This window comes from Chloroflexota bacterium (genome assembly GCA_023475225.1).
Taxonomy (GTDB): Bacteria; Chloroflexota; UBA6077; order FW602-bin22; family JAMCVK01; genus JAMCVK01.
The window spans coordinates 1-85,516 of sequence record JAMCVK010000002.1 but is presented as its reverse complement, the minus strand read 5'-3'; the positions used below and the strand labels follow the sequence as shown (position 1 = coordinate 85,516).

The following is an 85,516-nucleotide window of genomic DNA, read 5'->3' as shown; positions in this document are numbered from 1 at the left end:
ATCGGGGACACACATGGGCACGATCCTTCCTCTCGTGTGAGCGAGATGCGAGATTAAGGCAATCATCCCATGTAATGTCCCCTTTGTCACGTGCTCCATCAAAATCGAATCTGCCCACTCCTGAGGGTGATGACCCCGCTGATCACCCGCAACACGACCATTCCCACGGCCAAGAGTCAGATCTTCACCACGGCCACTGACAACCAGATGAGCGTGGAGATTCATGTCCTGCAAGGGGAGCGTCCCATGGTGGCTGAGAACAAGAGCATTGGGCGCTTCATCCTTGATGGGCTTCTGTCTGCTCCGCGGGGGGTGCCCCAGATTGAGGTGACCTTTGATCTTGATGCCAATGGTATCCTCAATGTTTCGGCGCGGGACAAAGGGACGGGGCGGGAGCAGCGCATCACCATCACGGCCTCCAGTGGGCTTTCCAAGGAGGAGGTGGAGCGGATGGTGCGTGAGGCTGAGGCGCATGCGGAGGAAGATCGGCGCAAGCGGGAGGAGATTGAGGTACGCAACCAGGCTGATGGGCTTATTTACAGCACGGAGCGGCTGCTGCGTGAGCAGGGGGAGCGGGTGCCGGCCGAGTTACGCGGTGAGGTGGAGGGGAAGGTGAGCGTCCTGCGCGAGGCCCTTGGGAGTACGGATATTGGGGCGGTGCGCCGGGCGATGGAGGGTCTCTCCCTCTCCCTGCAGCGGATTGGGCAGGCCGTCTATGGGCAGGCCGGGGCCAGCCAGGCTGGTGCATCCCAGAGTGGGGGAGAAGGTCCCCAGGAGGGTACCATCGAGGGGGAGTTCCGTGAGGTGTGATTGACAAGGGATAGAGTTAACCGATGCGGCTAAAGATTTGCTGGCCGCTGAGGGCTTCGACCCCATCTATGGAGCACGTCCGCTGAAATGGACGATATAACGGCGTCTCCTCAATCCCCTGGCCATACGAGTGTTGGAAGGGGAATCCCAGGGAGGGGGTACAGTCATCGTCGATGTGGCTAACAACGAGGTCGTCTTTAGTCGGAAACCTGTAGAGGCGGTGAGGGAAACACCAGAGGCAACAGGCGTGAGATAAAGTTCTCATCCTACCGCGTGCGGGGATACGAGGCTGGACTCGTATCCCTGTTTTTTCTTTCCACTCCTGGATATTGTATACTACTTTATGATGACCTGAAAAAATGAGACAGACTTATATACGCAACTTTTCTATCATTGCCCACATTGATCATGGTAAGACGACGCTCAGTGATCGTCTACTCGAGCTGACCGGAACGGTCAGCGAGCGAGAGATGACCGAGCAGTTGCTTGATTCGATGGACCTGGAGCGGGAAAAAGGGATCACCATCAAGGCCAGGGCCGTACGCATGACCCACCTGAGCCGTGCCGGTGGAGCTTACCAGCTTAACTTGATCGACACACCAGGTCATGTTGACTTCACCTACGAGGTCAGCCGCAGTCTGGCTGCCTGTGAGGGGGCTCTCCTTGTCGTCGACGCTGTCCAGGGCATTGAGGCGCAGACCCTGGCCAACGCCTATCTGGCTCTAGAACATGATCTGACGATCATTCCCGTGGTTAACAAGATCGATCTACCTAATGCGCAGCCACAAAAGGTAGCCAGGGAGATCGAGGAGGTCATCGGCATCCCCCATCAGGAGGTGATCTTCGCCTCAGCTAAGGAGGGTATCGGTATTCAGGATATCTTGGAAGCCATAATTCAGCGCATCCCTCCACCCTGGGGACAACTTCAGCAACCCCTGCGCGCCCTCATCTTTGACTCACACTACGATTCCTACAAGGGGGTCATCGCCTATGTCCGTGTTGTTGACGGCGTAGTCCGGCCTAATACGCCTGTTTTAATGATGTCTACCGCTAAGAAAACAGATGTACTCGAGGTAGGTGTCTTCAAACCCCAGATGAGCCAAGTCAGTGAACTGGCTGCTGGAGAGGTCGGCTATATCGCTACTGGACTAAAAAATGTTCAGGATTCGCGGGTGGGAGACACGATCACCAGCGCTAGCGATCCCGCCGCTGTGCCCCTGCCCGGTTATCGGCCGGCCAAGCCGATGGTCTTCGCCGGGCTCTATCCTGTTGAGGGGGCCGATTACCTCGCCTTGCGAGATGCCCTTGAGAAATTGCGCCTGAACGATGCCTCCTTACAATTCGAACCGGAGACATCGCTGGCCCTGGGCTCCGGCTTTCGTTGTGGTTTCTTAGGACTATTGCACATGGAGATCGTCCAGGAGCGGCTGGAAAGGGAATATCACCTTAACCTGCTTATCACCTCACCCAGTGTGGAATATCAGGTGACCACCACCGATGGACAGGAATTGATCGTCGACAACCCGACGAATCTCCCCCCTGCCGGCCAAATTGCTGAAATTCGGGAACCTTGGCTGAAAATCACCATCGTCACCCCCAGCCGCTATATCGGTACGATTATGGAACTGGTTACGGCGCGGCGTGGTGAGTTTAAGAGGATGGACTATCTCGATGAGCAGCGAGTTTTACTCAACTACGATATCCCTCTCAGCGAGATATTGGTCGATTTCTATGATCAGCTCAAGTCGCATACCCAGGGATATGCCTCGCTGGATTATAGCTTCGGGGAATACAAGCGGGCCAACCTGGTAAAGCTGGAAACCCTGGTCAACAACCAACCGGTAGATGCACTCTCGTTGATCACCCACGCTGACCACGCCTATGCCAAGGGTAGAGAGCTAGTAGAAAAGCTGCGCAAGCTCATCCCTCGCCAGCTCTTTGAGGTCCCTATTCAAGCAGCCATTGGCAGCCGCGTCATCGCCCGGGAGACGATTGCCCCTCTGCGCAAAAATGTCCTGGCCAAATGTTATGGGGGCGATGTTACCCGCAAACGCAAGTTACTGGAGAAGCAGGCCGAGGGCAAACGACGAATGAAGCGCGTGGGGAACGTGGAAATCCCCCAAGAGGCATTTATGGCCATCCTCAAGATAAGAGGGTAGATAGGGTGCTCAACGCCTTTACGTCTCCAGGGCTAGCCACGGCGGTGTCCCAGATACTGTTGTAGCACGTCCGCCAGGTTCGGATGGCTCAACTCCTGCAATTCGTACCGCACCCTGACCATTGGCTTATTCAGGTGTATCAGCCGACGCAGGTCCACTGGAGTAGCGATTATCACCACATCACAATCAATGGCGTTGATTGTCTCTTCCAGATCGCGAATCTGCTCCTTGCTATAGCCCACCGCTGGTAGAAGAGGCCCGATCTGAGGAAAGGCGGCAAAGGCTTCAATGATGGAACCCACGGCCTTTGACCTTGGATCAATGATCTCCCTCGCCCCAAATTTTTTCGCCGCTACCATCCCTGCTCCATAGGACATTTCGCCGTGGGTCAGAGTTGGCCCATCCTCCACAATCAGAACCCTCTTCCTCTTGATCTCCTGCGGCCTGTCAACGCTTACCGGTGAAGCAGCTTCGATGATGGTGGCCGCCGGATTTGCCCGATGGATGCTCTCCCGCACAGCAGCGACGCTCTCCGGACTGGCTGTATCCACTTTATTTATAACCACAACTGTTGCCAGACGTAGATTGGCTTCCCCAGGATGGTAGGTGATTTCGTGTCCAGGGCGAAGGGGATCGGCCACCACAATATGTATGTCGGGACGAATAAAAGGAAGGTCGTTATTGCCCCCATCCCACACGATGACCCCCGATTCGGCCTCCGCCTGCCGCAGGATCTCTCGATAATCCACACCCGCATAGACAACCGTTCCCTGCTCGAGATGGGGTTCATATTCCTCCCTTTCTTCGATACTGCATTCATATCGCTCCAAATCGGCATAGGTAGCGAACCGTTGGCAAGACTGCTGGCGCAGATCACCATAGGGCATAGGATGACGCATGACAACGACCCGGTATCCCTGCTCCTTCAGGATCTGGGTAACGCGTCGCGCCGTCTGGCTCTTCCCCGAACCGGTTCTGACCGCCCCTACTGATACCACCGGCACGGTAGATTCTAGCATAGTGTTCCTGGTGCCCATTAAGCGGAAATCGGCCCCGGCAGCCAACACTAAAGAGGCTCTGTGCATCACGTACTGGTGAGACACATCGCTATAGGCGAAGACAACCTCGTCAACCGACTGTTCATCGAGCAGTCGAGGCAGGTCTGCTTCGCTATATATGGGAATGCCCGCTGGATAATACTTCCCGGCCAGCTCGGGAGGATAGGTCCTCCCCTCTATGCCCGGAATCTGCGTGGCTGTAAAGGCCATCACCTCATAATCATTGTTATCACGAAAATATACATTGAAATTATGAAAGTCGCGTCCCCCGGCTCCCATAATGATGACTTTTTTCTTCTGCATCCTCTGGTATCCTCACGACCTCTAAGGGGTGGCTATGATCTTCTTTATCCGCCACTGCCCATTCTCCTTAATCATGACCAGAACGCCGCGCCAGGTGACGCCATTGGCGCGCATCACAGTGGCAGCCACCTCAACTGTATCGCCAACGGGCTTCTCTCCCTCTATGGTATAGCTGACCACTCTGCCTCGTTCCGCCTCCCGCTGTTTTTGAAACTCGATGTACTGCTCCTCTTCCCCTGGCGCTCGGACATCGGACGTGAAGAGAGCGAAGGCCGCCTTATAATCGGCCACCTTCGACGCTTCTAGATGTTCTCTGACGACATCGCTGGGTGACATGGCCCTTTGACATCCTCCACCCCAGGCGGTGAAGATGGCTAGCATCACAAACAAACAGGTCCTTATCACGGCCATATATTCCCTCATTTATCTAGTTTGCACTGGCGTGACCAGTTTATAATAAATGTAACCGTGCATTGAGCCATAGGTTATCTCATACCATCTGCTCTCCAGCGGGTCGATGGCCTGCCCTCGGACGATTCGCAACAGCTCGACTTGGGCACCATAGGGAACAACCCCAAGTGCGGTAGAGGGTGTGCTGGGTTGGCTGCGGATGATCGCCCCCACACCGCCAACTGTCCTGATGATCCCTTTGCCCGGAGTGGTACCCCCTGCCGGTGTCGGCGTCGATGTCGGTGTTGGAATAGGTGTAGGAGAGGGAACCGTAGCTGTCGGCGATGGGCGGGTCGGTGTGACAGTCAGCGTTGGGGCAGGGCTGGGGAGAACCGCTGTCGCCTGCGAAATTGGGCCACCACCAGATGAGAGTTGAGGTGATGGACTGCCTACCAGCGCTCGTGTGATTGGCGTGGTTTGGAGCAAAACCGTAACCGTCGGTGTAGCTGTGGGGGCTACCAATGTTGGCGATGGGCCAGACAAGGGAAGCATTCCACCCAGACCGAACTCTCTATAGGCGGAAAAAACCAACCATCCTCCCACCAAATAGACAAGCACAGCGATGATGATCAAGCCACGCACTACCCTTGGGCTGATCTCCGTCGGCAGATTGAACACCCTCCCTCCTGTCTCAGCGTGATAACCAGCTCAGTGCTCTCCACTTTGGGACAAAAAGTAGAGTATCGCTTCCAAAGCCCCCCCGCCAATCGCTCGGGCCTTATCAGAGATAGTGAAGCAGTAATCATAGCGAGCTCTCGGATCGACATCACCGACCTTATCCCTGACCCTCACCCAGAGACCATCGGCCAGAAGTCCCCGCAAGACGCCCCCTATACCTGCATGCACGGGTTGTGTGTCAACGAAGGCTACCATCTCGTTGGCCACAACCTGGTCTCCAATTTTCTTGATGCCATGAAAGGTGCCGGTGGCTGGGGACCTTATGACCCGCTCCACAGAGTAACCGGCCACTTCACCCGGTACACCGGTATTAGGCGCCGCAGTGCCCAAGAGGATGACCTTGCCCAGATAGTGACCCCGCGCTGTCTCTATCACCGCGTGCACATCCTGTCCAGCGACAAAACCAGGCCCAAGGGCGACAACAATTGGCGCATCAGTGATCTTGGTACCCAAATTGCGTTTAGCCATGATCGCATCAACCAACACCTGCGGTCGGAGGTGCTGCACAGTCTCAGCTTGGGGATCGACTATCACCGCAAGGAGGCCATCGCTCAGCAAGGATGTTATTTCAAATGGCGATTTCGCCAACCTGGCTTGCACACCTTCGACTTCGACCTCGCCCTCGAAAACGGCGCTAGCAAAGGACACTGGCCGACGAATCACTGTTGGTTGAGGATGTTCTGTGATCATCACCCTAAATCCGGAACGGTACAGACGATGGGCGACGCCGCTACCCAGGTCACCTCCGCCCCGTATAACCACCAAGATATCTTTAAGCATCTTCCCCCACCTCTTCGGCTTGCATGGCTTCATAGTCCGACCAGGTGTCAATGTCGATCAGCACGGCCTTCGATGGGGCCTCTACCCATTCCACCTCAGCACTATGTCGGGAGATTACCCTTCGTCCTCCCTCATCACCAGTCAATTGTCCCAGCTCCCCAAACAAGGAGCAATCAAAAAGAACAGGGTTACCCCGCTTTCCCTTATAGATGGGAACAACGATCGCTTTACCGCTTTGACGATAGCGCTCCAAGAGGAGATCGATCAGCTCGGCCGAGATGAGCGGCTGATCTGATAAGAGGAAGATTGCCACCTGAGCGCCAGAAGCTGCTGTCAGTCCAGCGCGCAGCGAAGTAGATTGTCCTTGTGTCCAGTCGCTATTGACTACGATCTTGACCTTCGCTGTCATCAGATTCGCTGCCTCCAAAGCAGTACGTATCTCCTCCGCCCGATAGCCTAGGACGATGATCACCTCGTTCACTTTAGATTCCACCGCTGCTCTTACCACTCGCCCCAGCACAGTTTCCCCACCGAGCGGCAACAATTGCTTGAGTTGTCCCAGGCGGGTCGAGGCCCCGGCGGCTAAAATGATAGCTACAATTGGGCGCATCAAATCAATATCCATAATCTCTGGGAATAAGGCTAAACCAGCATCCCTTGTGGAGCCTGCCCGTATGCCGAACATTCAAGCACATTATAGGATACTTCCTCGCTCTGTCAAGAAAAGGGCACCTTGACTTCGACCAATCCAGTGTTATACTGAAAATGAGAGGACATGTTCAGTGCCTAAATCGCTTTGGGGGTGAAACTATATGGGAGAGAAAACGAAGAGCCACTATCAAGCCCTATACGAAGTGGCCAAAAACGTGAATTCAACCCTCGACCTGAGGGAGGTATTACAATCCACGGTTGAGAGTGCGGCGAAGGCGATGGGGGCTAAGGGCTGCGCTTTGATGCTGCTAGATGCCACTAAGGAACGGCTCTTGCCCAGCGTCACCTATGGCTTAAGCGAGAGATATCTCCAAAAAGGACCGATCGAAACGGCCAAGAGCCTAGCCGAAGCTCTGGAGGGCCGGCCGATCACTATCACTGATGCGACCAGTGACCCAAGGATACAATATCCTGATGAGGCCAGGGCTGAGGGGATAGCCTCAATCCTTGGCGTACCCGTGCGGCTGAGGGGGGAGATCATCGGCGTCATTCGCCTCTACACAGCTGAGCCACGGGAATTCTCGGCTGAAGATGCCAACTTCCTCGAGGCCATCGCTAGTCTAGGAGCTATCGCCCTTGAGAATGCTCGGCTATACCAAGAAATTAAAACAGATTACAAGGCGCTCCAAAAGGACCTCCAGGAGTGGTATGCCGCTTGGGGCATTGAACGTACAGCTGAGGCCATCACCATCCCCGCCGCAGAGCCTGAAAGACCAGTTTGGTAAATCGGTGTTGCCTGTATAGAATCGGTTCGGGTGGAGTGTTATAATCTGCTCACCATGCCGACGAGGACGGATGGATTGGTTACAGTAAAAGTGGTGACCGACAGCACGGCTGACATCCCACCAGACTTGGCCCGTCAATTGGACATCACCGTGGTTCCCCTTAATGTCCAGTTCGGACAGGAAACCTACCGCGATGGTATCGACATCACTCACGAAGAATTCTACGCTCGCTTAGCCTCGGTTAAAGTTCCACCCACTACTTCGCAGCCATCTGCGGCCGTCTTCGAACAGGCCTACAGTGACCTGGGCAAACGCGGCTATGACATCATTTCCATTCATATCAGTTCTTTATTAAGTGGTACCTGTAGCTCAGCTGCCACGGCCGCCGCAGCCCTGCCCCACCTTAAGATCGCTGTCATCGATTCTCGCTTTTTGTCTATGACGATGGGCTGGCTGGTTATCGCCGCGGCCGAGGCTGCTTCGGCCGGGCAAACCTTTGAGGAGATAGTCCAGTTGGTCAGTATGATGCTCCCTCGACTCCGTTTACTAGCTGTCCTGGATACCCTGGAGTGCCTGAAACGTGGGGGGCGTATCGGTAAGACGGCCGCTTTCCTCGGTTCTGCCCTCGATATCAAGCCGCTTATCTCTATAACCGACGGAGAGGTGCATCCCGTCGAACGAGTCAGGACGAGGAGCAAGTCCTTGCACAGATTAGTTCAGCTGACCGGCACTCTGGGGCCCCTGGAACGTCTGGCTGTAGCCCACGCTGCTTGCCCAGAGGCGGCAGAACGACTGGCCGAACAACTGGCCTCCATCTATCCCCGCCATAAGATGATCATCACTGAAATAGGACCAGTCCTGGGTACACACGCCGGGCCAGGGGCCATCGGCATCTGTTGTGTCCTCGCAGAAGTAGCCCCGGCAGAAGAGACATGAAGGAGAACAGTTTCGAAAGGTTACAAAAGATTCTCAGCCTGGAAAAGAAGCAGGGTTGCCCGAACAAAATCATCATCGGCGGGTTAGATAGTTTTGTGCCCCGCTGGGTGGCCAAAGCTAAGATGGAAGCAGCCGGGCATCCAAGGATAATCGAAGGGGTAGAGCATATCGGATCCCTATTGCAGTCCTACAATCAATCTGACCCTGCTACCCGCTTAGGACAGATAGAGAAAGCGCTGTATCATCTATCCCAGGTTTGGCCAGGAAGGGAGGGGGACTACCAGTCATCAATTGGACCGTTGGCTGGAGCGAAGCCATCGTCTCCACCCCCAATAACTGTCTCTCCAACTGAAGCACAATCTTACCCCTCTTATAATCGCTTGCCCAGGCCGCTGAAAACGCCCAGCTTGCTCACAAAGCGCCTCGCCCGCCTTGACCTCACCTCGCCCATCACCACCATTTGGGGCATCAGTGCTGGCCGGGCTAGCCGCTTAAGCAAACTGGGCATCAATACAGTCGAAGACCTACTCTACCACTTTCCTCGCTGCCACCTCGATTACAGCGCTATGAAATCCATTAAGGATCTCTCCCTGGGTGAACAACAATCGATCTTGGGCACGATCTGGGAAGCCAGAGCAGAGCCAGCCCGCAGCGGCATGCTCAAAATCATGGCCACCGTGAGTGACGATACGGGAGTAGTAGAAGCGATTTGGTTTAATCAGCGCCATTTGTTGAAGTATCTCCGTACCGGGCAGCCGATCGTGCTCAGTGGCGAAGTAAAGGCCTACAAGGGACGATTGCAGTTCGAGAGCCCAGATTGGGAGATCCCCGAGGCCGAAGACCTCACCCATGCTGGCCGTTTAGTACCTGTTTACCCCTTAACCGAAGGACTGCACATCCGTTGGTTGCGCTCTCTAATCAAACAGGTGCTCGATGCTACGTTGCCGAAAGTGAAGGACCACCTGCCTGCCGATCTACGCCAAACTATGAGGTTGATAGATTTGCAGACAGCCATCGCTCAGATGCATTTCCCAGATAACAAGATGCTATTGCAGGCAGCTCAACAGCGCTTGGCTTTCGATGAGCTGTTCCTCATCCAACTGGGAGTTTTACAAAGACGACAGCACTGGCAGATGGATCAACTAGGAAATGCCATGCCGATTAGCGAAGAGGAGCGCAATCTTCTCCTCCAGTCCTTGCCCTTCAAGCTCACTGCTGCCCAGGAGCGGGTGCTACAGGAGCTCTTGAATGATTTGAGTCAGCCCAGACCGATGATCCGCCTGCTTCAGGGTGAGGTCGGTTCTGGCAAGACGGTCGTAGCCACGGTGGCGATAATCATATCCTGGATTAATGGCTTTCAGAGCGTGCTTATGGTACCCACGGAAATCCTGGCCGAGCAGCACTATCGAACCATAAGTGCCCTGGTTGACCGCATCGCTCCTTCCCTTGTGAAAGAGAAGGGGCCCCTCATAGATGGTCAATTGCAGGTTCGGCTTCTGACTGGCAGCTTGCGCAAATCGGAAAAGGAAAGTCTGTACAGACAGATAGCTGACGGAGAGATAGATATCATCATCGGTACACACGCCCTTATCCAGGAAGGTGTCGAGTTCAAACGTTTAGGTTTAGTCATCGTTGATGAACAACATCGCTTTGGGGTCATGCAACGGGCGGCCCTGCGCCAGAAGGGCTATAATCCTCATTTGCTGGTGATGACGGCCACTCCCATTCCCCGCACCCTGGCCATGACCCTCTATGGCGATCTGGATATTTCCGTTATCGATGAGCTTCCCCCTGGTAGACAACAAATCCTTACCTATTTCTTCCCCAAGAAGGAACGGCTTCGGGCATACAACTTCGTCCGGGAACAAGTCAGACAGGGAAGACAGTCCTTTATCATCTGCCCTTTGATTGAGGAGTCAGAAAAGATTGAGGCCAAGGCGGCTACCGCAGAATATGAACGACTGAAAACTCACGTCTTCCCCGACCTCAGACTAGGGCTATTGCATGGCAAAATGAAGGCGCAGGATAAAGAGACCGTCATGAGTCAGTTCCAACGCCAGGAATTAGACATCCTTGTCTCCACCGCCGTAGTAGAGGTGGGGATTGATATACCTAATGCGACCGTTATGCTGATTGAGGGCGCCGACCGATTCGGCCTAGCCCAGCTCCACCAGTTCCGTGGGCGCGTCGGGCGCGGAACAGAGAAATCATACTGCCTCTTATTGAGCGAATCTATATCCCCTGAGGCCGAACAACGCCTCCGCATCATCACCCAGACACAGGATGGCTTTCTATTGGCCGAGGAGGATCTGAAGATGCGGGGTCCAGGAGAGTTCTTCGGAACAAAACAAAGCGGCATGCCAGACCTGAAGATTGCCCGCTTAAGCGATATAGCCCTATTAGAACAAGCCAGATCAGCCGCCACCGATCTTTTCCAGCAAGATCTTCGTTTAAGTAGATATCCAGCCTTGGCCGAAAAGGTTGCGGCCTTCTGGCATGGCACGAATGAATTCAGTTAAGGGATGAGAGTAATCGCCGGCATCGCCAAGGGGCATTGCCTGAAGCACCCCAAGGGGTTGGCTACCCGTCCAACAGCTGATAAAATCAAGGGCGCCATCTTCTCCATGCTTGAAGCGATGCTCGGAGAGGAAGGAAGAGTAGGTACAATAGGCGGACGGATATTGGATCTCTACGCCGGCAGTGGAGCCCTGGGTATTGAAGCCCTATCACGGGGGGCTGTGTGGGCTGACTTTGTCGATTCCGATCGGAATGCCTGTCGAACCATTCAGGAGAACTTGACTCACACCAGATTGGCCGACAGAGCAAAGGTTCATTGTTGCCCGGTGCGAGCTATCTTATCCGGTCGTCAGCGCAGTCGCTTAAGTGGAACCTATAATCTGATATTTATGGATCCGCCATACGCCGATCCACATATTGGAGATACACTCTTAAGCCTGGGACGATCAAACCTACTTAAACCAACGGGAATATTAATCGTAGGACACTTTCGCCGCCTGGAATTGTCTGATAGTTATGCCGACCTGCGATTGATCCGGCGTCGTTGTCACGGTGACGCATGCCTTTCATTCTATCGCCAAATGCCTACATCAAAGGAGGAAGTGACTTGACCATAGCTATATATCCAGGTACCTTTGATCCGATGACCAGTGGACATCTGGATATTGCCAGGAGAGCGGCCTCTATTTTCGATCATGTTATCATCGCCATCTACGATGCCCCAGCGAAGAACGTACTATTCTCTACTGAAGAGCGTGTAGCGATGGCTGCTAAGGCCACCGAGGGATTGCCAAACGTGAGTGTAAGCAGATATAATGGTTTAACGGTCGATTATGCTCGGCAAAAGAACGCCAGGGTAATCGTACGGGGCCTGCGGGCCATGTCTGATTTCGAACTCGAGATGCAGATGGCCTTGCTGAATCGTAAGCTGGCGCCAGAAATCGAGGTGGTCTGCTTAATGACTAGCTTGCAATATAGCTTCCTCAGCTCCAGCATTATCAAGGAGATCGTTAGCTTGGGTGGGTGCATTGAGGGTTTAGTGCCGGATCACGTGCTCGTCGCCCTTCAGCAGAAGCATAAAGGGGGAGGGGAATCATCGCCGATTCCCAGACATCTCAACACTTAGGTTGAGCCGATTAGCAGGGGGCGGTTGGCCAACCGCCCCCTGCTTTAGGTGCGTGCTTCACGTCAAAGGAAAGGGGGTGATTAATATCGACGTATTGCACCTGATTGACCGTCTAGAGGGATTGGTGACCTCGGGAGTGCGTTTCCCTTTGACTTCGAAGGCCGTCGTTGATGAACAGGAGTTTTTGGATATTATTGACCAGTTGCGCGTGGCTGTGCCGGAGGAGATCAGACAAGCCAAGCGTCTCAACCAGGAGAAGGACCGCCTTCTCGGCAACGCCCAGGTGGAGTCGGAAGATCTCCTCAACAGCGCCCGAGAACAGGCTGCTCGAATGCTACAGGAGAATGAGCTGGTCAAAGCTGCTCAAGAGCGGGCCGATACCCTGCTGCGTGAAGTTCAGCAGCAGGCCGAGAAGATCCTCAGCGGCGCGGATAATTACGCTATGGAGATATTCACTGGTTTGGAAAACGAGTTGAATCGCCTCCTGGCCCAGGTTCGGAAGAGCCGGGCCTATCTGGAGAAAGCAAGCAAATCTGGCCAAACCACACCGACGGAGCAACCTGTCACTAGAGCAGTGCCCCTAACCCAACCCATAGCCAAGCCAGAATTCAGCCGGAGCAAAGAGGTTATAGCTCAAAAACATAGCGAGCAGCGAACCTCAGTCGAAGACCCTGATTCCGATGGCAATTAGCTATAAGGATAAGAAAGACCAACCACCCAGTTACTGACAACCGTAGGAGTACCACGGACGACGGCCCTGGGGACGTCATACTGTTTGACGAGGAGATTCTGGGGGCAAGATGCACTTCTACACCCCCACCTGCCTTTCCCTACTCTTCTGTATCCTATCGCCCCAGCAGAGAATGTTGAACAACGGGGGTTCCAAGGGGCGTAGTTCGCCTGCGGCGGATCTGGGGATGTGCCCTCCTTCCGCAGGAAGGACAAGAAAGCCTGTCCTTCCGCAGGTCAAAGACTCTTCGAGAAGGACAACCTTGAATCCGCCGAAGGCGGATTTGGGGGGAGATATTCAATGTTCTCCCTCGCATTTTCTTGACTCCAGTCCTCAGGGTTCCCTATAATGACTCAGGCTTAAGGAAATGTCGGACAATCAAAGGGAATGATAGATTGAATTTTCATGTTGCCCAGCTGCTCAAAGAGCCCGTGGGGGCAATACGAAAATATGATATTGAGGAAGACATCGCTCAAATCGGCGACGCAACTACCACGGAGCCGCTGAGCGGTCACGTCACTTTGATCCGAACAGATCGAGGCATTTTGGTTGAGGCTGATTTGCAGACCAGCGTGCGCCTCAGTTGTAGCCGCTGCCTGGAAGAGCTGACTTATCCACTGCATATGCAGTTCAAAGAGGAGTTTCAACCGACACTTGACATAAATACAGGGCTACCTGCCCCGCCCCCAGCGGACAAACAGACATTTACCATCGATGAGAGCCATGTTCTCGATCTGACTGAGGCAGTACGGCAATACGGTATCCTGTCCCTGCCAATGCAACCGCTTTGCCGGCCCGATTGCGCCGGGCTATGCCCCCAATGCGGACAGAGCCTTAACTACGGGCGATGTCATTGCCAGATGATAACCACCGACAGTCGCTGGGCACGCCTGGAAAGCCTCTTGAAAGAGAAGGAAAACTCAGACGATCAAGAGCCAAAAGATTCTTAAGGAAGGAGTTGATCAAGATTGCCACCTGTACCAAAAAGAAAAACGGCCAAGGCTCGCCAGGGCGAACGGCGTAGCCATTTACACTTGAAACCGGTCACTTTGGTCCAATGCTCACAATGTCATAAGCCGCGCTTACCACATCACGTCTGTCCAAGCTGTGGCTATTATGATGGTGTTGATGTGCTCAAGATTAAGAAGACCAAGAAAGAGAAGAAATAAAACGGGAAGAAGGTAGTTTTGTCCAATATAGGCTTCGTTTTTCCTGGCCAAGGATCGCAATTCGTCGGTATGGGGAAAGACCTGTATGATTCATATCACGCTGCCAGAGAGGTCTTTCACGTGGCCGATGAGGTTCTGGGCTTTCCATTATCAAAGATGTGTTTTGAGGGGCCTGAGCCTGTCCTACGCCAGACGATTAACGCCCAACCAGCTATCTTGACCGTCAGCATCGCTGTTCTACAAGCTCTAAGGGCAGAGCTGGGGAACGGTTTTGAACCGGCCCTCCTGGCTGGACACAGTTTGGGGGAATATTCTGCCCTGGTCGCCGCTGGCTCTCTTGATTTCAGCGAAGCCATTTGGCTTGTCCGCGAACGCGGCCGCCTGGCCCAAGAAGTGGCAAATCGATCGCTAGGGGGCATGGTGGCTATCATCGGACTGGCTGATTCTGTTCTAGAGGAAATATGCACTGGAGAGAACTGCCACGGCGTCATCTGTATCGCCAACTATAATTCTCCCGGCCAAGTCGTGCTTTCGGGCGAGCGGCAGGCCCTGCAATGGGCTGTCGGAATAGCAAGGGAGAGAGGCGCACGCAGGGTGATTCCCCTCGCTGTCGATGGCCCTTTCCATTCCCCACTGATGCAGCCAGCGGCAGAGCAGTTCACAAAGGCTGTGGCTCGCCTGTGTGTGCGCCCAGCAAGTGTGCCCGTAGTGGGTAATATCTCCGCCCAACCCCTGCAAGAGGTTACAGATATTACTGCTGAACTTGTGCAACAGCTGACCAGCCCCGTTCGCTGGACACAATCTGTCCGGTACATGCGGGTAGCCGGATTAACCACCTTCGTGGAGATCGGGCCTGGTCAGATTCTGTGTGGTTTAATAAAACGAATCGTCGCTGATGCCGAAACCATCAGCCTAAACAGCGTGGCGAGTCTGGGAACGCTTCGCCAAGACCTGTCAGTCCGCACCGGTGACAAATGAGGACAGCGACACATGCAGCCTAATCTTGGTAGCATCCATATATCAGCCAGCGTGCTGGCTACTATCGCCCGCTTGACTGCTCTCTCTGTGCCTGGCATTGTCGGTATGAGCAGTGACCCAATCTGTGGTTTGTTCCGGCTTTGCACCCGCGGCAGACCCAGGGGAGTTGAGCTACGCATCGAGGATGAATCAGTTTATATTGACCTGTATATTATTGTCGAACATGGCGTGAATATGCTTGAGACAGGATCACGCCTTCAACAACAGGTCGCCGAAGCTATCAGCACGATGGTGAGCATGACAGTGAAGGAAGTGAACGTTTACATTCGGGATGTCCGCTAAGATCGGTACAGTTTGGCGGCGATGCCCCGAACCTGTTCCGGCGGCAACGTTTATTACCGTTCTTACGGGCAGAGAGCCGCAGACTAAGACAGCTAAGGGGGTTATAGCTAGCGAGGAGAGTGATGGGCCCCAGACGACGAGCCAGGATAGTCGCCCTCCAAACTCTTTTTGAAGTGGACACTGTTGATCATCCTCCGGAGGAAGTCCTTGAGCACTCTCTGGTGGAAACACCGCTACCAGGCGAGGCCGCAGAATATGCCCGCCATCTTGTTAGAGGCGTAATACAAAACCGTGCGCAGATCGATGGGATCATCCAGAAAGCCGCCCCAGCTTGGCCCCTTGACCAGATGGCCTCGATCGACAAGAATATTCTGCGTCTTGCAATTTTTGAGTTATTATTTAATAATACGAGCGTCCCAGCCAAAGCGGCTATCAATGAGGCTGTAGAGCTGGCTAAGCTCTTCGGCAGCGATAGCTCAAGCCGGTTCATCAATGGAGCCCTCGGAGCAATTACTCCACGATAAAAACTTATTATGAGGAGGTGAAAGGATGGCCCAAGACACTTTCGAGCGTCTGAAAAAGATCATCATGGAACAGCTAGGCGTCGAGGAGAACCAGGTGGTACCGAATGCTTCCTTCGTCGAGGATTTAAATGCTGATTCCCTTGATCTTGTAGAACTCATCATGTCTCTGGAAGAAGAGTTCGGTATGGAGATATCCGACGAAGAGGCGGAAAAGATTATTACGGTACAAGATGCCGTAGATTATATTAACGAACATTTATGATCAACTTGAGGGCTAAACAGCAACATACTTAAAGCGGATTGGGATGAGTCTGGACTGGCAGACCTGTAAGCCTCTTAGAGGTCTGCCTTTTTTCGTCTAGCCTCAGGGTAGAGCTCAGCCTGCGTGGGATGGCTCTGTCTATGAACAATTGCACCAGGTGCCCTGAGTGAAAAGGGAGTGATCAAATGCGCCGTAACGCAAGCGAATTGACACCTCGCCACAGGGTCCTTTGCGCCCTGCGGCACGAGCAGCCGGATAGAATTCCAGTGGACTTCTGGGCCAACTCGGCCGTCTGGGACAATCTAAAGAGATACTTCGGTGTGACGAGAAAGGCTGAAGTGCTGGAAGGGCTGGAGGTGGATTGTCGCACCATCGAGCCGTGTTATGTGGGGCCACCCGTCGAAATTGTCCCAGACGCATTCCTCAATATTTGGGGGACACATCGCAAGTACGCCAGGACCGACTATGGCCAGATGTGGGTCTTTGATAGCTATCCGTTGGGTAAGGCGTCCACCGTCGCCGAGGTGGAGTCCTATCCCTGGCCAAAGGCGGAATGGTTCGATGTAAGCGACCTCATCGAGCAGATCCGAGCGATCAACGGAGGAACAGGATATTTCATCCACTATCGTCTCGGCAGTCCTTTCGAGACCGCCTGGGCCTTGCGCGGTTTAGAGCAGACGCTCATCGATATGGCTGAAGGGTCGGAAATAGTGGCTGCCCTTCTGAACCGCATCACTGACTCCCTGATCGCTATAGGCCGTAAGGTGCTGGAGGCGGCCGATGGACTGATTGACGCGGTCCGCACAGGCGATGACGTGGCCACTCAACAGGGGCTCCTGATGTCTCCAGCTACGTGGCGGAGATACATTAAACCCTGCCACGTGCGCCTGAACAGGATGATCCACGACTATGGGGCGAGGGTCTTGTACCATTGCTGTGGTGCTGTTTATGACCTCATCGATGAATTCATTGATATGGGTATAGATATTCTTAACCCTCTGCAACCACGGGCGGCGAAGATGGATCTGGCCCTCATCAAGGAGAGGTATGGTGACCGTCTGTGCTTCCACGGAGGCATCGACGTCCAGCGGACACTGCCCTTCGGCACGGTGGCGGAGGTGGCTGCCGAGGTGCGTGAGAGGGTAAGGGTCTTAGGTAAGAATGGCGGCTACGTTATGACTGCTGCCCACGGTATCCAGCCAGACGTCCCTTTGGCTAACATCCTGAGCATGTACGATGTCTCACTACGTTAAAGAGAGGCGTCACCAGATGATGAGCACCCCTAAAGAGAAGATGGATAACGCTTTCAATCATCGCGCAGGTCCCATCCCCTGGGTTGAGATCGTGGTAGATGAAACCATAATGTCTAAGATACTTGGACGGGAGGTTCGCTCCTGGCAGGATAGGGTAGATTTCGCCCGCCAGGTCGGACTCGCTGCTCTAGGGATATATCACTGGGAACGATACGGCAGTCACAAAGACGAATCCAGAGAAGTATTGCACCACTATCCCTTGATAAAGGAGCGCAGTGATCTGGAGAAGCTGAGGATTCCCCCCGTAGACGAGGACGCTATCATCAGCGAGGTCAAAGAGGCGAAGCGAGCTATTGGCGATAGTGGCATCACCCTCTTCTGTGAGTTTGCCTTCTGTCTGGATCAGACCATCGCCGACATGGGCTTTGAGAACTTCTGCCTCAAACTCTACGATGACCCCGAATTCGTCAGGGAGATGTTGGGACGCTACGCTGCCCACATCGGCAACCTGATAGACCTCTATAACCGGCTGCCAGAGATCGATTTCGTCTGGATCGGCGATGACCTCGCCTACAAGGCCGGGCTCTTCGTCTCACCGGCGCTGTTTCGCCGGCATATCCTGCCCTTCTTTCAATCCCTGGCTGAGCGCATAAGGAAGCCCTGGGTCTATCACAGCGATGGCAATATCAGTGAGGTACTCAACGATATTCTCGCCCTGGGCCCTACGGCCCTCCATCCTATAGAGCCAGATGCGATGGACATCTATCAATTGAAGAGGGACATCGGAGATAAAGTATGTTTGATCGGTAATCTGGATGTTGACCTCATCGCCCGCGGCTCTGAGGAGGAGGTATGTCGAGAGGTCGCCCGACTGCTAGGTATCTGCGGTAAGGGTGGGGGCTACGCCTTCAGCAGCGGCAATGCCATAACCAAGTATGCGAAGCTGGAGAACGTGCTCGCCATAGCCAGAACGATCAAGGAGTACAACGATACCCATTATCAGTCTCCAGTCGCCCAATCTAGATAACTATTATGGAGGATCGGGATGGTAGATCTAGAGCAACTTTCGCAGGCGATCATCACGGGTAAGGAGAAGACAGCAAAGGAACTGACCGGACAGGCCCTGGCCGAGGGGAGCGTCCCTGAGCACATCATCAACAATTATATGATCCCGGCTATGGAGGAGGTAGGCGCTCGCTTCGAGCGAAACGAGTTTTACCTACCGGAGATGCTCATCGCCGCTCGGGCGATGCAGGGAGCGTTATCCCTCCTCAAACAGCAGCTTGTAGGTAAAGAGGTTCCAACCGTTGGTAAGGTAGTTGTTGGCACTGTCCAGGGTGATCTGCATGACATTGGCAAGAACCTGGTAGCGATGATGCTAGAGGGTAGCGGCTTTGAAGTCTTGGATCTGGGAGTCGATGTTCCGCCAGATGGATTCGTCGAGGCCATCCAAAGCAGCAGCGCCCAGATCATCGGGATGTCTGCTCTCCTGAGCACTACTATGATCAAAATGAGGGTCACCATCCAGGCCCTGCGGGAGGCTGGACTCCGCGATCAAGTGAAGGTGATGATCGGTGGCGCGGCAGCTTCCCAACGTTACGCTGAGGAAATTGGTGCCGATGGCTACGCCTCCAACGCCTATGGGGCGGTGACCCTGGCTAAGAAATTTATCGCCTCCTAGCTAACGCAGTTAAGGGGACTCGGATATCCTATAGGTATCGCCGATGAAGAAACAGGGGAAAGCACCTATATTAACTCTACTGAAGCCACTGCCTGATGTCCGACTGGACAGGGAGAGGGCAGCCCTGCTGATCATAGATATGCAGTACCTTGACGCTCACCCAGACTATGGGCTTATCGCGAGGGCCAAAGGATGCGACTTACCAGAAGAAACCTACGGCTATTACAGCGATAGGCTGGCACTCATTATCGCCAATATTCAGAAGCTACTTGCGGCCTTCCGTGAACGCGGCATGGAAGTGATCTATACCAAAATACAATCACTCACCCCGGATGGACGAGATAGGGGATTACAACACAAAGGCCGAGACATCGAAGCCAAACCAGGTTCCTTGGAGGCCGAGATCCTGCCAGAGCTGAAGCCTTTGGAGGGGGAAATTGTCCTGACCAAGACGGCTTCCGGAGCCTTTAATTGCACGGCTATAGATTACGTGTTAAGGAACCTAGGCATAACCCAGCTGGTGATTGTGGGGGTAGTGACCAACGGCTGTGTGGAGACCACAGTGCGCGATGCCTCGGACCGTGGCTACCAGGTTATTCTCGTCGAGGATGGCTGCGCTGCCCTCACCTCTGCAGCTCATCAGGCTTCCATCAATAATTTGAGTGAACATTATGCTAAGGTTTTATCTACCGAGGAAGTCCTCGACAATTTGAAATACATGGGATCGGTCTGAGAACAAGAGTTTATAAACTGGGCAGTTGGACGACCTCGAGTTCCTTATGTCTTACTCCCCGCGGCTGACCCAGCCAGGCGAACAGTCCCGAAAGGGCCGTAGCCGCTGTGCCGATAGCGAAGGCGCTCAGGTAACTGCCGCTAATATCGAAAACATAGCCACCAAACCAGGCCCCAATGCCTGCCCCTAACCCATAGGCTGAACCCAACAACCCATTAATCGTCGCTAGATAAGGCCCGGCAAAGACATCAGCAGCCATGGAGGAGAGGAGTGAGATGCGTGAGCCGAATCCCAAGCCGAAGAAGAGCGCATAGACGTAAAGTGGCCAGCTTTGGGAGGCATCGCGCAGCACCAACGTTATGAGGGCGCTTAATAACACGGCCACCGTGCCCAGACTATAGGCCGCCTCCCGGCCAAGACGGTCTGAGGCGTAACCCCAGACGATATATCCGATGGCCATCAAGAGGCCAACGAGACCGAAGATGAAGGCTGCAAAGCTCCGGCTATAACCTATATCGACGCACCAGGCCACCTGGTGCACCAACATAAGGGTTAACGGTGCCACTCCTAAAACCGAGGCTGTGAAGAGGAACCAAAAACGGGAGGTACCCAGCGCCGCCTTAATCGTCCAACCATGGTGTACCGAGATGTGTCCGCTGGTACTCGTTCCAAGTCCACCCCCATTCGGCTGAGGATCGCTGCTCGATGTAGTGACTCCATCTGGTAATGACGCCATCCGGCTGGGGTCACGGCGCAAAAGTAGGGCCACGGCAGGCAAGGTGATGACGATAAACAAGGTGGCCAGGACGATGTACGCCTGCCGCCAGCCTATAGTAGAAATGAGGACCTCACTTAGAGGGGCTATGGCCAGGATACCGACCCCTGAGCCGGCGCAGGCGATACCCACTGCCGCCCCGCGCTTGCGGATAAACCACCGTGAGACAAGCGCCACGTGGGGTGTAAGCCCGAGAACTGTGAAACCGATAAAGGCTATCACCCCATAAAAGAGATAAATCTGCCAGAGATATTGCAGCGTGCTACAGGCGATCAGCCCCAGGGCAAAGAGCATCGCCCCACCCGAAAAGGTCTTTTGGGGACCAAACCGATCCAGAATGGCCCCAACGAGGGGTGAACCCAGGGCGAAGATTACATTGCCAAGCAAGATCACGCCAGCGACGCTGGCCCGGCTCCAGTGAAATTCATCGATGAGGGCCACCAGGAAAACAGCATAAGAGTGCTTTATGCCAAAGGTTAGGGCCAGGCTGGTAAAGCATACAGCTACGATGACCCAGCCATAGAAAAATGGTGTCGTTCGCTCCTGCCGTAACATACGGAACTATGCTCAAGCGCCTTCTGTAAGGGTCATCTCTCTTACGCACAACCTCACCAACCTGCTGAAGGTGGGCACTGCTCGCTGGACGTTGCTGACCACCATCTCGTGCGTAATTTTTTCCGGCAACATCCCGGCGGCCATATTGGAAATGCAGGAGAGCCCTAAGATTTTCAGTCCCAGATAGTGAGCCACAATAACCTCTGGCACGGTAGACATCCCCACCGCATCTGCCCCCAGATAGCGGGCCATCCGAATCTCAGCCGGGGTCTCAAGGTTGGGCCCCAGGAAATGCATGTAAACCCCCTCCCGCAGGGTGATGCCCTCCCGCTGGGCGATCTCTTTGGCCAACTGCCGCAAGGACCAATCATAGGCTTCCGACATCTCGGGGAAGCGGGGCCCCAGCTCCTCATCATTCGGACCTATCAAAGGATTATCACCGCTGTAATTTATATGGTCGCTGATCAACATCAAATCCCCAGGGCGAAAGTTCTCGTTGACCCCTCCGGAGGCGTTAGTGACGATAAGGGCTTTTATGCCCAGTTTCCTCATGACGACCACTGGGAAAGTTACCTGACTATAGGGATAGCCCTCGTAGCGATGAAACCGGCCCTGCATAGCCACGACCGGTTTTCCCTCCAGCATTCCCAAAACCAGGCGACCGGCATGGCCAGGCACAGTAGAGACAGGGAAATGAGGGATATCCTTATAGGAGATAGCCACAGCTGAAGAAATCTCCTCAGCCAAGGGTCCCAGCCCTGATCCCAGGATCAACCCTGCCTGAGGAACAATATCGCTCCGTGAACGAATGAATCCTACCGCCTCGGTGACAGCGGAAACAATGCCTTTCACAGTCAATCCCCCTTTGTCGAATAGACTAGAGAACCCTCTCGGTTAAGCCCCAAAGACCCTGGCTGCTCTGCTACTGCACTCGGCGATGATCTGCTCTTCATCCAGGGTCTTCAACCGGCGGTCTTCCATCAGGATACGCCCGTCGACAATGACAGTTGCTACATCATCACAGCGAGCCGTGTAAACCAGATTGAGGACCAGGTTATTGATCGGCACTAACCGCACATGCTCCATATCCAGAAGGATGAGGTCAGCCTTCTGGCCCACAGTCACCGTCCCGATCACATCTCCCAGTCCCAGGGCTTTCGCCCCTCCGATTGTGGCCATCTCTAGGCAAGAGTGTGCTGGTGAGGAGCCCATCTCCCAGGGGTGAATCACCGCCGCTAGATACATCTCTTTCAAGATGTCAACTGTATCATTGCTTCCACAGCCGTCACTGCCCAACCCTACGGCCAGGCGGCGTCCCAGCAGCTGCGGGATTGGCGCTATCCCACTAAAGAGCTTCAGGTTACTCCCCGGATTATGGGCAATACCAACATTGGGACGATCCAGAATAGCTATATCCTGAGACGAGAGATGAACACAATGGGCCGCCAGGAGAGGACGCTCCAAACAGCCCAGCTCCAGGAGCACCTCTGGTGGCCTCTTGCCGTACTTCTCTATGGACTCAGCCACCTCCCTCTCCGTCTCCGACAGGTGAGTATGTAAACCAATCCCTAAATCGGCCGACGCAGCCACCACTTCACGGATGGTATCAAAAGAGCAAGTATAGGTGGAGTGTGGAGCCAGCCCGGCCATGATACGACCGTTTTCACGTCCATTCCATCGTTCGACAAAGGTCACGGCCCGTCGGAATTGGGCCTCGGTGCTACCACGCTCAGGTCTGGTCTCCATAATTCCCTCATACAGGCAAGCCCGCAGGCCAGCCACCTTGATGGCCTCAGCGATGACCTCCTGGTTAAAGAACATATCGGCGAAGGTGGTGATGCCAGCCTTTATCATCTCCGCAGCAGAAAGAAGAACGGCCCAGTAAAGGTCATCAGGTGTCATCTTTGTGATATAGGGTGCTCCCCATTCGAGCCACTCTTGCAGGCGCATCGCTTCTGAGGTGCCTCGGTGGAAGGACTGGCCCACGTGGGTGTGAGTGTTGACCAGACCGGGCAGCAGGACCGAACCTCGTCCCTCTATAGTTTTATCTGCTTCCACGGCGAGGCTTCCCGTGGGGGCGATGGCCACAATAAGCCCTTTGTCGATGAGCACATCAGTATGCTCCAAGACCCCATCGTCAGACAACGTGACCACAGTGCAATCTTTGATAAGGATATCACTCTTCATCCCATACCTCTCCTGCAGAAGATTCTGAAGGGCCGTAGTCCAGCTCTCAGGGATGTTTCAACCCGGCGAAGTGCGAGGTGCCTACCTATGCGCTGTGGGCAGGCTGACTCATCTATTCCTCAGCACGGACCGACTCATGCCAAGGGATCACTTTATTCTCAATGAAGCCAACGAGGGTAAAGGCCAGTACAGCGAGAGTAGTGGTAATGACTATGCCCCCCCACACAAGCGGAATCCGCACCCTGAAGCTGGCATCCAGGATAAGAAAACCCAAGCCCCTATCCGCGGCCAACCATTCGGCGACCATTGCCCCCAGGACAGAGGCTGTAGCCGTTATGCGCAGGGCGGAGAAGACATAGGGCAGCGAGGTGGGGAAACGTATCTTCCAGAAGAGGTCCCACTCGCCGGCAGCTAAAACGCGCATCATCTCCAGAGCCTGCATGTTGACCGACCGTAGACCCTTCAGCGTATTCACCAAGGTGGGAAAGAAGCAAATCATAGCCGCTATGGTTATCGTCGTCACATAACCGCGACCCAGCATCAAGGTTATCAGCGGCGTTATGGCAACGATGGGTGTGCTGCGCAGGGCCACGGCGAAGGGGAGAAACGTATTCTCGATGGTCTGTGAGCGCGTGAAGGCGAAAGCCATAATGAAGGCCACTCCATTACCAATGATGAACCCTCCTATGGCCTCGATTACGGTTGGCACAAGGTTATACTGATATATGTCCCACTCGTTAAACAGGGATTGCCCGATGCGACTCGGCGCAGGAAGCAAGTACTGAGGGACATCAAAGACCATGGTCAATGCCTGCCAGACCACTACCACAGCTATTAAACCCGTGACGCTGAGCAGCCCACCGCTCAACCTGGCCAGCAATGGCTTTTTTGGCGGCGCAGGCTGTATGGCCAGCGTTTGCCCTGTTGTTACCTCTTGCTCTGTCAGCACTTCCGTCATTGAGAGGCTATCCTCCAAAAGACTGCTTCGTTATTCACCTTCAAACTCCGATGCGGAGGCAGCTGCAGGATTATTCCTCAGCCGCCTCACGGTATTCGGCCTCGAGGGCCGATTCATGCCATGGAACGACGATGCGCTCCACGACGCCGACCAAAAGAAAACCGACTATGGCGATAAGAGCACTGAATATCATCACCGCCCACAGGCGGGGGATATCGAAAGAGAACATCGACCACAAGATGACAAAACCGATACCAGATTCTGAGCCAATCCATTCGCCGATGATGGCTCCGAGGATAGAGGCCGCTGCGGCGATCTTCAAAGCAGCAAAAAGATAAGGCAGAGAGGAGGGGAAACGGATCATGCGAAACACATCCCATTCGCCGGCGGCCAAAACGTGCATCATTTCCAAAGCTTGTGGGTTCACCGATTTCAAGCCCTTAACCGTATTGACCAGGGTCGTGAAGAAGCAGGCTATGGCGGCGATAGCGATCTTGGGCTCATAACCATTTCCCAACCAGATGACCAGCAGAGGGGCGATAGCCAGCATGGGAACGGAATGGAGAACAACGGCTACCCGGTAAAAGGCATCTTCAATCAGCGGCGAACGAACGAACATAAGGGCCAGGGAGATGGCCACACCGTTACCGATGATGAAGCCTACGGCTGCCTCGTATAAGGTGGGTTGAGCAGCTTTAAAGAAGATGTGCTGCGCCCGCAGAAATGCCTCTAATATAGCTGAAGGAGCCGGTACCACAAAACTGGGAATATTAAGGATCCTATTAACCGCCTCGCAGAGGAAAACAAGGGTGATAAAGAAGATTGCTGTTGGCCCGTAGGCCCGCACAATTCTTCGTAACTTTCGTTTCATAAAGCTGCCTACTCCTGCCCTTAAGCCCTCTTTTCAAAGAATCTTCGATCTCTTATTTGGTCACCCTTATCCCACCTCCGCGCTGAGGGGGGCCAGCTCTTCTGTCTTGGGTGCTTCGTAAAGGGCCTCTGTGACTGCATTGGTATACTCGAAGCATTCCCTGCTGCGCAGCATCTCAAGCGTTCTTGGTCGAGGTAGATCGATATTCAACGCAGCCTTGATCTGCCCAGGACGAGGGGTCATCACCAGCACCCGATCGGAGAGAAACACTGCCTCAGGGATGCTATGGGTAACCAGGAGGGCCGTGGTAGCGCTCTCCTTCCAAATCCGCAGCAATTCAACGTTCATCCGCTGTCTGGTTATCTCATCCAGGGCTCCAAAGGGCTCGTCCAGCAGGAGCACTGCTGGATTCAACACCAGGGCTCGGGCGATGGCCACCCTCTGCTTCATCCCGCCAGAGAGCTGCCAGGGATTGGCACTCTCAAAGCCAACCAGTCCCACCAGCTCCAGCAGTTGCTTCGGCTTCTCATAGAGGGAACGATCAGCCGGCCTAACTACCTGTAAAGGCAGACGAACATTCTCGAGCACATTTCGCCAGGGTAACAGGATCGGGTCTTGGAAGACAAATCCGAAGACACGATTATTGCGCGCCTCTTCCGGCGTCTGCCCATTGATGTGAATTTCACCTTTGGTGGGCGGCAGGATGTCTGCGACCAGACGCAGGATGGTCGATTTACCACAGCCGGATGGTCCAATCAGGGAGACGAACTCGTTTTGCCGCACTTCAAAAGTGATATCTTGAACAGCTGTCAGCATGCCGGCCGATAACTTAAATTGCTTGGTAACATTCTTTAGTTGAATACTAGGTAATATACCCTTCATCAATTTTCTATCCTCAATAAGTAACTATAAGTAACTATTATCCTGTATTCTTGCCAGAAAAATGCTGTGGTTGGGCGGCGACAGCCGCCCAACCACAGCCTAATTTTTACTACAGAAGATGCGTCTTCCCGCCGTAGGCCTTCTCCAGAACCTCCAGTGTGATCAGGTCGTCAACCTTAGCGTCCTTCTTCTTCAACTGCCCCGTGTCAACGAGCAGCTCGATCCCTTCCTGCCAGACCTTTGGGTCCATCCAGAAGAGTCCCTTCTGCTTGGTCAAGGGCGACTCAGTGTAAGGCAGCTGGGCCTCGTTCTCCCAGATCTGCTGCTGGAGGCTCAACCCTTCCTGCCCATACTTCTCCACGGTCAGCTTGGCTATCTCTTCCAGGTGAGCATTGTTGTATTCCCAACCCTTGATCGACGCCCGCAGCCATCTGACCAGCATGTCCTCGTTCTTCTCCAGGGTCTTGGGCTGGGCGATGCAGATGTTGCCGTAGAACTTGTAGCCGGCATCGTAGGAGGGCCAAACGACAGGATTGATGCCCTTCTCCTTCAGCATATATGGCTGGTTGGTGGCATAACACCAGTAGGCGTCGCACTGCTTGGTCAAGAGCGGGGTTGGATCAAAGCCCACTGGCACGATCTCCACCTTCTCCGGCGGGATCTTGTGGATGGCCAGAATGGTGCTGAAGGGACCACGTGCCCCCGTCTGGAGACCGATCTTCTTGCCGATGAGGTCCGCCGGCTTCGTAATCGGCTTCTCTGGCAGGCTCATCAGGGCTGAGGGTGCCTTTTGAAAGTTGGTCGCAAAGCACCTCAGCGGCATTCCCTGGTCAACGACCGACATGATGAAACGGTCAGCCCCACCATGTAGTCCGATAGGTGAGGTGCCTGCTGAGATGAGTGGCAAGACGTCCACTTGCGGTCCACCGGGTAGGATGATGACGTCCAGCCCCTCTTCCTTGTAGTACCCTTTATCAATCGCCGCCCAATAACCGCCGAATTCAACGTTCTTGATCCAGAGCAGCTGAACAGTGATGCGCTCTAACGCCTTGGGCGCTGCCGGGGCACAGCCAGCTGCCAGGCTTCCCAACGCCGAGATGCTCACCAGGGTCGTCCCAGCCACCAGACCAGTCTTCAGAAAATCACGTCTGGTCATGGAGTTGGACCACAAGGCATCCACGTTTCGCTTTGCCATAATATCCCCTTCCTCCTTATTAGTAAACTTAGGCAAAATCAGAGGGCGGTGATCCTCAATATCTCCACCAGCCCCCACATTCCAGAATCAAGGCTTCCTTCGCAAGAACACTCGCTTCATCAAATCATCCACTCCAAAGGATCCTTCTCCAGGGATCTAACTATCGTCTTGCGACCATGCACCTCCTTCCTCTATCGCCTGACAAAACCGTCTCCCACCCCCTTATCGATGGATCTCCATAGCCATAACCTACCACCTCATTATGCATAGGCCCCAGGAAAAAGTCAAATCGACGGGTTTCGATAGATGTAACACACCGCCTCATCACCGCCGTGATTATTACATAGGATTCAGGAAAATGTCAAATCTCTTAGCGAACGAGCGCAGCGCATTGACTACCCATTCGAAAGCGGCTATGATAGTGGTAGTTAGCAGACAGGTTATTTTTCTGAGCGGAAAGTGAAGCTACTTCTCACCTATTTGCGAAGTGGCTTTTTTATCCTCTGTGGATTTGGGTTACGCCACCTGGGTCATCTTGGGTCCACGGTCTCTCGACGAAGCGGGGAGGTATCCTCTTGGCTGAACTGGGGCTGATCTCGGATCTTGCCCTGGCCTTTTTGGCCGCATTGGCTGGCGGCGCTATAGCTGTCCGGCTCGGACAATCGGCAATCATTGGCTATCTGCTGGCTGGCATGGCCATTGGCCCATTTACGCTGCGACTGGTCGGTGATGTGGACCGGGTAAGGGTGTTGGCCGAAATCGGTGTTATCTTTCTTATGTTTGCCCTTGGGGTCGAGTTCTCTCTGACCCAGCTTAAACGTGTCCAAAGGGTGGCCATCTTCGGGGGCATCGCCCAGATTCTGCTTACCATCGCTCTCGGCTTGGCCATTGGTCAATACTTCGGATGGGACATGCCCCAGGCGGCTTTCTTTGGCAGTCTTATTGCCCTTTCCAGCACGATGGTCGTACTCAAATTACTGATGGAGCGAGGAGAGCTGGACACCGTTCATGGTCGAATTATGCTGGGGCTTCTGATCGTGCAGGATTTGAGCGTGGTACCGATGATGGTATTGCTGCCGGAGATGGCCCAGGCTGCAGACAATCTCCCTGTAACGCTGCTCTTGGCTGTCACTAAGGCGGCTCTTTTTCTGGCCGCGACCTATTATTTGGGCACCTACCTGGTTCCCCGCTTGCTCTTCAGGATTGCGGCCACCAAGTCAAGGGAGCTCTTTCTGCTCACCATTGTCTGTCTCGCCCTGGGGGCGGCGGTCGGCACCTATCTCTTTGGGCTCACCCTCGCCTTTGGTGCCTTCATCGCCGGACTGATCGTCTCAGAATCTGACTTCAGTCACCAGATTCTGGCCGAAGTCCTACCACTGCGAGACCTGTTCTCGGTCCTGTTTTTCGTGGCCATAGGGATGTTGATCAATCCTCTTTTCATCGGTCAAAATATAGGGTTGGTTATAGTAATGGTATTGGCTATAGTCTTGGGCAAGTTCCTTATTTGTTCCTTGCTCACCGCCGGCTTCGGCTATTCGTCCAAAACAGCTATCTACGTTGGGTTGGGACTGGTGCAAATAGGGGAGTTCTCCTTCGTCCTGGCCAGATTGGGCGTGGATGAAGGTATTCTGCCGGACTACATCTATTCCTTGACGCTGGCTGGGGCACTGATTACTATCCTGCTGACGCCCTTATCTATCTCCCTGGGGCCCAGACTGCTGGCCATGTTGGAGAGAACGCCTGTTCTTACCCGCCTGGCGGTTGAGAATCCGGCGTTGTACCTGGATGTCCCGCCTGCTGGACTATCGCAGCACGTCGTCATTTGTGGATATGGCGACGTTGGTCGTCACCTGGCCGCCATTTTGGATGTACGAAAGTTCAAATACCTGGTTATCGACTACGATCCCTATGTGTTGGCTGAGCTGCGCGAGCGGGGGGTTCCGTGCATTTATGGTGATGCTGCGAACGAGAGGGTGCTCGCTCAAACTAGTCTGCCCAAGGCCAAATTGTTGGCTGTGGCTTTGCCTGACCCCATCGCCACCGACCTGGTAATCAGGAATGCCTTGCGTCTCAATCCAAAGTTGGACATCATCGCCCGCGCTGAGCATGTTGCAGTTCTTGAGCCATTGTGCAAAAGTGGGATGGTGGAGATGGTGCATCCCAAATTTGAGGCTGCCCTAGAGATGATCCGCCATACTCTACACCGCTTCGGTGTCTCCGGTCCGGAGAGCCAATCTCTGGTCAATCGTCTTCGAATGGATCATTACCGCACTGAAACGTAGGAGGCGTTATTTTGTTGAGAGGACTTCCTTCTCCCCCGCTAGAGCCTGTTCAAATGCGGAAACCTGGGGCAGATGACCGCTGGAACTTCTTGGTCAATCTTACAGATGGCACCCTCTTTTGGTTGGGTTTCGCCTTTGTCTCTCCACCAACCATCTTGACCGTCTTTGTTGCCCATCTCATCAACTCTAATCTGGTCATCGGTGCGGTTCCAGCGATGGTCACCGTTGCTTGGGCTCTACCCCAGTTGGCCGCGGCCAATTACGTGCAGCAGTTGCCGACCAAGAGGTTATTTATCATTAAGACCGCGCTGCCAGGTCGTCTGGCCCTTATATTGATGGTTATCGCTACAGCCTTTCTGTCCGTATCTCATCCAACGCTGACTCTTGTGCTCTTCTTCATTTTCTTTGGCATCTTCCGTCTCAGTGGGGGGCTGAGCATGCCGGCCTGGATGGATATGATTACCCGGGTGATTCCTGGACGATTGAGGGGTCGCTTCTTCGGGCTAGCAGCTTTCTTAGGAGGAGCGATCAGCGCCGTGGCCCTATTCATCAGCGGCCCTATTCTGAGAGAGTATCCTTTTCCGCTCAATTTTGTTATTTATTTCTCCCTGGCCCTTTTCTTCACTACCATCTCCTTGACCTTTCTGGGTCTGACCAAGGAGCGCCAGGCTAAAGGGGTAAGGAAGGCCCTGCCGTTTCAGGAGTATGTGGCTGGCTTGCCGGCTATTCTGCGAAAGGATCGGGCTTACACCCGCTTTCTCATCTTCCGAATTGTTTTGACTCTCGGCACTATGGCCATCGGCTTCCTGGCCCTTTTTGCCATCAGAGAATGGGGGGTGGGGGACCAGGAGGCGGCCACTTTCACCTCCATTATGTTGGGGAGCCAAACGATAGCCAATCTCGCCTGGGGGGCCTTAGCTGATAGACGTGGTTATAAGATAGTCAATGAGCTGGCCGGGTTATGCGTTGGCCTGGCGGCCTTAGTGGCCTTGTTGGCCCCATCGCTTGTCTGGTTTCAGCTCTCCTTCGTTTTCGTCGGTTTGGCCATAGCTGGTTACTATGTCTCCGATCCCAATCTTCCCATCGAATTTGCCAACTCAGCAGATCGTCTACACTATGTGGCCTTAACCAACACGGTGATGGCGCCTTTTATGGTGGCCGCTCCTCTCATCGGTGGTTTGATCGCTGATCTACTCAGCTACAGGCTTCTCTTCTTAGCGGCTCTGATCGTTAACTTAATCGGCTTCACGTGTATGGTGTGGTTGGTCAGAGAGCCGAGATACAGGCTTAGGTGAGATACAATCAGGGGCTTTGCCCCTCGATAGTCAGTGACTGCAGAGCAGTGCTGACGAAAGGGCGGAGTGGTAGTGATGGCTGACATCGCCGGAGCCATCCCGGTCAAGAGCATCTCTGAGGAATATCATTATATAGCCAGTCAAAGATGCGCTTGTGGTAGTCGTTACAAGTTGCAGCACCAGAGCCTCCTGCTGGAGGGCCCTTATGACCTCCTTCGCGTTGTCTGTTTGCAATGCGGTGCCGAGAGGGAATTTCTCTTTGACATTCGGGCCTTTTTTGGTCGAACGGAGGGAAATGAACAAGGAGTTTGACCTAATGAAAAAGACCATCTCTGACCGGGTGATCGATCATATCCTGGTATTGATCCTGACGGCTATCGTTGTCCTCATCCTGCTTTTCCTGATGGGGCCAGTAGTAGAGCGCCTGCCGGAATATTTAGATGCTCTTAAACGGTAGAGATTGAGGGAACCCTAGATCTCCCCGACTGCACAAGTCTCACAGTAATATAGCCTCCTTCATAATGACCCCCAAACCCCCGCAAGGGGTTCAAGGTAGCCCTTCGGGTTTGATTTTGTGCTCTGGGGCACATCCCCAGACCCCTGCCAAGGGGCGCAGCCCCTTGGAACCCTCGTTGTTTATCACTCTCACTCTCAGGTTAGCGGCTTGACACTGAGTGAGGAAGCTGCCAGAATGGCGCAGGGCTTCACTGCCCCTCTGGAAGAATATGGGAGGGAATTGATGATCATCAAAACGTTAACGGTCGGACCGCTGACCACCAATTGCTATATCGTCACCTGTCCGGAGACACGGCAAGCCCTGGTGATAGACCCCGGCGGCGATGCCCCCCTTATTCTCAGCAGCTTGCAGCAGCTCAAAGCCACTGTGCGCTATATTGTTAATACCCATGGGCACTTTGACCATGTCCTGGCCGATAAAGAGCTCAAGGAGGCGACTGCTGCCCCTCTCGCTATCCATCGCCTCGACGTTCCCCTTCTGCAGTCCGCTGCGGCGAATGCAGCGCTATTTACGGGGAATCAATATGCTGAATGTCCTGCCCCGGACCTCTTCCTTGAGGAAGGTGATACACTCAAAGTAGGCACTCTTACCCTGCAGGTATTGTTCACGCCGGGGCATACCCCTGGCCACATCTCCTTACATATCGCCGGAAGCGTATTCGTCGGTGATGTCCTTTTTAATCACGGCATCGGTCGGACCGATCTGCCGGGCGGAAATCAGGAGCAGCTGCTGCAGAGTATAGTCCAGAAGCTGTTTCCCCTGGGCGATGCCACCCGAGTTTACCCGGGCCATGGCCCCTCCACGACCATCGGACAGGAGAGGCTCAGCAACCCTTGGCTTTGATAGAGGTTATCGCTCGAGAATAAGTGGCAGCAGCAGCCGCTGAGCGTAGTTCTGATCGATGCTCACGTCGTCGAGGTAGGCACGTAAATCGTGGGCATCGTTCCATTGCACGACGTTAAAGTAGAGCTCGATCTGTTTCCCTTTATAGGACGTCAGATCATAGGTGACCTTGGTCCAGCTCGGCGCTTGCCGCACCGTGTCGCGCGGTATCACCCAGACAACAACTGGCTCACCCCCCGCAGGCGTGTAATGAAACTTCACCTCGAACCAGGCACGGCCGGGCTGGGTGGTAGCGATCCTATAGACAAAAGAGAGGATCGGCTTCGTCAGTGTGTCTGGCACGGTGATCTTCTGCCAGATGGTCGAATTGCCATATTCCTGTCCCGGCTCCGCCTTAAAATCATCCCCCAACAAGGCTGCCTGCAAGCCGGTGTAGGCCAAATTGCTTAACTTAGGGGCGGTACTGCCCAGCACGTTCCAGCCGGCGTCAGGACCAAAATCAGTTATGGACTCAAAGTCGCCATTGGTGACCACGTTGGGCTGAACGATGGTCGTTTGAGCATCAGCTGTCGCTGGGAAGGCTTCCACATTGCCGGCCCAATCCCTGGCCCGTGAACGGAATTCGTAGGTGTGCCCCGCAGTCCCGTTGAAGGTGGCCGAGGTGGCCGTGGTACTACTGAGCCAATCCTGCCATGTTCCTCCTACTACGCTCGTATCCCGATATTGTACATCGTAGTTCACGATACCCCAGCCAACATCGCTGCCCGTCCAGCTGACCATGAAGCTTTTCTGACTTTGCGCTGGGAGGGGATTCACCATCGAAGTGGGAGGTGTCGTGTCCGGTGGTAAGGACTCCACTAACAGACGGGGTGAACCGCCAATGATGTAGTCATTGAGATTATCCTGAAAATTCTTATTATCTGTTGCGCCAGGGAGGGAGATTCTATAGACGTTATTCAGCGGTGACCTCACTTCCGTTCGTCCATCGGGGTAGACCAGTGTGGCCGTGGGCGCAGAGGCAGCCACAGTGCCCTCCGTCGCCTGGGGAGACTTGTCCCATAAGACAGTTACCTTGCCCTGCGGTGTTCCAAAGGTTATTCTCTCCACATCACCCACGCTCGTTCGTAACCCGGAGAATAGGTTGGAAAGATAAGTAACCGCAACCTGGTAAGCCGTATACGCTGGGCGGGGGGAGCCACCGTTTCGAATAAGCCCGTACCCTTGCGAGTGCGTTCCGTCATAATATTGCCAGCCATCATCGTAGAGCTGAAAGATCAGGATGCGCGTGAGCCCAGCGGCAAAGCCGTAGGCGAAGGCCTGGATGATGAAATCAGCCTGTTCACTGAGATTGGCGCTTCCTTTGAAATTGCGGTCTCCGCAATCAATGGCTCCTTGTAAATCTCTATCGCCACAAGCGGGGGCGTTGGTCTCATTCACCCAGATCTCCTTATTGGCGCTCATGCCGAATTCACGCAGCCATGTACGGGTAAGCACCGTGCCTGTCCAGAGATCGAATGGTCGACTATAAAAATGCAGAGGGATCACGTCGAAGAAGAAGTTATTGGTGGCGGCCAGCGGGTCGGCCTTGATCAGGGCAAGGACCTGACGGAGGAAGCTGGCTGAGGCATCACGGAAAGAGTAATGGGTGAGCCCGCCCATCATTATTTTGGCCGTCGGGTCAGCCGTCTTGGCGGCCAAATAGGCTACCTTCAATAAGCGATAGTAACTTTCTGGATTGGAGGCCCAGAAACCGCCATCGATGGCCGGGAAATCGGGCTCATTCCAGATCTCCCAGTACTTAATTTTATCTTTATAGCGGTTGACGGTGGTGTAGACGAAGCGAGCCCAGTGGTTATTCATGTTGATGGACTTAGCCGGCCCGGGTATATCTGTCCCATCAGTGAACACGGGCTGCCCCAAAGAGCGGGGAGGATAAGTGGCTGGGCTGGGAGAAGCGCTTTTTATGGATACAGCCTCTGCCTGGCGTGGCCGGGGGCCAACTTCAGGAAACGGAGCAGCCTCCATCGCCGTAACTGAGGCGCTTGTGATCCATCCCGGTGTACCGAGCAATACAGCATCGATGTTGAAACCGTGAGCGACATCCGAGTCCACAACCTGGTCCTGGAGACGGTAGGCCTGATCGGGGTTACTAATGATCAAGCCATCGGTGGTCTCGATCTCATGCCAATAGAATACCCAGCGGTTCCACTTCGCTCCAGCCTCCTTTGCCTGTTGATAGCGCTTATCAGAGCTGGTGATCTGGTTGCTGGCTACAGCACTTATGTGAACGATGCCAAAGCGGTCATTTGGTGTTACGCTGAGCGCTCGGTACGTCTCCCCCAATGCGGGAACCTGACCAGAGACGGGTGGCAACGTCAGAGTGACCAGTAGGATCATCGCTGTTAGGGAGCTCAATAGCCTAGCCCGGATGACCATAGCCTCTTCCCTCAGGTTGAACCTATGTTGCGGCTTGCCCATCATAATCACTTGGGCAAGAAAGGTCAATAGGAAAATAGTCCCCAGCAAGGTATAATGGCTGATGGGTGATACAGAGGTTGACTGCCTGCAACCCCTGGAGTCGAATGAGGCGTAGCAGGAAGGGTGGTGTGTAGTTTGGACGATCTAGCGTTGGCCAGGGACCGCTTACACCGCGATAAGGTGAATCTTGTCGTGGTAAAGGATAGTTGTTTATTGGCCAGCTCGGCTGAGGGCGGCGTCCGTCCCCTGGTGCAGATGGTGCTGCAACTGGGCGAGGAGATGCAGGGAGCGGCCGTAGCTGACAAAGTGGTAGGTAGGGCCGCAGCTCTTCTCTGTTGCTATGCTGGGGTGAGCGCCGTATACACGCCTTTAGCCAGCGAAAGCGCCCGGCAAGAGTTAAGAGCGGCTGATATCCAGATCGTAGCCGACCAGATTGTGGCCCATATCCTTAATCGGAGCGGGGATGGACCTTGTCCATTTGAACGGCTTACCGAAGGCAAAGGGCCAGCAGAGGCGCTTGCCGCTCTGCGTGCCTTCCTGGGACCCTAGACGGCGGTGATGGGAATGGCTATCCCCAGTTCCAGAAGCTTGTTATTCACGAACTGTTGTAAGCGCTCGATCATCTCCGCTGTAAGATGAGCGAAGCGGCCCTGCGTCTTTACATACTCCGCGACCGGTCGGCGTCGGCGCGGCACCTGGGTGACATTCACCCGGCCATTCTCGATCTCATAGTTCGTCCACATGCCGGTCTCGACGGCCAATCTGGCTACCTCTATACCCCGCTGGGACTCGAAGCTCCATCCCTTGGGACAGGGACAATGGATGTGTATGAAGGCTGGGCCCTTCACTGCCAGGGCCTTTCTCACCTTGTTCATCAGGTCCAGGGGGTAGCCCACGGAAGCGCTGGCCAGGTATTTGATGGCCGGATGCCCGGCGGCGATCATCTTAAGCAGGTCCTTTGGGAAGAGCTTCTTACCCTCAGGTATCACGACCCCCGGGGGTGTAAAGGTGGTGTAGCCGCCGTAAGGGGTGGTTGGCGAGGTTTGAATGCCGGTGTTGGCATAGGCCTCGTTATCGTAGCAGATGAATAATACATCGTGGGCCCTGTACATGCAGCCACTCAAGGCTTGCAGTCCGATGTCCGCCGCGCCTCCATCACCGGCGAAACAGATTATGTTAGGAAACTCTCCCTTCTTCTTGCCCTTGCGCAACAGGGCCTTATAGGCTGCTTCAATCCCCGAGACCACCGCACCGCCGTTAGTTATTTGCGTGTGAATCCAGGGCACGGCCCAGGGGCCGCAAAGGTAGCTGGTGTTGGCTACGTACATACAACCGGTGGGACCGGCGAAGATCGTGTTCTTGCCAGCGGCCAGGGCCGTGAGGCGGTAAGCCAGGGCCGGCATGCATCCGGAGCAGGTGCGGTGTCCAGGCACATAATATTCCGTGTCTGGCGCATCCCTGAGTGAGCGTACTCTATCGTATTTCTCTGTTACGGCGCTGATGGGAGCCTCGGCTCCCAGTCGCTCGATCGTTTCAGCCATAATCGTCCTCCATTCACTCCTTTACTTGCAGGGGTTCAAAACCCAGCCAAAAGACGCGTTTGCTCAGGCGCTCCATCTGCAACGCTTCCTGCATCGCCCGCGCCATGCTATAGTAGTCGCTCAGTCTGATATTTTCCCCGCCGAGACCGGACAGGAAGGTGAGCACCTTTGGGTGCTCTGGGGCATAATAGAGAGAGGCCAGGGTTTCCATCGTCAGTGGCCCGCTGTTATGCGCTGAACCGAAAGAGTTACAATTTTCCAGAACACCAACGACCTTGAAGCGAGAGAGGGTGGTGGCCACCTCCTCAGTGGGGAAGGGGCGCATGAAGCGGAGCTGGATGACCCCAATCCTCAGTCCTTCCTGGCGCAAGCGTTGCGCAGCCAGACGAGCGGGCACTGTATGGGCTCCTTGGCCGAAGAAGATCACATCTGCATCCTCGGTCATAAACCCCTCCAGAAACGGTGCATAGCGGCGGCCGAAGATGCGGTTGAAATCGGCGTAGATCTCTGGGATGAGTTGTCTGGCCATCTTCATGGCCTCCGTCCGTCCCAATTGAATGGCTGCTCCCTGGTCAGCCCGGCACTGTGGCCCCATCAAGACAGGGTTTTCGGGGTCCAGGCTGTGCTTGGGGCGGAAGGGAGGGAGAAAGGCTTCCACCTGGCCAGGCTCAGCCAGCTCCACCTCGCCCGAAATATGGGAGACAAAGTAGCCATCCTGGCAGGGGAATTGAGGGAGCATCACCCGCGGGTCCTCACCTAGCCGGTAGTAGACCAAGGTGTTGTCGTAAGCCTCCTGAGGGGTGGCTGCCCAGCCCATGATCCAACCTTGGTCACGCGTGGAGAGGGCATCGGTATGCTCCGAGCCAAAATCGCCCGGTGGGTCTAAGGTGCGATCAGCGATCATGCATTGCACGGGGTGGAACTCGCCGGCTATCGGCGAATAGAGCTCAAAGGCATAGGTGATTCCCACCCCCGCGCTTCCGGTGAAGACCCGTGCGCCGGCCGCAGAGGCGCCCAGAACCACGCTCAGTTGGGCGTGCTCACCCTCTCCGTGGACGAACTCGGCATCCAATTCACCTTCAGCCACCATGCGCGCTAGTTCGATCATCGTGCCTGTGTAAGGTCTGATCGGGTAGGAACAGATGACATCCACATCGGCGGCCTTAACTGCCTCTGCGGTGGCTTTACAGCCGCTTATCCTGACTTTCTTACCCATTTTACTCACCTCAACCAGTATAAGTTAGGCGGACCATCCCGCCTTCGAAGTTCAACTCGTCTTCTGGACGTAGAGCGCCGGGGACGGGGCAGACGGACCAGCAGATGCCACATCCCTTACAATACTTCAGGTCGATGGCTATCTTGGGGGACTCTTCAGGTGAGATACGAATGCATGAATCTGGACAGCTGATCCAGCAAAGGCGACACAGGGTGCACTTGTCTTCGTCGAAGATGGGTCGCCATTGGCGGAAGTTACTGGTGATGAATCCCTCGTTCTCACCGTTAGGTGATGGAGCCGGGATAATCAAATCGACCTTATGGCCAAGGTGAGGGATTGGGCTCTCCACCTTGCGTTCCTCTGGCCTATAGACTGGGTTTGTGAGCATCTTCACCTGGTCACAACCTTTCTGGAGGCCGGCCTTGTCCGTCTCCACAGCTAGCAGCGATTCCAGTTTAACGACGCCTGAGGCGCGGGCAATGGCTCCTAAGATCGGGGCGCCTGGGCCGGGGTCAACTGGCCTATCTACAGCTCCCTCCCCACCAGCGCCGTAAGGGGCACGCGGTCTTGCCCCCTCGCCAGCATCGATCGTGGCTACCGTCTTGAGACGACTGCGGTTCTCCAGCCCCTCCAGCAGTTTCAGTATCTCCGTTGGCTCCCGGGAAGTATTCACCACAAGCACGCCGTCTGGTTCCATCCCCTTCAAGACGTCGCAGCCCTTGACCAGGGCGGCATCGGTGGCTACTACCACGCTTGGATGGTGATTCTCGTAGATATACGGTTCGGCGATGGGCTCTGGACAGAGGCGAGCGTACGACCGACAGGGCACATCAACGCGATCAGGTGCATCAGCGTAGTTATCGAAGGCCTGCATAAATTTGCCCTCCTGTGCCGCAGCGCTGGCTAGCGTATTGACGATCTTGCGGGCCAATCTTCCCTCCACAACACCTCGAAACCAAACTGTAACCTCGATAAGGTTCTCCTGATGAATAGCCATTGTTCCTCCTTAACTTTGTTATCATCTGCGGACGTTTGGAAACGCCCTTCGATCTCTCTTGAAAAGGTGTTAGCCCTCTCCGTGCCTCCTGGCGGGGCATGCTCTCCAAGTGAATCTGCCCTACTCTGGTGTAGGGCGGTTGACTATAGCCAGGGCAGCAGCGAAGTGCCTGGCCGCCAGCGATGGACTGGTCTCTACTTGTCCCCCTGTTGCCAGATGCTCTTTGAGAGCGTAGACGGTGGCCTTCTTACAGATGGAGGCTATGTCGCTGCCCGTCATACCGGCGGTGGCTGCGGCAAGGGCAGTGATGTCTACGTCATTGGCCAGCGACCTGTCCCTGGTTAGGATGGTGAATATCTTCTCTCGTGTGTGCTGGTCGGGCAAGGGTACCGGCAACTGAAGGTCGAATTTGGCTAACACGGCGGGATCGACCAGGTCTATCCGATCTGTGGCGGCAACGACGATCAGTCCCTTGACGTTTGTTATGGTGCTCATCTCGCGCATTAACCTGGCCATCACCCGGGCTGAAATGTAGGACTCGGTCAATGCGCCGCGTCGAGGGGCCAGGATGTCGATGTGATCGAGGAAGAGAACACAAGGACCGGCGTGTCTGACGGCGCGGAAGACATCCCCTAAAGACTTTTCGGCTTCTCCCATCCATTTGGAGGATATGGCTGAGGGGTTGACTTCGACGAAGCTGAGTTTTAGCTCCCCGGCCAAGGCTTTGGCCAACAGGGTCTTGCCACTGCCAGGTGGACCATGGAGAAATACCGACCTGGGCGGGGTCAACTGCCCTTGCTCGATCAGCTCGGCATGGCGTAGGGGCAGAGCAATTACCGTCAGGAGCTCCTCCTTGAGCTCCTCAAGACCACCCACATCACTGAAGGTGAGGGAGGGTTTTTCGATGAGGATCTCCCGTGTACCCGCCGGCTCAACCTCCTGCATGGCCTGGTAAAAGTCGTCCATGGTGACCCAGACCTTCAGATCATTCAGAGAGGCGGCAGACTCGGCCGTCATGTCCGGCGAGGGCAACATGCGGCGCAGGGCACTCATACCGGCCTCTTTACAGAGCATCTCCAGGTCAGCGCCAACGTAGCCACTGGTCATCTTTGCCAAGCAAGCCAGATCAACGCTGGGATGAAGAGGCATCGGCTGGGTGTGGATGCGCAAAATCCCCCAGCGTCCCTTCTCGTCAGGGATGGTGATATGCACCTCCCGGTCAAAGCGTCCGGGGCGACGCAGGGCAGGGTCAAGCAGCTCCGGCATGTTAGTGGCGCCGATCACCACCACCTCCCTCCGTCCAACCAGCCCATCCATCAGGGCCAGTAATTGGGCTACCACCCTCTTTTCCACCTCGCCAGCGACGGTCGCCCGCCGGGGGGCGATGGCGTCGATCTCGTCCAGGAAGATGATGCTTGGCGCGTTTTGGCTCGCCTCCTCAAAGACTTCACGTAGCCTCGCCTCGCTTTCACCGTAATATTTGTGCATTATCTCTGGACCATTAACGTGGATAAAATGGGCCCTGACTTCGCTAGCCAGCACACGGGCGATCAGCGTCTTACCTGTCCCTGGTGGGCCGTACAGGAGCAGCCCCTTTGGTGGCTGGATGCCTACGCGGGCGAACAGTTCGGGGTACTTGATGGGCAATTCCACCATCTCCCGGATGTGTCGTATCTCCTCGTCCAGGCCGCCTATGTCTTCGTAGGCTGAGTGAAAGCGGCGCGGCGCAGTCTCGTCCGGAGGGAGGAGCGTTATCTGTGTCTGGGGGGTGACGAGGACAGGACCCTGAGGGGCACTCCCCAAGACCGAGAGAGGGCCCGCATGTGCCGCGGAAACTCCCAGGTCGACCTGGTCACCGGCAATCAATGGCAACTCATGAAGGAGTTCGCCTATGGCTTGGACATCAAGTGTGGAGAGAGGGGTCGTTCCCTGCCCGGTGTCGGTGTATGTTAACACGAGGGAGCGCGCCGGTTGTGCCTGTGTCCTCTCTACGAGTATTCCCTCGCCGAGGCCGACCCCGGCATTAGCCCGAGTACGACCATCTATTTGAGCCAATCCACACCCATAGAATTCCGGAAGGGTGGGCATAGCCCTGGCCACGGTCCGGTTCTTACCGATTAGGGCGACGATGTCGCCAGGGGTAGCCCCAATCGTGTCCATATCGTGCGGGTCCAGGCGTACAGTCCTGCGGCCGACGTCCTCAATGAGAGACTCAGCCACACGAAGGGTCACTCGCTTTGGCGTATCGATGTTTCCACCTCTTCCAAATGGTCTAGCATGGACCTATAAGCGGCCTTTGGATCCTTAGCGAGTAGGGCTTTGAGGATGCGCCGGTGGCCAGCGAGCGACCGCTGGGCTCGCTCAGGGGTCTGCCAGTAGTGCTGGCGTGACTCGTGCAGGAGTTCCATCATCGCATCAACCAGCTTAAGGATAACCCGATTGCCGGTGGCCCTGGCCAAAGCATAGTGGAAGCGGCTATCCTCTTCAACGGGGCTCTCTCCCCTGGCGACCTTCTCCTCCTGGGTCGATAACAGTTGTTCCAATTCAGCCAGATCATCTGCTGAAGCTCGCTCGGCCGCCCGCATAGCTAGGGGTGGTTCGAGCATCTTGCGCGCATCCATGATCTCGACGACCACCCCTTGCCGGGTCAGCAGTATTGAGGAGAGCGATTGGGCCAGACCTTCGATGCTGCCCTCTCGGATAAAAGTACCATCGCCGTGCTTGCTTTCCACCAGTCCCAGTAGCTCCAGGGTGCGCATTGCCTCCCGCACCGAGGCGCGACTGACTCCGAAGTACTCGGCTAGCTCTCGCTCTGGGGGCAGTCGATCACCCGGCTGGAGCTGCCCACTGGCGATGAGGTCTCTGATCTGAAGGGCGATATCCTCAGATATTTTGGTCTTTTTGATCGGTTGAATCGTTGGTTTCATTTTGATGAGAACCCTCATCCCCCTGCCCCCTTCTCCCGCTTTGCGGGAGAAGGGGGAGTGTAGGCTAGGGCGGAGCCCTAGAACCCTCCCAGGAGGGGTGCTCCCCTTCTGGACTACCCCCTATCCGGCGGGAGAAGGGGGAATGTAGGCTAGGGCGGAGCCCTAGAACCCTCCCAGGAGGGGTGCTCCCCTTCTGGACTACCCCCTATCCGGCGGGAGAAGGGGGAGTGTAGGCTAGGGCAGAGCCCTAGAACCCTCCCAGGAGGGGGTTCCCTCCTTGACCTCCCCTTGCCCCGGCGGGAGAAGGGGGAGTGTAGGCTTGGGCGGAGCCCTAGAACCCTCCCAGGAGGGGGTTCCCTCCTTGACCTCCCCTTGCCCCGGCGGGAGAAGGGGGATTGGGTCTAGGGTGTATCCCGATGCACTCCCAGTAGTGAGGCTGCGCCCTCCCTCCATGACCTTTCCACACTCCCTCCTCGCCCCCCTTTTGCTTGGTGTGGGAAGATTAGTGGTAAGGCCACCCAGCCACCTGATGACATTATAACTTATTTTGTACCTTTTGGCAAATATAATTGACCGTTGTGCGCTGGACTCCTAGAATAGGGCGGTCACGGGGCATTGATGGTGGTATTCGGCGTAACAAAAATTAGGCTTTTTCGTTATTTATATGGATAAGATGCCGCAGCAAGGTTCGATCCCAGCCGAGGGCTTAGAATTGCTCGAGCGGGCCATCAAACGGGATACGGAGGCCTTCGGACAGCTTTATGACCTTTACGTTGACCGCGTCTACCGCCATGTCTACTACCGCCTTGGTGACCGCAGTGAGGCTGAGGATCTGACGGAGGAGGTTTTCTTGAGGGCCTGGCAATCTATTGAGCGCTATCGTCCCCAAGGTGTCCCCTTCGTGGCCTGGCTTTTTAAGATTGCCCAAAACCTGGTTGTTGATCGTTATCGCCATAAGAGGCCGAAGGGAGAGGTTCTGGAGACAGAGACTATTGAGACGGATGTTTGGGCCGATCCGGTGGTGATAGCTGAGCAACACCTAACACAGCAGACGCTCCGGCAGGCAGTCTTACGGCTAAAGCCTGAACAGCAGCAGGTAATCATGCTGCGTTTCCTTGATGGGCTGGAGTATCCGGAGGTGGCCGCCATCCTCGGTAAGAGCGAGGGAGCAGTGCGCATAGCTCAATTCCGGGCCCTACAGGCGTTGCGCCATATTCTGGAGGGGGAGAGGTTGTGCCTGAGAAGAGAAGAGTAGAGGGTGTCCTGGCTGAGGCCCTGGAGGAGCTGGGGAAGGGACACAAAAACATCGAGGAAATCTCAGCAGAGTATGCTGTCCTGGGGGCGGATCTAGCGCCACTGCTGCGCCTGGCCCTAGAGCTTCATTACCCTAAAGATGTCGAGCCTAGCCCGCAATTCAAGAGGCTGGCTCGCGCCCGGTTGATGCAGCGAATATGTGCGGAACCAGTAACAAGGTGGTCTCTCCTTCGTTATCTTAATTGGGAAAGTCCCATTAAGATCAGGAGGATGAGTATGCCAGCATTGATTGTCGCCATCATTTTGGCCATCACGGTGATGGCCAGTGGAGGAACGGCCGTGGCCGCACAGGGCAGTCTGCCCGGCGATCCTTTATATACTGTTAAGACCTCTCTCGAGCAGTTGCAGTTGGGCCTGGCTCCGTCGGCCGAGGCGAAGGCCCAGGTTTACGAGGAGCTGGCGGCCAAGCGCCTGAGCGAGTTGGCGAAGAGCATTCAGCTGGGGAGAAGTGAAGCAGCTGGGGATCTGGCCGAGCAGTACCGTCGCAATGTGGATAAGGCCGTAGGATTGCTTGTTGAGGATGAAGCGGAAGGTAAAGATGTTACGGTTCCCCTGGCACGCCTGCAGGAAAATCTGGCCCGACAGCAGTCCGCTCTGGCCAGGGTGATGGAGTCGGCTCCAGCGGAGGCACGGAGTTCCCTGGAACGAGCCAGGGAGACCAGTCGCTGGGGCATCGAGATAGCTAGCAGGGCGGTAGAGGGGAAGAAGCCGAGTGGCAAGAGGGTCGGCACACCGGCAGCGGAGGTTACCCCAACGACGCCAGCCACGCCAGCGCCGCTTACACCGACCCCGCCGCCGACTGCCACTCCGTCTATCAGCAACACGATAGGCATCACCCTCACCCAGACCATCTCTGATGTCGTCTCTTTGAGCGCGGATCCCAACGTCCCCGGTCAGAGCTACGAGGGCTTACTGGCTAAACTGCTGTCTGTCCAGGCGAGCCTGGAGCGTGGTCAGACTAAGGTATCCCTAAATCAGCTGGATGCTTTCTTGCACGAGCTCAACGCCCTGCAGCGTTCGGGCCACATCAGTCAGGCGAACTATGACCGGCTCTACGCTGCCTATACCACGCTCATAAGCAGCTTGGGTGGCGAACCACAGCCTGCTCTCCCAGCGGGTCAGCCTACTCCAGCGGCGACACCCAGTCCTGAGGCCAAGCCGCGACCGACACGTCAGCCAGGGGTTACGCCGCCGCGCAGAGGTGAGCCAGAGGAGGGCCAGGAGCGGCGGGCAACGCCCGCCAGGACGTCGGTCAAATCGGAGGGACCGTCTGCAACGCCGACACCCACTGCAACGCCGGTCAAACCGGAGACGCCCTCTCGGACGCCCAGGGCCCATCCGCAAGGTCGAGTCACACCCGGCCGGCCGGTGGAAAACCCCTTGAGTCCAACGCCAGCAGCCGAACCCCCAGTGGTTACGCCACCACCTGCCCGGGAGAGGGGTCCGAGGGAGGGCACGGGCCAGCCCCCGGAACAGCGATCAGCCCAGTCGCATTCCAGGGGCCGGCCTTAACCCTGGGTATCCCAAATCGAATTCCAGCCGGGCTGTCTGTGCGTTCTTGACGGGAATATAGATCGCCCCGTAAAATGGCCCCAGACAATCCCGTGCTATGACCAAAGCCCGCTCTGTGGCTGGAGCAGCTATGACTTTTACGACCCGGAGGATTGAATGGCTCCTCTTTCCACCTACCGTCCGGTGATCACCAGCAGACGGGCGATGGCCGTTTCTGACCATCACCTGGCTACTCAGACAGCCATAGATATTCTCAGGAAGGGTGGCAACGCCATGGATGCGGCCATCGCGGCCGCGGCTGTATTGGCCGTCGTTAAACCCTACGCCTGTGGCCTGGGTGGTGATCTCTTCCTTCTTTTTTACGGGGCTAGGGGCGGCAGGGTGCTGGCCCTCAATGCCAGTGGCCGAGCACCCTCTGGGGCTGATAGGCAGTGGTTTTGGGAGAGAGGTTATAAAGATATTCCTTCCACTAGTGTTCATTCTGTGACCGTGCCTGGGGTCGTGGATGGCTGGGTGACGGCCCTCTCCCGCTTCGGAACTATGAGTTTGGCTGAGGTTTTGCGCCCGGCCATCACCTATGCCCTGGAGGGCTTCCCGGTTTCCGTCCACCTTCATCAGCAACTGTGCAGCGAATGGTTCCGCACCAGAGCCTCCCCTGCCCTTTGGACCCTACTCTGGCCGAATGGCCGACCCCCAGAATCAGGGGACGTGCTAGTGCAAGCCAACCTGGGCAGGAGCCTGTCTGAGATCGCGGCCGGTGGTCGGTCGGTTTTCTATAATGGTGAGATCACCGCGGCTCTGGTGGGATCGCTCCAGAAATGGGGAGGGTCACACACCCTGCAGGACTTCGCTGAACACAGCAGTACCTGGATGGAACCCATCAGCACTACCTATCGTGGTTATCAGATTTATGAGATGCCTCCCAACAGCCAGGGGATAGCCCTTCTATTGCAATTGAACCTCGTAGAGGACATCCCTCTCGAAGACTTGGGTCATAATGCTCCCGGTTATATTCACCTTCTTGTGGAGGCGGTCAAGCTGAGCTTTGCCGACCGCGATAAATATATCGGAGATCCCGATTTTATGGACATTCCTGTGGCGCTGTTGCTTTCTAAGGAGTACGCGGCGCGCCGGAGGAACGAGATCGATCCAGCTTGGGCAGCGGCGCAGGTAGCACCCGGTCAGCTAAGGGGTGGGGAGGACACGGTCTATCTCGCTGTGGTTGATGAAGAGGGCAGCGCTGTTTCCTTGATTCAAAGCATCTTCGATAACTTTGGCTCCGGCCTGGCCGATGAGAAGACCGGCATAATCTTGCACAATCGGGGCAGCTCCTTCAACCTGACGGGGGGTCACGTCAATTGTATCCAGCCCCGCAAGCGTCCCTATCATACCCTTAATCCGGCCATGGGCTTCAAGGATGGGCATCTTTTCCTGGTCTTCGGCACCCCTGGGGCCGACGGACAGACTCAGACGCTGTTGCAGGTCCTCAACAACATCGTCGTCTTTGGAATGGACATTCAGCAAGCTGTGGAAGCCCCGCGCTGGCGTCTGTATCCGGAAAATAGGCTAGGACTGGAGAGCCGCCTGGCGGCGGTGGTGGGCAGGAGGCTGGAGGATCAGGGACACCATATCTTCCTTATGGCCGACTGGGACTTCGATTTGGGAAGCGCTCAAGGGATCATCATTGACCGCAAGAAAGGCGTGTTGTTTGGCGGGGCTGATCCCCGCCGTGAAGCCTACGCTATCGGACTGTAGACCAGGCCAATAAGCGAAAGCCCAGGCAGATACCGAGGAGCAAATCACCCCCCGATGAGGCTCCTACCTGTAAAAGAGCGGCGACCTTCTCCTCCAGGTCGTCCCTTGCCTGGAGGGCGGCTAACACGACCTCCAGTACCGCCTCGGCTACCTCGCCTCGAGCCGCATATCTCAGCTGGTTCTCGCTGACGATGGTAGTACGTCCCTCGACAGCAGCCGCCAGCGAGTGATTGATCGCCCTGATTACCCCTCGCTGCCAACCCCAATGCGTCGCCACCAAGTACATGGTGGCCATTAGCCCTGTAAGCACATCGTCCCCTGATGGCGTCAGTCCCGGCCCTAAGCCGATGAGGGGAGAGGCCAGGGAGGTCAAGGCCGTCGCCTGGAATTCAGGTCGTCTTCGACTGAGAGAAAGCATCCTCTGCATGCCGCCTTGTAAGGCCCTGAGGTGGGGCAGGGCATATTGGGCGATGGTATGGAGTTGTTCCTCCTTGATGCCCTGGAAGTAATCGAAGACGTTGGGTAGCAGTTGTCCTAACCCTGGCTCATCGTTGTATCTTCCCATCCGGCCACAGGTGTCTTGTAGATGGATGAGGGCTTTTGCCGGGTCGGCTGGGGTGGCGGTGAGCCGCAGCTGCCCAGACCAGACGGCTGCCTCTTTGAACGAGATGGCCAGACCGGCCGCAGGTATGAGAAGGCAACTGTCTTTCCTTATGGCCCGCATACCCTCCGCCACCTTGGGGAGCCAATGCTGAAGGCCATCCACGATCAGGCTGGTGGGGCCCCTGTTGAGCCGGGCCAGCACGCCGATCAGAAGGCGTTGGGGCGTGACGAGGTTAAAACTGGTATCGAAAATGCCCTGGATCTCGGCCGTGAAGTTCCCTGCCTGTAGGGTCTCTAAGCCCCTCAGTCCGATGATTGAAGCCCTGAGTATCTGATTCATCATTAAACCCGTGTCACCAGAAGTCATCCGCAACCTAGGTATAGCAGATAGATCATTTCAGGTCAATCATTAGATGAGACTGAGAAGGAGTCCAGATGGTGGATTCTCTCTGACGGCTTATGATTGATAGAAAAAGCGAGAAAAAGAAAGAAATAATGAGATAAATTACCTTCTAGGCGCTCCAACCTCCTAGGACTCATTTGACTGTCGGTAAGAACCGTATGAGAATATAAGAGGACAGTTGTCTAAGGTCAGACGTCTATTAATTAATTTGGGTGGTGTCCAATGCTTGATCTTAAGGTGAAACAGGATCGCCGTCCCCTTTACCTCATCGCCAAAGAACGACTCGAGGCTCTGATTCGTGAAGGGTTTTTCTCTGCAGGGAGCAAGATGCCGCCTGAGGCCGAGTTGGCGGAGCTTTTAGGTATCTCCCGGGCCACCTTGCGAGAGGCCCTGCGCGCCTCTCAACAGGAGGGACTCATCATTCAGCGTCATGGCGTAGGCACCTTCGTGGCCAGCGCTAAGCCAACCATCGAGCGGGGTTTAGAGGCCCTACAGAGCCTGGAGATCCTCGCTGCCAAGAAGGGCTGGAGGTGTGGTACCGAGAAGGTTGTCTTCGAGCAGCGGGCGGCTGATGAGGAGCTGGCCAGCAAAATGGCCATCAAGGAAGGTGAGATAGTCAACGTCGTCTCCCGGGTGAAGACGGCCGATGGGCGACCGGTGGCCTACTTAGTGGATATCCTTCCTGAGGCTGTGGTGCCGCTGGCCGAATTACGGGCCGGTTTTACGGGCTCGGTTTTGGACTTCCTTCTGACGCGTGGTGAACCTCCTATCGATTATGCCTGGACGAATATCATCCCCACGACTGCTGATCGCTTTCTGGCCAAGCAGCTGGGTGTACCTCGTAACACGCTCTTGCTGCTCGCTGAAGAGATTCTGTACTCGGTGGACAACACACCATTTGAGTATTCATTGAACTACCACGTCTGCGATTTCTTCAAGTTCCATTTGATCCGCAGGTTCGTTGATTAGGCATCACCAGGATACCAGGCTTTGCTGATCCGAATCGTGGAGGGCTTTATCGCCCCAGGGATCATAGGGGCAGGAGAGATAAGCCAGAGATGCACGCGCTCGGCGAGATAAGTGCGATGGGAAAAGATCCAGTTGAATCCATATCCCCTCACATCTCGGTGCTGTCTCCATCTCAGATAAACGAGATCCATTCGGCCAGCTTGGAGATCTTGGGGCGTACCGGAGTAAAGGTCTGTGCTGAAGAGGTGGTGGAACTATTACGGGCAGCAGGTGCTTATGTATCCGACGGTCGCCTTGTAAAGATACCTACCTCTCTGGTGGAGAAGGCACTTGATAGCGCCCCGCAGAGGGTGGTCCTCTATAGCCGGGATGGAGAACAGTCTGTACTTTTGGGGGATCGTCAGACCCATTTCGGGATCATGGCTGATTGTCCGGAGACCATCGACCCGTATACGCGGGAGAGAAGAGCGTTCGTAGCAGATGATGTAAGACGAAGCGCTATTGTGGGTGATTACCTTCCGAACATCCATTTCATTGCCACTGCGGGATGGTCAACCGATTATCCGGCAGCAGTGGCCGACCGGGTCGCCTTCAGGCAGATGTTGCTGTATACAAGCAAGCCCATTGGCTTTTGTTGCTTCGATACCCGCGGACTCGCTGATATCCTAGAGATGGCCTCCATCGTTGCCGGTAGCCGTGAGGCGTTACGTCAGAAGCCATTTATCTTTCATTATTCAGAACCCATCAGCCCCTTGACCCATAGTCAGGAGGCTCTGTGGAAGGTCCTCCTCTGTGCCGAGGAGGGCATCCCCTTAGTCTATACCCCAATGCCCATCGCTGGGGCTACTGCTCCAGCTACCTTCGCTGGTACCCTGGCGCTCAATATTGCTGAAACCCTAAGTGGGTTGGTGATCGCTCAACTGAAAAGAGCCGGTTCTCCCTTCATCTTCGGAGGTATTCCGGCACCATTGGATATGAGGACCACCATTTTCCCCTATGGAGCGCCGGAGCTATACCTTATGTGCGCTGCCTTAGCAGACATGGCTCATTATTACAAGCTGCCTATGTTTGGGACGGCAGGGTGTAGTGACGCCAAAATGCTGGATCAACAGGCAGCATTGGAATGCGCTCTATCCTGTCTCATGGCCGCCCTCAGCGGAGCCAATCTTATTCACGATGTGGGTGTGCTCGATCATTGCACCATCATCTCCTTAGAGATAATGGTATTGACTAACGAGATTATAGGCATGATCGACCAGATTATGAAAGGGATAGAGGTGAGCCAAGAAACCCTCGCGCTGGATTTGATCGACAGGATCGGGCCGGGAGGAAACTATCTAGCCGAAGAGCATACAGTAAGGCACTTTAGGAAGTGGTGGATGCCCAGGCTTTTGGACAGAACCACCTATAGAGAGGGACTGAATGTGCCAACTCTGGGGGAGAAGATAAACGAAAAAGTAAAAGAGATACTTGAGAATCATAAGCCCGAGCCATTGCCTGATCACATCATCAAGGAGATCGAATCCCTTAAGCGGCGATGGCTGTCCCAGTGATCTTCTTGGGTACCAATCCTACAGAGGGGAGGTCTTTAAAGATGGCCGAGCAATACGTTGTCATAGCCGAAGTGCGAGAAGTTAGAGGTCAGTGTGCCCTGGGGCATAAGCCGGGCGATGAATTCGAGGTGGGAAAGTATACGCCGGCTAATCTTTGCGCCGCGGCCCACAATGCGATTTATGCCGATGCACGGGTGCTGCGCTTTGGGGGATCACTGCCCTGGGAGGAGTATGGTACGGTCTTGGTGGCCTGTCCTGATGCGGCGAACCCAGTGATCTTTGAGTTGCGCAGGGCTGCTAAGGGTCCTCAAGAATAGAATGCTCTAAAGGGCCTCTGTGCGCGATAGATACGGTTGCTTGCAACTAGAGGATAAAGGGTGTCTCTCCTAGTCAAAGGAAAATATATCCTGACAGGGGTCGGGAAGGCCAAAGCAGAGGAGCTGATCTCTGATGGGGCCGTTTATGTGGAGAAGGGGCAGATAATCGAGGTCGGTCCCTATAATGACCTGGTGGTGAAATACAAGGCGCCTGAGATCGGCTCAACGGCTCATCTGGTCATTCCTGGCCTGGTCAATGCGCACGATCATGGCCGGGGCTTAACCTTGACCCAGCTCGGTATGGCCGACGATCCGCTGGAGCTGCTGCTGTTGGGCCTCAGGGGATCGCCAATCGATCCTTACCTGACCACCCTCTTGGCTGGCATGCAACAGATCGAATCGGGGATAACGACTACCATGCACTGCCCAAGTCCATGTCACCCAAGCACTTTTGAGAGTAATCTGGAGAGGGCTATAGCGGCTTACGAACAATTGGGGCTCAGAGTAGGATTCGCCATCCCTATAAAGAACCAGAACTTCCTGGTTTATGGCGGGGACGATGCGTTCCTTTCATCCCTGCCCATGCCTCTAGCCAGGCAGGCCCGGGCTCTTCTTGAGGAGTTCAGCGTCCCCTCCCCGGAGGAATATTTTGCTATATTCGATCATTTATATCGACGACATATGGCTCGCTATCCCAGGATAAAGGTCCTTTTCTATCCGGTGGGACCACAATGGTGCAGCGACGAGCTGCTTCAGGCGATCAAGGCGCGCTCTAAAGACCTGGGGGCAGGGATTCACCTCCATCTTCTGGAGACGATGTACCAGGGGATCTACGGGCTCAAAAAATATGGCCAATCATTGGTCGAATTGCTGAACGGTTTCGGTTTCCTGGACTCTTCGGTGACCTGTGCTCATTGTGTATGGTTGAGCGAGAGGGATATAGAGATCCTGGCCCACAATAGGGTATCTGTTGTCCATAATCCCAGTTCAAACCTGCGCCTGCGCAGTGGGACGGCACCAGTAATCCGCTTATTAGATAAGGGCGTTAATGTCGCCATCGGGCTGGACGGAATAACGATCGATGATGACACAGATATCCTCCAGGAGATGCGGCTCTGCTGCCGACTGCAAAATTCATCCCCTGGCATGGTTTCTCTCACTTTACGGTCTGAGCAGTCTTTTCGTATGGCTACGGTGAATGGGATAAAGGCCGTTTTGGGCACAGAGAATATCGGCACCATACAGCCGGGGAAGCGGGCTGATCTGGTATTGCTCCGCTTGGAGGAGATTACGGCTATGGCGGTGGATGCGGAACAAAGGATTGTTGAGCTACTGGTGATGCGGGGTAAATCAGCCCATGTTGATACGGTTATCATTGACGGTGAAGTAGTGCTACGAGAGGGGATTTTGACTAAGGTTGACAAAAGGCAAGTACTTGCTGAATTCACTGATGCTCTGCGTTCGGCAGGCGCAACTAAGCAACCGGGTATGGAAGAGCTTGTTACTCAACTTAAGGGGCACTTACGTAAGTACTATGAGGAGTGGGAGAGTTGGAACCCCAATCCCGTGACTAGTAGGGAAGCGGCATATTTTCAATGATGAATATATGTTCCGTAAATGTGGAAAATCAACAACGAGAGGGATATTGAAAAAATGAATGTGAAGGACAGGATCGAGGAAGCTAACAAGAGGGTTCTGGAAATAATTCATAATTCTAATCCGCTCTGGACAGATGTCAGACCAGCACGTGAGGTCATCCCAGGCATGCAGGATAACCTGATTTTGCACGCTGGTCCACCCATCGAATGGGAAAGGATGTGTAGCGCACAGCGCAATGGGGTTATAGGTGCAGTCATCTACGAGGGACTGGCCAGCAGTCGTGAGGAGGCAGAGGATATGGTATCTCGTGGGGAGATCCTTATTGAGCCGTGCCATGAGCACCAGACCGTAGGTTCGATGACTGGCATCACCTCAGCCTCAATGCCGGTCATGGTCGTGGAAGATGCTACCTATGGCAACGCGGCCTACATCTTAGTCCATGAGGGGCCCTCTCGCCAGCGGTTGAGCTACGGTGCCTTTAATGAGGCTGTGCTTCAGAATCTCCGCTGGATCGAGCATACCCTGGGACCAGCCTTAGGCGAAGTTGTGCAAGCGATGGGCGGATTGCCCATTAATCCCATTATCGCCAGGGCCCTCACTATGGGCGACGAATGCCACAACCGGCCGGTGGGGGGCACTTCGCTGTTCATCGTCAAGATTGCACCCTACCTCGTTCGTACTGGTCTGAATAAGGAGACGATCGCCCATATCTTTGAATTCTTAGGTGAGACCGAACATTTCTTCTTTCACCTGGCTATGGCCGGTGCCAAGGCCACGGCCGATGCGGCCAGTGGCGTTGCCTATAGCACAGTGGTCACGGCGATGGCCAGAAACAGTATCGAAACAGGCATCAGGGTGAGTGGGTTGGGTGACCGCTGGTTCACCGGGCCGGCTTCTACCATAGACGGGGTGTTCTTTCCAGGCTACGGATCCGAGGACGCTGAGGCCGATATGGGTGATAGTGCCATCACTGAGACCATGGGACTGGGTGCCTTCGCCCTGGCGGCCTCCCTTTCGATGGTCCAGGCGGTCGGTGATACAACTGCTGATGCCATCCGTTATCAGAAAGAGATGGAGGAGATCACCATCGGGAAGCATAATACCTTTCGGGTACCGATGCTGGACTTCGAGGGTACTCCGGTCGGCATAGATATCCGAAAGGTGGTCGACTCAGGCATTTTGCCTATCATTGATACGGCCATTGCCCATAAAGAGGGTGGACAAATTGGCGTCGGCCTAGCCCGCCCGCCGATGGAGTGCTTCACCAAGGCCTTGCAAGCCCTCGGGGAGGCCGTCCTGGTTTGATGAGGTGTTAGTCGGTGATCGTACGTAGTGTTATCAGGAAAGATAGCTACTTCGACTCGCTCGTGCTGATGCGGGTATCAACGAAGATGCGGGAGATGGAGGGTGTCGAGGATGCTGCCGTGATGATGGGTACGGAAGCGAACAAGCAGTCCCTTCTCAGGATCGGGCTGTTGACGGACGAGATAAAGGCAAGTGGACCGAATGATGTCTGCTTTGTCGTAGGGGCCAAAACGCAGCAGTCGGCCGAGCAAGCCATCGCCCTGGGTGAACGTCTCCTCCTGAGCAGGTATGCTGTCCGTGACAAGAAAGAGGGATTGACTACTGTTAAAACGCTTGGCGCTGCTCTGGCGGCGTTGCCGGGGGCTAATTTGGCCCTGCTCTCTATCCTAGGTATTTTCGTCAGGCGTGAGGCGACAAGGGCCCTCGAGAATGGGCTAAATGTATTTATCTTCAGTGATAATGTCCCTCTGGAGGACGAGATGGTCCTGAAGAGGATGGCTCAAGAAAAGGGGCTGCTGGTGATGGGGCCAGACTGTGGGACAGCCATCATTGGGGGGACGGCCCTGGCGTTTGCCAATAAGGTTCGCCGTGGGGCTATCGGCGTTGTTGGGGCCTCTGGTACAGGTATGCAGGAGGTCACCTGTCTCATCCACCGGCTGGGCGAGGGGGTTAGCCATGCCATCGGCGCAGGCAGCCGTGATGTCAGCGAAGCGGTGAATGGTGCGACGATGCTACAGGGGCTGGCGCTGCTGGAAAGCGATACGGCAACACGGGTCATTGTCCTGGTTTCTAAACCGCCAGCACCAGGGGTGGTGAAGACGATCTTAGAGGCAGTAGGCAGGTGTAGCAAACCAGTCATCATTAACTTCTTGGGGAGTGAGGAGGCTGACATCTCTCGCCAGGGGGCTATCTTCACGGATACCCTGGAGGACACAGCCGTCCGGGCGGTTGTCCTGTTACATGGCAGTGGGGCTAGGGAGGAGCGTTTGGTCAGGAAGAGTCTGCACGCGGAAGTGGCCGGCTGGGCCGGGCTGATAAAGGATGAATACGTTCGCCTTACTGCGGGGCAGACGTGGGTGAGAGGTGTCTTTTCTGGGGGGACCTTCGCCAACGAGGCGGCCCTGATCCTTTCCAAACTGCTGGGTGAGGTCTATACGAACACCAACTTGAGGCAGGCGGTCAAACTCAAGGATGCTCATTTCAGTATAGGGCATACGTGTGTAGATCTTGGTGAGGATGAATTCACCCTTGGGAAGCCACATCCGATGCTGGAGCCCGCCATACGGCGGGATAGAATCCTGGCTGAAGCGGTGGATCCAGGCACTGCCATCATCCTTCTGGACGTTGTTCTCGGTTATGGCGTTCACCCCGATCCGGCTAGCGTCTTAGCCCCGATCATCGTTGAGGCCAAGGAACGAGCCCAAGCAGGGCGGAGGCATCTTCCTGTCATAGTCTCCGTTTGTGGCACGGAAGAAGATCCTCAGTGCAGGTCAATGCAGGTGGCTAAGCTTCGTGAAGTGGGCGCGGTGATAGCGCCCAGCAATGCTGCGGCCACCCGTATGGCCGCAGCCATCGCCTGTCGTGGGCAGCTCCCCTTTTCAGAGGCCGGGTTGAGGGAGGATTGAGCATGTCTACGAAAGAGGATTTACTAACTGCTCAGGTCGTGGTCATCAATATAGGGCTAAGGGAGTTCGCCGAGGCGTTGATGATGCAGGATGTCCCTGTTGTGCAGGTCGAGTGGCGACCTCCTGCTCAGGGTCAGGAGCAGCTGATTCAACTTCTGGACAAGCTATTGTAGATTCCCTGGATTACTGGAGTGCGCCAATACATTTCATACATTACAGAGGAGGTGGACCCAATGATCATCGATTGCTATTGCCACGTCTGGAAAGCCAGTCCACAGGCGCCTGAGGTCTTCATGCACAAGGCTCTGACGCCTGAGGATGTAATCGCGGAGATGGATCGGCACAGGATTGATATGCAGGTCTTGTGTCCCCTTGGGCAGGACCCGGACAACGACTACATTGTTGAGTGTGTCCAAAAGTACCCTAACCGGTTCATCGGCTTCATGGAAGTCAATCCTCGTGACCCCAAGGCGACCCAGATCATCAGGCACTATGCTCGTGAATATGGCATGAAGGGCTTAAAGCTCCACCCAACCATGATGGGGCACCCCATCGCTTCCCATCCTCTAATGGACCCCATCTTCGAGGCCTGTTCTGAAGTTGGGATCGCCATCTACGGGCACTGCATGCACGACTTTTGGGTAAATCCGTTGTCGTATGAGGAGATGGCGCGGACATTCCCCGATGTATCAGTCATCCTTGGCCACATGGGCATCCTCTGGTCGGTCGCCGAAGCCGGAATGGTCGCGCAGCGTAACCCCAACGTCTACCTTGAGACGTCCGTCGTGCCACTGCGAAGTTTGCGTATCGGCCTTCAGATGGCCGGAGCGGAAAAGGTAGTATTTGGAACTGATTGGCCGGCCAACGATTACGATATGCAGCTGGAGATGATTCGGCGGGCAACGAGGAATGAGGCTGAGTTCAAGTTTGTTGCTGGTGAGAATCTGGCGCGCTTATTAAAGATCTCTTAGTGCCGGGGAGGCTTATGATGTCGGGCTACGATATCCTGTTGAGGCATGGGCGTCTGTTAGACCACCAAGGTCTCTACGATGTTGCTCTTCGTGATGGGCTGGTGGCCGCAGTGGGTCTGAACATCGAAGGCACCGCCCGGGAGACCTATGATGTTGACAGCAGACTGATCCTGCCGGCGTTCGTGGATTCTCATGTTCACCTGGACAAGGCCTTTCTCGCTGATGAACCCAATATTGACAGATCCACCAGGGCAGGCTTTTTCGCCACGTTACGAGAGTTCAAATGTAATGAGAAGACTGAGAATATCAAAGCACGGATGCGGCGGGCACTTGAACAGGCGAGCTGTTATGGTACCACGACAATGCGAGCGCAGATTGACGTGGACAACTTTGTCGGTCTCCGTGGGTTCGAGGCAGCCCTGGAGCTCCAAGAGGAGGTGGCGGATTGGATGGATCTACAGCTCGTTGCCTTTCCACAAGAAGGCATCGTGCGCAGCAAGGAGTTGGAGGAAGCTACCAAAGAGTGCCTGCGGCTTGGGGCCGACGCCGTTGGTGGAGGCCCCTCTTTCGACACTGGCAGCTTTCAAGAACATCTGGACGCTGTATTTGCCCTCGCGGAACAATTCGATTGCGACATTGACCTGCACACTGACCTTAGCGTGCCGCCAGGCTGTCCGCCCGAGAAGTGGGAGCTGGCCTACGTTGTCCAGAGAACGCGCCAGATCGGCTGGCAGAATCGTGTCACAGTGGCCCATATGCGCGCGGTAAGCATCCTGCCCGCAGACCAGGTGAAACGGGTCATTGATATACTGCTAGAGGCTGGAATCTTTCTTACTGTGGCTCCGGGGGCGGAGCTGAATACAGCTAAGGCTTGGTCCGTGCCACCGGCGCGTGAGATCAAAGGTGTGATGACCGACCTGGAGGCCTTGATCCTGGGAGGCGTAAACGTTAGCTACACCACGGGGCACGTACGGGATCCATTCAATCCCTATGGAAATGCTGATATGTTGCTCGAAGCAATGGTCCTGACGTGCGCCCGTAATCTCGGCGAACCAGTCATAGCGGGAACCCACGTACTCAAACTGGGAACTGAGAATCCAGCGCGCGCAATCCGGCTGTCACCTGGCTATAGTGTGGAGCCGGGATGCCAGGCTGATTTACTGGTCATCGATGCTGAAGACCCATCGCTCGCTGTTCGTCACGTAGCTGATCGTCTTCTTGTTATGAAAGCGGGCCGGGTGGTGGCACAAGAGCGTAAGCCGAGATCGATCACGAAACGTCTGCCAGAGGTGTGGCCAGGATATTCCCGCGAATCTTAGGCTGGTATTAGGTAAGGAGGTTTGGTTTGGAGCATTGAGAAGAAACCTGCCAAGTGAGAAAGAGTGCTGAAGCTTTGAGGGAATATGTTGGTGAACCCTCACCGCCGGAATGGAGAAGACCCCAAAAGGAGGTCAAGAGATGGAGAAGATTCCAAGACGGAGAAGAGTACAGAAGGAGGTCAAAATGAGTGCCTGGGCTAAGCGACTGGGCATACTGATCGTGATGATGTTAGTGGCTATCGGGACCACGGTAGCCTCGTGCCTTCCGGCTGCAGAAGCCCCTACCGTAACTCCCACTAAAGGGCCACCAGTAGGCGTGCCACGGCCAGGCGGGACGCTAATCTTCGCCGTTGACGCTGTAGCGGATTCACTCGAGCCGGCCACCTGGCAGGCGTGGGGGAATATGCTGGCGAGCGATCTCTTATTCGACACCCTGGTGCAGAGTCGAGAGGAGGGCAAGATTACACCAGGACTGGCAGAGTCATGGGAAATCTCGCCAGATGGGCTCGTTTATACCTTTCATCTCCGCCGCAACGTCAAGTTTCATGATGGCTCGCCGTTCACCGCTGAGGCGGTAAAGATTAGCTTCGAGCGCCAGTACATGAAGGATCATCGGTACAACACCCCGATGCTGTTTCAGTCTGATCAATTCCTATGGGCGATTAAGGAGATCAAGGTTCTTGACGACTACACTGTGCAGCTAGTACGCAAAGAACCAAGCGGTGGACAGTTGCGCCAGTTGACGCATATGGCTGCCTCGATCGTAAATCCAGTCACCTTGGAGAAATATGGAAAAGACGAGGCGCCGCGGCATCCTATCGGTACGGGGCCATTTGTCTTCGAGGCATTCCGCCCGAACGAGCTGGCGATGAAGGCCAACCCCGACTACTGGGGCGGGCGGCCCTACCTGGACAGGGTCATCATTCGGGCGATAGCAGACGATGCGTCACGGGTTGCAGCCTTGGCGGCCGGCGAAGTGGACGCAACGATTTTCCTGCCGGCTGATTTCTACAAGCAGGTACAGCAGAACCCCAAGCTGCGACTGCAGTTCGGAGCATCGCTCAGCGTGACGTATCTGGGGTTCAACTGCAAGGACCCGGTGCTGAGCAACCAGAAGCTACGTCAGGCGCTAAGTTATGCTGTAAACCGGAAGAATGTTATTGACGTTATCTACGCCGGCCAGGCAGTGCCAGCGTTGGGGTTCATCCCACCGGCCATATTTGGCTACGATCCTAATCTAAAGAGCTATGCCTACGACCCTAAGAAAGCCAAGGAGCTGTTGGCTGAAGCAGGCTATCCCGGTGGCCTCGAGTTGACGTTGACCAGCCAGTCGGAGATCCACTGGCCCAAGCTTGCTCAACTGATTCAGAGCGACCTGGCCGCCATTGGCGTCAAAGTCAACATTGAGACGCTTGACAGTTCGGCATTCTGGGGGAAGGTTGGTGCCAACAAACACCAGATGTTCATCAATGACTGGGCTGGTATCTACCGTGACCCGTATGGCTACATCGTGCCAAACTTTACGTCTGGGGCGGCTCGAGCCAAGCAACGGTTTGGCTATGGTAGTCCCGACGTTCTGGATCCGATGGTTTGGAACGCCGTGCGCGAGGCGGATCCAGACAAAGCTTTGAAGCTGTGGACGGCTGTCCAAGAACGACTCTTGCTCGACGCACCAGCAGCCTTCCTTGTTTACTACCCTGTGCCGATTGTGACGAATGCGAGAGTACAAAACTTCAGTACTTACGGCGCTGCAGGTAAACGGCTTTACCTGGACAAGGTATGGTTGGAGAAATAGCCACTGGGGTTTGTATGGCCAATACGGTGCTATCCTCCCCAGGCAAGGTAGAGGCGGTGTAAGGGAATGCAAGTGGCTGAATCAAGTCTTGCGACTGGTCGGATGGACGCTAGGACAACGCGCCTCGAGCAGAGTCGTCCGCAACAGTTTGGGCGCGCTCTGTGGGTGATCCTGGGTGGCGATCGTGTGTCAGCTTGCGCGGGATTGGTCGTGTTCACCCTGGTTCTGACGGCGATTTTTGCGCCAGTGATCAGCCCGTATGATCCACTTCAAATTGATCTGCCCAATAGATTACAGGCGCCAAACTGGGACCATTGGTTAGGAACTGACGACTTCGGCCGAGACATGCTCAGCCGAATCATCTTCGGTACTAGACTGTCGCTGCTCTCAGGTGGCTTGTCTGTGCTCATCGCTCTGGCGGTCGGCCTTGTCCTGGGCATCGTTTCCGGTTACTTCGGCGGCATATCAGACAGCCTCATAATGCGCTCAATGGACGTGCTACTCAGCTTTCCGGCGATCTTACTGGCCATCGTAGTCATGGCTCTCCTAGGGCCAGGTCTGTCTAACGTCATCATCGCTGTAGGAGTCTCGCAGGTGGCAATATTCGCTCGGCTAGCACGTTCGATGACGCTCTCGATACGGGCGAACGAGTACATTGAGGCCGCCATAAGTGTCGGTGCCGGCACTCGTCGTATCTTGGCACGCTACATATTGCCCAATATTGTCACACTGATGATGGTCCAGGCGACCGCTACTTTGGGTTCAGCCATTGTTATGGCCGCTTCATTGAACTTTCTGGGGATGGGGGTTCAACCGCCCACGCCCGATTGGGGGGCGATGGTTAACGAAGGACAAAAGTTTATGTTCCAGCATCAACATATCCCTTTATTTCCAGGACTGGCCATCGCCTTGGCGGTGCTAAGCCTGAACTTGTGGGGTGATGGCCTACAGAAGATGCTGGACCCGGCCCTCAGAGGCCGGCTGTAGGAAAGGCTGCCATGACGACCTACATTCTGCGCCGCTTGTTGTGGCTACCGCTCGTGCTCTTCGTCGTCAGCCTGCTGGTCTTCGTGGCCATGCATCTGGCGCCCGGCGATCCGGTGGATATTAAGACTCAGCAGTTGGCCTCAGAAGAAGCTATGGCGCGCCTTCGGATTGAGTGGGGTCTTGACCGACCCATGCATCTGCAGTTTCTGACTTTCCTTAGCTATGCCTTGCGAGGCGATCTCGGTCGCTCATTTGCTGGTGGTGTGTCAGTAACTGAACAGATCGCAGCCAGATTTCCAGCAACTGTTGAGCTCGCTGTGGCAGCGCTATTCATCAGTACGGTTGTTGGCATCCCGCTCGGCATTGTTTCGGCCATTCGGTCAAATTCCGTCGTTGATTATGCAGGTCGAGTGTTTGCACTACTCGGTATCTCCATCCCACTCTTCTGGTTTGGCATAATCATGATCATAGTATTCGGCGTCACGTTGCAGTGGTTGCCTGTCAGCGGGCGCTATGATGCCCGAACGCTATATGATCTCAGGACGGTGACTAACTTCTATCTGATTGATAGCGTTTTGAACCTTGATGCTAATGCCTTCACGACGACCTTGCGTCACCTAGTGATGCCAGCGATGGCGCTGGGTCTGTGGTCGGTGGGGATCATCACGCGAATGACCCGGGCCTGTATGCTAAATGTCCTGGCTCTGGACTATGTTCGCACGGCGCGCAGTAAAGGCCTCATTGAGCGCATAGTCGTCATGCGCCACTGTCTGCCGAACGCGATGCTGCCAGTCATAACTCTGATCGGGCTCCAGTTCGGGGCCAATCTAGGTGGGGCAGTGATCACCGAGACCGTTTTCGCTTGGCCCGGCCTGGGCAAGTTATTGGTCGATTCTATCCGCCTGCGTGACTACCCTCAGGTACAAGGTAGCGTGCTTGTGTTGGCTAGTGCCTACGTGTTCATCAACCTGGCTGTAGACATCCTGTACGCCTATCTCGATCCCCGGATTCGCTATGGCCGTGAATAGTTTGGCCTTTGCACAATCCAAGGCAGTGACACCATGCGAGGTGAATAGATGATCGATCAGTGCGGCTCTGTGACCATGTCCACAGTCAAAAGAGTCCACATGCTCAGGACTCAGGGCGGTGTTGTGTTGACCAAGGTTGGGGAGGGGAACGTCATCATGAATGAGAACACGATCAAACGAGTTCAGCGAAGCTACGGCCATCGGACGTTGGGCATGGTAATATTTGGGCAGGCGCCTCGAAACGACGTATTACCTCAAATGATGCCTTTCTTGCCGCCGGATGTGACTATTCGCCAGTTGGGCGCGTTGGACAACCTGGACCTAGCTAAAATTGCAGATCTTGTACCTCGTTCAGGTGAGTACGTCCTGCTAACCCGGTTACGAGACGGTCGAGCTGTATACGTAGCTGCTGAGCGCACCCTCCCGCTGGTACAGAACTGCTTAGACCGACTGTCAGGTGAGGGCGTGAACCTGGTGATCCTCCTGTGCACCCGTGAATTTCCAGCGCTGCACACGGATGTGATCCTCATTGAGTCTAGTCGCCTGTTGCCTGGCATCGTAAGAGCTCTATCTCCCAAACATCTGGGGATCATGGTTCCCCTTCCGGAGCAAATAGGCTATGCCAGATCTCAATGGGAAACTTTGGAAGCCAGCTTGGCCTTCATCGCCTGTTCCCCCTACACCGATGAGCAGGCCGTGGCTGCGGCTGCCAGGGAATTGGCTAAGCAGTCTCTGGATTTGGTTGTGATGGATTGCATGGGCTATACCCTGAACCACAAAAGAATTGTTGTCGAGGTAACGCAACGACCGGTTCTGCTAGCCACCTCGGTACTGGCCCGCATCACTGGCGAATTGCTGGGCTAGCCGGTATCGAATTATTAGCCAGGACATGCCGCTGGGCCAAATGATTATGGAGGCTCGAAGCCAATGTCAACATCGACGAACAGCGACAGTAGCGCTTACCCACATCACGCCTATTGCCCCACGGTTCGGGGTACGAAGGTGATGGTCGCCTCGGGCCACGCTCTGGCGTCCCTGGCGGGAGCGAGAATTCTGGAACGTGGTGGCAATGCCATCGATGCAGGAGTGGCGGCGGGGATCTGCCTGGCAGTCACTCAGCCTGATATGGTTAGCTTCGCTGGGGTCGCCCCAGTAATGATCTATCTGGCCGAGAGTCGCCAGGTGGTTACCGTCGACGGCGTGGGTGTATGGCCGCAGCGTGCCACCATTGCTTACTTTCAAGAGCAGGCCGGGGGCGTTATCCCAGAGGGGGTGCTGCGAACTGTTGTCCCGGCTGCACCGGATGCCTGGATTAGCGCACTGTCCACATACGGTACGATGACCTTCGCTCAAGTATCAGAAGACGCTATCCGATTGGCAGCGGAAGGGTTTCCGGTTCATCGTCTCTTAGCACAGCGTGTTGCCGAAAGTGTTGAAACTTATCGACGCTGGCCCAGTTCGGCGGAGGTCTTTCTGCCGGCGGGGCGCCAACCGTCTGAGGGTGAGGTCTTCGTCCAGTCGGATTTGGCCCGCACACTGCAAATCATAGCCGATGCGGAGAGTGCGAAGTCGTCTAGGGGCCGGCTGGCGGGGTTGCAGGCTGCGCGCGACGCTTTCTACCGGGGTCCTATCGCCAAGCGTATCGCCGAGTTCTTCGCAGAGCAGGGTGGATTACTCACCCCGGATGATATGGCAGGCTTCCAGGTGCGGATTGAGCCTCCCGTCAAGGTCCCTTACAAGGGCTACGAGGTCTACGCCTGTGGGCCTTGGTGCCAAGGACCAGTCCTGTTACAAGCCTTAAGAATACTGGAGGGCCTGGAGTTTTCTAGGCTGAAACATAACAGCGCCCAGTACATCCACTGGATCGTCGAAGCGCTCAAGCTAGCGCTCGCCGATCGCGAGGCGCACTATGGTGATCCTTGTTTCGTCGATGTGCCTCTAGATACGCTACTGTCTGAAGAGTACGGCGCTAGGCAACGGCTGAGAATCAAGCCCGATCAAGTCTTCCCACAATTGCCTGCATCCGGCTTGTCCAGCTCTTATGGTGGAAGGATCAGCGCTTTCAGTCATCTGTCTGAACTGGATGGAGAGGGCGCCCCCACAGCACCCTACGATACCAGTTACGTCTGTGTTGTAGACTCTGCTGGAAACGCTTTCTCAGCTACACCTAGTGACCTTAGCGCAGACATCCCCATAGTGCCGGGTACTGGATTGGCGGTGTCTCCACGGGGTTCTCAGTCTTGGCTTGATCCAAATCACCCCAGTGCGCTAGCGCCTGGCAAACGACCGCGCCTCACCCCCAATCCAGCTATGGTTTTCCGAGAAGGCCGACTATACATGCCTTTTGGTACCCCTGGTGGCGATGTTCAGTGCCAAGCAATGTGTCAGGTTTTCCTTAACCTGGCTGAGTTTGGTATGAGCCCACAGCTGGCAGTGGAGATGCCCCGTTTCGCTACCCTGAGTGCTCCGAACAGCTTTTGGCCACACAGGGCGCGACCTGGCGTAATCGCGCTCGAGGCAGACATCCCAGCAGAGACAATCGCTGGCCTGGTGGAGCGGGGCCATAAGGTTGAGCTTTGGAAACGCGCCGACTGGGAAGCTGGGGGTGTCTGCCTGATCACCGTCGATCCCCAAAGTGGAGTGCGAACTGCCGGGGTCGACCCCCGTCGTGAATGTTTTGCCATCGGGTGGTGAGAGCTGACAAGGAGAAAATATGGAAGGGGCCTTCTTGTCTCCGGCGAGACCACGGTTCAAAGTGCTCTCAACTAATCAAAAGCCCTTTTGCTTGCTAGGCAGACAAATTTGCAAGGAGGGATGGCAGGTATGCGACTGCGAGATAGAGTGGCGATAGTGACGGGTGCGGCTTCCGGCAATGGCCGAGGAATTGCTCTCCGGTTTGCGGAAGAGGGTGCCAAAATCGTTGTTGCCGATCTGAACCTGTCTGGCGCTGAGGAAACGGTCCAGATGATCAAGTCCCGAGGCTCGGAAGCAATTGCGGTTCAGACTGATGTAACATCAGCGGCAGACATTCAAAGAATGGTGCAAGCTGCGTGCGATCACTTTGGTCACATCGATATTCTGGTCAACAACGCGGGCATAAGTCCCGTGGGCAGCGTGACTGAGATCAGCGAAGAAGAGTGGGATCTGGTCATCAGCGTTGATTTGAAAAGCGTTTTTCTGGGTTGCAAGTACACTATCCCAGTGATGATAGAGCGTGGCGGTGGTTCAATTATCAATATCGCTGGCACGCTCGGGTTGCAGGCAGCAGCAAGAAAAGCGGCCTACTGCGCTGCCAAGGCAGGGGTCGTCAACCTGACACGACAAATGGCGATTGATTACGGCCGGGACAATATACGCATCAATTGTATCTGTCCCGGCTTTGTGGATACTCCGCTTACCGCTAGTTTCTCTGATGAGGCGCGGAGGCGGCTGCTTGCTCGATTGCCTATTCCCAGGGTGGGACAGGTGGAGGACATTGGAAACGCCGCCGTTTACTTAGCCAGCGATGAGGCTTCCTACGTGACTGGCTTGTGCCTCGTGGTCGATGGTGGGCAAACTCTGGGCATCCCGGCGCGCTGATTCAATCGTAGTTATGAGAGCGTTGAATATCTCCCCCAAATCCGCCGAAGGCGGATTCAAGGTTGTCCTTCCTGCGGAAGGAGGGGCTTTTTTGTGTTCTGGGGCACATCCCCAGATCCGCCGTCCGCCGAAGGTCCGCCTTCGGCAGATGCCCTCCCTGGAACCCCCGTTAGTCAACACCTTAAGCTATCTCCCTTGATAGTCAAAAGCGATTGGTGTATGCTGGAAGGGATGATGACTTAAGGGGAATAGGAAATGGGGGATATTTTAGACGAGGCTGCCGCTCTCGTGCAGTGTAAGGAATGTCCATGGTACAGATCCTGTGTGGTGCCCCTCCGTTTCAGTGCTGAGGACCTCCGTAGGCAGATGCAGTCGGCTATACCGGGAGCCTTCTCTCCAGAGAGCGGATTGGGCATGCCCCAGTTTTTAGCCAATCTGGCTTCGGCCGCCCAGCACTCCCTTCTGGAGGGCTGTCCTATCTTCATTGAGCGGCTGCGGAGCAGTCCCAGGTTGGCTGAGCGCATCAAGAAGTTGATGCAGACCTGGGGGATGGAGAGCGATGATGCCGAACCAAAGAAGTGAGCTCATCCGACGGTGTAACGTCGAGGTTAATCGGGGAAGGTGTACCTGCACCTACGAGCCCTGCGAACGGAAGGGCTTCTGTTGTGATTGTATCGTTTACCATCGTCACTATGGTGAATTGCCGGGTTGCCTCTTTCCAGCAGAGGTGGAGAGAACCTACAACCGCTCCATAGCCCGATTTGTAGAGGTCTATGGCCGAAAGGTCTAGTCATACGTGGCATCCTAGCCCTCCCCTGGCTATCCTACTGGTCGCTCTTCTGGGGGTGGCCTGTGTTCCGCTGCCATCAGCCACGGCTACGCCAGCGCCCGTTCGCAGCCCAACACCCATATCCTATCCGCCGCTTACTCCCAGTCCCACCCCTCGTCCCTCGGTCATTCCTACCCCCACACCTCTCGGGCATATCCCTTTGCCTCAGCCACGGATGGCCGGGCCACTATCCCTGGAGGAGACCATCGCCAAGCGACGCTCAATGCGCAGCTATTCTCCCTGGGAGCCCTCACTGGCGGAGATCGCTCAGCTGTTATGGGCTGCGCAAGGCATCACTGATAAAAGAACAGGCTTTCGCGCTGCCCCCTCTGCCGGGGCGTTATACCCGCTTGAGGTGTATGTAGTCACACGTCAGGCGGTCTACCGCTATCTAGCGAATAGCCATGCGCTGGCCAGGGTAAAGGAGGGGGATGTCCGAGAAGCGTTATGCACGGCTGGTTTATCCCAGGAGCCCATTCGGGAGGCGCCTCTAAGCATCGTGATCACAGCTGTCTACGAGCGCACCAGGGTCAAGTATGGCGAACGGGCGGAGAGGTATGTGCTGCTGGAGGCCGGGCATGCGGCCCAGAACATCCTCCTCCAGGCGGTCTCTCTGGGTTTGGGCGGGGTGCCCATCGGGGCCTTTTACGATCAGGAGGTACAGGAAGCTATCGGTTGCCCCAGCCACCACCGGCCGCTCTACATTATCCCTATCGGCCGCCCCCGTACTGGCAGTGCCCTCATCTCCTTATCCCCTTCTCCCTAGGGAGAAGGGGGGAATAGGGGCTAGGGCGGAGCCCTAGAACCCTCCAAGGAGGGTGTACCCTCCTCGACCTCCCCCTTTGTCCTGCGGGGCAACGCCCTCATCCCCTGCCCCCTTCTCCCTTCTTAGGGAAAAGGGGGGATGAAGGTTTGGGGATACCCCAAACCCCAGCAGAGGAGCAAAGCCCCTCTGCACACCCCATTCTGTGGGAGGAGGGGGGAATAGAGGCTGGGGGTACCTCAAACCCCAGTCTGCCGAAGGTCCGCCTTCGGCGGATGCACCCCCCATTCTGTGGGAGGAGGTCGGTTAGGGTGGAACTCTAGGGCCCTCTTGACTAGGGAACATATCCTCTGGGGGCGCAGCTTATTGTATCCCGGATAGATCAGAACTCCTATCTAGAGCCCCTTTTCCAATTCTTCGATGAGGTGCAGATATTCGTGATGTTTTCCTTCGCCTATCCGTTCCCTTTCGATCTCTTCGTACTTTTCCAATAGCTCCCGCACCTCCTCTGCGGAAAGCATTCGATCCGCCATAGGGTAGAGGACGTTATCCTCTTTGTAGATGTGGGCATTGAGGAGTTTGGCGTAGCCCCGCGCGTTGTCTATGATAGCTCCCCTGGCCGTCTTATCGCCGCGGGCATACCTTTCAACGCCCTCAGCGAGGGACCTGACGAAGCGGCGCCCTTCGTCGTGCTCGAGGAGCATCACCCCTATGGGGCCACCCTCCCTGGGTAGGCCGTGCTTTTCGAGGGCGGGGAAGAGGGTATCCTCCTCCTTGCCGTGGTGACATTTATCAGCGAAGGTCCTTATGAAATCTAGCGACTTCATAAGGCGTTCTGGGGGCACCTCCTCGTCCATTTCCAGCTTGGCGGCTGTGGACTCCAAGATCCGCAACATTCTCTCTATGACGCGGTGTTCCTCTTTGAGAACCTCTGTAGCTGACATCTTCTCAACCTCCTTTTCCGCAACGGGGGTATGGATGGAGACGGTGTTATGGTGTATTATGTGGATGTTGAACTTGGCTGACCCTATCCGTGGTTCGTTTGGGTGTCTCCTGAGTTAAATTATAGGTGGTGGTATCCGATCTGTAAACGTTCAGGGATCTGCCCTCGTTTGACAAGCATCGCTACAGTATGTATAATGTAGCTGCAGGGTTGGCCACAGTACGCATATCTCCCTAGAGCAAAGTGCTCATGCGTTGGGCGTCAGGTGCTACTTAAAAAAGGAGGGTCATAAGGCCAGCTTTTTGATTGGCACTCAAATCAGCGTCCTGGAAGGCAGCATGTCAGTGCTGAACAGGACTGACTTGCCCCACATGTCTTCTATTGATAGCTGGTAGCTCCCAGGGGGGGAGCTACAGGCCAATGACAGTCCATCACATTACGCTCTACACTGGTACACGCTACGCTAGCAATGGGAGGTAAGAATCCATGTACAAGCGACTGGGTTTTCTGGCACTCGTCTTGGTGGTCGTGCTGGCTGTGGGCGTCTCTATCAGCAGTGCTAGCAGCCCGACATCCCCCAGCTCGGGCTTGACCGTCCAGATTACCTCCGCCATCAGTGCGGATACCGTAACTTACAGCATCACCCTGGTCAACGACACCTCCATGGATATCGGCAACATCTACCTGGCCGGCCTGGTCCCCACCGGTACTTCCTTCGTCAAGGCCACTGCCACCCCACCAGGAAGCTGGTTTCGCGGCTTCGAGGTGGAATCCGCGGTGTGGCTGAGCGATAAGGTACCAGCTAAGGGTAAGCAAGGGCCCTTCTCCTACCAGGTGAAGATCATCGGCCCCATCGGGTCGGCCCACGCCTGGGTGCACTGGGCTGCCCCCAGCGAGGGCACCGCCGTATCTGCGGCTACCAAGGCCACCAAGTACGTGGGTAGCGAGGCCTGTGCCAAATGCCACGCGAAGAAGTACAACAATTTCCGGGTAGCCGGCCACGGCTACAAGCTGCGCACCGCCGCCGACGCCATGAAAGCGCCTCTGCCCCTGCCGGAAGGCTATACCTGGGATGACATCAGCTACGTCATCGGGGGCTATAAGTGGAAGGCCCGCTATATGGATAAGCAGGGCTATATCATTACCACGGCTGCCGGCAAGCCGGGCAAGAACCAGTACAACATGATGACTGGCACCTGGGTTGACTACCATCCTGGCGAGATGAAGAAGTACGACTGCGGCCGGTGCCACACCACCGGCTACTCCTCGGAGGGCCACCAGGACGGTCTGCCCGGCATCGTGGGCACTTGGGCCTTCCCCGGCGTCCAGTGCGAGGCCTGCCACGGCCCCGGTGGCGACCACATCGCCGGCAAGGCCAAGATGGTGGTGGACGAATCGGCAGCCCTCTGCGGCAAGTGCCACATCCGAGGCAAGGCGACCGAGATCCCGGCCAGCGGGGGCTTCATTCGCCACCACGAGCAGTACAACGAGTTCCTGGCCAGTCCCCACAGGGCCCTGAGCTGCGTAGCCTGCCACAGCCCCCACAAGAAGGCCGAGTTCTCCATCGAGGCCGCCTGCTCCACCTGCCACAGCGGGGCCAACGCCGCCTTCACCGGCAGCCAGATGCAGAAGGTGGGAGTAACCTGCACCGATTGCCATATGCCTAAGGCCAGCAAGTCAGCGGTGAAGTTCGGCCCCTACGAGGGCGACGTGATGACCCACCTCTTCGAGATCAACATTGACCCCAAGGCCAAGATGTTCACCGACGACGGCAATCTGGCCAAGGGCTACCTGACTCTGGACTTCGCTTGCCTGCAATGCCACAAGGATAAAGATGTCCAGTGGGCGGCTAACTACGCCCAGGGCATCCACAGCTTGGGCAAGAAGTAGGCTCCTTCAGACAGTACAGCAGAGCCAGGCCCCTCGTTGAAGAGGGGCCTGGTTTATTTTGGGGCTACATCAAGCCGGAGACTAGGCTCTAGGTGGGTCTTGGCGATGATGTGTAGAACAGGACTTATCTTTTAGCTGCTGGCCTCGGTTGTGCAGAAGGCAGGAACAACTGTATCAAGGCTGTTCAACAGCAAGCCTATAGGCTACTGCAATACGAGATACTTGCGGCAGCAGACTCTCATAACCGATGTGCCCTGAGCTTCCACACAAACCGTGAAGATCCAACGTTCGCCGCCGCTTGACGTCGTCTTGAACTACACCATAGAATGAGAGACATCAAGCGAAGTGGAGGGTTAAGGACATGCGGAGATTTCTCATCGACACGGATACCGCCTCCGATGATGCCGTCGCCTTGTTGATGGCCGTTCGTTCCCCGCATGTGCGGGTAGAAGGCGTTACTGTCGTGGCCGGTAATGTTCCCTTGCAACAGGCGGTAAAGAATGCCCTGAATACGCTGGAGCTGGCTGGTGTCAACGATGTGCCTGTCTACCCGGGTCTGGCTAAGCCACTGCTGCGTGACCATGTGGATGCCACAGACATTCATGGCCCCGACGGGATGGGCAATTTGCAGCTACCAGCGCCGCGCCTGCAACCACGGAGTGAGCACGCCGTGGACGCTATCATTCGTATCATCCGCTCTGCCCCCGGAGAGATCACCCTGGTCACGCTTGGTCCGCTCTCCAACATCGCCCTGGCCTTGCGCAAAGAACCCCGCATCGCCCAGGAGGTGAAAGAGGTTTACGTCATGGGTGGAACGGCCCAAACACTCGGCAACATCACTCCAGCCGCAGAGTACAACATCTGGTGTGATCCGGAGGCGGCACGGATCGTTTTCCATTCAGGCATGCCCCTGATGATGGTGGGCTGGGAGCTCGCCATTGGGCCAAGCTTACTTAACACCCAGGAGATCGAGTCCTGGCGGGCATTGGATACGCCCTTAGCCCATTTTGCCATCGATTGTAATCGCCAGGTGATTGAATGTTGTCGGCGGCTCCTGGGTTCTGCTGTACTGTCCCTACCCGATCCGGTCACCATGGCCGTCGCCCTCGATCACCATGTAGCCACGAAGGTAGAGAAGAGGTACGTTGATGTGGAGATCACCAGCGAACTCACCCGCGGGCAAACCGTGGTTGACCTCTGGGGGATGACCTCCCGAGCACCTAATGTGGAGGTCTGCTTAGCCATCGATAGCGATCGGTTCAAGCAGATGCTGCGCCGCCTCGTTGCATAGCCATCTCCTCTTGGTGTAGAATACAAGAGCTGTCCTTAGGGCCAGGTCAGGGTGGATCGGTGGTAGACGAAGGCCAGGAGGAGCTTTGCCAAGCATTTCGGTGGTGCTGCCCGCCCACAATGAGGAGGAGAATCTTCCGCAGATGCTGAGGGCTACGACAGAGGTCCTCAGTAAGATAACGAGTGACTATGAGATTATCGTCGTTGATGATGGTAGCACCGATCACACGGCGGAGATCACCCAGAGTTGGGCTCAATCAGATGCCCATATCCGCCTGCAGCAGCATCCGCGGAATGTGGGCTATGGTGGGGCGTTGGCTACTGGTTTCGCTGCGGCAACCAAGGAGTTGGTCCTTCTCACCGATAGTGATAACCAGTTCGATGTGACTGAGATCAATAAGCTTTTGCCGCTCATCGACCAGGCCGACCTGGTCGTCGGCTATCGTGCCCCCCGACGTGACCCATTCGTGCGCCGGCTCAACGGTCTCGGCTGGAATATGCTCGTAAACCTGTTGTTTGGCTATACCTGCCGCGATGTTGATTGTGCCTTTAAGCTCTTCAAACGGAGCATTTTGCAAAAAGTGCGCATCGTTTCCCGCGGGGCCACCTTCAGCGCCGAGTTCCTGGTTAGGGCGCGGCGGCAAGGTTACCGCATTCGGGAGGTGCCGGTTAAACATCTCCCTCGCCTGGCTGGCGTGCAGAGTGGCGCCCGTCCGGATGTTATCTGGCGCGCCTTTGGGGAGCTGGTCAGGTTTCGTCTCACCCTGTGGCGGGAGAAGCGCTCCGGCCAGGGGGAGGCGGTTTAGATTGAGAGAGGGCGTCCATTGAGGACCTTGTCTCGTGATCAGGTCGCAGGATACCAGACATCCGATGAAGGGGGTGTGGCTATGGTACCGGCCACCAGGTTCAACATACTTAAAGTGGCCCCCACCACCTTCTTTTCCGACTATGGCTGCCATGTACGCATTTTAGAGGAGACGTTAGCCCTGCAACAGCTGGGTAGCGAGGTAGTCATCTGTACCTACCATGGGGGACGTGATTGGCCCACGCTGGATATACGCAGAATACCACGGATACCCTGGCTTCATAATCCACAGGTTGGATCGTCTAGACATAAGCTCTATCTGGATGTTCTCCTTTCGTTGCAAACGCTGGGTACTAGCTGGCAAGAGAGTCCCAACATCGTGCACGCCCACCTCCATGAGGGCGCTCTGATCGGCTATTTCATTTCCCGTGTGCATCGCTGTCCCCTGGTCTTTGACTTTCAGGGTAGTCTCACCAAGGAGATGATCGATCACAATTTCCTCAGGGCAGATAGCCACTTTTATAAGCCGCTCCGCCGCCTGGAGATGGTTATTAACCGCTGGGCCGATGTGATCATCACCAGCACGGCGCATGCGGCTGAGCTCCTGGTGCGTCAATTCGGCTGTGCTCCCGCCAAGATTTATCCCGTACCAGATTGCGTCAATATCCAGCGCTTCCGACCGAGATGGGAGGTTGCTGACGAGCTGAAGATAGAGTTAAAAAGACAGCTGGGTATCCCTCTTGAGCGTAAGCTCATCGTTTACCTCGGTCTGCTGGCCGAATACCAGGGGAGCGGTCACCTCCTACAGGCAGCGGCCACTCTGATCCAGCGGGGATATGACGCTCATTTTCTACTTATGGGCTTCCCCGGGCAAAAGCGCTATGAGGCCCTGGCCCGTTCGCTCGGCATCTCTGCCTATGTTACTTTTACTGGACGTCTTCCTTATGAAGATGCCCCTCTTTACCTGGCCTTGGGTGATGTAGCCGTAGCACCGAAGCTGTCTGAGACGGAAGGAAATGGGAAGTTGCTGAATTATATGGCTGTCGGACTGCCCACCGTCGCTTTTGATACGCCGGTAAGCCGGGAAATCCTGGGCGAGTGTGGTGTTTATGCCGAGGCTGGCAACGCCCAAGCGTTGGCTACAGCCTTTGAGTCGTTGCTTAAAGATGAGCGCGAGGCGCTGGAGCGGGGGAGAGAATTGCGGGACAGGGCGGTCGCCGCCTATTCCTGGGAACAGGCCGGGCGAATGATCCTGGAAGTTTATGAGAGGGCCGCCGGGTGAAAAGGCTCTGGACCCCCTGGCGTTTGGATTATATCCTGGGAGAGAAGGCCACAGGCTGCATCTTCTGTGAGAAGGCCAGGGAGAACAGGGATAGAGAAAACTACATCCTGTACAGGGGGGAGAGAGGCTTCATCATGCTCAACCTCTATCCCTACAATAATGGTCACCTTATGGTTGTGCCCTATGCTCACGTGTGTGGGCTGGAGGAGTTGGATGAGGCCACCCTGGCCGAATTGATGCGCCTGGTTAAGCGAGGGACGGCGGCCCTGCAAAGAGCGATGAACCCGGAGGGCTTCAACATAGGGATGAACATAGGCAAAGTGGCCGGCGCAGGCATCGCAGACCATGTGCACCTCCACGTCGTCCCACGTTGGGCGGGAGACACCAACTTCATTCCGGTGCTTTCCGACACGCGACTCATTCCGGAACTGCCGGAAACGACCTACGAGCGGCTTATCGCCGCTGGCATCGCTGCGGACTGATTTCTCTGTGTTCCGCTTCTGTTGGATTGGTCTTAGAGAGGATAAGAGGATGCCTGGCACCTATCGCTGCCCGAAAGGGGGCACTCACGTCTGGGTCACGAAGAAAGAGGGTGGCTCAGTCAAGTACAAGCAATGTAGGAAGTGTGGGCAGGTACGCCCCGTTTAGCCGATTCTGGGCCGAGCCGCAATGGGCCAGATCGACCCCATCGAAGGGGGAGTTTTATCCCCCCTGTCTTGTATAAACTCAGGACGGCGCATCATCGGTAGGGTCGAACCTCAGCGCAGCAGGATCGTCCGATAGCCTGGCCCAGGCGCGGGGACCTCTCTAAGCGTCGCAGCTGAATTGTACTTATCGTTGAGCGCTGTGGGGAAGGTGATACGGTCGGGATCACCATCGCTGACGTATCTCTCCAGAGGGTTCTGGTCCAGATAGCTCAACCAGTGGTCCAACTCTGACTGTATGGCCTGCACCCGTGGTAGGGCATAAGGAGCGTAGTCTTTACGGTTTGGGGCCGGAGCCGGCTCGGCGCCAACCAGGACGATGGCCTTATGGTTATATTCAACCCCCTTATAGGAGCCGTGGATGGCCAGGTTCTTATTCTTTGGATATTCGCCCAGTGGTAGGGCCAGACTGAGTACCTGGTAACCAGGCACGGCCTCCTGAGTGGCCTTGACGGCCAGGGCCAGTTGCTTTTGTACCTCCTGATCGCTCACTTGTCCTAGCGGCTGATGCCAATAGGTGTGATTGCCGATCTCCATACCTCGCTGGACAAGATACTGCAGCTTCTGCCTGGCATACTCAGGTTGATCGAAGAGGTCGTTGGGTGGGGCAGCGGCGGGCAAGACATACCAGGTGGCTTTCAGCCCAAAGTCGGGATGTTGGCTAGAGAAATCCTCCAGGATGCCGAGGGCGCAATGAGGGTCAATCTTAAGCTCGCCGCCGCTTTTTATATATCTGAACTGGCTATCGGAGGAGTCATCGAAGGTGAGGATGAGGGGCGAATAGCCAGCCGGCAGGTTGATCTTATTGTTGATGAAATCGCTCAGGCTGATGAGGCGATAGCCCTTAGCATAAAACAGCTCCAGATCGTGGCGAAAATTGACCTCGCTTCTGGTCCAGCGTAACTCCTCAAGACCGATGCGATGATACTCCAGGATGAGCACCTTGCCCAATTCGTTGGGTCTGATTTTGCTCAGGTCTAGAGCAGGAGTGGAGGTGGGTGTTGGGGTGGGGACGGCCCTGGTCACAGCCGCGGTTGAGGGCGTTGGGTTGGGGGTGGGATTAGACGTGGAAGGAGAACCACACCCAGCGACTGTAGTCGTCAGAACGAGCGCGATCAGACCTATGAGCTGTGCCAGGGTTGCGAAGGGTTTCACGATCGCCTGTCGCCGCATGATTAAAGATGAGTGTTGCATCATACCTCCATATCGTGGACATTGGTAGCCTGCATAGTATACATCAAACACCCCTCAAATTCGCCAAATTGCCCGTCTGTGCCTATTGACAATTGGGGTGGATGGTGTTATAGTGAAATTAATCCGAAAAACTATCGACCTCTCGCAATTTGTAGGGCACCTATCCCGCTGTGGATCGTATGACAAGTCGACGGTTTCCCCGGCCTGTGGGCAGGGCGAAGAGGACGGGAGGAGCGAAGCAGCGTGTATCCCGACCAAGAATCCGCCGATTCCCCAGGGCAGGCGATGGGGGAAGCCACCAAATACGTTTAGGAGGCTTGACGTGAGAGGGAAACTTGCCTGGCAGAGTTTGGCCATCTTTACCGTCCTCGTTTTATTGTTGGGACTCCTCCCCGCCGCTAGCATCGCTCTGGAAACCGGTACTGACCGCACCAGTGCTATCCCCTTGCCCCTCGGTACCCCGCAGGGCGGCAACCTAGCTCCATCCCAGACGATCTGGTATCGTTTCGATTTCGACGGTACCTCGTCTCTGCAGCTAAACGTGTACAATGCAGCGGAGGAGATAAACTTCAACGTTTACCCGCAGGGGTCTGAGACGCCCATCATGGCGGGGACAAGAAACTGGGGTATTGGGCCGGGTTCGACAACGGGCACCTATTATATTGCCCTGCGCGCTGGCGTCAGGGGGGGACCTTATAGCATCATGCTGATGTCGATGGGACCAGGACCCTCTCCTGCGCCTCCGGGCCCTACCCCTCCGGGCGCGCCCCCAGCTGAAGGTAGCAGCCCGGCTAATGCCATTGCTCTGACAGATAATACGCCGGTGGGGCGAACGGTCTCTCCAAATCAGAGCCTCTGGTTCAAGTACATTTTTTCGGGTGCCAACCGGGTTCGGTTCAAGCTGGATTCGCAATACCTCTACATGAACCTTTCCCGTGGGACAGGCACGCCTCCCACTTTGACTCCGGCGGTGAGTTATGTACGTGAGTTCGAGGAACCCAGTGGAAATGCCCCCACTACCTTCTATATCGAAGTGCTGGGAGGGACAATTGGGGGCAATTTTATGCTCTTCGTCTCTATAGAGACGGGCGCTCCCCCCGCTGGTCCCGGTGGGGGGACGGATCGCTACACTGCCCCCAGGATACAGCCGGGGGCCTATGGCCGGGGCACGCTCAGCCCGAATCAGTCCACCTGGTGGGCCGTCGAGTTCTTCCCAGGTACGGAACTACGGTTGAAACTGGAGGGGGACCAATCTGGCCTGGCCATCAACATCTTTTACCAGTACTCTCCTACTACCTTGCCCAACGGAGCTGGAGTGAGGGAGTTCGTTATAGCCAGCACGGCCCAGGCGGGCACGTACTATATAAACGTCGCTGGGGGGAACACAGGTGGGACTTATACCCTCGAGGTAAGGAAACCGGCAGGGGGAGGCGCGGCCCCACCCGGCAGCAATATGGATATGGCCTTCCCTCTGACGGATAATGCGCCCACAGATTCTAGGACCATAACCTCTACCCAAAAGATTTACTATATGTATGATTACCGAACGCCCTTCCAGACGGTCAACTTCACCCTGCAGTCAACGCCGCCTGGCGTGGTCTTCGATATCTTCTACGGGCGTTCGCCGTCCCCCATCGGCACCAGTGGTCCGCCAGGCAGCGCCCTGCAAAGCTTTACGGTGAACTCGCCCTCTACCGGTGCCTATTACATCGTGGTCAGGGCCGGCTTCGGTCTGGATCAGGGGAGTTTCATCCTGACGGCCTCGCCGGTGGTAGCTACACCGCCGGTCGGTCCACGCCAGCCTGGCGAGGACCGCAGCACGGCGATCCGGCTGGAGGACAACAAGCCGGTTGATTACACCTTCACCTCTCGGGCGCCGCGCTATTACTTCTATGACCTCGGCCCTGGTCGAATGGCCAAGATTGTCCTGACCTCCCCTACAGCGGGGGTCAACTTCGATGTCTTCTTCGCTTCCGATGCCCCTGAGCCTGGTGGCTCAAGGGTACGTGTCTGGAGGACATCGCCGGGAACAATGCCTGGCACTTACTTCATCGTGGTGCGCACCGGCGAGGCCACCAGTGGCAGTTATACCCTCGTCGCTTCCAGCGAGGAGTCAAAGACGACAGGCGCTGATCGCGCCTCAGCCATCCCCCTGGCCAACGACGCGCCTCTCACCGGTAGCATGGATCGCGGGCAAAGCAGGTTCTACTCCTACAACTTCTCCGGTGGGCAGACGGTGCAGTTCATCCTGGCTGGCCCGCAGGGGATGTTCCTCGACATCTACTATCAGGATGGCTTCCAAGGATTGCCCGGTAGCGGTCAGCAGAGCGCCATCCTGGGCGGTGGCTCTACGGCTGGCATCTACTATGTGGTGGTCAGGGGCGGCCCCAACGGGGGAAGTTATACCCTGACGGCTACACTCAACGTGCAGTTCGGTCCTCCCCCAGTTCCAGGAGGACCCGCTGGTCCCACGCTTGACCCGGCGAAGATAAACTTCCGTGTGGTGGGATACGATGCCCAGGGAACCGGGATTGCCAATAGCACGGTTCGATTGATTCGCGGTCGGGAGACCATCACCAGTACGACCACCATTGCCGATGGGACCGGCTTCTTCCCCGTCAAGGGGTTGACCGATGGACACTATGATCTGCGGGCCAGTCCCCCGCCTGGGACTAATTACGGTCCATCTATGCCGGTGGGGGTGGAGGTGCAGGGTGGCCTGGCCTTCCCGGTGGCACAGCATACGCTGATGCTCCAGGAGCCACAGATCGAGGGCACCGTGCTGGATCCCAACGGTAGTGCCGTAGGTGGGGCCACGGTGAGGGCCAGCGAAGTATATGGAGGACCCGCTGGTCCACCCATCAGTGTGAGGACTGGTGCAGACGGCAAGTTCCGTCTGGGTGGGCTGATGCCGGGCATGCCCTATTATCTGATCGCCTATCCGCCGGCTGATTCACCCTATACGCAATCCAAGCCGGTACAGCAGAGCGTGCCCTTCAGCGGTGGGGCGACGTGGGGTGGTCCACCCCCTGGTGGTGGTCCGCCCCCTGGTGGTGGTCCGCCCCCTGGTGGTGGTCCACCCCCTGGTGGTGGTCCACCCCCTGGTTATGGGACACCTCCTGCTGGTGGGACACCTCCTGGTTATGGGCCTACCTCGCTAGGGGGGACGAAGGTAAAGGTGCAGGTGATTAATGTCACCCTCACCCTAACCGCCCCCAGCGTGGAGGGGACGGTGACGGATCCCAATGGCAACGCCGTATCTGGGGCTAAGGTGGAGGCCAAGGAGGAGGCGGCTGGCTTCGGTCCGGGGATGATGCCCGGTGGCGAGATGGAGAGCGCCCTACTGGCCACCAGTGGCGCAAATGGCACGTATCGTCTCGGCGGTCTGGAAGCGGGTAAGTCCTATTCCTTGGTGGCTAAGCCACCCGAGGATTCGGCCTTTAACCAGTCTGCGCCGGTGAAGATCTCCTTCATGGGTACGAAGCTGACCCAGAATCTGCAGCTCAGCGGCACTCAGGTCAGTGGCACGGTCGCAGCCGGTGGCGCGCCAGTGCCGGGGGCCATGGTGGATATCTACTCCATGGGCATGTTCGGCCCGGGGGTTAGCGCCCACACAGAGACGGATAAGGATGGCAAGTTCAGCTTCGGTGGGCTGACCGATGGGGTCTATAATCTGGAGGTCAATCCTCCTTTTGATCCTAAGTACGCTAGCTATGCCCGCCCGGCCCCGAAACAGATCACGATTAAGGGCGGCGTGGCCAGCCCCAGCAGTCTCACCATCAACCTGACCTCGGCCACCCTTACAGGTGTGGTGTACAATCCCGATGGTAGTACGCCTGCCATGGGATCGTTCGTGGACATTCAGAAGGCAGATTTCAGCTTCTTCTACGGCGTGCCCACAGATGAGCAGGGACGCTTCGGCGCCGCTGGCTTGACCGCGGGTAAGTACCGCATCATCGCCCGTGTCCCTAAGGGCATGGGGGGTATGCCGGGTATGCCAGCAGGTGGTATGCAGACCAGTGATTATACGGATTCCACGCCCGTAGAGGTGACCATAGACGAGAATGGTAACCCCGACGCTTCCTGGACGGGAAAGATCCTCCTGACCCAGCCCCAGATCACCGGGGTGGTGTCTGATCCCAATGGCAGACCGCTCGAGGGTGTACACATCGAGGCTTTCAAGGGTGGCGAGCCGACGGGTGTTGATGCCGTCACGGATATGATGGGCAAGTTCCGCCTCGGCGGTTTGGCCGATGGCACGTATACTGTAGAGTTCCATCTGCCGCCCTTCATTCCTTATGCCGCTCCGGATGCTCAGACGGTGACCATCAGTGGTGGTACGGCCACTCCCAGCACGGTTAATGTTAATCTCAGCGCCCCAAAGAAGAAGATAACCGGTAAGGTGACCAAGGCTGATGGGACAGCCGTGCCTAATGCTGGTGTCTCCGCCCATAAGGAAGACGGCTCGGCCAATGCCAACACCATGGTGCAGCCCGATGGTACCTACACCCTCAACCTGAGCAAGGGCGGCACCTGGATGCTTATGGTCTTCCCGATGATGATGGGCCCGGGCATGGGTCCGCCGGGTAAGCCCGGTGAGGGTGGTGGAGGTGCCCCTGACTGGGTCTACACCGAACCGCCCCAGAGGGTGGAGTTCGCCAAGGGTGATACTGAGGAAGAGATTCTTTCCAATATCAACTTCACCGTGGGCAAGGCCGGTGCGGTGGTGACTGGTAAGGTCCTGATGAAGAAGGACAATACGCCACCTGCCCTGCAAACGGTTTTCGTTGATGTTCGCAATGAGAAGGGGACGGGCAACGGTGTGCCACCTGAGGCTGATGGTAGTTTCACGGTCAATGTCCCGCCGGGCTCCTATCGGGTGCGCGTCTTCTCCAAGGATCCCTCCCTCTCAGCCGAAACGGCGCCTTTAGTGGAGGCTAAAGAGAAGACGCCAACCGATGTGGGCACCATCTACCTGGTGGAGAAGTCCTTGACCATCAGTGGTAGGGTGGTGATCAAAGGCAGCACCGATGCCGAAGGTAAGCCAGCTGGCGTCAAGGATATGGAGGTGAAGGCCTGGACGAAAGACGGGGCTCACTTCGCCTCTACTACCAGTGGTACAGATGGCGTCTTCAGCATCTTCGTGGATCAGGGTGATTGGGAGCTGCAGGTGCGCACCCCGAAGGGTTCTAACTATACGCCCAGTGGTGCCCCGAAGCAGGTCACTGTGACCAACCAGTCGGTGCAGGACGTCACCCTGGAGGTGACGGCGGCTAACGGCACCATCTCCGGCCGGTTGACCAGCACATCGGCCACCGTGAATACGAGCAATCTCTATGGCTTTGCCTTCGCCCTTGACTCCAATGGGGCCATGGTTACCGGCACGCCGATGGAGCGCGGCTCCTTCACCCTGAAGGTGCCCGGCGGGGCCAAGTACAACGTGGGTGTCGGTTTCCCACCGGGTCTGGAGTTCAGCGCCCAGGCCCAGGAGGCTGACCTGACGAGCACGAACGCGGTGACCGTGAGCATGCCGGTGCAGGTGGCCGACGCCAATATCGTAGGGAAGTTTGTGGATAGTGCTGGCAGCCCGATGCAGAATCTGGATGCGGAGGTGTTCGCCAGTGGTGCAGGCTTCCGGCGAACAGCCCTCGGTGCCTCAGGTACCTTCACCCTGCGTGTCGTCCGGGGGACATGGTCGCTGGGTGGGGAGCTGGGGGCAACGGCGGCCATCACCTACACCCTGCAACCACCGGTCAACAACCGGGTCACCGTTGCCTCCGGAGATACAGCCATCCTGGAGCCAGCCCAATACTTCGTGGTGCTCGCTGCCAGTGGCACCATCAGTGGCACGGTCTACGCTCCAGATGGGACGACGAAGGTGGCTGGAGCCTGGGTGGAGGCGTTGGATATTCCCACCACGGCTGGTGCGGCGCCGCGCCCCATCGCTGGGACCAAGAGCGATGAGAACGGACGCTATAGCCTGCGCGTGCCACCCGGTCGGTACCAGGTACGGGCTTCGGTGGCTCGAGAGGCTGGAGAGGTCGTCTACATGCCACCTGAGCCGGGCCGGGCCTTGATTACGGGTAGCGAGACGGTTACGGTGGACCTGCGCTTCCGGTCGGCACCGGCCACTATCGCCGGCACAGTGACAGGTACAGGGGCGGGTACGGCTTTCGTCACTGGCTACTCGGATAAGGGTGGTTGGTCTTCGACTAACGCCGGCAGTGATGGCACTTATAGCCTGAAGGTGACACGTGATGATACCTGGCACGTGTACGCCACCAGCCGCTCTGCAGGGAAGCTATACAAGAGCAGTGAGCTCACGGTTACGGTGGGCGCCGCCGATACGAGCATCACAGGCAAGGACCTGGCCCTGCAAGAGGTGGCAGCTGTATCGCTGCCGGATGGCTCCTCCGTCAGTTTCGATGCTACGGAAATGCGGGTGCTGGCCCTGTCTGATGGGACCAAGGTGACCATCCCGGGCAGTGCTCTGGCTATTTCAGGCACGGTCAGCGTGCTGGCCCTGCCGAAGACTGATCTGCCAGCCCAACAGTCGGCCAAGCCCATCAGCATCGGCTATGCCTTGCAGGCGCGTGATTCCAACAATACGGAGATCAAGAAGTTCCTCCAGAAGGTGACCATCCTCATGCCTTACCCGGCCGATGATGTGCTGAAACAGATGGGTATTGACGAGGATAGTCTGGTGCCGAGCTATTGGGATGCGACCAGCTCCAGCTGGCGGAAGGCGGAGAACGTGATTCAGGACAAGACCAACAACACGCTCACCGTCCTTGTGGACCACTTCACCGACTTCGCCATCTGCTCGACGACGGGAGCGGCAGGGGTGGTTCCGCCGGGAGGCTACAAGACCTATCTGCCGTTCATCACCAAGGCTTACGCTGGAGGCTGGTAAGGCTTCTGGCATTTATCCCTAGCGGTACTGAAGGGCTTTGGCTCCTAGAGTGGGGTGGGTGCCCAGGTGGCGCGCAGCGCCACCTGGGCACCGTGTTCTTACCTCAAGAGGCGCAGGCTTGAGGAGCGTAGGGCCGCGGTCACGGCCGTGATGGCACAGATGGTTCCCCCCAGGAAAACGGCGAAGGGCGCTCCAAAGGTGTTGGCTACTGCCCCAGCCTCGATGTAACCAAGTGGCCCCAACCCCCAGGATAGCGTGTAAACACTCATCACCCGACCGCGCAGCCCGTCTGGCGTGCAGGACTGGAGGAGCACATTCGTCAACGAGAGATAGACCGCGCCGCTAAGTCCTACCCCTACCAGTAGAATGAGGGCGTGCCAGAACCAGGAGGCGGTTGCAAAGAACATCAAGAGCAGGCTGAACAGGAACGTCGTGACCAGTAACAAGCGGCCCCTCCCCTGGTAATTTCCCAGACCAGCCACGACCAGGCTCCCTACCAGTGCTCCTACCCCATTACCAGCCATCAAAAGCCCTAACCCTGAGGCCCCCACACCGAGTATGTCCCGGGCGAAGATGGGCATCAGAATGCTGTAGGGCATAGCGAAGATGCTCGGAACGGTGGCCAGGGCGATAAGCATCAGCACGATGCTGTTATCACGTACATAGGTCAATCCCTCCACGATGTTCGCCCACATCGGCGACCCCCTGAGGTTCGGGGAACTCGGAGACATCTCCATAGCGAAAAGGGCCACGATAACCGGCAGGAAACTGGCAGCCGTGATATAGAAACAGCCCCCTATACCGATGAGACCGACCAGTACCCCAGCCATGGCCGGGCCGACGATGCGAGTGGCATTGAAGGCGACCGAGGTCAAAGCGATGGCGTTCAGCAGGTCAGCACTGTCTACAAGGTTGGGTACCAGGGCTTGGCGAGTGGGGATGTGAAAGGCGGCCACGGTGCCGAGGAGCGTCGAGATGAGCAGTATCTGCCAGATGGTGATCGCCCCGGAATAGGTCAGCACGGCCAGGAGGAGGGTGAGCAGCATAGACATGGTTTGGGTGGCGATGAGCAGCCGGCGACGATCCATTCTATCAGCCAAGGCCCCACCGAAAAGGGAAAAAAGCAGGAGCGGGATGGACGAGCAGAAGCTGACCAGCCCCAGCAGAAAGGCGGAGTCGGTCATTTCCAACACCAGCCAACCCTGGGCCACGATCTGGATCCAATAACCGGTGAGTGAAGCAAGCGTGCCCAACCAGTACAGACGGAAGTTGCGATGCTGGAGGGCACTGAACAGCTCTGTCGTCATAAGCAGGCGCCTCTCATAAGATTTAGTTGGGCTCTCACCCTCCTTGCCCCTCTCCCGCTTTGCGAAAGTAGGGGCGAGGTCACCTCGCCCCTACTACCCCCTGCAGGAGGGGGGAATAGTGGGCTAGGGCGGAGCCCTGGGACCCTGTTTTGTTGCCCTCATCCCCCTTTCCCCCTTCTCCCATTGGGAGAAGGGGGAAATATAGGTTTGGGGATACCCCGAACCCCAGCAGAGGGGTTTCCCCTCTGCACACCCCCTTTTATGGGGATTTCCCTCACCCCCCGTGCTCCCTTCTCCCTATAGGGGGAGGGGGGATAGAAATTGGGGATACCCCGAACCCCAGCAGAGGGGTTTCCCCTCTGCACACCCCGGCAGGGAAAGTGGCTGGGGTGGAGCCCCGGGACCCTCTGTCAAAGGCGGGTTTGAAGGCTGCCTCTATCTTCCTCTACGCATGCAAGTAATAACAGGGGGAGACGGCAGTTACGGCTATATCGGCGAGTCAAACGCGACTACGCTTCGTTTTCGGCCACGTATTCCCGCGCCAATCTCTCCGCGGTGGCCTTATCCTCTGGGGCGAGCGTGCCGTCAAGCACAAGGGAGAGGAGATGGTCTTTAACCTTCTTGATCCACGGTCCAGGAGGGCGTCCAAACATAGCCATCAGCTCGTGGCCATCGAGCGGGCTGGTCAGCTTAGCCACGTTTTCCTTGGCCGTGAGCTCCTGGCAACGCTGCTCCAGTTCGGCGACGCGCGCCAGGGCCAGTTCGACCTTTTCAGGGCGGTGGCTGGTGACATCAGCGCGGGAGAGGGCAAATAATGGTTCTAGCTCTTCTCTTGCCTCCCGAATGAGACGCCGTACGGCCCCATCAGTCCAGGAGTCCTCATATTGATTGATGCGCAGGTGCATACGGATCAATCGCACTACTCTGTCGATCGTTTGCTTATCGAAGCGCAGCCGATAAAGGATGGTGCGGGACATCTCGGCACCGAGATGCTCGTGTCCATAAAAGTGAATCTCCCCATTCGTGCGCCTTCTGGTGGCTGGCTTAGCGATATCATGCAGCAAGGCCGCCCAGCGCAGGACAAGGTCTGCTGGTGTGTTTTCCAGGACGCCTAGAGTGTGTTCAAAGACGTCTTTATGATGCCAATCGTCCTGAACCAGGCCGCGCATAGCCAGAATCTCCGGGATGATGAGCTCCATTAACCTCAAATTGCAGAGGAAACGGATTCCCCTGGCCGGGCTGGGAGCAACGAGGAGCTTGTTCATCTCCTCAGCGATGCGTTCCTGACTGACAGTAGTCAGGCGGCTGCGCATCTTTACACAGGCCTTGCGTGTCCTGGGCTCGATGGTGAATCCCAATTGAGCGGCCAGGCGCACCATACGGAGCAGTCGCAGGGGATCCTCCTGAAAACGTTCCTCTGGATCGCCAACAGCGCGAATGATCTTTGCGCCCAGATCATCCTGCCCAGCGAAGGGGTCGATAATGGTCCCGGTCAAGAGGTCCTGGGCGATGGCATTGATGGTGAAGTCGCGTCTGGCCAGGTCTTCCTCCAGCGAGGTCCCGAAGCAGACTTCCGGTTTACGGGAGTCTGGGTTATACCACTCCGATCTAAAGGTGGTGATCTCGATAACCTGGTCGCCGAAGATGAGCCCAATTGTGCCGAACCGTTCCCCGACGCAGTTGACGGCGTCGGGACGAGCCTCGGCAGCAAATGATTTGACCTCGCCTGGTAGGGCATCGGTGGTCAGATCCAGGTCGTGGTTGTCTCTTCCCAAAAGACGGTCGCGGACAGAGCCACCAACCAGGAATATCTGCTTATTATGTTTTTGGAAGATCTTGGCCAATCTGGCTACGTTATTCATCTTACGTAGAAATTCTAGAGGTTTAGGGCGATGTTTGCAAGCAGCCCTCACCCCTTTGCCTCCCTCTCCCGCTTTGCGAAAGTAGGGGCGAGGTGACCTCGCCCCTACCAGGGCTACCTACCCCCTGCGTGGGGATAAAAAATAATCTGTGTTATAATTTGTTACTGGATCTGGATGGAGAACGATGCGCCTTTGAAGTTCATCGCTGACGCTATGCTGGGACGCCTGGCTAAATGGCTGCGTATCCTTGGTTATGATACCCTTTATTCGGCCAAGCTGGATGATCTGGCTCTCGCTCGGCTCGCCCGCATTGAAAAGCGGATTTTGTTGACGCGTGACGAGCAGCTATCTCGCCTGCGCGGCATCCGTTCAGTTCTCATCCGAAGCGATCGCATTGAGGAGCAGCTCCTACAGCTTTGGCAAGAGGTGAACATAAACCTGAATCAAGAGGCGTTCTCACGCTGTCTGGTTTGCAACGCTCCGCTTGATGCGGTAGCCAAGGAGGGTGTGAAGGACGCTGTTCCCCCCTACGTTTACAGTACACAGGAACAGTTCAGTCGTTGTCCAGAATGCGGTCGGCTCTACTGGCGGGGAACGCATTACGAGCATATTCAGCGTCGTTTGACGGCTCTTTTATCGCGCTAAGGGGTGGGTTTCAGGATACCTCGCTCTGTAGCCATTTCAGGTATTTGGCCTCAGTTTCAGCTACGTTGAGTGCTATGATACAGGGCGTTGTATAGCTGTGAAGGCTGGCTATGGCCTGCCTTACCGGTTCAAACCTCCCCTGGCGTGTCTTGATAAGCAACGCCACCTCTTTATCGCGAATTATTTCTCCCTCCCACCAGTACTCGGAGTCGATCGGGAACATATTGGTGCAGGCAGCCAAGCGCCGCTCGAGGAGATGTCTGGATATCTTTCGTGCCTCTTCTGCATCTTTACAAACAGTATAAATGAGCTGCATAGCCTGTAGAGAACCCTTGCCCTTCCTCTCTAAAATTCTGCAGAACCCTTTTAGGATTGGTTCTAGATTGAGTCAATGAAATTTTGCCGCCACCACTTGTAGTAGGCCTCATAGCCCAGTACAGTGGTCTTCTCCAGTCGGTACTTGCCGGCGCTTTTCGGTTTGGTCAGGATCTCGTAGGCCTCAGAGACCAGCTTGAAACGTTCCTCCTTCTCTGGGTCGCCAGGATGGCGGTCCGGATGGCATTCTTGGGCCAGCCGACGGTAGGCCCGCTTTATCTCTGTGGCGCTAACTTCGCCCTGCAAGCCGAGTATTGTTTTTGCCTTCTCTCTTAGGAAGAGGTCCATATTTGTTGCCCTCATCCCCCTTTCCCCCCTCCCATTGGGAGAAGGGGGAATATAGGTTTGGGGATACCCCAAACCTCAGCAGAGGGGCTTTGCCCCTCTGCACACCCCATCCTCTTGGGGGGAGGAATATGGGTCAGGGCGGAGCCCTGGAACCCACCCAACAGTGAGACTGTCCTCACTCTCCCGTCTCTCTCCTACCAAGATGTAGCGCGGGGGCTTGTCCCTCAGGAGTGGGCAGATTCGATTTTGATGGAGCACGTGACAAAGGGGACATTACATGGGATGATTGCCTTAATCTCGCATCTCGCTCACACGAGAGGAAGGATCGTGCCCATGTGTGTCCCCGAT

The 85,516-nt window shown here is 56.0% G+C and carries 77 protein-coding genes and 1 pseudogene; 52 read left to right on the top strand and 26 right to left on the bottom strand.

What is annotated here, in order from left to right; all coding sequences use genetic code 11:
- The first annotated feature begins 129 nt into the window (after positions 1 to 129).
- A complete protein-coding gene (locus tag M1136_00495; GenBank protein MCL5074119.1) occupies positions 130 to 810 on the top strand; it encodes an Hsp70 family protein in 681 nt (226 codons plus the stop codon).
- 16 nt (positions 811 to 826) lie between these two features.
- On the opposite strand, the gene M1136_00490 is transcribed toward M1136_00495, so the two are convergent.
- On the bottom strand, positions 827 to 1,075 hold the full coding sequence (locus M1136_00490; protein ID MCL5074118.1) for a hypothetical protein: 249 nt from the start codon (positions 1,073 to 1,075) through the stop codon (positions 827 to 829).
- A gap of 94 nt (positions 1,076 to 1,169) precedes the next feature.
- Between M1136_00490 and lepA the strand changes: the two genes are divergently transcribed.
- The gene (lepA, locus tag M1136_00485; protein ID MCL5074117.1) at positions 1,170 to 2,969 is read left to right on the top strand and encodes a translation elongation factor 4; all 1,800 of its coding nucleotides are present in this window, start codon (positions 1,170 to 1,172) and stop codon (positions 2,967 to 2,969) included.
- Positions 2,970 to 3,001: 32 nt separating this feature from the next.
- Here lepA and M1136_00480 read toward each other — a convergent pair whose 3' ends face one another.
- Genes M1136_00480 through mocA form a run of 5 tightly spaced genes read right to left on the bottom strand, consistent with a single transcriptional unit; the run spans position 3,002 to position 6,848 of the window.
- Positions 3,002 to 4,330 carry a cyclic 2,3-diphosphoglycerate synthase gene (locus M1136_00480; GenBank protein ID MCL5074116.1) on the bottom strand — a complete coding sequence of 443 codons (1,329 nt, stop codon included), beginning with the start codon at positions 4,328 to 4,330 and terminating at the stop codon, positions 3,002 to 3,004.
- A gap of 21 nt (positions 4,331 to 4,351) precedes the next feature.
- Entirely contained in the window at positions 4,352 to 4,741 is a 390-nt protein-coding gene (locus M1136_00475; protein ID MCL5074115.1) for a DUF4878 domain-containing protein, read from the bottom strand.
- 12 nt (positions 4,742 to 4,753) lie between these two features.
- The gene (locus M1136_00470; GenBank protein MCL5074114.1) at positions 4,754 to 5,398 is read right to left on the bottom strand and encodes an SH3 domain-containing protein; all 645 of its coding nucleotides are present in this window, start codon (positions 5,396 to 5,398) and stop codon (positions 4,754 to 4,756) included.
- Between the two features lie 30 nt (positions 5,399 to 5,428).
- Positions 5,429 to 6,238, bottom strand: a complete 810-nt coding sequence (gene yqeB, locus M1136_00465) for a selenium-dependent molybdenum cofactor biosynthesis protein YqeB (protein MCL5074113.1) — start codon at positions 6,236 to 6,238, stop codon at positions 5,429 to 5,431.
- Positions 6,231 to 6,848, bottom strand: a complete 618-nt coding sequence (mocA, locus tag M1136_00460) for a molybdenum cofactor cytidylyltransferase (protein ID MCL5074112.1) — start codon at positions 6,846 to 6,848, stop codon at positions 6,231 to 6,233. The genes yqeB and mocA overlap by 8 nt, the downstream gene beginning before the upstream one ends.
- Before the next feature lie 202 nt (positions 6,849 to 7,050).
- Between mocA and M1136_00455 the strand changes: the two genes are divergently transcribed.
- The 16 genes from M1136_00455 to M1136_00380 all read left to right on the top strand — a co-directional run bounded on the left by M1136_00455 (position 7,051) and on the right by M1136_00380 (position 19,925).
- The gene (locus M1136_00455) at positions 7,051 to 7,674 is read left to right on the top strand and encodes a GAF domain-containing protein (protein MCL5074111.1); all 624 of its coding nucleotides are present in this window, start codon (positions 7,051 to 7,053) and stop codon (positions 7,672 to 7,674) included.
- A gap of 30 nt (positions 7,675 to 7,704) precedes the next feature.
- Positions 7,705 to 8,610, top strand: coding sequence for a DegV family protein (locus M1136_00450; GenBank protein MCL5074110.1), 906 nt, complete (start codon positions 7,705 to 7,707; stop codon positions 8,608 to 8,610).
- Positions 8,607 to 11,129, top strand: a complete 2,523-nt coding sequence (gene recG / locus M1136_00445) for an ATP-dependent DNA helicase RecG (protein ID MCL5074109.1) — start codon at positions 8,607 to 8,609, stop codon at positions 11,127 to 11,129. Before M1136_00450 ends, recG begins: the two co-directional genes overlap by 4 nt.
- A gap of 3 nt (positions 11,130 to 11,132) precedes the next feature.
- The gene (gene rsmD / locus M1136_00440; protein ID MCL5074108.1) at positions 11,133 to 11,738 is read left to right on the top strand and encodes a 16S rRNA (guanine(966)-N(2))-methyltransferase RsmD; all 606 of its coding nucleotides are present in this window, start codon (positions 11,133 to 11,135) and stop codon (positions 11,736 to 11,738) included.
- Positions 11,735 to 12,253 carry a pantetheine-phosphate adenylyltransferase gene (coaD, locus tag M1136_00435; protein MCL5074107.1) on the top strand — a complete coding sequence of 173 codons (519 nt, stop codon included), beginning with the start codon at positions 11,735 to 11,737 and terminating at the stop codon, positions 12,251 to 12,253. The genes rsmD and coaD overlap by 4 nt, the downstream gene beginning before the upstream one ends.
- Before the next feature lie 76 nt (positions 12,254 to 12,329).
- On the top strand, positions 12,330 to 12,944 hold the full coding sequence (locus tag M1136_00430; GenBank protein MCL5074106.1) for a hypothetical protein: 615 nt from the start codon (positions 12,330 to 12,332) through the stop codon (positions 12,942 to 12,944).
- A gap of 434 nt (positions 12,945 to 13,378) precedes the next feature.
- Entirely contained in the window at positions 13,379 to 13,933 is a 555-nt protein-coding gene (locus tag M1136_00425) for a DUF177 domain-containing protein (protein ID MCL5074105.1), read from the top strand.
- 18 nt (positions 13,934 to 13,951) lie between these two features.
- Positions 13,952 to 14,152, top strand: coding sequence for a 50S ribosomal protein L32 (rpmF, locus tag M1136_00420; GenBank protein MCL5074104.1), 201 nt, complete (start codon positions 13,952 to 13,954; stop codon positions 14,150 to 14,152).
- Positions 14,153 to 14,170: 18 nt separating this feature from the next.
- Positions 14,171 to 15,130 (top strand): ACP S-malonyltransferase, encoded by a 960-nt coding sequence (fabD, locus tag M1136_00415; GenBank protein MCL5074103.1) that lies wholly within the window; start codon positions 14,171 to 14,173, stop codon positions 15,128 to 15,130.
- Between the two features lie 12 nt (positions 15,131 to 15,142).
- Complete coding sequence (locus M1136_00410; protein MCL5074102.1) at positions 15,143 to 15,472, top strand: Asp23/Gls24 family envelope stress response protein; 330 nt, start codon at positions 15,143 to 15,145, stop codon at positions 15,470 to 15,472.
- 122 nt (positions 15,473 to 15,594) lie between these two features.
- Positions 15,595 to 15,996: a transcription antitermination factor NusB gene (gene nusB / locus M1136_00405; GenBank protein ID MCL5074101.1), complete on the top strand. Its 402-nt coding sequence runs from the start codon at positions 15,595 to 15,597 to the stop codon at positions 15,994 to 15,996.
- A gap of 25 nt (positions 15,997 to 16,021) precedes the next feature.
- Positions 16,022 to 16,258 carry an acyl carrier protein gene (acpP, locus tag M1136_00400; protein MCL5074100.1) on the top strand — a complete coding sequence of 79 codons (237 nt, stop codon included), beginning with the start codon at positions 16,022 to 16,024 and terminating at the stop codon, positions 16,256 to 16,258.
- Positions 16,259 to 16,443: 185 nt separating this feature from the next.
- Positions 16,444 to 17,511 (top strand): hypothetical protein, encoded by a 1,068-nt coding sequence (locus M1136_00395; GenBank protein ID MCL5074099.1) that lies wholly within the window; start codon positions 16,444 to 16,446, stop codon positions 17,509 to 17,511.
- Positions 17,495 to 18,538, top strand: a complete 1,044-nt coding sequence (locus M1136_00390; GenBank protein ID MCL5074098.1) for a uroporphyrinogen decarboxylase family protein — start codon at positions 17,495 to 17,497, stop codon at positions 18,536 to 18,538. The genes M1136_00395 and M1136_00390 overlap by 17 nt, the downstream gene beginning before the upstream one ends.
- An 18-nt stretch (positions 18,539 to 18,556) precedes the next feature.
- A complete protein-coding gene (locus tag M1136_00385) occupies positions 18,557 to 19,192 on the top strand; it encodes a corrinoid protein (GenBank protein ID MCL5074097.1) in 636 nt (211 codons plus the stop codon).
- 43 nt (positions 19,193 to 19,235) lie between these two features.
- A complete protein-coding gene (locus M1136_00380; protein MCL5074096.1) occupies positions 19,236 to 19,925 on the top strand; it encodes a cysteine hydrolase in 690 nt (229 codons plus the stop codon).
- A 10-nt stretch (positions 19,926 to 19,935) separates the two neighbouring features.
- Here M1136_00380 and M1136_00375 read toward each other — a convergent pair whose 3' ends face one another.
- The 7 genes from M1136_00375 to M1136_00345 form a co-directional block, all read right to left on the bottom strand.
- Positions 19,936 to 21,255, bottom strand: coding sequence for an MFS transporter (locus M1136_00375; protein MCL5074095.1), 1,320 nt, complete (start codon positions 21,253 to 21,255; stop codon positions 19,936 to 19,938).
- Between the two features lie 12 nt (positions 21,256 to 21,267).
- Complete coding sequence (locus M1136_00370; protein MCL5074094.1) at positions 21,268 to 22,098, bottom strand: purine-nucleoside phosphorylase; 831 nt, start codon at positions 22,096 to 22,098, stop codon at positions 21,268 to 21,270.
- 51 nt (positions 22,099 to 22,149) lie between these two features.
- Positions 22,150 to 23,442, bottom strand: a complete 1,293-nt coding sequence (locus M1136_00365) for an amidohydrolase (GenBank protein MCL5074093.1) — start codon at positions 23,440 to 23,442, stop codon at positions 22,150 to 22,152.
- Positions 23,443 to 23,554: 112 nt separating this feature from the next.
- Positions 23,555 to 24,400, bottom strand: coding sequence for an ABC transporter permease (locus M1136_00360; GenBank protein MCL5074092.1), 846 nt, complete (start codon positions 24,398 to 24,400; stop codon positions 23,555 to 23,557).
- A 70-nt stretch (positions 24,401 to 24,470) separates the two neighbouring features.
- Positions 24,471 to 25,271, bottom strand: a complete 801-nt coding sequence (locus M1136_00355; protein ID MCL5074091.1) for an ABC transporter permease — start codon at positions 25,269 to 25,271, stop codon at positions 24,471 to 24,473.
- Between the two features lie 66 nt (positions 25,272 to 25,337).
- Complete coding sequence (locus tag M1136_00350) at positions 25,338 to 26,153, bottom strand: ABC transporter ATP-binding protein (protein ID MCL5074090.1); 816 nt, start codon at positions 26,151 to 26,153, stop codon at positions 25,338 to 25,340.
- A 109-nt stretch (positions 26,154 to 26,262) separates the two neighbouring features.
- On the bottom strand, positions 26,263 to 27,348 hold the full coding sequence (locus M1136_00345; protein MCL5074089.1) for an ABC transporter substrate-binding protein: 1,086 nt from the start codon (positions 27,346 to 27,348) through the stop codon (positions 26,263 to 26,265).
- A 575-nt stretch (positions 27,349 to 27,923) separates the two neighbouring features.
- Between M1136_00345 and M1136_00340 the strand changes: the two genes are divergently transcribed.
- The 5 genes from M1136_00340 to M1136_00320 all read left to right on the top strand — a co-directional run bounded on the left by M1136_00340 (position 27,924) and on the right by M1136_00320 (position 32,285).
- Entirely contained in the window at positions 27,924 to 29,630 is a 1,707-nt protein-coding gene (locus M1136_00340) for a cation:proton antiporter (GenBank protein ID MCL5074088.1), read from the top strand.
- Between the two features lie 11 nt (positions 29,631 to 29,641).
- Positions 29,642 to 30,925, top strand: a complete 1,284-nt coding sequence (locus M1136_00335; GenBank protein ID MCL5074087.1) for an MFS transporter — start codon at positions 29,642 to 29,644, stop codon at positions 30,923 to 30,925.
- Positions 30,926 to 31,000: 75 nt separating this feature from the next.
- Complete coding sequence (locus tag M1136_00330) at positions 31,001 to 31,237, top strand: hypothetical protein (GenBank protein ID MCL5074086.1); 237 nt, start codon at positions 31,001 to 31,003, stop codon at positions 31,235 to 31,237.
- Between the two features lie 4 nt (positions 31,238 to 31,241).
- Positions 31,242 to 31,382, top strand: a complete 141-nt coding sequence (locus tag M1136_00325) for a hypothetical protein (protein MCL5074085.1) — start codon at positions 31,242 to 31,244, stop codon at positions 31,380 to 31,382.
- A gap of 282 nt (positions 31,383 to 31,664) precedes the next feature.
- Positions 31,665 to 32,285, top strand: coding sequence for an MBL fold metallo-hydrolase (locus M1136_00320; GenBank protein ID MCL5074084.1), 621 nt, complete (start codon positions 31,665 to 31,667; stop codon positions 32,283 to 32,285).
- Between the two features lie 6 nt (positions 32,286 to 32,291).
- Here the strand turns inward: M1136_00320 and M1136_00315 are convergent, their stop codons facing one another.
- Entirely contained in the window at positions 32,292 to 34,790 is a 2,499-nt protein-coding gene (locus tag M1136_00315) for a hypothetical protein (GenBank protein MCL5074083.1), read from the bottom strand.
- Between the two features lie 108 nt (positions 34,791 to 34,898).
- On the opposite strand from M1136_00315, the gene M1136_00310 reads away from it, so the two are divergent.
- Positions 34,899 to 35,312 (top strand): DUF1893 domain-containing protein, encoded by a 414-nt coding sequence (locus M1136_00310; GenBank protein MCL5074082.1) that lies wholly within the window; start codon positions 34,899 to 34,901, stop codon positions 35,310 to 35,312.
- Here the strand turns inward: M1136_00310 and M1136_00305 are convergent.
- The 5 genes from M1136_00305 to M1136_00285 form a co-directional block, all read right to left on the bottom strand.
- Positions 35,309 to 36,304 (bottom strand): thiamine pyrophosphate-dependent enzyme, encoded by a 996-nt coding sequence (locus M1136_00305; GenBank protein ID MCL5074081.1) that lies wholly within the window; start codon positions 36,302 to 36,304, stop codon positions 35,309 to 35,311. The two genes, M1136_00310 and M1136_00305, sit on opposite strands and share 4 nt — an antisense overlap.
- A 13-nt stretch (positions 36,305 to 36,317) precedes the next feature.
- Complete coding sequence (locus M1136_00300; GenBank protein ID MCL5074080.1) at positions 36,318 to 37,520, bottom strand: pyruvate ferredoxin oxidoreductase; 1,203 nt, start codon at positions 37,518 to 37,520, stop codon at positions 36,318 to 36,320.
- Between the two features lie 10 nt (positions 37,521 to 37,530).
- Positions 37,531 to 38,517 carry a 4Fe-4S binding protein gene (locus M1136_00295; protein MCL5074079.1) on the bottom strand — a complete coding sequence of 329 codons (987 nt, stop codon included), beginning with the start codon at positions 38,515 to 38,517 and terminating at the stop codon, positions 37,531 to 37,533.
- A gap of 120 nt (positions 38,518 to 38,637) precedes the next feature.
- Positions 38,638 to 40,737 carry an AAA family ATPase gene (locus M1136_00290; GenBank protein ID MCL5074078.1) on the bottom strand — a complete coding sequence of 700 codons (2,100 nt, stop codon included), beginning with the start codon at positions 40,735 to 40,737 and terminating at the stop codon, positions 38,638 to 38,640.
- A gap of 8 nt (positions 40,738 to 40,745) precedes the next feature.
- Entirely contained in the window at positions 40,746 to 41,462 is a 717-nt protein-coding gene (locus M1136_00285; GenBank protein ID MCL5074077.1) for a FadR family transcriptional regulator, read from the bottom strand.
- A 655-nt stretch (positions 41,463 to 42,117) separates the two neighbouring features.
- Between M1136_00285 and M1136_00280 the strand changes: the two genes are divergently transcribed.
- The 3 genes from M1136_00280 (at position 42,118) to ggt (ending at position 46,025) form a co-directional block, all read left to right on the top strand.
- On the top strand, positions 42,118 to 42,699 hold the full coding sequence (locus tag M1136_00280; protein ID MCL5074076.1) for a sigma-70 family RNA polymerase sigma factor: 582 nt from the start codon (positions 42,118 to 42,120) through the stop codon (positions 42,697 to 42,699).
- Positions 42,678 to 44,270 carry a DUF5667 domain-containing protein gene (locus tag M1136_00275; protein MCL5074075.1) on the top strand — a complete coding sequence of 531 codons (1,593 nt, stop codon included), beginning with the start codon at positions 42,678 to 42,680 and terminating at the stop codon, positions 44,268 to 44,270. The genes M1136_00280 and M1136_00275 overlap by 22 nt, the downstream gene beginning before the upstream one ends.
- 156 nt (positions 44,271 to 44,426) lie before the next feature.
- Complete coding sequence (ggt, locus tag M1136_00270; protein MCL5074074.1) at positions 44,427 to 46,025, top strand: gamma-glutamyltransferase; 1,599 nt, start codon at positions 44,427 to 44,429, stop codon at positions 46,023 to 46,025.
- Here the strand turns inward: ggt and M1136_00265 are convergent.
- Positions 46,012 to 46,971 (bottom strand): DUF2877 domain-containing protein, encoded by a 960-nt coding sequence (locus M1136_00265; protein MCL5074073.1) that lies wholly within the window; start codon positions 46,969 to 46,971, stop codon positions 46,012 to 46,014. The two genes, ggt and M1136_00265, sit on opposite strands and share 14 nt — an antisense overlap.
- 282 nt (positions 46,972 to 47,253) lie before the next feature.
- On the opposite strand from M1136_00265, the gene M1136_00260 reads away from it, so the two are divergent.
- The 18 genes from M1136_00260 to M1136_00175 all read left to right on the top strand — a co-directional run bounded on the left by M1136_00260 (position 47,254) and on the right by M1136_00175 (position 65,673).
- Positions 47,254 to 48,000 (top strand): GntR family transcriptional regulator, encoded by a 747-nt coding sequence (locus tag M1136_00260; protein ID MCL5074072.1) that lies wholly within the window; start codon positions 47,254 to 47,256, stop codon positions 47,998 to 48,000.
- A gap of 89 nt (positions 48,001 to 48,089) precedes the next feature.
- Positions 48,090 to 49,553, top strand: coding sequence for a trimethylamine methyltransferase family protein (locus M1136_00255; protein MCL5074071.1), 1,464 nt, complete (start codon positions 48,090 to 48,092; stop codon positions 49,551 to 49,553).
- A gap of 41 nt (positions 49,554 to 49,594) precedes the next feature.
- Positions 49,595 to 49,870: a TIGR04076 family protein gene (locus M1136_00250; GenBank protein MCL5074070.1), complete on the top strand. Its 276-nt coding sequence runs from the start codon at positions 49,595 to 49,597 to the stop codon at positions 49,868 to 49,870.
- A gap of 60 nt (positions 49,871 to 49,930) precedes the next feature.
- Positions 49,931 to 51,469: an amidohydrolase family protein gene (locus tag M1136_00245; protein ID MCL5074069.1), complete on the top strand. Its 1,539-nt coding sequence runs from the start codon at positions 49,931 to 49,933 to the stop codon at positions 51,467 to 51,469.
- A gap of 54 nt (positions 51,470 to 51,523) precedes the next feature.
- Complete coding sequence (locus M1136_00240) at positions 51,524 to 52,774, top strand: DUF1116 domain-containing protein (GenBank protein MCL5074068.1); 1,251 nt, start codon at positions 51,524 to 51,526, stop codon at positions 52,772 to 52,774.
- 14 nt (positions 52,775 to 52,788) lie between these two features.
- On the top strand, positions 52,789 to 54,399 hold the full coding sequence (gene fdrA / locus M1136_00235) for an acyl-CoA synthetase FdrA (protein MCL5074067.1): 1,611 nt from the start codon (positions 52,789 to 52,791) through the stop codon (positions 54,397 to 54,399).
- 2 nt (positions 54,400 to 54,401) lie between these two features.
- A complete protein-coding gene (locus tag M1136_00230) occupies positions 54,402 to 54,572 on the top strand; it encodes a hypothetical protein (GenBank protein ID MCL5074066.1) in 171 nt (56 codons plus the stop codon).
- A 60-nt stretch (positions 54,573 to 54,632) separates the two neighbouring features.
- Entirely contained in the window at positions 54,633 to 55,370 is a 738-nt protein-coding gene (locus M1136_00225; GenBank protein MCL5074065.1) for an amidohydrolase family protein, read from the top strand.
- 14 nt (positions 55,371 to 55,384) lie between these two features.
- Positions 55,385 to 56,689: an amidohydrolase family protein gene (locus M1136_00220; protein ID MCL5074064.1), complete on the top strand. Its 1,305-nt coding sequence runs from the start codon at positions 55,385 to 55,387 to the stop codon at positions 56,687 to 56,689.
- A 139-nt stretch (positions 56,690 to 56,828) separates the two neighbouring features.
- The gene (locus M1136_00215) at positions 56,829 to 58,484 is read left to right on the top strand and encodes an ABC transporter substrate-binding protein (protein MCL5074063.1); all 1,656 of its coding nucleotides are present in this window, start codon (positions 56,829 to 56,831) and stop codon (positions 58,482 to 58,484) included.
- 72 nt (positions 58,485 to 58,556) lie between these two features.
- Positions 58,557 to 59,471 carry an ABC transporter permease gene (locus M1136_00210; GenBank protein ID MCL5074062.1) on the top strand — a complete coding sequence of 305 codons (915 nt, stop codon included), beginning with the start codon at positions 58,557 to 58,559 and terminating at the stop codon, positions 59,469 to 59,471.
- An 11-nt stretch (positions 59,472 to 59,482) separates the two neighbouring features.
- Positions 59,483 to 60,499 (top strand): ABC transporter permease, encoded by a 1,017-nt coding sequence (locus tag M1136_00205; protein ID MCL5074061.1) that lies wholly within the window; start codon positions 59,483 to 59,485, stop codon positions 60,497 to 60,499.
- Between the two features lie 48 nt (positions 60,500 to 60,547).
- Entirely contained in the window at positions 60,548 to 61,363 is an 816-nt protein-coding gene (locus M1136_00200) for an AroM family protein (protein ID MCL5074060.1), read from the top strand.
- Between the two features lie 63 nt (positions 61,364 to 61,426).
- Entirely contained in the window at positions 61,427 to 63,193 is a 1,767-nt protein-coding gene (locus M1136_00195; GenBank protein MCL5074059.1) for a gamma-glutamyltransferase family protein, read from the top strand.
- Positions 63,194 to 63,322: 129 nt separating this feature from the next.
- Positions 63,323 to 64,078, top strand: coding sequence for an SDR family oxidoreductase (locus tag M1136_00190; protein MCL5074058.1), 756 nt, complete (start codon positions 63,323 to 63,325; stop codon positions 64,076 to 64,078).
- 255 nt (positions 64,079 to 64,333) lie between these two features.
- The gene (locus tag M1136_00185) at positions 64,334 to 64,660 is read left to right on the top strand and encodes a hypothetical protein (protein MCL5074057.1); all 327 of its coding nucleotides are present in this window, start codon (positions 64,334 to 64,336) and stop codon (positions 64,658 to 64,660) included.
- A complete protein-coding gene (locus tag M1136_00180) occupies positions 64,641 to 64,868 on the top strand; it encodes a DUF6485 family protein (GenBank protein ID MCL5074056.1) in 228 nt (75 codons plus the stop codon). Before M1136_00185 ends, M1136_00180 begins: the two co-directional genes overlap by 20 nt.
- The gene (locus M1136_00175) at positions 64,852 to 65,673 is read left to right on the top strand and encodes a SagB family peptide dehydrogenase (protein ID MCL5074055.1); all 822 of its coding nucleotides are present in this window, start codon (positions 64,852 to 64,854) and stop codon (positions 65,671 to 65,673) included. The genes M1136_00180 and M1136_00175 overlap by 17 nt, the downstream gene beginning before the upstream one ends.
- A 392-nt stretch (positions 65,674 to 66,065) precedes the next feature.
- On the opposite strand, the gene M1136_00170 is transcribed toward M1136_00175, so the two are convergent.
- Positions 66,066 to 66,614 (bottom strand): hemerythrin domain-containing protein, encoded by a 549-nt coding sequence (locus tag M1136_00170; protein ID MCL5074054.1) that lies wholly within the window; start codon positions 66,612 to 66,614, stop codon positions 66,066 to 66,068.
- A 485-nt stretch (positions 66,615 to 67,099) separates the two neighbouring features.
- Between M1136_00170 and M1136_00165 the strand changes: the two genes are divergently transcribed.
- From M1136_00165 to M1136_00145, 5 genes are all read left to right on the top strand, one after another.
- The gene (locus M1136_00165) at positions 67,100 to 68,503 is read left to right on the top strand and encodes a cytochrome c3 family protein (protein ID MCL5074053.1); all 1,404 of its coding nucleotides are present in this window, start codon (positions 67,100 to 67,102) and stop codon (positions 68,501 to 68,503) included.
- A gap of 361 nt (positions 68,504 to 68,864) precedes the next feature.
- Positions 68,865 to 69,794: a nucleoside hydrolase gene (locus M1136_00160; protein ID MCL5074052.1), complete on the top strand. Its 930-nt coding sequence runs from the start codon at positions 68,865 to 68,867 to the stop codon at positions 69,792 to 69,794.
- Positions 69,795 to 69,879: 85 nt separating this feature from the next.
- On the top strand, positions 69,880 to 70,599 hold the full coding sequence (locus M1136_00155; protein MCL5074051.1) for a glycosyltransferase family 2 protein: 720 nt from the start codon (positions 69,880 to 69,882) through the stop codon (positions 70,597 to 70,599).
- An 81-nt stretch (positions 70,600 to 70,680) separates the two neighbouring features.
- A complete protein-coding gene (locus M1136_00150) occupies positions 70,681 to 71,880 on the top strand; it encodes a glycosyltransferase family 4 protein (protein MCL5074050.1) in 1,200 nt (399 codons plus the stop codon).
- On the top strand, positions 71,877 to 72,362 hold the full coding sequence (locus M1136_00145) for an HIT domain-containing protein (GenBank protein MCL5074049.1): 486 nt from the start codon (positions 71,877 to 71,879) through the stop codon (positions 72,360 to 72,362). Before M1136_00150 ends, M1136_00145 begins: the two co-directional genes overlap by 4 nt.
- Before the next feature lie 276 nt (positions 72,363 to 72,638).
- Here the strand turns inward: M1136_00145 and M1136_00140 are convergent, their stop codons facing one another.
- Positions 72,639 to 73,781, bottom strand: coding sequence for a polysaccharide deacetylase family protein (locus M1136_00140; protein MCL5074048.1), 1,143 nt, complete (start codon positions 73,779 to 73,781; stop codon positions 72,639 to 72,641).
- 319 nt (positions 73,782 to 74,100) lie between these two features.
- On the opposite strand from M1136_00140, the gene M1136_00135 reads away from it, so the two are divergent.
- A complete protein-coding gene (locus M1136_00135; protein MCL5074047.1) occupies positions 74,101 to 80,691 on the top strand; it encodes a carboxypeptidase regulatory-like domain-containing protein in 6,591 nt (2,196 codons plus the stop codon).
- A gap of 98 nt (positions 80,692 to 80,789) precedes the next feature.
- Here M1136_00135 and M1136_00130 read toward each other — a convergent pair whose 3' ends face one another.
- Positions 80,790 to 81,998: an MFS transporter gene (locus M1136_00130; GenBank protein ID MCL5074046.1), complete on the bottom strand. Its 1,209-nt coding sequence runs from the start codon at positions 81,996 to 81,998 to the stop codon at positions 80,790 to 80,792.
- A gap of 509 nt (positions 81,999 to 82,507) precedes the next feature.
- Positions 82,508 to 83,911 carry a CCA tRNA nucleotidyltransferase gene (locus M1136_00125; protein MCL5074045.1) on the bottom strand — a complete coding sequence of 468 codons (1,404 nt, stop codon included), beginning with the start codon at positions 83,909 to 83,911 and terminating at the stop codon, positions 82,508 to 82,510.
- A gap of 123 nt (positions 83,912 to 84,034) precedes the next feature.
- Here M1136_00125 and M1136_00120 point away from each other — a divergent pair, with 123 nt between their 5' ends.
- Complete coding sequence (locus tag M1136_00120) at positions 84,035 to 84,505, top strand: Mut7-C RNAse domain-containing protein (GenBank protein MCL5074044.1); 471 nt, start codon at positions 84,035 to 84,037, stop codon at positions 84,503 to 84,505.
- A gap of 10 nt (positions 84,506 to 84,515) precedes the next feature.
- Here the strand turns inward: M1136_00120 and M1136_00115 are convergent, their stop codons facing one another.
- Complete coding sequence (locus M1136_00115; GenBank protein MCL5074043.1) at positions 84,516 to 84,821, bottom strand: divalent-cation tolerance protein CutA; 306 nt, start codon at positions 84,819 to 84,821, stop codon at positions 84,516 to 84,518.
- A gap of 155 nt (positions 84,822 to 84,976) precedes the next feature.
- Positions 84,977 to 85,168: pseudogene (locus tag M1136_00110) on the bottom strand (J domain-containing protein).
- Between the last annotated feature and the right edge of the window lie 348 nt (positions 85,169 to 85,516).

Bases quoted from the DNA above. Each gene is read 5' to 3' on its own strand.
- M1136_00185 (MCL5074057.1), top strand. From the start codon at position 64,334: ATGGGGGATATTTTAGACGAGGCTGCCGCTCTCGTGCAGTGTAAGGAA.
- M1136_00180 (MCL5074056.1), top strand. From the start codon at position 64,641: ATGCCGAACCAAAGAAGTGAGCTCATCCGACGGTGTAACGTCGAGGTT.
- M1136_00390 (MCL5074098.1), top strand. From the start codon at position 17,495: ATGTCTCACTACGTTAAAGAGAGGCGTCACCAGATGATGAGCACCCCT.
- M1136_00255 (MCL5074071.1), top strand. From the start codon at position 48,090: ATGCACGCGCTCGGCGAGATAAGTGCGATGGGAAAAGATCCAGTTGAA.
- M1136_00190 (MCL5074058.1), top strand. From the start codon at position 63,323: ATGCGACTGCGAGATAGAGTGGCGATAGTGACGGGTGCGGCTTCCGGC.
- M1136_00320 (MCL5074084.1), top strand. From the start codon at position 31,665: ATGATCATCAAAACGTTAACGGTCGGACCGCTGACCACCAATTGCTAT.
- M1136_00170 (MCL5074054.1), bottom strand. From the start codon at position 66,614: ATGTCAGCTACAGAGGTTCTCAAAGAGGAACACCGCGTCATAGAGAGA.
- M1136_00265 (MCL5074073.1), bottom strand. From the start codon at position 46,971: ATGATGAATCAGATACTCAGGGCTTCAATCATCGGACTGAGGGGCTTA.
- M1136_00360 (MCL5074092.1), bottom strand. From the start codon at position 24,400: ATGACGGAAGTGCTGACAGAGCAAGAGGTAACAACAGGGCAAACGCTG.
- M1136_00195 (MCL5074059.1), top strand. From the start codon at position 61,427: ATGTCAACATCGACGAACAGCGACAGTAGCGCTTACCCACATCACGCC.
- ggt (MCL5074074.1), top strand. From the start codon at position 44,427: ATGGCTCCTCTTTCCACCTACCGTCCGGTGATCACCAGCAGACGGGCG.
- M1136_00205 (MCL5074061.1), top strand. From the start codon at position 59,483: ATGACGACCTACATTCTGCGCCGCTTGTTGTGGCTACCGCTCGTGCTC.
- acpP (MCL5074100.1), top strand. From the start codon at position 16,022: ATGGCCCAAGACACTTTCGAGCGTCTGAAAAAGATCATCATGGAACAG.
- M1136_00295 (MCL5074079.1), bottom strand. From the start codon at position 38,517: ATGGCTATTCATCAGGAGAACCTTATCGAGGTTACAGTTTGGTTTCGA.
- M1136_00240 (MCL5074068.1), top strand. From the start codon at position 51,524: ATGAATGTGAAGGACAGGATCGAGGAAGCTAACAAGAGGGTTCTGGAA.
- M1136_00380 (MCL5074096.1), top strand. From the start codon at position 19,236: ATGAAGAAACAGGGGAAAGCACCTATATTAACTCTACTGAAGCCACTG.
- M1136_00345 (MCL5074089.1), bottom strand. From the start codon at position 27,348: ATGGCAAAGCGAAACGTGGATGCCTTGTGGTCCAACTCCATGACCAGA.
- rsmD (MCL5074108.1), top strand. From the start codon at position 11,133: ATGAGAGTAATCGCCGGCATCGCCAAGGGGCATTGCCTGAAGCACCCC.
- M1136_00230 (MCL5074066.1), top strand. From the start codon at position 54,402: ATGTCTACGAAAGAGGATTTACTAACTGCTCAGGTCGTGGTCATCAAT.
- M1136_00140 (MCL5074048.1), bottom strand. From the start codon at position 73,781: ATGATGCAACACTCATCTTTAATCATGCGGCGACAGGCGATCGTGAAA.
- M1136_00120 (MCL5074044.1), top strand. From the start codon at position 84,035: ATGGAGAACGATGCGCCTTTGAAGTTCATCGCTGACGCTATGCTGGGA.
- M1136_00325 (MCL5074085.1), top strand. From the start codon at position 31,242: ATGAAAAAGACCATCTCTGACCGGGTGATCGATCATATCCTGGTATTG.
- M1136_00305 (MCL5074081.1), bottom strand. From the start codon at position 36,304: ATGGCTGAAACGATCGAGCGACTGGGAGCCGAGGCTCCCATCAGCGCC.
- M1136_00495 (MCL5074119.1), top strand. From the start codon at position 130: ATGACCCCGCTGATCACCCGCAACACGACCATTCCCACGGCCAAGAGT.
- M1136_00355 (MCL5074091.1), bottom strand. From the start codon at position 25,271: ATGAAACGAAAGTTACGAAGAATTGTGCGGGCCTACGGGCCAACAGCA.
- M1136_00490 (MCL5074118.1), bottom strand. From the start codon at position 1,075: ATGAGAACTTTATCTCACGCCTGTTGCCTCTGGTGTTTCCCTCACCGC.
- M1136_00385 (MCL5074097.1), top strand. From the start codon at position 18,557: ATGGTAGATCTAGAGCAACTTTCGCAGGCGATCATCACGGGTAAGGAG.
- M1136_00150 (MCL5074050.1), top strand. From the start codon at position 70,681: ATGGTACCGGCCACCAGGTTCAACATACTTAAAGTGGCCCCCACCACC.
- M1136_00225 (MCL5074065.1), top strand. From the start codon at position 54,633: ATGATCATCGATTGCTATTGCCACGTCTGGAAAGCCAGTCCACAGGCG.
- M1136_00285 (MCL5074077.1), bottom strand. From the start codon at position 41,462: ATGAGGGTTCTCATCAAAATGAAACCAACGATTCAACCGATCAAAAAG.
- M1136_00475 (MCL5074115.1), bottom strand. From the start codon at position 4,741: ATGGCCGTGATAAGGACCTGTTTGTTTGTGATGCTAGCCATCTTCACC.
- recG (MCL5074109.1), top strand. From the start codon at position 8,607: ATGAAGGAGAACAGTTTCGAAAGGTTACAAAAGATTCTCAGCCTGGAA.
- M1136_00350 (MCL5074090.1), bottom strand. From the start codon at position 26,153: ATGAAGGGTATATTACCTAGTATTCAACTAAAGAATGTTACCAAGCAA.
- M1136_00330 (MCL5074086.1), top strand. From the start codon at position 31,001: ATGGCTGACATCGCCGGAGCCATCCCGGTCAAGAGCATCTCTGAGGAA.
- M1136_00115 (MCL5074043.1), bottom strand. From the start codon at position 84,821: ATGCAGCTCATTTATACTGTTTGTAAAGATGCAGAAGAGGCACGAAAG.
- M1136_00260 (MCL5074072.1), top strand. From the start codon at position 47,254: ATGCTTGATCTTAAGGTGAAACAGGATCGCCGTCCCCTTTACCTCATC.
- M1136_00165 (MCL5074053.1), top strand. From the start codon at position 67,100: ATGTACAAGCGACTGGGTTTTCTGGCACTCGTCTTGGTGGTCGTGCTG.
- M1136_00395 (MCL5074099.1), top strand. From the start codon at position 16,444: ATGCGCCGTAACGCAAGCGAATTGACACCTCGCCACAGGGTCCTTTGC.
- M1136_00280 (MCL5074076.1), top strand. From the start codon at position 42,118: ATGCCGCAGCAAGGTTCGATCCCAGCCGAGGGCTTAGAATTGCTCGAG.
- M1136_00175 (MCL5074055.1), top strand. From the start codon at position 64,852: ATGGCCGAAAGGTCTAGTCATACGTGGCATCCTAGCCCTCCCCTGGCT.
- M1136_00410 (MCL5074102.1), top strand. From the start codon at position 15,143: ATGCAGCCTAATCTTGGTAGCATCCATATATCAGCCAGCGTGCTGGCT.
- yqeB (MCL5074113.1), bottom strand. From the start codon at position 6,238: ATGCTTAAAGATATCTTGGTGGTTATACGGGGCGGAGGTGACCTGGGT.
- M1136_00250 (MCL5074070.1), top strand. From the start codon at position 49,595: ATGGCCGAGCAATACGTTGTCATAGCCGAAGTGCGAGAAGTTAGAGGT.
- M1136_00220 (MCL5074064.1), top strand. From the start codon at position 55,385: ATGATGTCGGGCTACGATATCCTGTTGAGGCATGGGCGTCTGTTAGAC.
- nusB (MCL5074101.1), top strand. From the start codon at position 15,595: ATGGGCCCCAGACGACGAGCCAGGATAGTCGCCCTCCAAACTCTTTTT.
- M1136_00455 (MCL5074111.1), top strand. From the start codon at position 7,051: ATGGGAGAGAAAACGAAGAGCCACTATCAAGCCCTATACGAAGTGGCC.
- M1136_00300 (MCL5074080.1), bottom strand. From the start codon at position 37,520: ATGGGTAAGAAAGTCAGGATAAGCGGCTGTAAAGCCACCGCAGAGGCA.
- M1136_00480 (MCL5074116.1), bottom strand. From the start codon at position 4,330: ATGCAGAAGAAAAAAGTCATCATTATGGGAGCCGGGGGACGCGACTTT.
- M1136_00130 (MCL5074046.1), bottom strand. From the start codon at position 81,998: ATGACGACAGAGCTGTTCAGTGCCCTCCAGCATCGCAACTTCCGTCTG.
- M1136_00215 (MCL5074063.1), top strand. From the start codon at position 56,829: ATGGAGAAGATTCCAAGACGGAGAAGAGTACAGAAGGAGGTCAAAATG.
- lepA (MCL5074117.1), top strand. From the start codon at position 1,170: ATGAGACAGACTTATATACGCAACTTTTCTATCATTGCCCACATTGAT.
- M1136_00160 (MCL5074052.1), top strand. From the start codon at position 68,865: ATGCGGAGATTTCTCATCGACACGGATACCGCCTCCGATGATGCCGTC.
- M1136_00375 (MCL5074095.1), bottom strand. From the start codon at position 21,255: ATGTTACGGCAGGAGCGAACGACACCATTTTTCTATGGCTGGGTCATC.
- M1136_00200 (MCL5074060.1), top strand. From the start codon at position 60,548: ATGATCGATCAGTGCGGCTCTGTGACCATGTCCACAGTCAAAAGAGTC.
- mocA (MCL5074112.1), bottom strand. From the start codon at position 6,848: ATGCGCCCAATTGTAGCTATCATTTTAGCCGCCGGGGCCTCGACCCGC.
- M1136_00365 (MCL5074093.1), bottom strand. From the start codon at position 23,442: ATGAAGAGTGATATCCTTATCAAAGATTGCACTGTGGTCACGTTGTCT.